At 40.7% G+C, this 115,343-nt stretch carries 83 protein-coding genes and 1 pseudogene (2 of these 84 cut by a window edge); 59 read left to right on the forward strand and 25 right to left on the reverse strand.

The window, feature by feature from the left end; genetic code table 11:
* From LNTAR_RS24895 to LNTAR_RS01905, 22 genes are all read left to right on the forward strand, one after another.
* On the forward strand, nt 1-522 hold the 3' portion of the coding sequence (locus LNTAR_RS24895) for an alpha-glucuronidase family glycosyl hydrolase (RefSeq protein WP_007276911.1). 4,302 nt of this gene lie to the left of the window's left edge; 522 of the gene's 4,824 nt are visible here — the last part of the coding sequence; its start codon lies beyond the left edge, outside the window; the stop codon is at nt 520-522.
* Between the two features lie 128 nt (nt 523-650).
* Entirely contained in the window at nt 651-1,805 is a 1,155-nt protein-coding gene (gene wecB / locus LNTAR_RS01805) for a non-hydrolyzing UDP-N-acetylglucosamine 2-epimerase (protein ID WP_007276912.1), read from the forward strand.
* A gap of 28 nt (nt 1,806-1,833) precedes the next feature.
* The gene (locus LNTAR_RS01810; protein ID WP_238527703.1) at nt 1,834-2,640 is read left to right on the forward strand and encodes a TonB-dependent receptor; all 807 of its coding nucleotides are present in this window, start codon (nt 1,834-1,836) and stop codon (nt 2,638-2,640) included.
* Between the two features lie 58 nt (nt 2,641-2,698).
* The gene (locus LNTAR_RS01815) at nt 2,699-3,889 is read left to right on the forward strand and encodes a glycosyltransferase family 2 protein (RefSeq protein WP_007276914.1); all 1,191 of its coding nucleotides are present in this window, start codon (nt 2,699-2,701) and stop codon (nt 3,887-3,889) included.
* A gap of 299 nt (nt 3,890-4,188) precedes the next feature.
* Nucleotides 4,189-4,617 carry a hypothetical protein gene (locus LNTAR_RS27815; RefSeq protein ID WP_238527704.1) on the forward strand — a complete coding sequence of 143 codons (429 nt, stop codon included), beginning with the start codon at nt 4,189-4,191 and terminating at the stop codon, nt 4,615-4,617.
* The gene (locus LNTAR_RS01825) at nt 4,614-5,186 is read left to right on the forward strand and encodes a hypothetical protein (RefSeq protein WP_007276916.1); all 573 of its coding nucleotides are present in this window, start codon (nt 4,614-4,616) and stop codon (nt 5,184-5,186) included. The genes LNTAR_RS27815 and LNTAR_RS01825 overlap by 4 nt, the downstream gene beginning before the upstream one ends.
* Before the next feature lie 42 nt (nt 5,187-5,228).
* On the forward strand, nt 5,229-5,855 hold the full coding sequence (locus tag LNTAR_RS01830) for a hypothetical protein (RefSeq protein WP_007276917.1): 627 nt from the start codon (nt 5,229-5,231) through the stop codon (nt 5,853-5,855).
* 279 nt (nt 5,856-6,134) lie between these two features.
* A complete protein-coding gene (locus tag LNTAR_RS01835; protein ID WP_007276918.1) occupies nt 6,135-7,682 on the forward strand; it encodes a sulfatase family protein in 1,548 nt (515 codons plus the stop codon).
* A 20-nt stretch (nt 7,683-7,702) separates the two neighbouring features.
* A complete protein-coding gene (locus LNTAR_RS01840) occupies nt 7,703-9,109 on the forward strand; it encodes a sulfatase (RefSeq protein ID WP_007276919.1) in 1,407 nt (468 codons plus the stop codon).
* Nucleotides 9,110-9,118: 9 nt separating this feature from the next.
* Nucleotides 9,119-10,642 (forward strand): sulfatase family protein, encoded by a 1,524-nt coding sequence (locus tag LNTAR_RS01845; protein ID WP_007276920.1) that lies wholly within the window; start codon nt 9,119-9,121, stop codon nt 10,640-10,642.
* Between the two features lie 181 nt (nt 10,643-10,823).
* Nucleotides 10,824-11,567 (forward strand): GDSL-type esterase/lipase family protein, encoded by a 744-nt coding sequence (locus LNTAR_RS01850; RefSeq protein WP_007276921.1) that lies wholly within the window; start codon nt 10,824-10,826, stop codon nt 11,565-11,567.
* A complete protein-coding gene (locus tag LNTAR_RS01855; protein ID WP_007276922.1) occupies nt 11,564-13,096 on the forward strand; it encodes an arylsulfatase in 1,533 nt (510 codons plus the stop codon). Before LNTAR_RS01850 ends, LNTAR_RS01855 begins: the two co-directional genes overlap by 4 nt.
* A gap of 144 nt (nt 13,097-13,240) precedes the next feature.
* On the forward strand, nt 13,241-14,794 hold the full coding sequence (locus tag LNTAR_RS01860) for a prenyltransferase/squalene oxidase repeat-containing protein (protein ID WP_007276923.1): 1,554 nt from the start codon (nt 13,241-13,243) through the stop codon (nt 14,792-14,794).
* Between the two features lie 209 nt (nt 14,795-15,003).
* Complete coding sequence (locus LNTAR_RS01865) at nt 15,004-16,485, forward strand: arylsulfatase (protein ID WP_040914076.1); 1,482 nt, start codon at nt 15,004-15,006, stop codon at nt 16,483-16,485.
* A gap of 29 nt (nt 16,486-16,514) precedes the next feature.
* On the forward strand, nt 16,515-17,909 hold the full coding sequence (locus tag LNTAR_RS01870; protein ID WP_007276925.1) for a sulfatase-like hydrolase/transferase: 1,395 nt from the start codon (nt 16,515-16,517) through the stop codon (nt 17,907-17,909).
* Nucleotides 17,906-19,366, forward strand: coding sequence for a sulfatase family protein (locus tag LNTAR_RS01875; RefSeq protein ID WP_007276926.1), 1,461 nt, complete (start codon nt 17,906-17,908; stop codon nt 19,364-19,366). The genes LNTAR_RS01870 and LNTAR_RS01875 overlap by 4 nt, the downstream gene beginning before the upstream one ends.
* A gap of 155 nt (nt 19,367-19,521) precedes the next feature.
* Nucleotides 19,522-20,283, forward strand: coding sequence for a type II secretion system protein (locus LNTAR_RS24900; protein WP_007276927.1), 762 nt, complete (start codon nt 19,522-19,524; stop codon nt 20,281-20,283).
* A 224-nt stretch (nt 20,284-20,507) separates the two neighbouring features.
* On the forward strand, nt 20,508-21,338 hold the full coding sequence (locus LNTAR_RS01885; RefSeq protein WP_007276928.1) for a type II secretion system protein: 831 nt from the start codon (nt 20,508-20,510) through the stop codon (nt 21,336-21,338).
* A 109-nt stretch (nt 21,339-21,447) separates the two neighbouring features.
* Nucleotides 21,448-24,438 carry a DUF1588 domain-containing protein gene (locus LNTAR_RS01890; RefSeq protein ID WP_007276929.1) on the forward strand — a complete coding sequence of 997 codons (2,991 nt, stop codon included), beginning with the start codon at nt 21,448-21,450 and terminating at the stop codon, nt 24,436-24,438.
* A gap of 16 nt (nt 24,439-24,454) precedes the next feature.
* Nucleotides 24,455-25,723, forward strand: a complete 1,269-nt coding sequence (locus LNTAR_RS01895) for a DUF1552 domain-containing protein (RefSeq protein ID WP_007276930.1) — start codon at nt 24,455-24,457, stop codon at nt 25,721-25,723.
* A 47-nt stretch (nt 25,724-25,770) separates the two neighbouring features.
* Complete coding sequence (locus tag LNTAR_RS01900) at nt 25,771-26,121, forward strand: sulfatase-like hydrolase/transferase (RefSeq protein ID WP_007276931.1); 351 nt, start codon at nt 25,771-25,773, stop codon at nt 26,119-26,121.
* A 65-nt stretch (nt 26,122-26,186) separates the two neighbouring features.
* Entirely contained in the window at nt 26,187-26,405 is a 219-nt protein-coding gene (locus LNTAR_RS01905; RefSeq protein ID WP_007276933.1) for a hypothetical protein, read from the forward strand.
* Between the two features lie 43 nt (nt 26,406-26,448).
* On the opposite strand, the gene LNTAR_RS01910 is transcribed toward LNTAR_RS01905, so the two are convergent.
* Nucleotides 26,449-27,078 carry a hypothetical protein gene (locus LNTAR_RS01910; RefSeq protein WP_007276934.1) on the reverse strand — a complete coding sequence of 210 codons (630 nt, stop codon included), beginning with the start codon at nt 27,076-27,078 and terminating at the stop codon, nt 26,449-26,451.
* A gap of 217 nt (nt 27,079-27,295) precedes the next feature.
* Here LNTAR_RS01910 and LNTAR_RS01915 point away from each other — a divergent pair, with 217 nt between their 5' ends.
* The 5 genes and pseudogenes from LNTAR_RS01915 (at nt 27,296) to LNTAR_RS27010 (ending at nt 32,776) form a co-directional block, all read left to right on the forward strand.
* Complete coding sequence (locus LNTAR_RS01915; protein ID WP_007276935.1) at nt 27,296-27,955, forward strand: 3-keto-disaccharide hydrolase; 660 nt, start codon at nt 27,296-27,298, stop codon at nt 27,953-27,955.
* A complete protein-coding gene (locus LNTAR_RS01920; protein ID WP_007276936.1) occupies nt 27,952-28,833 on the forward strand; it encodes a c-type cytochrome in 882 nt (293 codons plus the stop codon). The genes LNTAR_RS01915 and LNTAR_RS01920 overlap by 4 nt, the downstream gene beginning before the upstream one ends.
* Before the next feature lies 1 nt (nt 28,834).
* Nucleotides 28,835-30,355 carry a DUF7133 domain-containing protein gene (locus tag LNTAR_RS01925; protein WP_007276937.1) on the forward strand — a complete coding sequence of 507 codons (1,521 nt, stop codon included), beginning with the start codon at nt 28,835-28,837 and terminating at the stop codon, nt 30,353-30,355.
* A gap of 58 nt (nt 30,356-30,413) precedes the next feature.
* Nucleotides 30,414-31,651, forward strand: a pseudogene (locus LNTAR_RS26450) (IS4 family transposase).
* A gap of 360 nt (nt 31,652-32,011) precedes the next feature.
* Nucleotides 32,012-32,776, forward strand: coding sequence for a DUF1559 family PulG-like putative transporter (locus LNTAR_RS27010; protein ID WP_007276941.1), 765 nt, complete (start codon nt 32,012-32,014; stop codon nt 32,774-32,776).
* Here the strand turns inward: LNTAR_RS27010 and LNTAR_RS01940 are convergent, their stop codons facing one another.
* Nucleotides 32,777-36,595 carry a hypothetical protein gene (locus LNTAR_RS01940; protein WP_040914077.1) on the reverse strand — a complete coding sequence of 1,273 codons (3,819 nt, stop codon included), beginning with the start codon at nt 36,593-36,595 and terminating at the stop codon, nt 32,777-32,779.
* 208 nt (nt 36,596-36,803) lie between these two features.
* Here LNTAR_RS01940 and LNTAR_RS01945 point away from each other — a divergent pair, with 208 nt between their 5' ends.
* The 4 genes from LNTAR_RS01945 (at nt 36,804) to LNTAR_RS01960 (ending at nt 44,372) form a co-directional block, all read left to right on the forward strand.
* Nucleotides 36,804-38,507 (forward strand): alpha/beta hydrolase family protein, encoded by a 1,704-nt coding sequence (locus LNTAR_RS01945; protein ID WP_007276942.1) that lies wholly within the window; start codon nt 36,804-36,806, stop codon nt 38,505-38,507.
* A 256-nt stretch (nt 38,508-38,763) separates the two neighbouring features.
* On the forward strand, nt 38,764-41,025 hold the full coding sequence (locus tag LNTAR_RS01950; protein WP_007276943.1) for a glycoside hydrolase family 36 protein: 2,262 nt from the start codon (nt 38,764-38,766) through the stop codon (nt 41,023-41,025).
* A gap of 711 nt (nt 41,026-41,736) precedes the next feature.
* Complete coding sequence (locus LNTAR_RS01955) at nt 41,737-42,327, forward strand: RNA polymerase sigma factor (protein WP_007276944.1); 591 nt, start codon at nt 41,737-41,739, stop codon at nt 42,325-42,327.
* Nucleotides 42,328-42,335: 8 nt separating this feature from the next.
* On the forward strand, nt 42,336-44,372 hold the full coding sequence (locus tag LNTAR_RS01960; protein ID WP_007276945.1) for a serine/threonine-protein kinase: 2,037 nt from the start codon (nt 42,336-42,338) through the stop codon (nt 44,370-44,372).
* A 74-nt stretch (nt 44,373-44,446) separates the two neighbouring features.
* Here the strand turns inward: LNTAR_RS01960 and LNTAR_RS01965 are convergent, their stop codons facing one another.
* The 7 genes from LNTAR_RS01965 to LNTAR_RS01995 form a co-directional block, all read right to left on the reverse strand.
* Complete coding sequence (locus tag LNTAR_RS01965; protein WP_157473140.1) at nt 44,447-44,605, reverse strand: hypothetical protein; 159 nt, start codon at nt 44,603-44,605, stop codon at nt 44,447-44,449.
* Nucleotides 44,606-44,786: 181 nt separating this feature from the next.
* Nucleotides 44,787-45,365 (reverse strand): hypothetical protein, encoded by a 579-nt coding sequence (locus LNTAR_RS01970; RefSeq protein WP_007276947.1) that lies wholly within the window; start codon nt 45,363-45,365, stop codon nt 44,787-44,789.
* Nucleotides 45,362-45,790, reverse strand: a complete 429-nt coding sequence (locus tag LNTAR_RS27820) for a hypothetical protein (RefSeq protein WP_238527704.1) — start codon at nt 45,788-45,790, stop codon at nt 45,362-45,364. The genes LNTAR_RS01970 and LNTAR_RS27820 overlap by 4 nt, the downstream gene beginning before the upstream one ends.
* 299 nt (nt 45,791-46,089) lie before the next feature.
* Nucleotides 46,090-47,280: a glycosyltransferase family 2 protein gene (locus LNTAR_RS01980; protein ID WP_007276948.1), complete on the reverse strand. Its 1,191-nt coding sequence runs from the start codon at nt 47,278-47,280 to the stop codon at nt 46,090-46,092.
* Between the two features lie 58 nt (nt 47,281-47,338).
* Nucleotides 47,339-48,145 carry a TonB-dependent receptor gene (locus tag LNTAR_RS01985; protein WP_238527703.1) on the reverse strand — a complete coding sequence of 269 codons (807 nt, stop codon included), beginning with the start codon at nt 48,143-48,145 and terminating at the stop codon, nt 47,339-47,341.
* 28 nt (nt 48,146-48,173) lie between these two features.
* On the reverse strand, nt 48,174-49,328 hold the full coding sequence (gene wecB / locus LNTAR_RS01990) for a non-hydrolyzing UDP-N-acetylglucosamine 2-epimerase (RefSeq protein WP_007276912.1): 1,155 nt from the start codon (nt 49,326-49,328) through the stop codon (nt 48,174-48,176).
* Between the two features lie 128 nt (nt 49,329-49,456).
* Entirely contained in the window at nt 49,457-55,126 is a 5,670-nt protein-coding gene (locus LNTAR_RS01995; protein ID WP_007276949.1) for a sialate O-acetylesterase, read from the reverse strand.
* 348 nt (nt 55,127-55,474) lie between these two features.
* On the opposite strand from LNTAR_RS01995, the gene LNTAR_RS02000 reads away from it, so the two are divergent.
* The 4 genes from LNTAR_RS02000 to LNTAR_RS02015 all read left to right on the forward strand — a co-directional run bounded on the left by LNTAR_RS02000 (nt 55,475) and on the right by LNTAR_RS02015 (nt 58,340).
* Nucleotides 55,475-56,293: a type II secretion system protein gene (locus LNTAR_RS02000; protein WP_007276950.1), complete on the forward strand. Its 819-nt coding sequence runs from the start codon at nt 55,475-55,477 to the stop codon at nt 56,291-56,293.
* 181 nt (nt 56,294-56,474) lie between these two features.
* Nucleotides 56,475-57,308: a type II secretion system protein gene (locus tag LNTAR_RS24920; RefSeq protein WP_007276951.1), complete on the forward strand. Its 834-nt coding sequence runs from the start codon at nt 56,475-56,477 to the stop codon at nt 57,306-57,308.
* A gap of 163 nt (nt 57,309-57,471) precedes the next feature.
* Entirely contained in the window at nt 57,472-57,879 is a 408-nt protein-coding gene (locus tag LNTAR_RS24925; RefSeq protein WP_007276952.1) for a type II secretion system protein, read from the forward strand.
* The gene (locus LNTAR_RS02015; protein ID WP_007276953.1) at nt 57,876-58,340 is read left to right on the forward strand and encodes a hypothetical protein; all 465 of its coding nucleotides are present in this window, start codon (nt 57,876-57,878) and stop codon (nt 58,338-58,340) included. Before LNTAR_RS24925 ends, LNTAR_RS02015 begins: the two co-directional genes overlap by 4 nt.
* 80 nt (nt 58,341-58,420) lie before the next feature.
* Here LNTAR_RS02015 and LNTAR_RS24930 read toward each other — a convergent pair whose 3' ends face one another.
* The 8 genes from LNTAR_RS24930 to LNTAR_RS26460 all read right to left on the reverse strand — a co-directional run bounded on the left by LNTAR_RS24930 (nt 58,421) and on the right by LNTAR_RS26460 (nt 67,988).
* Complete coding sequence (locus tag LNTAR_RS24930) at nt 58,421-59,179, reverse strand: prepilin-type N-terminal cleavage/methylation domain-containing protein (RefSeq protein ID WP_007276954.1); 759 nt, start codon at nt 59,177-59,179, stop codon at nt 58,421-58,423.
* Between the two features lie 349 nt (nt 59,180-59,528).
* On the reverse strand, nt 59,529-60,113 hold the full coding sequence (locus tag LNTAR_RS02025; protein ID WP_007276955.1) for a hypothetical protein: 585 nt from the start codon (nt 60,111-60,113) through the stop codon (nt 59,529-59,531).
* The gene (locus tag LNTAR_RS02030) at nt 60,110-60,841 is read right to left on the reverse strand and encodes a hypothetical protein (protein WP_007276956.1); all 732 of its coding nucleotides are present in this window, start codon (nt 60,839-60,841) and stop codon (nt 60,110-60,112) included. Before LNTAR_RS02030 ends, LNTAR_RS02025 begins: the two co-directional genes overlap by 4 nt.
* Nucleotides 60,838-62,028, reverse strand: coding sequence for a glycosyltransferase family 2 protein (locus LNTAR_RS02035; protein ID WP_007276957.1), 1,191 nt, complete (start codon nt 62,026-62,028; stop codon nt 60,838-60,840). The genes LNTAR_RS02030 and LNTAR_RS02035 overlap by 4 nt, the downstream gene beginning before the upstream one ends.
* Nucleotides 62,029-62,086: 58 nt before the next feature.
* Complete coding sequence (locus tag LNTAR_RS02040) at nt 62,087-62,893, reverse strand: TonB-dependent receptor (protein WP_157473143.1); 807 nt, start codon at nt 62,891-62,893, stop codon at nt 62,087-62,089.
* 28 nt (nt 62,894-62,921) lie between these two features.
* A complete protein-coding gene (gene wecB, locus LNTAR_RS02045) occupies nt 62,922-64,076 on the reverse strand; it encodes a non-hydrolyzing UDP-N-acetylglucosamine 2-epimerase (protein ID WP_007276912.1) in 1,155 nt (384 codons plus the stop codon).
* A gap of 127 nt (nt 64,077-64,203) precedes the next feature.
* Nucleotides 64,204-67,896: a hypothetical protein gene (locus LNTAR_RS02050; protein ID WP_007276959.1), complete on the reverse strand. Its 3,693-nt coding sequence runs from the start codon at nt 67,894-67,896 to the stop codon at nt 64,204-64,206.
* Nucleotides 67,893-67,988, reverse strand: a complete 96-nt coding sequence (locus tag LNTAR_RS26460; protein WP_083799918.1) for a prepilin-type N-terminal cleavage/methylation domain-containing protein — start codon at nt 67,986-67,988, stop codon at nt 67,893-67,895. Before LNTAR_RS26460 ends, LNTAR_RS02050 begins: the two co-directional genes overlap by 4 nt.
* A gap of 398 nt (nt 67,989-68,386) precedes the next feature.
* On the opposite strand from LNTAR_RS26460, the gene LNTAR_RS02055 reads away from it, so the two are divergent.
* The 6 genes from LNTAR_RS02055 to LNTAR_RS02080 all read left to right on the forward strand — a co-directional run bounded on the left by LNTAR_RS02055 (nt 68,387) and on the right by LNTAR_RS02080 (nt 78,054).
* On the forward strand, nt 68,387-68,818 hold the full coding sequence (locus tag LNTAR_RS02055; protein WP_007276960.1) for a hypothetical protein: 432 nt from the start codon (nt 68,387-68,389) through the stop codon (nt 68,816-68,818).
* A 161-nt stretch (nt 68,819-68,979) separates the two neighbouring features.
* Complete coding sequence (locus LNTAR_RS02060) at nt 68,980-69,786, forward strand: DUF1559 family PulG-like putative transporter (RefSeq protein ID WP_007276961.1); 807 nt, start codon at nt 68,980-68,982, stop codon at nt 69,784-69,786.
* A gap of 99 nt (nt 69,787-69,885) precedes the next feature.
* Complete coding sequence (locus LNTAR_RS02065) at nt 69,886-72,627, forward strand: dienelactone hydrolase family protein (RefSeq protein WP_007276962.1); 2,742 nt, start codon at nt 69,886-69,888, stop codon at nt 72,625-72,627.
* A gap of 1 nt (nt 72,628) precedes the next feature.
* Complete coding sequence (locus LNTAR_RS02070; RefSeq protein ID WP_007276963.1) at nt 72,629-73,993, forward strand: GDSL-type esterase/lipase family protein; 1,365 nt, start codon at nt 72,629-72,631, stop codon at nt 73,991-73,993.
* An 18-nt stretch (nt 73,994-74,011) separates the two neighbouring features.
* Nucleotides 74,012-76,492, forward strand: a complete 2,481-nt coding sequence (locus tag LNTAR_RS26465) for an MGH1-like glycoside hydrolase domain-containing protein (protein ID WP_007276964.1) — start codon at nt 74,012-74,014, stop codon at nt 76,490-76,492.
* A gap of 41 nt (nt 76,493-76,533) precedes the next feature.
* Nucleotides 76,534-78,054 (forward strand): sialate O-acetylesterase, encoded by a 1,521-nt coding sequence (locus tag LNTAR_RS02080; protein WP_007276965.1) that lies wholly within the window; start codon nt 76,534-76,536, stop codon nt 78,052-78,054.
* Between the two features lie 155 nt (nt 78,055-78,209).
* Here LNTAR_RS02080 and LNTAR_RS02085 read toward each other — a convergent pair whose 3' ends face one another.
* The gene (locus LNTAR_RS02085; protein ID WP_007276966.1) at nt 78,210-78,905 is read right to left on the reverse strand and encodes a 3-keto-disaccharide hydrolase; all 696 of its coding nucleotides are present in this window, start codon (nt 78,903-78,905) and stop codon (nt 78,210-78,212) included.
* 352 nt (nt 78,906-79,257) lie between these two features.
* Nucleotides 79,258-80,193 carry an alpha/beta hydrolase family protein gene (locus LNTAR_RS02090; RefSeq protein WP_007276967.1) on the reverse strand — a complete coding sequence of 312 codons (936 nt, stop codon included), beginning with the start codon at nt 80,191-80,193 and terminating at the stop codon, nt 79,258-79,260.
* Nucleotides 80,194-80,414: 221 nt separating this feature from the next.
* Here LNTAR_RS02090 and LNTAR_RS02095 point away from each other — a divergent pair, with 221 nt between their 5' ends.
* The 9 genes from LNTAR_RS02095 to LNTAR_RS02135 all read left to right on the forward strand — a co-directional run bounded on the left by LNTAR_RS02095 (nt 80,415) and on the right by LNTAR_RS02135 (nt 91,859).
* Complete coding sequence (locus tag LNTAR_RS02095) at nt 80,415-81,401, forward strand: ThuA domain-containing protein (protein WP_007276968.1); 987 nt, start codon at nt 80,415-80,417, stop codon at nt 81,399-81,401.
* A gap of 388 nt (nt 81,402-81,789) precedes the next feature.
* Nucleotides 81,790-82,440 carry a hypothetical protein gene (locus tag LNTAR_RS02100; RefSeq protein ID WP_007276969.1) on the forward strand — a complete coding sequence of 217 codons (651 nt, stop codon included), beginning with the start codon at nt 81,790-81,792 and terminating at the stop codon, nt 82,438-82,440.
* A gap of 76 nt (nt 82,441-82,516) precedes the next feature.
* Complete coding sequence (locus tag LNTAR_RS02105) at nt 82,517-84,907, forward strand: hypothetical protein (protein WP_157473146.1); 2,391 nt, start codon at nt 82,517-82,519, stop codon at nt 84,905-84,907.
* A 247-nt stretch (nt 84,908-85,154) separates the two neighbouring features.
* Nucleotides 85,155-86,015, forward strand: a complete 861-nt coding sequence (locus LNTAR_RS24935) for a type II secretion system protein (RefSeq protein WP_052607287.1) — start codon at nt 85,155-85,157, stop codon at nt 86,013-86,015.
* Between the two features lie 99 nt (nt 86,016-86,114).
* Nucleotides 86,115-87,983 carry a dienelactone hydrolase family protein gene (locus tag LNTAR_RS02115; protein WP_007276972.1) on the forward strand — a complete coding sequence of 623 codons (1,869 nt, stop codon included), beginning with the start codon at nt 86,115-86,117 and terminating at the stop codon, nt 87,981-87,983.
* Entirely contained in the window at nt 87,980-88,909 is a 930-nt protein-coding gene (locus LNTAR_RS02120) for a ThuA domain-containing protein (protein WP_007276973.1), read from the forward strand. Before LNTAR_RS02115 ends, LNTAR_RS02120 begins: the two co-directional genes overlap by 4 nt.
* Nucleotides 88,910-89,064: 155 nt before the next feature.
* Nucleotides 89,065-89,301, forward strand: coding sequence for a type II toxin-antitoxin system ParD family antitoxin (locus LNTAR_RS02125; protein ID WP_040914138.1), 237 nt, complete (start codon nt 89,065-89,067; stop codon nt 89,299-89,301).
* Complete coding sequence (locus LNTAR_RS02130; RefSeq protein ID WP_007276975.1) at nt 89,294-89,599, forward strand: type II toxin-antitoxin system RelE/ParE family toxin; 306 nt, start codon at nt 89,294-89,296, stop codon at nt 89,597-89,599. Before LNTAR_RS02125 ends, LNTAR_RS02130 begins: the two co-directional genes overlap by 8 nt.
* Before the next feature lie 118 nt (nt 89,600-89,717).
* Nucleotides 89,718-91,859: a sulfatase-like hydrolase/transferase gene (locus LNTAR_RS02135; RefSeq protein ID WP_007276976.1), complete on the forward strand. Its 2,142-nt coding sequence runs from the start codon at nt 89,718-89,720 to the stop codon at nt 91,857-91,859.
* Nucleotides 91,860-92,050: 191 nt separating this feature from the next.
* Here LNTAR_RS02135 and LNTAR_RS02140 read toward each other — a convergent pair whose 3' ends face one another.
* Nucleotides 92,051-93,775, reverse strand: a complete 1,725-nt coding sequence (locus LNTAR_RS02140; protein ID WP_007276977.1) for a sulfatase — start codon at nt 93,773-93,775, stop codon at nt 92,051-92,053.
* A 151-nt stretch (nt 93,776-93,926) separates the two neighbouring features.
* On the opposite strand from LNTAR_RS02140, the gene LNTAR_RS02145 reads away from it, so the two are divergent.
* Nucleotides 93,927-94,523 carry an RNA polymerase sigma factor gene (locus tag LNTAR_RS02145; RefSeq protein WP_007276978.1) on the forward strand — a complete coding sequence of 199 codons (597 nt, stop codon included), beginning with the start codon at nt 93,927-93,929 and terminating at the stop codon, nt 94,521-94,523.
* Here the strand turns inward: LNTAR_RS02145 and LNTAR_RS02150 are convergent.
* On the reverse strand, nt 94,520-96,517 hold the full coding sequence (locus tag LNTAR_RS02150; protein WP_007276979.1) for a serine/threonine-protein kinase: 1,998 nt from the start codon (nt 96,515-96,517) through the stop codon (nt 94,520-94,522). The genes LNTAR_RS02145 and LNTAR_RS02150 overlap by 4 nt on opposite strands.
* Nucleotides 96,518-96,736: 219 nt before the next feature.
* Between LNTAR_RS02150 and LNTAR_RS02155 the strand changes: the two genes are divergently transcribed.
* The 4 genes from LNTAR_RS02155 (at nt 96,737) to LNTAR_RS02165 (ending at nt 102,832) form a co-directional block, all read left to right on the forward strand.
* Nucleotides 96,737-99,535 (forward strand): GH39 family glycosyl hydrolase, encoded by a 2,799-nt coding sequence (locus LNTAR_RS02155; RefSeq protein WP_007276980.1) that lies wholly within the window; start codon nt 96,737-96,739, stop codon nt 99,533-99,535.
* On the forward strand, nt 99,535-101,340 hold the full coding sequence (locus LNTAR_RS02160; RefSeq protein WP_007276981.1) for a sulfatase: 1,806 nt from the start codon (nt 99,535-99,537) through the stop codon (nt 101,338-101,340). The genes LNTAR_RS02155 and LNTAR_RS02160 overlap by 1 nt, the downstream gene beginning before the upstream one ends.
* Nucleotides 101,341-101,503: 163 nt before the next feature.
* Nucleotides 101,504-101,656, forward strand: a complete 153-nt coding sequence (locus LNTAR_RS27015; RefSeq protein ID WP_007276982.1) for a hypothetical protein — start codon at nt 101,504-101,506, stop codon at nt 101,654-101,656.
* Between the two features lie 114 nt (nt 101,657-101,770).
* The gene (locus LNTAR_RS02165) at nt 101,771-102,832 is read left to right on the forward strand and encodes a PDDEXK nuclease domain-containing protein (protein ID WP_007276983.1); all 1,062 of its coding nucleotides are present in this window, start codon (nt 101,771-101,773) and stop codon (nt 102,830-102,832) included.
* 276 nt (nt 102,833-103,108) lie between these two features.
* Here LNTAR_RS02165 and LNTAR_RS28135 read toward each other — a convergent pair whose 3' ends face one another.
* Entirely contained in the window at nt 103,109-103,231 is a 123-nt protein-coding gene (locus LNTAR_RS28135; protein WP_274377904.1) for a hypothetical protein, read from the reverse strand.
* A 164-nt stretch (nt 103,232-103,395) separates the two neighbouring features.
* Here LNTAR_RS28135 and LNTAR_RS02170 point away from each other — a divergent pair, with 164 nt between their 5' ends.
* From LNTAR_RS02170 to LNTAR_RS02185, 4 genes are all read left to right on the forward strand, one after another.
* On the forward strand, nt 103,396-106,032 hold the full coding sequence (locus LNTAR_RS02170; protein WP_007276985.1) for a PSD1 and planctomycete cytochrome C domain-containing protein: 2,637 nt from the start codon (nt 103,396-103,398) through the stop codon (nt 106,030-106,032).
* Between the two features lie 9 nt (nt 106,033-106,041).
* Nucleotides 106,042-107,523, forward strand: a complete 1,482-nt coding sequence (locus LNTAR_RS02175) for a DUF1501 domain-containing protein (RefSeq protein WP_007276986.1) — start codon at nt 106,042-106,044, stop codon at nt 107,521-107,523.
* A 149-nt stretch (nt 107,524-107,672) separates the two neighbouring features.
* On the forward strand, nt 107,673-109,373 hold the full coding sequence (locus tag LNTAR_RS02180) for a sulfatase (protein ID WP_007276987.1): 1,701 nt from the start codon (nt 107,673-107,675) through the stop codon (nt 109,371-109,373).
* Nucleotides 109,374-109,387: 14 nt separating this feature from the next.
* Entirely contained in the window at nt 109,388-109,723 is a 336-nt protein-coding gene (locus LNTAR_RS02185) for an EF-hand domain-containing protein (RefSeq protein ID WP_007276988.1), read from the forward strand.
* Between the two features lie 481 nt (nt 109,724-110,204).
* Here the strand turns inward: LNTAR_RS02185 and LNTAR_RS02190 are convergent, their stop codons facing one another.
* The 3 genes from LNTAR_RS02190 to LNTAR_RS24940 all read right to left on the reverse strand — a co-directional run.
* Nucleotides 110,205-112,301 carry a hypothetical protein gene (locus LNTAR_RS02190; RefSeq protein WP_007276989.1) on the reverse strand — a complete coding sequence of 699 codons (2,097 nt, stop codon included), beginning with the start codon at nt 112,299-112,301 and terminating at the stop codon, nt 110,205-110,207.
* Nucleotides 112,302-112,311: 10 nt separating this feature from the next.
* Nucleotides 112,312-113,700: a sulfatase-like hydrolase/transferase gene (locus LNTAR_RS02195; protein ID WP_007276990.1), complete on the reverse strand. Its 1,389-nt coding sequence runs from the start codon at nt 113,698-113,700 to the stop codon at nt 112,312-112,314.
* A gap of 84 nt (nt 113,701-113,784) precedes the next feature.
* Nucleotides 113,785-115,343 carry the 3' portion of a serine/threonine-protein kinase gene (locus LNTAR_RS24940; RefSeq protein ID WP_007276991.1) on the reverse strand. It continues 505 nt past the right edge of the window, so 1,559 of the gene's 2,064 nt are visible here — the last part of the coding sequence; its start codon lies beyond the right edge, outside the window; it ends in the stop codon at nt 113,785-113,787.

Below are 115,343 nucleotides of genomic sequence, written 5' to 3' on the forward strand. Positions count from 1 at the left end.
TATAGTGGCGATGCCTCTGAGCTACGTATCGAATGGAACAGAAGTACCTATGATGGCTGGTACTACATTCAGCTAGTGAATAAATTTACTCAGGATGTTGAATGGAGTGATTATTTTGCTCGAACAAGTGCTGAAGCACTCGTGGGTGCAGTGAGTCAGCCGCTGGATTACTATGAAGTTCACATTTGGTCCTATGATATGAATCTTGGGCAATGGAATCAGGATATTAAGGACCTGGCCACAAGTGAAAATCAGGCCGCGACTTATGCTTCCCATGGTCTTGACGGTACGAGTTTAACTCTCAACTGGAATCAAAGTAACTACTTGGGTTGGTACTACATTGAGCTAGAAAGGATCTCAGACGGAGCCTTTATCGATGGCTCCTATTTCGACTGGAATGTGGATTCAGGTGTTTTTGATATCACCGGTACGCTAGTTAATGATATTCGAGTTAGAATTTGGACTTACAATGCGGACTTAGGTGAGTGGAACTCATCACAAAGTGACCTAAACACCCCCTAAGTATTAAAAACTGTAAACTTACGGGACTGTCGAGAATGAATTCTCGACAGCCTAGGATCCCCCTGCGCTTTTTACTGCAATTTGAGGATCAAGCATCTGTTTACACAAGATGGAAACAAGGAGATAAAATGAGAAAAATATTACTGGTATTCGGGACTCGTCCTGAAGCAATAAAAATGGCTCCCTTGGCACTGGAACTAAAAAAATCTGCGCACCTGAAAGTAAAAATCTGTGTCACGGCTCAGCATCGTGAAATGCTCGATCAAGTAATGACTTCCTTCGGTTTAAAAGCAGATTATGATTTAGACCTCATGCGTGCGGGTCAAAATTTAAATAGCATTACTTCTGATGTTGTGATGGAACTCAAGCCAGTTCTTCATGACTTCAAACCTGATTTAGTTTTAGTCCATGGTGATACTACAACCACAATGGCGGCATCTTTAGCTGCGTATTACGAGCAAATCCCCGTTGGTCATGTTGAGGCTGGCTTGCGGACTCATAATATCTACAGCCCCTGGCCTGAAGAAATTAACCGCCAATTAACGGGTAGAATTGCCAGCTATCATTTCGCTCCCACCGAAGAAGCTGCCATGAACTTGATGAAAGAAGGTGTGGATCGTGAAAAGATTTATGTCACGGGTAACACGGTTATCGATGCCCTACTATTCAAAGTAGAGAAAATACGCAATGACCTCGAACTGAACCAGGGCTGTCATCAAGCTATTTACAAATCTGGGTATGACCTTGATACAGCTAGGAAATTCATTTTAGTTACAGGTCATAGGAGAGAGAATTTTGGTCAGGGTTTTGAAAATATATGTCTGGCACTTAAAGATCTTGCCAAGCGCAATCCCAATATTGATTTTGTCTACCCAGTACATCTCAATCCCAATGTAAAAAAACCAGTAGAACAGCTGCTCACGGGCGTATCCAATATACATCTGATTGCACCTCAGGATTACGAACCCTTTATCTACCTCATGGATAATTGTTTGCTAATCATGAGCGACTCAGGTGGGATTCAGGAGGAGGCTCCAAGTCTAGGTAAGCCCGTTCTAGTGATGCGCGATACAACCGAGAGACCTGAGGCTGTAAAGGCCGGAACGGTTAAACTTGTGGGTACTGAAGTCGACGCTTTAGTTAAGGAAACTCAGCAGCTGATTGATGACTCCAAACTCTATGAAAAAATGAGCCGAGCTCACAATCCCTATGGCGATGGAACTGCCAGCAAACGAATTTTAGATATAATTTTAGCCAAAAGAAAAGAGGTAGCAAATGTTTAGCAAGAAATTATTAATTGGGCTGACCCTTATGAGTATGGCAACAGCCCTCAATGCCCAGCAAAACGGTAAAAAATTTAAGTATGATGGGGAACGTTATTACTCAATAGAAAAAGGCCCTGAACTAAGCCTAGAATCAATTCGGTTAGGCTATAACTATGTTGACTTAAGTGACGGCTTGGATGATGTCAATAATTACAGTGTTTTAGCTCGAATGAGTCTTGGCGAGCAGTGGAAACTGGGAGCTGAAGTATTTTACACAGATTTCTATGATCAGGCCATTGGCGGTGGAGCTTTTGCGGAATACAAAATTGATGGTCATTGGAGCCTCTATGGTGATTTATTTTTAGGAAGTGAAGGTAATGACATCCCCAAGCATAACTGGGCGACTGGAATCGTTTATGACGATAAAGTAAGTCGTGTCTACAGGGCCACATACCGCAATAAACGTTTTCGTAATAATCAGTCCATCTCGCTTTTGAGTATGGATCTTGTCCAGTATTTCACTGCTCAGCACGAATACTTCTCTGTGGGGCAAATTAATATCACACCCGAATACCTTGATCAAGACAGTAAAACTGGCTACAGCGCAAGTGCGCATTATAGCTATGGCAAGATACATGATTGGCGTTTAGGTGGTGAATTTCTTATTGGCAAATCAAATTACATCTCTGTAGTGGATAAAATCACCGAGGTGAAGCAAGATATCTGGGGCTTTAGTTTAGAAGCAGGAAAGTTCCTTAAAAAAGACCTGGAGCTTGGCGTTGAGTATGCATATACAGATGTGGAGTCCTATCACTCCCATTCAATCTTGATAAGCGCTACATGGTTGTTTTGAAATGATATTCTTTTTTATCTATATTCTAGTGGGGCTCATTTTACTTAGGTCCTTATTCATGACTTTTTATACTCTCTCAAATAATGAAAAAAACATTGATGAGGGATTGGAAATTGATGAGGAGTACAACCCAAAGGTTTCCGTTCTTGTTCCGGCACATAATGAAGAGGCTGTTATCGAAGGTTGCCTAGAATGTATGAATAAACTAGATTATAAAAAAGACCAATTGGAGGTAATTATTCTCAATGATCGCTCCAGTGATGGTACCAAAGATTTAATCGATAATTTCTTACGCAAAAACCCCAAAAGTCATATTCGAGCTCACCACCGCCCCATGAGCGCCGAGCCGGGTAAAGCTGCAGCCATGAAAGAGATTATTGCGACCCTGAAGTCAGAAATCATTGTGATCTTTGATGCTGATTACCTTCCTCAAGCAGATTTGATTAAACGCCTCATAAATCCTTTCAAAGATCCTGAGGTTGGCGCCACGATGGGGCGAGTTGTTACCTACAACGCCAATGCCAATATTATGACGAAACTCATTGATTTGGAAAGACGCTCAGGTTATGCAATCGACCAAAATGTAAGAAATCATTTTGATCTGCTACCGCAATTTGGTGGTACTACTGGAGGTATTCGATTGAGTGCATTAGAAGACGTAGGGGGATGGGACACTCGAACCCTCACAGAAGATACTGACTTGACCTACAAGCTTTATCTCAATGGCTACAAAATCAAATATCTCAATGCCGCCGCCTGTTATGAAGAAACACCAGAAACCTGGCAGGCTAGGTACAAGCAAGTGCGTCGCTGGGCTTATGGTCACAATGACTGTATGATTAAACACTTTATTCCAACACTCATGCATACGGATAAAAATCTGTTGAGAAAACTGGACGCGCTCCTGTTGCTGACTATTTATGCAGCTCCAGCGGCATTACTGGTTTTATCCATTGTAGCTTTTTTATTTGGTAATATAAGCGTGAATATGTCAGCTTCCCTCATTACTTTATTTTTATTGTTTTGTGGATTTGGCAATTTCAGTCCTTTCTTTCAAATGTTTGCCGCTTGCATCAAAGATCGGCAACCTCATTGTATTCGCTACATTCCCTATATTTTTGTATCGTCTACAATTAGTATGCTAGCTTCCACTCATGCCCTTCTTTTGTTGCCTATTGAAAAGCTGGGACTTAAAAAATCTTTGAGCTGGGATAAAACACTTAGGTATAGGAAAAAGGCTATCTCATGATTGTTTTTATCTTAATTGCTTGTCTGTATCTCATGATTCAGTTTTCTCAGCATAGCCTTTTGAAAAAATTTAATCATTGCAGTCGGCTCAACTTAGACGAAAAACAAAAACTTATTTGCATAAAAAAAATTACCTTTACACATGGCTTAGTCCTTTTGTTTGGCTCAATAATTTTTTATTTTAGCTTACAATTCAGCCCCAAAAATCATATGTCTAATCTTCTTGTTGACCCACAAACAAAAACCTGGGTCACGGGACTTGTTATGATGGCTTTTTTGCTAACTTTAAGGTGGCTCACATTGAATAAAAAAGACTCATTATTTTACCCAGTTTTGAGCTTTGTCATGATTATTATTTTACTTGCGGGCCTAAAAGACATGATTCAACCCGAACTTGTAAAGCAATTTGGCTATTATTATTTCTTTAGTCAAACTATTATTTTTATTGCTTTTGTTATAGCCATGATTTTTTCGTCTATTTATTTTTTCAAACGACAAGTAATAATTCACCTATTAAGATTGTATCTTTTTGCTAGCTTGAGTAATATTTTGGCCTTTGTAATTTCACAGTACCTGGCTCATTATTTGTACTCTAGTTTATATTTTATTACTTGTATTGCACTTTCAATTTATCTGCCCATGTGGCTCTCCTTGGTCAACCTTTGTCACATCTTTAATGACTACGATAACTTGGATGATGATTCAAGTGTGCAGGAAATTCAAGCATGACCAAGTCTATTGGTATCGCCTTATGTGTAATTGCTGCATTAGCTGCTTTTTTTATTTCAAATCACAATAATCAACACGAAGAAATTGAGCCTCAAATAAAAGAAATTAAAACGAACAAAAAAGACTTGAAAGAAAAAGAAAAACCAGCTTTAAGAATGAGCAAAGCACTTAAAGAAACACCTTCAATCATAGAAGCTGAAGCTCGTCTTGAAGAAAAAAAGCCAAGAGTAAAAATAAGAGGTGAAATCAGCACTCCAAGAATAGAGGCTGTTGACATTAGTGAACAAACTAAAGTTCACAATGAAAATATTGACGAGTTGAGAAAAGTCAGTCAATCTATTGAAAAAAATGTTTTGAAGAAATACACACCATTTCTCATGGGCCTTGATGATGAAAAATCATTAGAAGTCTATGAGGTTTTATTTGATCACCACATGAATATATTCGATAAAGTTGCAGCTCAGGAGAACATCGACATGAACGCAGAAAAAACTGCCCGAGATAATAAAATCAAAGAGCTTCTAAATGATAGCGAATTTAAAAAGTATCAGCTCTTCCTCCCCAAGTAAATCCAGCAGACTTCTACAGGGACACACTACATATGGGTCAGAATGTACGGTGCAAATGGCAAGGATGACTCATTACATGCCGGACTGGAGTCTCCAACGACATACGGAGGGGCCGGATTTACAAACAAATCGGCAACATGGACCTGGGTCGGTGAAGCCGCCGCTGCCAGAGTCACTGTTGAAGTTCCAAGTTCAGGAATTCACACCATTCGTATTTGGCAGCGAGAAGATGGCACCAGACTTGATAAAATCATTGTTTCTAACATTAGTTCATATACACCAGATGGCATCGGCCCGCCTGAAAGCCCTATGAATATAATAAGTACAGAATCATCTGTTGACGAAAACTCTATCGTTTCAAATGAAAACAGCAGTGATGATTCAAGCTCTCAAAGCTATGGCTCATCAAGTATTCTTACTGGTACTAATTCTATTTACGAGGATCTTAATTCAACACTTCTTGTATTGAATGGTTCTAATTTCATCCTTGAAATAGTGACTGCTGAAGGTTCTTACCTATTCGGCTGTACTTACGGGGATAGTTTTGAATCCACAATTATAGATGATTTCACATTTGATATTATTTATAGCGATTCAAGTGAAATTGAAGAATTCATACATAGCCTTTTTGATGAAAATGAAATTATAGATATTCTTCTTGTAGAGTAACAAACAATTGAAATCATGATCTTAACCTGATCATAAATATGAGGCGATTCGAGTGAATCGCCTCTAACTTTTTCATCATCAACTCAAGTGGGCCTTAATAGTTGCTACAACTAAACTCAAAAAAACCTAAGCTGAAATATAACCATTCAATACAGTTATTGAAAAATTAGTACTTTCATGTAGCAGCATAGTTTTCAAGTTGTCTAGCATTTACAGAGTTTAAAAAACCAATGCTAACCATCAACAACCAAATCAAACGAAAACACAGCTTCGATAACGATGAAAACACTAATCCCATTTTTATATTTATGCTTTTACTTGTCTTACTCAGGTACTGCTGAATCTCAACCATCTGGTAATTCTAAGCCAAATATTCTTTTTATCATGGCGGATGATCACACCAAACAGGCAATTGGCTGTTACGGGAGTCGCCTCAGTAAACTTAACCCTACCCCCACAATTGATAGGCTAGCCTCCCAAGGCATTCAATTTGATAATGTCTTTTGTAGCAACGCCATTTGCACCCCCAGTCGAGCGAGCATAATTACCGGACAATACTCACAGACTAATGGCGTTTTAGATCTAAATGGAAGTATTGGCCCTGACAAACAATTCTTACCTAAAGAAATGAAAAAAGCCGGATATGAAACAGCCATGATCGGCAAATGGCACCTCAAAAAAGAGCCCGCCACCTTTGATTATTACTGCGTCTTACCTGGACAAGGCCTGTATCACAACCCCATTTTTAATATCCGTGGTTCAAAACCATGGCCTAAAAATACCATCACAAAAAAAGATCAACATTCTAGTGATGCCATAACCGACATCAGCCTTCATTGGCTTAAAAATGAGCGTGATAAATCAAAGCCCTTTTTTCTCATGCATCATTTCAAAGCTCCCCATGATATGTTTGAATACGCCAAAAGATATGAATCTTATCTCGAGGATGTACATATCCCCGAACCGGAAAGTTTATTTTCGGTGCCTGCGGGCTCAGCTGGCAGTAAGGACCTTGGTTCAGGTCTAAGTAAAAATCATAATCCTTGGCAGCTACCACAAAAATTAGGTGTAAGTGATGACATCCCTGAGCCTGAATACACAAGGTTATCTTACCAAAAGTATTTAAAGGCTTATTTGCGCTGCGTAAAAGGCATAGATGACAATATCGCCCGCTTACTTTCGTATTTAAAAGATTCTAATCAGCTTGATAATACCATCATTATTTACACCAGTGATCAGGGATTTTTCCTTGGCGAACACAATCTCATCGATAAACGCTGGATGTACGAAGAAGCCATGGGCATGCCCTTTATCGTTTATGCGCCCGGCATGATTAAAAACAATTTTAAAAATAATTGCTTAATTAATAATACTGATTTCGCTCCGACTTTGTTGGAAATCGCTGGCTTGAAAAAAACTCCAAATTACATGCAGGGCAAAAGTTTTTATAAAGCTTTATCAAATCAACAAAAGCCCGATGAATGGAGGACCGTGACTTATTACCGTTACTGGATGCACATGGCTCATAAACTGGCCGTACCAGCACACTTTGGAATTCGATCTGAGTCTCATAAGCTGATTTTTTTCTACGGCAGGAAATATGGACGTCGTGGAGGCAAGCCCACGCCAATTTCATGGGAGTTTTATGATCTAGACAAAGACCCCAAAGAAATGAAAAACGAATATAAGAACCCAGAATATAAAGAGATAATCAAAAGACTTAAAACACAGTTATTGGAAATTCGTAAAGATCTTAATGAGGAGGATAAAAAATATCCAGAAATACAAAAAATCATTGAAAATAACTGGGACCAAATCCTAGACTAATCATAAAAAATTAAATCAAAATGAATTTCACAGTCAAATTACTTATAATTATTTCTTTTGCCTTCGCCATTGAGAGTAGCTATGCCGCACAACCGAATAAAATCAAAAATGTTTTATTCATTATTGCAGATGACTTAAAAGCCAGTGTATTAGCTTGCTATGGGGACAAAATCTGCCAAACTCCAAATTTAGATAAACTGGCTAGCCAAAGCATTGTCTTTGATCGCGCTTATTGCCAAGGTCTATCTTGCGGTCCATCTCGTACATCTTTAATGCATAGCCGCTATCTTGGTTCAGAAGGCATCAACCTCCCCGAGCACCTCAAGAATAATGGTTGGTATACTGTTAGAGTTGGGAAAATTTATCACATGCGTGTTCCCTATGATATTATTCATGGTATTGATGGTCAAGATATCCCGTCTTCATGGACTGAAAAGTTTAACTCCAAGGGAGCCGAATCTCACACTCCCGGTGACTATGCTTGTCTAAATAAAAATATTTTTACCAAAAGTCTTAAAAACCGCGAAAGTTCTGGAATGAAAAATCGCATGTTTGTAAGTGTTATTTCAGAAGGTGATGGATCTGATCAACCAGACGTTAAAAGCGCCGAGAAAACTATTGAGCTGCTAAATCAGCGTAAAAATGAGCCTTTCTTCATTGCTACCGGTTTAGTTCGTCCCCATTACCCAAATGTCGCCCCTAAAGAATTCTTCCAAAACTACCCTTGGGAAAAGATAGACTTACCAGAACTAAGGAATCCAACTTCTTTAGGTATACCGGCAGCAGGTCACCCGCGAATAACTAACTCAAATAACTCAATTGGTAAATATCCAGACAATCAAAAACGCATGTGGTCAGCTTATTACGCAACCGTCGAATTTATGGACCGCCAAATTGGACGTATTTTAGACGAAGTTGATAGACTTGGACTAAAAAGTAATACCGCCATCATTTTTTTGAGTGACCATGGTTACCATTTAGGGGAACATGGCTTTTGGCAAAAAAATAATTTACATGAAGAAGTCACTCGAGTTCCTCTTATTGCCTACATACCAGGTCTAGCTCCTCGACGTATAAATGAAGTCACTGAATTAGTTGATATCTACCCAAGTCTTACTGAACTTTTAGGGGTTTACAAACCAAAAACCGTACAAGGAAAAAGCTTTTTGCCCTTCTTGAAAAATAAAACTGAAGACTTTCGGAATTCTGCTTTATCGCTTATGCCAGGCAAAAAAGGCTACTCTATCAGAACTGAAGACTTTAGTTATATTCGCTACCAAAATGGTGCTGCAGAACTTTACAACATGAATAAAGATCCCAAACAGTTAGTCAATCTCATCCAAAATCCCGAACATAAACAAACCATCAGTAAACTTGATCGGGAGCTTAATACTCGTCTAAAAGAAGCTGACCTCGTAAATAATTAAAGGAAAACAATGATTCATTCAATTAAAAAAATTCTTTTCGCGATTGGTCTTTTGTTTATTGCAGGAAATAGCCTTGTGGCTAAAGATAGCAAGAAGCCCAATATATTACTGATTTTAACTGATGACCTCGGGTATGGTGATCTTCAGTGCTACAACAAAAACTCACAGATCCCTACTCCTCATCTAAACAAGTTGGCTGAGTCAGGTATGCGTTTCACAGATGCTCACAGTCCCTCGACCGTTTGTACCCCAAGTCGATATAGCTTATTAACTGGGAGAATGCAGTTCCGTACAGGTATGAAAGGCGTATTTACGGGTGCAGGTGGGCCATGCCTAATCGAAGAATCACGTCTGACCCTACCCCAAATGCTTAAAGAAAAGGGCTATGCCACAGCCTGTGTCGGCAAGTGGCACATAGGCATGAGCTTCTTTGACAAAAATGGTACGCGCATTACGGACCAACGCATTAAGGGTATTCAGCAAATTGATTACTCACGCCCCATACCCGATGGCCCCGTCAATCGTGGCTTCGATTACTTTTATGGCACGGTAAGTTGTCCCACAACTGACTTTCTATACGCCTATATTGAAAATGATCGTATACCTATACCTCCAACAAAAATTCTTGATCGCTCTAAGCTCCCAAAACATGCTTACAGTCATGATTGTCGCATTGGCATGATTGCCGATAACTTTGATCACGAAGAAGCCGACATGGTCTTTCTCAAAAAAAGTCAGGACTATATTCGCCAGCATATTCAAAAGAAAAACAGTCAACCATTTTTTCTCTTTCACTCCATGCAAGCCGTTCACCTACCCTCGTTCCCCGCGAAACAATTCCATGGGAAGACTAAATTAGGACCACACGGTGATTTTATTTTCCAAATGGATCATATCGTTGGCGAACTCATGAAGACCTTAGAGGAACTTAATGCTCTAGAGAACACAATAATTATTTTTTGCAGCGATAACGGCGTAGAAGTTCCCACTGCTTTAAATATGATAAAAACCTATAATCACGATGGCTCTTATCCTTGGCGTGGGCTTAAAAGAGATCAATGGGAAGGTGGTCACAGAACTCCGCTCATTATTTCATGGCCAAATAAAATAAAACCTTCTGTCAGCAATGAGCTTGTCTCGCTATGTGATATCATGGCAAGCTCTGCCGCTCTCGTGGATTATAAACTCCTGCAAAACAGTGCCGAAGATAGTTACAATATCTTACCAGTCCTGCTCAATGAAAAAACTAATATCCGCCCATACTTACTAACTCAAACCATTTCTTTAAACCTAGCTATTCGCAAAGGACCTTGGAAATACCTCGATCACCCGAGTTCAGGAGGGAATAACTACAACGGCAAAAGGCTCAAACACCTTCTTCCAGAAAAATTCGATTCCAAAGCTCCCGTACAGCTCTATAACCTAGAGAAAGACCCGCAAGAACTGGAAAACCTCTACCTAAAACACCCCGAAGTCGTCAAAGAATTGAAAGCCAAGCTCGATCAATTTAAAAAATCTGGAAGAAGTAATTAACTCATTTAATTTCAGATAGCATCTGTAAAGCCATAACACGAACTGGCGCGCATATCATTTAAATGAATTTCAGCATATAAGCAAATTTATTGGTTTACTACACTTTTTGCTCGAAGTCCTTGTAACATCAATATCCCAAATCGGTCTAATAATAAAAACATCAATTCTTAGAGAAGTTATAATGACTCGTTCAATATTCATCATCATAGTTTTCACTTTATTAACCTCAGCGACCAGTAGAGGCGCCGAATTAATTGAGTCTGTAAAAAACACCATTCGCTCAACAACTCCCGAAAAAAGAAAAAAACGGGAAGCTCGTTGGTGGATGAAGCGACATAAATTAAAACTCTCTGAAAAAGCCGCGCTAGGTGATGTAAAACTAGTCTTTCTCGGTGATTCCATCACTCATGCTTGGGATAAATATAAATCTGAATGGGACAAGTATTTTGCGAAGTACAAGGCTCTAAACCTAGGTTACAGTGGTGATCGTACCGAGAATGTGTTATGGCGTCTTGACAACGGTGAAGTTGACGGAATTAATCCAAAAGTACTCGTTATGATGATAGGTACTAATAATGCAGGTCATCGCAAAGAAAAATCGCAGGACACGGCCTTGGGCATAAAGGCGATTTTACAGGAACTGCGTATAAAGCTCCCAGAAACTAAAATCTTGATGCTAGCCATATTCCCAAGAGGGAAAAATGACAATGACGAGCTTCGAAAGTTAACTATGGGAACAAATGAAATCATAAAAACCTACGCAGATGATAAACATATTTTCTACATGAATATCAACAAGATATTTTTAGATCAAGATAGAGTTCTTCATAAAAATGTAATGCGAGACTTTCTACACCCAAATGAAAGCATGTACCCAAAGTGGGATGAAGCAATTCTACCCAAAATTGAGGAATTAATGCAATGAAAAAAATTTTAGCTCATCCATTAAATTTTAATACTTCTATTTTAAGTTTCTGTTTCTTCTTATGCTTTGCGATAAACGCAAACAACAAGCCAAACATCCTGCTAATCATGGCCGATGATATGGGCTATTCCGATATCGGTTGTTTTGGCAGCGAAATACAAACTCCTAATATTGATCGTCTGGCAAATGAAGGGATGCGTTTCCGCCAATTTTATAACAATTCAAAATGTATGACAACACGCGCCTCTTTGGTGACTGGCCTCTACCCCCAAAGAGATAATGGAAAAATCGAAATGTTGGACAGTAGCATGTTCACCATTGCTGATGCCATGAACAAAGCAGGATACTATACTTTTTTAAGCGGCAAATGGCATTTAGGCTCTCGTAAAGGTCATCGCCCTATCGATCGCGGATTTCAGGAATTCTACGGACTCATGGATGGCTGCTCAAACTTCTTTAACCCCGTTCAGCCAGACCCTAAATTCAAGGGTGGAAAAACTCGAGTTTTTGGTCACAATGATAAACTCATTAGAAGTTTCCCGGATGATTACTACGCAACGGATGCCTTCACGGATCATGCCATTGAGCAAATCAAAAAAGCGACTTCTGAAAACAAACCTTTTTTTGGGCACATCACTTACACTGCTCCGCATTACCCACTCCACGCCAAAGCAGAGGATATTGCAAAATATAAAGGCCGATATAAGGAAGGCTGGCATGTGCTAAGAAATGAACGTTACCAAAGAATGATCGAAATGGGAGTAATTTCTGCATCGGTTAAACTCACTCCAGAAGACCCAAGAATGCAAAGCTGGGATTCTCGTAAAAATAAAGACTGGGATCAAAGCCTCATGGAAGTCTACGCTGCTATGGTCGATTCCATGGATCAAAACATCGGTAGAATCCTAAAAACTCTTGATCAAACTGGTGTCAGCGAAAATACACTCGTCCTCTTTATCTCCGATAATGGTGGATGCGCAGAGATGCCTGGTGGCGACAATAATATATCCCACATCCCCGGGCCAAAGGAGTTTTATACCGCATGTGGCCCAAGCTGGGCAAATGCTCAAAATACTCCTTTCAAAAGATATAAAGTTAACATGCACGAAGGCGGCATTTGCACTCCATGTGTCGTTCGTTGGCCCGCTAAAATAAAAGCAAATTCTTGGACTGACTCAATTGCCCATGTCATTGATCTCCAACCCACATGTATGGCGTTAGCAGGACTAGATCCAGTTAAAGACATCCCCTCAGACAAACGCCAACTGGACGGCGAAAACATTCTGAGTATTTTTGAGGGCCAAAACTATGTGCGAGAAAAACCGCTATTCTTCGCTTACGGAAAAACCCGTGCGATGCGTCAGGGCGACTGGAAAATTGTCTATGAAAAAAAATGGCAACTCTTCAATATTTCCGAAGATCGAAGTGAGTTAAATGATATAGCTGACCAACACCCCGAAAAGTTAAAAAAAATGATCTCAAACTGGGACCAATGGGCTCAGCGCACTGGAATAAAAAGAGGAAGGTAAAATCATTTTAGTACAAATTAGTCAAATTTAAAGATTATTTCATAGTTAACTCAAATAAAACCCCACAATGTACATATATCATTATATATAAACAACTTAAGATTTTTAAACTAAGCTATGAACTCCTGATTTGGAATAATAAATATGATTGAAGAAGACAATTTTGGAGTCCTCACACAAGAGGACTTAATTAAAATACAAGAAGACTACAAAAAGCAAAAACTCAAGGACACCCTAACTGGACCTATTATTTCAACTTGTTTGCATGTAATTTTAATTTTAATCGCAAGTCTCTTTAAAGGAGAAATTAAAACAGCTAATGCTAATGTTGAAATTACTCAAAAGGTTGAAGAAATCATCGAAGAACCACCTCCTCCACCTCCTCCACCTCCACCTCCACCCGAACCAGAACTTGAAACCGAATCAGAAACCATTAACCCTGAAATTTCTGAGTCAGTCGATGTCACAGAAGATATTGCCACAGAAGTAGAAGAGATAACAGACGAACCACCTGCAGCTGATGTAATGGACGACATGGAAATAATTTCAGATATTAAACCTTCTACTTCACCTCTCACTTCAGCTAAAATGTTTTCTTCTAGATCACCAAATGCTAAAGCTGTTGCTATTCGTAAATATGGTGGTTCAAGTACCGCTCAACAGTCTCTTGGCAAAGCTCTCGATTGGTTGGCTAAAAATCAAAACCCTGACGGTACTTGGGGACACGGACACCCAGAGGCTATGACGAGCTTAGCTATTCTAACTTATTTAGCTCACGGAGAAACTGGTAAATCAAAACGATATGGTAGTGTAGTAACAAAAGGTATTGCACAACTTTCTGAATGGGGTAATTCAGGACGTTTTCCACTTGGAAAAAGCAAAGAAAGAAATGTTTATGAACATGCTTTAGTAGCTTATGCTCTATCAGAAGCGTATGCAATGACAAATAACTATGCCCTCCAAAATCCAATGAATAAAACGATAAAATTCATTTGTGACAATCAACATGAAAATGGTTCTTACATGTATGGCTATGCGAAAAGTGGTGATTCAAATTTTTCTAATGCTTGTTGGAATTGGCAGGCTTTAAAAGCCGCAAAAGTTGCCGGTTGTACCGTTGAAAATCTATCTAGCACTATAGAGAAATCTATTGCTCATATGAAAAAATATGCCACTGATACAGGCTTCTATTACCGCTTACAAAATAAAGGCAAACGAGATCCTTCAATGAGAGCTGTTGGAGTACTTTGTATGCAATTACTTGGGGAGCAAGATCACCCTGCATGTAGACGATTGGGCGATCTAATCGTCAAAGAAGACGTGAAATTATTGACATGGGAATCTCATGGCAGACACAATGACCCCGCGGGATTTTATCTTTATTGGATGTACTACGCTACTCAAGCTGTTTTTCAAAGAGGCGGTAGCGATTGGAAGTCTTGGAATCAATCATTTCAAAAAATTCTTGTAGAAAATCAACATCCAGATGGCTATTGGCAGAGCCCTGCTGAAGGTATTGAAACGGAAAGAGAAGCAATGAAAGACATAGATAATAAAGTATATTCAACCACACTTTGTGCTTTACAACTCACGGTTTATTATCGATACTTACCATCCTCTGTTTTAAAGAAAACTAATTCCAAAGAATCACAATCTAAAGAATATATAGAGAGCGATGAGGATGTAGATATTTTCTGATTAGCAGCTGTGATATAAAGTTGGATTTCAATTCATCATACACACGCAATAAAAATAACAAATTAGACATTGTAAATAATTGTTAATTAGATGTTTATGATAATTAATCTATAATATTTATAATGAAAAATATCATTCTTTATAACATCTTTGAATCAAGTTTGTCTCATATAATAATATTAACTATTAGATTTTAAAAATACTTCAAAATGAATTACATAAAAACACTTTGCCTGACAATCTTTTGTTTACCAATGATTTCTCTCTGGAGTCAAAACAATGACATAAAAGGCTCACGACCCAATATTATTTTGGTGATGACTGACGATCAGGGTATGGGCGATTTGTCTTGCATGGGAAACAAAGTTCTTGAAACACCACACATAGATAAGTTCTATTCGCAATCCACTCGATTTACTGAATTTCATGTGAGCCCAACTTGTGCCCCAACACGTTCAGCAATAATGACCGGTCGCCATGAATTCCGAAATGGCGTGACCCACACCATAAGCCAGCGGGAACTGATGAATATTAATTACACAACGATGCCTCAAGTTCTACAATCGGCAGGCTATCAAACCGGTATTTTTGGAAAGTGGCACTTAGGTGAATTAGAGCCCTACCCACCTCACAATCGTGGTTTTTCTGAGGTCTTCATTCACGGTGGAGGCGCTATCGGAAAAGCTCACCAGGGAAGCTGTTCGGATTTCCCTCCCAACTTCGAAAATCTTTACTTTGACAATGTTTTTCTTCATAATCAGACCATAGTCCAAACCAAAGGCTTCTGTACAGATGTATTTTTCCAAGCCGCTCTTGGCTGGATTAAAGAACAGCATCAAGCAAATAAGCCCTTCTTTGCTTACATCACGCCAAACGCACCTCATGCACCCATGATCGCCCCAGAGAGATATACCCAACGTTTCATTAAACTCGGTTGGGATAAAGAAACTGCCGGCCGCTATGGAATGATCGAAAACCTCGACGACAACTTTGGACTTCTCATAAGTAAGCTCGAAGAGTGGCAAATTTTAGACAATACCTTAGTCATTTTCATGACGGATAATGGTCAATCGGCTAAGCCTGCCAAATTTAATGGGAAAAAATTAAAAGTTTATAATGCAGGCTTTAAGAGTGGCAAAGGTTCAATTTTCGAAGGCGGATCTCACGTACCTGCCTTTTGGCGTTGGCAAGGAGTATTAAATGAGAGCAAAGATATCAATGCTCTTAGCGCCCATATCGATTTGTTTAAAACCTTTGCTGAACTTGCAGGAGCAAAAATCCCTTATACATGCCAAGATATCGACGGCACAAGCCTCGTTCCACTTCTAGAAAACCCTGAATCAAATTGGCCTGATCGTGAACTCTTCTTTCATCGAGGCAGATGGAAAAAAGGTCAAAACCCTGAAAAATCTAAATCAAAAGGATACGCGGTGCGTACTCAACGTTGGCGCATGGTCGAAAAAAGACTCTATGACATAAGCAATGACCCATACGAATCTAAAGATGTCTCAAAGCAATATCCCGAAGTCATGCAACGCTTAACTCAATCATATGAAAAATGGTGGCATGATACCGTCCCAATGATGATCAACGAAGACCGTCCTTTGTCCAGTGAATTTCCCTATGTGATTCGCTATGAAAAACAAAAAGCAGAACGCGGTATCCCAGATTGGGTACCACCAAAAATTTAACTTTAATCAACGCTACTAAAGGATTAGTAATGCATACCATTAGAAATCTTATAACTTCCACAAGTCTATTCTTTCTTTTGTCAGCCTATTCGGCTGATAATAAAAAACTGGACATCAACAAACCTAACCTTGTAATATTTTTTACAGATGACCAAGGGACACTCGACGTTAATTGTTACGGCTCTAAAGACCTTTACACTCCCAACATGGATAAACTCGCTGAAGATGGCGTGCGCTTTACTCAGGCCTACGCTCATCAGGTCTGCTGTCCTGCTCGTGCCATGCTAATGACAGGTCGCCACCCCCAGCGCAGTAATGTTAATCACTGGACACAAGGTGATGCCAAAGGTCCTAAAACCAGAAATATGAACCTAGAAGAATACACTCTGGCGGAGGCCCTTAAAGATTCGGGTTATAAAACGGCACTCTTTGGCAAATGGCACTTGGGAGCTCACCTTGATTATGGTCCAACTAAGCAGGGATTTGATGAATTTTATGGGATTCGAGGAGGTTTCATCGATAACTACAATCACTACTTCCTTCATGGTGAAGGTTTTCACGATTTATACGAAGGGACAAAAGAAGTCTTTGATGAAGGAAAATACTTCCCTAATTTAGTGACTGATCGTGCGCTTAATTTTATTGATCGAAATAAAAACAATCCATTCTTTCTCTTTCTTGCCTTCAATATCCCCCATTATCCTGAACAAGCAGACCCAAAATTTGACGAACGATATAAAAACATGAAAATGCCTCGTCAATCCTATGCCAAAATGATTTCTACCACCGATGATCACATGGGCCAAATCATGAGTAAATTACAGGAACATGGCATCTATGATAACACCATAATCATATTTATGAGTGATAATGGTCATTCTAGAGAACGGAATCATATAAAATTTGATAATCACAAAAGCGGACTCGCCAAAAACACTAAATATGGCGCCCTTGGCGGAGGTGGAAATACTGGTAAATGGCGTGGAAATAAAAGTAATTTTTATGAAGGTGGGATTCGAGTTCCCGCTATAATTACCTTCCCCAACAAGCTACCCAAAGGCGCGGTTAGAGATCAGGCTATTACAGCAATGGATTGGATGCCTACAGTTTTGGAACTTTGTAATATTGAACCACCAAAAATAAAATTTGATGGCAAGAGCCTCACCCAGGTCATTGCATCGGAGGACAATCCTTCTCCCCATAAAGTGTTAAACTGGCAATGGCATTTGGCCTGGGCTATTCGTCAAGGTAGTTGGAAACTAATGGGTCGCGGCACCGAGCCCACCTTTCTGGGCAATTTGGATGACAAACAGCCTGAGAAAACCAATTATCTAACTGAAAAACCGGAATTAGTAAAGACACTTCACCAGCTTCATAAGCAGTGGGCTTTAGACGTGGATGCTCCACAAAGGAGAAAAAAATGAAACTTTTAACCTACTCAAGGATCTCTCTTAAATTAATTTGTACGATAGCGCTTTTTACTTGTAACTTAATTTCCAAAGAACAAGAAAGACCAAATTTCATTTTCCTTATGGCCGATGATCTAGGCTATGGAGATACAGGGTTTAATGGTAACAAAATTATCAAGACCCCACATTTGGATAATATGGCCAAAGAAGGTGCTCGCTTCACACATTTTTATTCAATAGGCCCCGTTTGCGCCCCTACCCGAGGCTCGGCCTTAACTGGTCGCCACTACATGCGTTATGGCATGATGGATGTAAACGTAGGAAAACTCCCACATCAGGAAATAACTATCGCGCGACTCTGTAAACAACAGGGATATACAACTGGTCACTTCGGCAAATGGCATTTGGGAACCCTCAGTAAAATTGAATCGCCACGACACAAGAACCCCGCCAAAGATTTCGCCCCGCCATGGGAACGAGATTATGACGATGCATTTGCCACTGAAATCTCTGTCCCCACCTGGGATCCCGCAGCTGGTAGATACCCTAAGCATGATAGTCCATATTGGCACAATGGTCAGAAAGTTACCGATAATCTATTAGGTGATGATTCACGAGTTATCATGGATCGTGCCATACCGTTCATACGTAAGGCCGTAACCGACAAAAAATCTTTCATGACGACAATTTGGTTCCATACCCCACATAGCCCGGTGGTCGCTGGCCCTGAATATCTAAAAATGTACGAAGGCTACAAGGAAGGCGAGCAACACTACTACGGTTGTATCACTGCCATGGATGAACAAATCGGCCGTCTTCGTGAAGAATTAAGAAAGCTTAATGTCGATCAAAATACTATCATCTGGTTTTGCTCCGATAATGGCCCCGAAGGCCGTGGAAACCCAAAGAAAAAATATGACGCCTACCACGGCGCCTTTTATGGTACTGCAGGGAAGTTAAGAGGCCGTAAAAGGTCTCTTTACAACGGTGGTGTTTGCGTACCAGCCTTGGTAAGCTGGCCGGGAAAAATAGATGCTGGAAAAGTCATTAATACTCCCTGCTCCACTCTCGACTACCTTGAAAGTACTTTAGCTCAAATGAATGTTAAATACCCAGACTCAAGACCACTTGATGGCGAGAATATTATTCCAATTTTATTGGGAAAAACCAATAAACGCAATAAGCCAATTATATTTGCATCAAAAATCAGTTCACCTAAAACTTCTATTATTCAGGGTGATTACAAATTCTGTTCTAATCTTGACGGGAAAAACAAAGATGAACTCTATCACCTTCACGATGATTTTTCTGAATCAAAAAATATCATAAAAAATCACCAAGAACGCTCAATAACTATGAAAAAAATGATCTATCAATGGCTAGAATCCTGCAATAAGAGTTTTCATGGAAATGATTACAAGGAAAAATACGAAGTCCAGGGAAGCTTTCTCAAGTACAATCAAGCAAATTAGCCAAAAACTCAGCTCATCCATATACACCAATCGTTAAGCCGCCTAAGCAAATTAGGTACATTTAATTCCCTTATTTACAACGTTTAATTGTAACAGCCTCATACGAGCCTTGTCACCTATTTATAATAGACAAATAATCAGGACAAGACCCGGAGATGAAAACAAATAAATTTACATTAATTGAATTGCTCATTGTTGTTGCAATCATTGGTATTTTAGCTTCATTATTGCTACCCGTCTTAAGCAAGGCTCGACAATCTGCTCGAGACATAACTTGTAGAAATAATCTAAAGCAACAGGGGCAGTTATACTATCTTTATGCTGATGATAATGACAGCTCACTCCCTTTGGAATTTGTAGATGCCAATTATCGAAATTCAAACCACATCCGTAGGGGTAATGGTAAATACGTCAACCTTGGACTGATTTATTCTGGTGGTTATTCAATCACTACTGAAACATTGATTGATCCAACATTTGAAAATAACTCAAATAATGAGAAAATGCTTTCCACGGGTAGTGACTCAAGAAAAGACATTGCAAATTTACCAGACGGTGAAGAGAGCAAATCTCACTACAGTGTAAGACCAGTTTATCAGACTTCTGACCAACCTCGCTTAACACCTTTTACATCGTTTATTTCAAACTATGCTTTAATTACTTGTGGTCTTTACCCCCTTTATGATGGAGATTTATTCCATCAGATCAAAGGTGTTAATGCTGTAGCGTCAGATGGTAGTGCAAAATTCGTGAAAGATCAAAATGGTTGGATGGTGAACCTACTCACAAAAAGAGGAAACAAGAGGTACTACGACAAAAAGAATACCTCCAAATTCTCTCCTAGTAATGATCCTGATCCTTTAGATCTAGAGTTGGAAGGTGGCGCTTGGTTTTATCTTGATAATGCCTGGCGCTAAACATATGTCTAATAAAACGAAGCTTAAAGTTCATTCTGTAATTTTATTTAATGACATGAACTAATACAAAGATGTATTCAGCCTGATTTTAAAGTTATCTGATCAAATATTTAAGGATTATTCCCTAAACTTAAAGAACATTGAGCTAGAAGTTAACGAAAAAAAGAACAATCAAAATCAAATATATGAATTTTTAGATTTGTAGGTTTAAAAGGAGTACAAAAATGAAGAAGTATTTTTCACTGGTAGAAATGATGGCAGTTCTTGCGATAGTTGCAATCTTAACCTCATTGCTTGTTCCCGCTCTGCGCAAGGCAAGACGTGCAGCGCGAGACCTCTCGTGTTTAAATAATCTGAACCAACAAGGTCAGATTTACCATATTTTTGCAATAGATAATGATAACAAATTCCCCTTAGAATATGCTGAATCAAGAAGAAATAGTAATATTATAAGAAAAGGTGGATACGGCTCTGACTGGGGGAGATATAGAAATCAAGGTTTAATACACCAAGAGGGATATGATTTTCCAATAGAGACTTTGGCATGCCCCACCTTTGATGAATCGGGTATACTTGCTGATGATTCGAGTGCCATGAAAGATAAAGATAAAATGGTTATAACTGGCGTAAACAGAGATAACTTAGATACTCTCCCCGATCATGAACAAACAAAAATCCATTACAGTGTTAGACCCGTAGATTTAAGTGATAGCATTAAAAGATTCACACCCATGAGACTCTTCAATGGGCATGGCTTGATTAGCTGCGGTCTTTACCCACTAAGAAGAGGTTTTATGTTTCATGATCTTAGAGGTACTAATGCAGTTTATGGCGATGGGAGTGCCAGATTTGTGAAAAATACAAATGGCTGGTTAACGGCTTTAACTGAAAATAGTGATGACGCTCACAAAGATAAACGTTATTATAATCGCATTAACGTAAACGGGAAATATTACCCTAATAACGTCAAAAAAGATAATACTGCTAATGAAAACACCCAGACGAATTTAGACTTAGATGGTGGTGTTTGGTTTTTCATCGATTCAGCTCATTAAACTATACAGAAAATCTCATTTAATAAACATTGAATCGTTATCTGTAACGAAATTAAAAATACTTTGTCAAAATCACTAAGATAATAACATAAGTAAATAAGCGGAAAACATGATAAAGTTTCATTGTCAAAGTTGTCAACAAAAACTAAGTGCCCCGGAAGAATTCTCTGGCACTGATGTGCAGTGTCCATCTTGTCATTATCTAAATACAATTCCGGAAGTCGTCGAGACCTGTGAAACGATCACTTTTAAATTCCTATGTCACTCTTGTGACCAAAAACTAAGTATTGATACTGAACTCATTGGAACTTACATAAATTGCCCAGCTTGTTCAAGTACGATTTCTGTGCCAGATAATAATTCTTTTGAAGAGGATCTAAATAACACTCGAGTAGATGCTGAACATTCTACAAAAAGCCCAAGACCATCGAGACATAAAACGATCCGAGCTCAAAAGCTTAAAAAACAAACAAAAAGTTCCAGTAGAAAAGCCAAACACACTCGTATCAAAGCAAAGAAAAAAAGCTCAAAAGCTCCTGTTATCTCAATATTATTTATTTTAATAACTATTGGAGTTATTATTGGCTTTCAGAACTTATCAAATGAAGAAAAGCAAGTGTCTGTAGCAAATGGCTCACACTCATCATTAGATAAAGAAATTACTGCCTCCCAAAAAACCACACATGGACTAAGATCCCAAGATATACGAGCCTTAGAAAAAAAGGTACAGGGACTCAAACCCTTTTTGACAAAATATTGCTTTGAATGTCATAATGAGGAAAAAGAGAAAGGTGGAATTCGCTTAGATAACATAGATTACAAATTTAATGATTCCGCTTCTGTTCATATGTGGCAGGATGTTCTGGATGTTCTAAATATCGAAGAAATGCCTCCCGAAGACAAAGCTCAACCATCCGCTGATGAACTGACTGATTTTATTGGAGACATCGCTCAGAATATTAAATTAGCACACAAGAGATTAGCGGCGACTGGCGGAAAAATTTCAATGCGCTATCTGACCAAAAGAGAATACCTTAGCAGTGTGACAGATCTTTTCGGCGTTGACATTCCAGAAGATTTTTTACCAGACGAAGTAAGTCCTGAATTTGATACCATTGGCTCCGATCAGTATTTCTCTTTAAAGCAGTATGAGCAATTCTATAAAGCTGGCAGAAAAGTGGTCGAAACAAATATTATCGATATAACGGCCCCTTTTGACTCCAATACCATACGGTATGATCCTGAAATACTGCCCGCGAAAAAAGCAAAAGAATATTACCTAAGGATGAAAGCCGTTAAGAAGTTAATCGAAGCTAATGCCCCGCTTTCTGAAATAACTAAGGTTGATCCCCATATCGCTGATCAAGGCCAGCTTGAAATATTTAAAAGGCGATACAACGGGAAATTGGCAAAAGCAATAAAAAAGTATAACCAAACTAATATACCAGGTGTTGCCGAAAACGTTATATATAAAAAGACCTTAAGGCCAAATAGCCTCTATAAAGTAACTGTTACTGCTCTAAGCTTTTCAGAAAAGAAAAAAGGGAAGAAAGAGAAAACAGCAGTAGCCTATATTAATCATGAGCGTACGACATTAAATTTCGATTCCAAGTCCGGCACAATGACTTCGTCTGAAGCAAGCTTCAAAACGGGATTATTTGATTCTAACGTACTTATTCGAATCAAAGGCCATGAAGACGATATTTACGATTACCTTTCCTTGACGGGGCCATTTAAACTTAAAGAAAAGAAGATGACTTTCTTTAAATCCTTAGTCAGTCCGATCACTAAAAAAAGCAATGCCAGTGAAAGTGAAATTGCGGAATTGTTGACAAAATTTGCCGAAAGAGCTTTTCGTTACCAAGGAGTAGACAAAGATTATATTACTGCATTACTCAAGTTGTATCGACTGGAAAGAGAAAATGGTAAAGACATTGGCAACTCTTTGATTGAGCCTCTTACAGCAATCCTTACGGCACCGGCATTTTTATATATTAAAGAGAAAAATGATGGCAAGAGAAATAAGTTAACTCAGAGCGAATTTGCAATTCGCATGGCCTATTTCTTATGGCGCGCGCCACCGGATAAAGAACTCTATGAACTGGCAGAATCAAATAAATTATTTGCCCAAGGTGTCTTAAGAAATCAGTTTGAACGAATGCTATCATCTAATAAAGCTGATCATTTTTTAGTTGATTTTATAAATCAATGGTCGGATATAGAGCGCTTTGACGAAATTGATATTCCTGGTGACTTGGGTAAGGGCGGATTCCCTTATTCAGCACGTCGTGAAATTGGCGAATTTTTCAAAGTTTTAGTTAGAGAAAACCTGCCTGTGGATAATATGATTGCATCAGACTTTGTGGTAGCTGATCATCGGCTGTCTGGTCACTATGGTTTCAAGAAAAAAAGTTTTAAGGGCTTCAAGAAATTTAAATTGCCAGACCTAAACTCTGAATCCTCCGTTGGTCCTCGTGGTGGAATGTTGACTCAATTTGCCTTTCTCATAATGGGTACTAATGACAGTCGTACTTCTCCCACCATTCGTGGAACACTCATTAGGGAGAAGTTTCTTTTTGACGAACCTCCACCTCCACCTCCTAATGTTCCTGCTATTGAGCCTCCTAAGGGAGCTAAACTGACTGTGAGACAGTTGGTAGACCGTCATATGAGCATTCCTCAGTGTGCCTCCTGCCACAAAAAAATAGACCCCATTGGTTTGGGTCTAGAAAACTTTGACTACCTTGGACAATGGCGAACAGAAGAACTTATCAAAGCCGAACCGGTAAACAACACTAGAAAAGGGAAAGCCAAGACAAAAACAACACCTCCTGAAACAGTACCCGTACTCGCGAACGGTCATTTAGACGGAGAGTCATTCAAAGATTTTAAAGGATTGCAGAGAGTCCTTTTAAAGCATAAAGACAAACTCGCCATGTCTATTTTTGAGTCAATGATGTCCTATGGTATTGGCCGAAAAATTGAGTTTGTTGATGATGCGGAGATTCAAGAGATTTTAAGCAAAATGAAAAAGAAAAATTATCCACTTAAAGAGATGGTTTTTGAAATTCTCTCTTCACAAATGTTTGCCACTAAATAATATATTGAGATAAATAATGAGCCTAATAACAAACACATATTCACGCCGATCTTTTTTAAAGTCAGCTTCTGCCTGCCTGGCTTTACCCTATCTCGAAACATTTGCCTCCACTGGTTCTAAAGCAACTAAAGGGCCAATAAAGAGAATGCTTTTCCTATCGCAAGGTTATGGTTTTCTTCCCTCTTTTTACCCTAAGGAAAGCGGTAAATTTTCTAAAATAGGTTTGACCGAAGGACTGTCGCCTCTCAAGAGGCATAAAGATGACATTACCCTGTTAGGAAATTTACTTAATGTGGGAGCCGCAGGACCACATGCCGGTAGTCTGACCTTTCTAACTGGCGCCCCCCAAAGTAATAAGTTCAAAAATACGATTTCCTGTGATCAGGTTGCTGCTGAACATTTGTGCAAGAACAACAGATACGCCCACTTAACTTTGAGTACAAAAGAAAATAGCGGCCATGGTGGTTGCTTATCATTGGCCTGGAATAAGCAGGGCAGCCCAATCCCCGGTTTAAATACTTCTTTAGAACTTTATAAAAAGCTTTTTTCAGCAGATGAATCACCGGAACAGGTGAGAAGGAGAATTCAGACGCGAAGAAGTGTACTCGATAGTTTAAAAGTAAACGCTAAGTCTATATCTCACCAGATTGCCAGAACAGACCTTGAAAAGCTCGATGAGTATTACCAAACCATTCGACAGGTTGAGTTGGGATTGGAAAGGCAAATTAAATGGGCTAATACCCCCAAACCAAAGTCGCCGTTTGGCCATCACCCAAATTATATAGATGGAGAGGCTGAGGTTAAACTGATGTTTGACATGATTGCCCTCGCCTTCCAGACCGACCAAACACGCGTGGCAACTTACATGATGCCTTCCCAGTCGGTTCTCAGCAGTATGGGCATCACGACTCTGGTACATGCTTTGTCTCACTACAACGTTTCCGAGGAAAGAAAGCAGCAAGCGGGCCTTCGCGACAAAAAATGCACTGAGCTTTTTGCCTATCTATTGGATCGGTTGAAAGGAACTAAGGACCCTGATGGCAGGAGTGTTTACGACAGTTGCATTGTCAGTTATGGAACTAACATTAAGTCTGCTCATGGGATTAAAGGTTTTCCCTTATTTCTATCGGGAGGCGGCATTAAAAATCTTCGTCTTGGGGAAAGTATTAAACTTCCGAAAAATACGCCTTTGCAAAATGTCTGGCTCACACTTCTTCAAGAGACTGGAATTGATATCGATACTTTCAGTCACAGTACAGGACGATTAGATCAACTAATCAGCTAACTTTTAGAGTCACTTTTTTGTAACTTATAAACCTTAGAGCTTACTAAATGAAAATGAGAACTTTTTTTATATTACTAATGTTACTAATCCATTCGGCATGGGCAAGTGATAAAAGCAGTCATACTAATTTCATCATCATTTTTTTAGATGATGCAGGATGGGAAGATTTTCAACCTTTTGGGAAAGATCATTATCTCACTCCTAAAGTCAAACAACTTGCAGATGAGGGCGGAGTTTATTCCCAATTCTATGTACCTCAAGCCGTTTGTTCTTCATCCAGAGCTGCATTGCTTAGCGGTTCATATCCAGGAAGAAACAAAGTCTTTGGTGCTCATGGCCCCAATGGCAAAGGCTTGCCAACTCAATTTGCGACCATCGCAGAACAAAATCGATGGTAAAACTAAAAAACCACATGATTATGATTTCTCAACAGAGAAATCGCTTGAAGCAATTATGACTAGCCTTGGACGCTGGAAACTCCATATCACCCCATCGCTACCGCCATATCGACCCTGTGGGTAAAGATGGTTACGACGTAAAATACATTCGTAAAAAGCAGAAACTCGTCCTCTACGATTTAGTCAATGACCCAAAAGAATCGACTAACCTGATTTCTAATCATCCTGAATTAGTAGATAAACTTAAAAAACCCGCTTTAAAGTATCAAAAAGAATTTCATTAGAAAATTTATTTAAATTCGCTTCCATGAGAGATAATATAAATAACTAAATTAAAATTTTCTTATCAGTCTTTTCAATTTTTTTTACATCGTCTTCGACTTCTTTAGTTTTTTTGCTGTCTAAATCTTTGTTCTTTTCATTATTTTTAGAATCAATTTCAACTTCTGATTCGGCAACTTTTATAGATGATTTTTTAGATGTTTTTTTATCAGAAATATTAGAATCTACTGCGACATTGTTTATAATTATTTCTTTAATTGAAACGAGTTGAGTGTCCTCTCTAGGAGAAATAAAAACATGTATTCGTCTCGTTTTTACATTAAATTCAGTTAAGTCAAAATTATCTGGTGAAGAGTCATTTTTTTCCAGATATCTTGGCCCAGATAATTTTTTACGCCCATTTGTTTTAAATTTAACTTCTAAGTCCTTAGGTACAGCATTCCCCCATATAATAGTCATGGATTCCAAATCTACAGCATTTGATAACTGGAGTACTAATTCAATTTTATAATCGCATTTCTTTTCCCAATGCGTCTCCAGGTCTCCATCTATTACTGGTGCTATGTTTTCCTCCCAACTTTTTTTCTTAGCAGGTGAAGCGACTGCAGAAGCTACTTCAACCGAATAAATATTAGAAGTTAAAAGGAAAATAATTAAGCAAAACATTTTTTTCATAAATCCACCACTATTTCAATAAATTAGTTACCATGATATACGACAAAAATTTAGCCTCCGTGTTACAAAATATAATAACTGAATTGTAGAGCTTAGCGAGAATACAACAGAAATGATCAAATTGAGCATTTTTTTAGTCAAATCGTTTCAAAACTCATAACATATTAAAAATGAACTTGTCTATAATTACAAATAAACGAACATTGGAGTCACTTTTATGAAATTATTTTTAAGTCTATCACTCATTTTTGTAAGTATTCTTACTGCATCAGAAAAACCAACAGATGCTATTCAACTAATTGGTCAAGATGGAACTGTAGATCTCGTTAACGAAAAAAATCCAGAAGGCCCACTCGGCTGGGTATTTAAAGATGGTATATTAACAGTTGGCAAAGGACATATTATTACAAAATCCCCTGTTACTAACTTCAAAGCACACTTGGAGTTCAAGGTAATCAACAAACCCAAGAAAAAGAAGAAAAACAAAAGAACTAATGATGGCAATAGTGGTGTCTATATTCAGCAACGTTATGAGATCCAAATCCTAGACTCCCATGGTCATGATGATGACTACCAAAATTATGACTGTGCCTCCATTTATAAATTTAAAAAACCAGACCAAATTGCCTGCAAGCCCGCCGGTGAATGGCAAAGCTATGACATCGAATTTCATGCTGCTAAATGGGATGGGGACAAAAAAGTGGCAAATGCTCGCCTCACCCTAATCCACAATGGTGTTAAAGTTCACGACAATGTTGAAATTCCCGATAAAACAGGAAACGGGAAAAAAGAAACTCCTCAGGCCTTTCCACTTCGCCTTCAAGATCACGGTAATCCAGTTCAATTTAGAAACTTCTGGCTCCAAGAAATCAAATGAAACACCTACTCATGATTGCAGTAGTCTTAGCCTTTGTTATGACTTCACAGGCTAAGCCCAAGAAGAAAGGCAAGGCTGATCCCGTTGCACAAAAACTCTTCGAAACAAATTGCCTAGCCTGTCATGATCCAATAAAAATGATTGCAGGTCCCACCCTTCACGAGATCCATAAAATTTACCAGGGGAACCCCACTGGCATCGTAACTTGGGCTAAAAAACCAGGTCGTAAGAGAACCGAAGGCATTGCGATGCCCGCAATGGCGCATATTGCCGATGCAGATCTCAAACTCATTGCCGATTATATGCTCTACGCAGGCTCTAAAGTTTCTCGAAAAGCCCTTCGTGCCAACAATATTTTTAAAGAAGAATTAGCTAGAACTCAAAGAAGTTTTATGCCTGATTCCAGTGTTGTATCTTTTGCTCTACGATACAATGATGACCTTTCAGTTTGCTGGGATGCTGAAAAGGGAATGACCCGCTACATCTGGAAAGGAAAAATCGATCCTCTATCTCATTTCACGGGGAACGGTAAAGTTATTCCTGCCATTGTTGGTGAAGTCATTGCTAAATCTTCCCAACAACCCTTTTCAGGACTAGAGGGAAAAATAAATTTACAAGGTTACAAAATAAATTCAGATGGTCTACCAACATTTTTCTATCAACGAGGCTCTGTAAAAATTCATGAAACTCACAGTGGTGAAAATGGGAACATAAGCTGGAGCTATAAGGTCTCTGGTCTAAGCTCACTCACTTATCAACTCCCAAAAGTTCAGGGCTACAAAGTGTCTTGTGACAAAGGTAAAAATGATAATGGTCTGGTTCTTTTGAACAAAAATGAACTTAATAATTTCACCATAAATTTAACTAAGGAGAATTAATATGAAATACTTATTCCTATTCATAAGCCTCCTAATTTCTGTACAACTAAGTGCCGGTTATCAAATAGAGCGAATCGACACTCCAAAAGGTGTTGATGCCCAAATCGGTGGAATGGCATTTATGCCCGATGGGCGCTTGGCCGTATCATTCAACTACGGAAAAATTTTCACCTACAACCCAATTATTAAAGAGTGGAAACTCTTTGCAGAGGGGCTTCACCTTCCTTTGGGCATGCTGGCCATTAACAATCACGAACTCATGGTCATGCAACGCCCTGAACTAACGCGTGTGATTGATTCAAATAAAGATGGCAAGGCTGATACATACCTGAAGTTTAACGACGATTTTGGCCTCTCCGGCAATTACCATGAATTTAATTTTGGTCCAGTCCAAGATAGCGATGGCAACTTTTACATCGGCCTCAATGTCGCCTCAAATAACGGTGGCATTCTCGCAGAACCAAGAGGAAAATTCCTCAGCTACGACATCGAGAAAAAAAATCTTGAGGGCAAATATAACCAAAAACTCGTTAAAAAAACAGTCACTCGCATGTATAGCTGCGTCCCCTATCGCGGTTGGATTATGAAAATTGATTCCAAAGGTAATGCTACCCCCTATGCGTCTGGTGTGCGTTCTCCCAATGGCTTGGGTTTTGACCACAAAGGTCGTCTTTTTGTAAGTGATAATCAGGGAGACTGGCTCGGAACCAGTAAGCTACATCACATCCGTGAGGGCGCCTTTCACGGTCACCCAGCATCATTAATTTGGAAGAAAAATTGGACCAAGGACCCTAAAAAAATCCCCGTAAAAGAACTCGACGAAATGCGTCAGCCCGCGGCGGCCCTCTTCCCACAAGGCATTTTAGCTAACAGCCCGACTCAACCGCTTCTCGATGATACCAAAGGAAAATTTGGTCCATTTTCTAATCAATTGTTTGTGGGTGAAATGAACCTCAAGCGTCTCTTACGCTTCATTCCCGATGAAGTCAATGGCACCGTTCAGGGCACCCTCATTCCATTTCTCGATGGCAATGATCTGGGAAATGGCAATAATCGCCTCGCTTTCGATAAAGACGGCGCTTTATGGGTTGGTAAGACTCACCTCTCCTGGGCTGGCGATGAAGGCATAAAGAAAATAACCTGGGATGGCAAAACCGATTTTGATGTCCTTAGCGTTAAACAAATCCCCAATGGCTTTCGCATAAATTTCACTCAGAAACTAGACGAAAAAACAGCGTCTGAAGCATCGAATTATCTCGTCAAAAAATATCGTTTCGATTATAACTCTAAATATGGTTCGCCACGGAAAAACGAAACAAAGCTTAAGCCTTCAAAAATTAGTATAAGTCAAGATGGCATGAGTTTAGAAATAACTTTCCCAGAGTTGAGTCAAGGACATGTCTATCAATTTGAACTAGACAAGCTCAAAAGCGCCAAGGGGCAAAACCTAGCTAGCGCATTGTTTTGCTATAACTTGATTAAAAAGCACAGTCATCCCATAAGAAATTATAATTTGGACTAACTGAAAGTAAGTCTGACTTCATTGAGTACTTTAGATTACCACAAATAAAGGAACTACAATGAAGCCAAACAAGAGTAATTTATCGACCTTAAAACAGATCTGCCAATTAATTCCACCTCACATAGTCAATAAACTTGCTAAGAAGCATGGAATAAAGACCCGAAAATTTAGTTCGTGGAGTCACGTCGTAAGTTTATTATATACTCAGCTCTCTCATGCTTTAAGTTTAAATGATGTATGTGATGGTTTACATTATCACTCCAGTGCATTATTTCAGATTAGAGGTGCGACAGCACCCAAAAGAAACACTTTCTCTAATGCCAACCGAACACGGGATGCAGCAATGGCGGAAGATTTGTTTTGGGAAGTTTTAAATTCACTGCAGTCTCAACTTCCTAGCTTTGGTTTAGATAAACAGAATTCAAACTTCCCAAAACGTTTCAAAAGAGCCGTATATGCGGTTGATTCTACGACAATTCAGTTAGTAGCGCATTGTTTGAACTGGGCTAAACATCGTCGCCGCAAAGCTGCGGCTAAATGTCATATGCAATTAAACCTTCAGACCTTTTTACCTTCCTATGCAATTGTTAAAGAAGCTAATACTCACGATTCACAGAAGCCAAGGAGATGTGTGCTACTATTAAAGACAGTGAAATCGTTGTGTTCGATAAAGCTTATGTCGATTTCAAACACCTTTATCATCTTGATATCCGGGGAGTCAATTGGGTGACCCGTTCTAAAGACAATATGACTTATGATATAATCGAGGAACGATCCTCTAAAAGTAATATTATATCAGATCAACTCATTAAACTGAATGGTGTGAATACCGAAAAACATTATCCCAAAATACTCCGTTTGGTTGCCGCTAATGTTGAGATTGATGGAAAAATGAAGGTCCTGAAATTTCTAAGCAATAATTTACAGTGGGCACCAAGCTCTATCGCTTCTATTTATCAATCGCGATGGGGCATTGAAGTTTTCTTTAAGCAATTAAAACAAAACTTGAAGTTAGCTGATTTTTTAGGACATAACAAAAATGCAATTCAATGGCAAGTTTGGACTGCTCTGCTTACCTATGTTTTACTAAGGTTTCTAGCTTTCAGATCTCAATGGCCACATTCCTTCTCAAGAATTACGACTTTAATACGGGGAGTGTTATGGAGCTATTTCGATTTGTCTTCACTTTTAAAAACTTGTGGGACAGTCAGTGATCCGCCAAAGATCAAAGCCGTTCCAGATCAAGCGTATCTACCAAACTTTGATAAGGCATTCTATGGGACAGCATGTGTTTGATTAAGTCCAGTTTTAATTAAAACCGTCAAACCCCTTCAACGAAAATAATAGCTAACACGCACAAACATTAAGCGATATGAGCTAATTCAGAAATTTATGGGATGATTGTGATTAAAAAGTTAAAATAGCCACGAATCAAGAAAGTCATTCTTCACAAAAAACAGTTTAAGGATAGTCAAATCCGCCAAATCGAAAAGGTCATAAACTCACCCTAAAAAAAGACTCAATAACCTAAAAATAAAGAAGTTACATAAATCTCAATGAGTTTTTATAATTTTATCAACTTTTTTGCCGAATTTGTAGCAAAAGTTTTTTTCGCTTGCTTTCTAAGATATATTACTTTCAAGCAAATGGGAAAAAATGGAAAATAAACAATTCAGTCTAATTGAGCTCTTGGTCGTGGTTGCGATCATTGGAATTCTCGCATCGCTCTTGATGCCATCGCTGAAATCTGCCCGCGGATCAGCAAAACAAGCTTCCTGTAAAAATAATATGAAGCAACTAGGCATCGGCATTCTCATGTACCATGGTGATCAAGATGAAAAAATTCCTTATGCCAACATAAATGGCTCAATAGATGGTTGGGATAGTCTTATTAGAAGCTACCTGACAACTAAGACGGCTAGTGGATTTTGGGATAGCACTGAAAAAATAGACTCCATGCGTTGCCCAAGTGCTCGACAGCCTGAAATCATAGGAACAATCTACACAGGAACTTATGCCATGCCTGCTGGAAATGCCAATGATGCGACTATGACTAACCTAGCTGTTCCGCATTATGGTTATCGTATAGTAGGAGGCTCTCCCTACCGTAAAATATCCGACCTTCCCGACCCCACAGGAACCATGGCTTTAACAGAAGTCGACACCAGTAGTGGTGCCTCTCGTCAAGGCATAGGTTTCTTTACACATAGGGCAGACTTTCAAACCAATGATGGAGCCAATGGCTCATCCAACGACGGCTCTTCAAACACCACACTCAATCTCCACAATAGATCCAATGTTAATTACCTATTTGCCGATGGCCATGTCGAATCACTCTACCCGCTCTCCACACGAGTTGTTGGTGCGGGTGGCCCTAGTTCTGCTTGGGATGGCATTTGGAGTGTAGCTGCTGGTGATTAATTATAGCTTTGCTTTCACGAAGAACTGAGCTTCGATAAAAGGGCTTGCCCCAGCCGTTTTGATGCTGAAATTGTGATGTCCCTGGGCTAAGTCAAAGCTCGCAGAGTCAACTTTTACTTCTCTAAGTTTATTCCAATTTTGATCGTAAACCCCAACTGTACCCCCTCCCTGGTACCAGAGGTATTCCCCTGTTTGGAAAGCCCCTTTTATCTCTAACTTATTATTTCCCGCTGTGACTTGGATCTCATTTACTTGAACCTGACGTTCCTCCATCAGTTCTAGAGCTTTAATTTTCACTCTCGGCTTACTACCCGCTAAGACTTTACCAAAGCCCAAACGCAGCGAATGAATATCCTTATAATCAAAATAGTTAATTCCAGTGCGCCAAGACCAATTCGCATTTGAACTGGCGACTTCCCCACAGGGAATGACGACTTCTTTCTCTCCTTTAAAATTTATCGGCAGAATATAATCCTTTTCACCACGGCCACGCAAAGTCACCACAAGTAGAGCACCTGAAGCATCACCCTCTACGACCATTTTCAAGCCTCTAGCCTTTCTCATAGATGACTGCACCGACCACATGGGACGGTCGTCCACATAATACTTATCTTTGCTAATTGATTCAGACTGCGTAAGAACTAAGACATCATTGCTAAGAGCTAAATCTTGATTTTTGTTTGAATGGATAACTTTTTGATTCTTGGGCATGAGATTTAGAGATTGGTACACAGCCTTCACATTGGCTCGTGTGTACTTCCCCTGACCATAAGTTGAAACTTCAGTACAAGGCTGCCATTCACCTTTCACTTCACCTTTGTGATTCCAATGTTGATCAAAATCAGTCATGCAAAGCCACTGCTTATTACTCGGATAAACTTGTTTAGAACCTTCTAAATGGAGCTCAATCGCAGATGCATAATTAGCTAAATGTTTATTGCCATTATTGACCTGAACAATCAATTCATTTTTCCCCTGGCGTAGGAACTTTGAAATATCAAGCATCAAAGTCTTTGAACCATGACCGCCTCGAAAAACTCTCTCACCGTTTAATTGAACTAAGGAATGCTCGTCAGTGTGAAAGTAGTAATTCGCTAAATTAATCTTTGTGAGATCATCAATGATAAACTCTCGTTTAATGAGGAAGTTCCCCAGTTTGCAGCTTTCACCTGCAATTAGCTCAGCTGCCCAAATTTGTTGCGCCTGACTCAAAGGGTGATTCGCATTGGCCAAGCCTGCTCCATTGTGGTAGGACTCCACAATCTCTTTCGTTTTTTCTTGCAGTTCTTCATGACTTTTTGCACCATCAAGTGGCCTATCCGATTTATTAAATGAAGGCATAATTCGCAAGATAAATTCAGGAACTTGGTCGGCGTAAGGATTTTCTAAACTCATAGATTTTCTGTCATTTGACTGAAAATAAACCTTGGGAACTAGCGGTCCATATTCCTGCCCCCAGCCCCAATTGATGCTATCCTTATTTCCCATCACACGAAACTTCTCAAAACCAGCACCATGAGCAATAGGACGAATGAGTTCGCTAAAAGCTCGTTGATTTGTCGCATAGCCCAAAGGAGCTTTGAATTGCTCAGGCAATTCTTTAGCTTTCATTTGGTCTCGACTACTCGCAGAACTTAAGGCTTTTTTCCAGCTCTTCACCTGCTCAGCAAGATAAGAACTAAGCCCATAATTGTTGAGCTCTTTTTCACTGACGCCAAACATCGGAATCGGACGCATAAAATTCACCGTCTTGCCCTTTTGCCCCAACCTTTGAGTTGGTTTCAGGTGAATCTCATAGGGGCTTGTCGCTAGACGTTTCGAATTGTGCGAAATGATCGGCACGCCATCTCCACCTGCCACGCCACCCGTCGGATGATTCGCCATCACTTTCGAAGAACTCTTGAACCAATAATCCACCTGAAAGGGCAAGGGCTTACCTCCCGAAGTATTACTCATATATTGATGGTTAATTTTCTGGTTGAGTAACCACGCAAATTTTTGACTCCCCCAAGGACGAGACATATGAATTTCTAAGCCGTCGAGTTCCAAATGAGTGATTTCATTGGAATTATAAAAGTTTGCGATCTTCGCAACTAAATCTTCGAGCATGCCATTATCGACTCCAGCTGTAAAAGACTGACCATAAGGACGGTAATAAGCCTTCGTGGGAGAACCCTTAGCATGTTTTTGAGCCTTGGTTTCAATCCCTCCACGCCTGCAGTTTTTCAAAAGCCAAGTGCCATTTTTATTGTCAATAATTTCTCTTGGAAAGAGAAACTCATCACCTACCTTAAAACACTTTAAATCCAGCCAACTGTAGTTTGAGTTAGGAGCAAACCACTCATGACCCGCTACGGTCTTGGGAATGACTGCGCCCTTCTCCACTTTGATAAGAACATCAGTATCTTTCTCATCTATCGGGGAATGCAATACAGCTTCATTCCACACAGCTAATTTTGGGCTGACACTTTCTTTCAAGTAATCCGGATCATAACTACCGATAGCACCACTCACCGTGTGCAAAGCTAATAGCAAGCCTTTTGATTTAAGATGCTGAGAATATTCTTTTAAAGATTTTTCTCCTTCGGGAAATACATCTTTGTTAATATGTAAAAATGAATTTTTATGAGGCCAGTATTCACCGCGCCAAGTATCTGTGTGCAAATAAACTTTTTTCATGCCCATCTCGATAGCGTAGTCAGTTAAATTATAGAGTTCCCCGGAACTGGAAGCCTGAAGTACCATGGTGCTCTGGTCTTCAAACTTGGCTCGCCACTCTTTCAGCCACTTTCGAGCGACAGTTTTGCTCCACTCACCTTCAATAACGGGGCGGGGCAAAGCTTCATCTACCCAAATATCTAACAAAGTCTCATCAGCATGGAAGTCGCTCTTGGGAAAATAGATGGCAAAGCCGCCAAGAGGGTTCACTTCACTTCGTCCCCACAACCACGGCCATGTCAGGCTATGACTTGGTCCATGAGACTTATGCGTCACCATATAATCCAAGGAAATAATACGAGGCTTATCTTGGCAATTAAATTTCAACTCGCAAGACATCAATTCCTGCCCTGATTCAGACCAAAAGTCATTCATGCGTAAAGCCAGGTAATCAGCTTTAGCTTCAAGCTTAAAAGACAGGCCTAACTTGCCATTGCCAATTAATAAATGTTCGCCTTCTTTTCGCACCTTATTCAGTACAAGCTCAGCATAACTGTTGCCAGCATTCTTAACTTTTACAGTAAAGATCCCATCCCCCATGTGCGGAATGCTAACTTGCTGACCATTGCTAGTATCGATAATTTTATTGATCCGACAATCATCTGTAAAATAGATTTCATTCTTACCAACTTTAACCGAAAAGGACTGGGGATTCATCAAAAGATTTTTCTGCTCATCCTTTGCTAGTGCTGGCCCAGCCAAAACAATCAATTGTTTAGTTTTTATTTGCGGATCCCGCAAATTCTCTTCTGCGGATTCTAAGCCTGCCTGCTCTAATGATGGTTTTACACCTGGAATGAAAAAATACGCCACTCCGCAAGCAAGTATCAAAAATGATAAAATGAAGCAAACTTTTAATGCCTCACCACTGCTTTTTTGGGGGATAGGTCGACGTGCCCGTGTTCGTGATGTCGTTGAAATTTTACGCTTCTTAGAATTCTTCCTTAGCCAAGCTTCCGGTTTCTCCCAACGATCTTGATCTTCACTGACCAAATCATCTTGTGCAGGCACAATGGATCTTAGGTAGGATCGAAAATCCAACCTTTTATCAAACTCATACACTTCATCACTCTCTGCCAAGTAATAATAATATTTCTTCATGTACGTTCCAAATAGTAAATTTTGACCCAGAAAATGTTTTTCCGGATCAAGTTGAGGCCTCATTAAAACATAGATACGACACTCGCAGGATGTGCTTTAACAAAAGCAGGCTTTTTTCTTTAAAAATTTTGTCACTTTGTATCAAAAAGTTTTATTTTTTGCTTAAGAACTTATTCCTTAGCAAAAAACCAATCAAAAAAAGGTTCAAATGAAGTTCGCGACTCTCCTCTGTTTTTTATTTTCCTTCACCTTATTATCAAACAACTCACTCATAAACCCCCAGCAGCTCTGGGCTGATTTTGACCCCGACAAAGGTGCCTTTAAAGAAGAAATCATCCTCGAAGAAGTTCGCGATGGGATCTACCACAAAGAGTCCTACATCTCCGCCTACGTGCTCGGAGAAGAAGTTCGCATCTACTGCAAATACGCCGTCAAAGAAGGTGCGAACAAAGCTCCTGCACTCATGGATGTGCATGGTTGGATGGGTCGCCCGCATATCAGCATGTCTTATGTCAACGATGGCTGGGCGGTACTCGCTCACGATTACTGTGGTAAATCTGGTGATCGTGCTCATTACACCAAGTACCCTGAAAAACTTCGCTACGGCAATATCGATGCCAAAGTGGGCTACCGCATCAAGAGTAAACTGCCCGATGGCTCTTACATCACTGATCCCAAACAAACCGATGATTATCTTTGGTATGCATTGCAAAGACGTGCCCTCAGCTACCTACTCACACAAAAAGAAGTGGATACCGAGCGCGTTGGCGCCAAAGGTTATTCCTACGGTGGGACTATCATGTGGAACCTCGGCATGGATGAACGCGTCAAAGCAATCGTCGCTTATTTCGGAATTGGCTACCTTGAGTACTACCGCACAAAAAGTGTCTGGCTCTACAACAATCCTTCCAAATCCCCCGAAAAAACTCCCGGGGAAAAACTCTACTTAAAATCCATTGCCCCCCAAGCTCACGCACCTTACATAAAAGCAGCCGCCTTATGGCTCAATGGCACCAACGATCACCACGGCGGGCACGAACGCAGTGAACACATTTTTAAAGATCTGCCGAAATCTACTCCTTGGGACTTCGCTCTCCAGGCGCGCGGCCATCATAATACCGAAAAGCTCGGCGACGATGACAAAATCTGGCTCGAAAAACATGTGCTCGGTAAAAAACATTTTTGGCCTAAGCGCCCTGTTTCAACACTTGCTTTAAACAGTGAGGGTGTGCCCCACTACACCATCACTCCTGCATCGCCTAAAGAAATTGAATCGGTCAAGATTTATTACGCCCTCAAAAATCCTGTGAGCTACACACGCGCCTGGCGTGATGCGATCGCAATCAAAAAAGGCAATAGCTGGGAGGCCGATCTTCCGGTCCTCAATATAGATGACTATGTCTTTGCTTTTGCGAATATTCGCTACAAAAATAATATCGTGATTTCTGGTGATTTCGAAGCAGCGATCCCCGCAAAACTCGGCAAGGCTATTGCCACAGATAAACCCTCTTCTGAAATGTCTCAAAATGCTTGGTCAGATACCGCACCACTAGAAGGCGTCGGTGGCATCATGGGTTTCCGTCCCTTCAATAAACACCGCGGCACCAGCAACGAGCAATTTAGCGACCCAAAATATCAGGCTCCTAAAGGCGCCCAACTTACATTCAAATTTTATTGCACTCAGCCCCAAAACCTCATCATGAAGGTCAATGGCCGTTATCAATACGATCTCGAGATCACCGCTTCAAATGATTGGCAGGAAATCACCCTCGATTGCAAAAAATTCATCCATAGCCATCACAACTTCCCTCTCAAGAATTGGTCTGAAGCTCAAAAAATCCAAATCCTCCCAAAAGCAGGTGCCGACATCACAAAAGTGATCTTTGCAAAATTCACTTGGACAAAAAACTAAGGGGCAGCGTCCTTTTCGTATGGGGCGCATCATATCCACTATTTTGACTAAGCCTGCCCCCCCTTAAATCGTAAAAGAGACCAGAAAATCCACCTCTTCAAAAAAAATTAAAAAACTTTCATCAATTTGTATCAAAGCGCCAAACACCTTGCTTTTAATCACAAGTAAAAAAATATCACAAACTCATTGAGATTGGCTTAAGCCATCTCGTATTAATATATAAAGAAATAATTATCACACAAAATCGGAGCCCGATATGATTAAGAAAAATAGATTCAAGCTTTTCAGCTCTCTATTCATTGCTTCAATGCTTTCTGCAACAGCCGCAGAAGCCACCTTCACCCCAAAAGCAGATAGCTACACAGTTAAGAGCGACTTCTCGGCTAACTTTACTGCCAGTGCATCGGCCGTCTACAATGTCGATGGCAAAAACCACCGCGTTGGAACAAAAAACCTTCCACTTAATGGCAAAGTTTCTGTTTCCACTGTGAGCACACCATTTGGTGATGCCATTCAAACTGAAGCTCTTTATGGTGCGGATAACGCAGATTATAAATTCACACTCAAGATTAAACAGCTCAAGGACCTCAAAGCTTTTACTGTTCAAGGTATCTTCCACAATCATAGCGATAAAAATGCGAACCTCGCCGTTATCGACCTCTTTGATACCATTGGTGGTTCTGGCTCATTCGGAATTGCAGATCCCGCAAAATGGCTCATCACGCCGCTCATGCAGCACGACCACGCCAAAACCCTTGCGGAAATGAATGGCTCGGCTAAAGAAGTCGCCCTCTTTGTTAATACTGATAACGACAAGAGTTTCCTCATGGGTCCCGCTGGACCTGCAGAAGCTCACTGCCGCATCGAAGTCCGCGGCAAAGAAATCAAAGCCTACGCCGAAATGGATCGCGTCCTTGTTGAGCCAGGTGAGAGCCGTCGTTCAGAAGAAATGCTTTTCATCTTTGAAGATTCAAAAACCAATACCGATGTTTGGACTCAATGGGTCGCACACACACACAAAGCATTGAGTAACAAAGGTCCCGTCTACGGCTGGTGCAGTTGGTACGACCGCACAACTAAAATTGACGAAGCTCACGTTATGGACGTGCTCGAAACACTCGATTCCAACCCCAATACTTTCGGTAAGGGCATCGTTCAAATTGACGATGGTTACCAAATCATGGATGGTAACTGGAATGGCAATGCAAAATTCCCTTCCAATATGTCTCGCGTCGCTAAAAAAGTTCGCGAAGCTGGCATGATCCCAGGCGTTTGGTTTGCTCCACTCATGGTGAATCCTGAGCACCCTTGGAAAAAAGCTAATCCTGAAGCCATCCAAACGAATGCCAAAGGTATTTCTAGCTTCATGAATCCCAATCCCTTCCACCCGGATGGCGCTAACTGGATCAATCCCTCGCACCCCAAGTCAAAGAAATTCCTTCGTCAGGTAATCGAAACAGCTCGTGACAATGGCTACGGCTACATCAAAATTGACTTCAATGGCATTGGTAATCAATATGTCGATCCAAAAATCACTCGCCTGCAAGCCTTCCGTAATCTCTACACGCTTTACCGCGATGCTGCGGGTGAAGATATGTACATCCTCTCTTGCCTTGGTCAGCCGACTCGTGGCGTCATCGGCTTTGTTAATGCGGCTCGTGTCGGACCAGATTCTCACCCGGCTCACTTCTCTCACTGCCTCGAATCCGTGCTCCGCTTCCAAATCTTTAACCGCATTTGGTGGAACAACGATGCCGACGTTTCTTACCTCGATGTCAAACTTCCTTCACGCCGTGTGGGCTACACGCCTCAGGGTGAAGATATGTGGAAAACTTGGCACAACACTGTCGCCCTCACAGGTGGTACAGCAATGATTTCTGAGCCTATCAATAAGGACGACGTAAAAGCTGTATGGCGCAACTACGAAATCATGCGTCCAGGTAGTGCGGAAAACTCACGTTTACTCACTCTCGGTAAATCTGCAGAAAACTCAGTCTTTGGTTTTAATGCCCAGCGTACATTCGGTAATTTCGCCGTCTACAATTTGTATAATTCCGACAAAGAGAAATCTCACGATATCGCTCTCGACTTTGCAGATGCAGGCCTCCCAGCTGATACTCAGTGCGCGATTTACGACTTCTGGAAGAACGAAGTAACGGGCTACACAAAGGATAGCTACACGGCAAAAGCTCTCGCTAAAAATGCTTCTGAGCTTCTCCGCTTCACACCAATCAAGGGCGGCGCTCCTCAGCTCGTCGGTTCCAACCTTCACCTCTCTATTGGTGCAACTGAGATCAAAGAGATCTTCACGACTAAGAGCATGGTAAAAATAAATCTTACTGATGCCGGTGCTCAAAATGGTGACCTCGTGTTCTACTCAGAGAAAGAACTCACTGCGGGTTCCGCAGAAAACTGCAAAATTGCGGGCATCGCAAAAGCTGGTAAGAATCTTTGGAAAGTCAGCCTCACTGGCAGAAAGTTTGATACTAAGCAAAGCGTGACGCTTAAAATCAAATAATTAAGTTTCATTGATAAAAGCGGGGTCATTTCGACTCCGCTTTTTTGTGTCTAAAGACTGTTACCACTGATTAACACGGATAAACACGGATAAACACGGATAAACACGGATATTTTTGTGCTGTTCTAAGATGGCTGATATAGACCGCTACGCTACAATACCATTTCATTGTAAGAACATTTCATTGTAAGAACATTTCATTGTAAGACCATTTCATTGTAAGACCGTTCGCTTTGCTCACTGTGAGACCGTGAAGATACAGAGTTTTAATTGAGTGTATTTAATCCCCAGATTTACTCAGATGCTTCTGTGTTATTCCGTGATTTTCCGTGGTTGATTAATATAGTTTTTTCGGTAAATGCCGAGCTAGAGCTCAGCGGTCCCAGGTATAATTTGCCTTTTGTCATTGAGAATAAGCTTTCAACAGTTAGACGAATCCACAATTTATTCAGTCCCTATCCGTGTTAATCGGTGTTCATCCGTGGTTAACTCAATCCAAAAGACAAACTCGACTACCCTTAAAGCTATCCGTGTTAATCGGTGTTCATCCGTGGTTAACTCAATCAGAAAGACAAACTCCACCATCCTTAAAGCTATCTCTGTCCACCAGTACTTAATTAAGTTTAACTTTCAGCAAATTTGTATCGAAAATTATAAACTCATGTTATATAATAATTAGAGTGAAAAAACCAAAACGAAAATAGGTAAGACATGAGCGACTGGAATACGAGACATACCTTAATTCAAAGGGCTCAAAACTCCCGTGACAACGAAACCTGGGAAGAGTTTGTCGACTCATACAAAAAATTCATTTTCTACATGCTCAATCAAATGCAGGTTCCGCAAAACCTCATCGATGATTTAGCTCAAGAAATTCTCCTGAATTTATGGTCCAAACTAGAGCTCTACGCAAAGGAAAAAGGTAAATTCCGCAGTTGGCTGACTCGCGTTATTCGTAATTCCGCTACCGATTGCCTCATTAAAGAACAACGCTATAACAAGCGACAAGAAAAGGGCGCCGAAGTCTTGGAACTGCTAGAATCCATGTCCGAAACTGAATTCGAGAAAATTATTGACCGCGAATGGCGTACGCACATGGTCAAAATCACACTAGAGAGCTTAGAGTCACAATTATCTGAAACTGCAATAAAAGTTTTTAAACTCAGCCTCGAGCAAGTTCCTGCAGAAGCCATTGCCGAACAAATGGATATCACCATCGGCTCCGTTTACACCCTCAAAAACCGCGTTAAAGAACAATTTGGTCGCCGCCTCAAACACCTCGTCCAAGAACTGGAGTTTTAATAGCCCCAATGAATAACATCCTTAAAGATGTCCCTGATGACCTCGACTCAAACTTGAGTGAGCTCTATGGGGAAGTTTTAGCTGATGACACCCCAAGCCAGAGTGATCACGAGTCTTCCTTAGATTACCTCAGTGCTCAGCAAGAACGCTACACCCCTGAAGAAGAAGTGGGGCGTGGTGGAGCCAAAAAAATCCTTCGCGTTTATGATAACCGAGCCCGTCGCTACCTCGCTATGGCTCTCCCCCGTACGAAAGCAGGTTCTTCTGATCACGACTCCTTTATCCGCGAGAGTTGGATCACAGCTCAATTGGATCATCCCAATATAATTAACATTCATGAAATTGGCATTAACACAGAAAACATCCCTTTCTTCACCATGGACCTGCAAACGGAAGATAGTTTAGAACACATTCTTAGGCGTCTAAAAAATAAGGACGAATCCTATCTTCGGCGCTTTCCTCGTAAAGTTCTTATCGATTTTTTTATCAAAATTTGCGACGCTATTGCCTATGCCCATTCAATCAATATTTTGCACTTGGACATTAAACCCGCAAATGTCCAAATCGGGGAATATGGTGAAGTCATTGTCTGTGACTGGGGGCTTGCCAAATTTTTTGGTGGTCGCAAATCACAAAACCTTAATCGTGACCTCCTTGAACTAGACCTAATCGAAGAAGATTCTTCACTTGTGAAAGGTACTCCTGGTTACATGGCTCCAGAACAAATTATAGGTGAGCAAGCCTCCATCATAAGCGATGTTTATAGTCTGTCTGCATTACTTTATCATTTAGTCACATTTGAACCTATTATAACATCCAAAGGTGTCACTATCGCCCTAACACAAACTGCCTTGGGAGATATAAAAAAACCAGAAGAATTAACTCATTTATCAGAAGGCTTGTCTTCAATAATTATGAAGGGACTTTCAACAAAACCAGAAGATCGCTACCAATCTGTGATCGACTTGAAAAATGACCTCGTCAAATACCTCGATGGCTACGTCACCAATGCCGAAAATCCAGGCTTAGTAAAGGAAGCCTTGTTTTTTTTCCGACGTAACAAAACAATTTGTATTCAGGCTCTACTTTTCATTATTCTTATCATAAGCTCTACCGCCGTGTTTATTAGCAATCTCCAGCAAAGCTGGAAATCTGAACAATTGGCTCGTGTTGAGGCTGAAGAAAATGCCTTCAAGCATCAACAAGCACTTGCTCTTTACAAGAGAGCCAAAGCACAGGGTGCCAAAGTTAAAAAAGAATTCTCAGGTGTGTTACTTGGACAAGCTCAAATTTTCAATAATGCGAACTACGCAAACATCCCTGAAAAATTATTACAAAGTGCCTTAAAAGGTGCGCAGTATAAACTGGAGCAAAATCCGGACGACAAATCACTAAAAGACATATCGCTTATCAGTTTATTCCTTCTTCAAAGATATGAAGAAGCTCAGCAGTACCTCGCTGAAAGCCACAAATTTAAATACCTAAAAATGAGCCTGAATACGGCTCTCAAAGAAGCTCAAGACTATAATGGCAGAAACGTCCCACTCACAACTTTTGTTGCCGCCCTTAAGGGCTTACGAGAATTTGGCCCTGCAACTCAGGCCACCGCTTATCGCGCCATTGCCTATGATCTCAAAACACGCGCAGATTTCAATAATTATGAACTCGTCCTTGAGGAAGCCTTCATGCTGTGGAACGATCATTGGCGTGAACGAACTTTTCAATACGACAAAAAAAATCAACACTTAAAAGTAAGCGGCGATAATTTTGCTAACCTTGGCATCACCGACAAGTTTGGCCGAATACTCCTTCTTCCCTATATCCCCATCAAACACCTAGATGTCAGCAATAGCGAAGTCAAAGACTTGACCTACCTCTATGGCAGTAAAATTGAAACTTTAGACATTCGAAGAACTTTTGTGAGGGACCTTAAGCCACTACGCCATATTCCAACATTGAAAATAATTATTGTAAATCCTAGACAATTTTCTGAAGACTTATTATCAGTTGTCCCAAATCATATAAAAATCATAAAAAAAAATTAAGGTTATAGATATTTAATAAATCTTATGGCAGCTTCTTTTGACTTTCTTATGCCAATTTATAGATTCGGTTCTGTTCAGCTAAATGAATTATGCTTGACTTCTTCGCCAGTTAACTTAAAGGGTTGTATGATTGTCTGCATCACAGTTAGATAAGTTTCGTCATTGCCTTCTCTTATTACATAATTTAGCAATAAATTTACATCTAAATTATCATTGTAAATGAAGAGCTTCATAGGTGATCTTGCAAGCTTCAAAAGAGCCTTCCTCTTTAACCGTATATTTAGATCATCCACAGACTCCATTTCCTCGTCATCCATTTCATGGAATTTATCTAATGCCTAATTCAGAGGGTAAGAGGTAACTCAACCAGAAAAGAACTGATTAAGATAACTTTGTGTTGAGAATTAAATATTATTACAGATCTGGACTAATAAAAAGCTGGTATTTTTTAAACTCATTTTCATTTATAAGCTCTTTGATTTTATTATCTCGCGCAGTTTTTTCAGCGTTCATGTCGATGTTCTCCTGAGCAGCAACTTTATCGAATATATTCATGTGGTGATCAAATAAAACCTCATAGACTTCTAATGATTTTTCATCATCAAGGCCCATGAGAAATGGTGTGTATTTCTTCAAAACATTTTTTTCAATAGATTGACTGACTTTTCTCAACTCGTCAATATTTTCATTGTGAACTTTAGTTTGTTCACTAATGTCAACAGCCTCTATTCTTGGAGTGCTGATTTCACCTCTTATTTTTACTCTTGGCTTTTTTTCTTCAAGACGAGCTTCAGCTTCTATGATTGAAGGTGTTTCTTTAAGTGCTTTGCTCATTCTTAAAGCTGGTTTTTCTTTTTCTTTCAAGTCTTTTTTGTTCGTTTTAATTTCTTTTATTTGAGGCTCAATTTCTTCGTGTTGATTATTGTGATTTGAAATAAAAAAAGCAGCTAATGCAGCAATTACACATAAGGCGATACCAATAGACTTGGTCATGCTTGAATTTCCTGCACACTTGAATCATCATCCAAGTTATCGTAGTCATTAAAGATGTGACAAAGGTTGACCAAGGAGAGCCACATGGGCAGATAAATTGAAAGTGCAATACAAGTAATAAAATATAAACTAGAGTACAAATAATGAGCCAGGTACTGTGAAATTACAAAGGCCAAAATATTACTCAAGCTAGCAAAAAGATACAATCTTAATAGGTGAATTATTACTTGTCGTTTGAAAAAATAAATAGACGAAAAAATCATGGCTATAACAAAAGCAATAAAAATAATAGTTTGACTAAAGAAATAATAATAGCCAAATTGCTTTACAAGTTCGGGTTGAATCATGTCTTTTAGGCCCGCAAGTAAAATAATAATCATGACAAAGCTCAAAACTGGGTAAAATAATGAGTCTTTTTTATTCAATGTGAGCCACCTTAAAGTTAGCAAAAAAGCCATCATAACAAGTCCCGTGACCCAGGTTTTTGTTTGTGGGTCAACAAGAAGATTAGACATATGATTTTTGGGGCTGAATTGTAAGCTAAAATAAAAAATTATTGAGCCAAACAAAAGGACTAAGCCATGTGTAAAGGTAATTTTTTTTATGCAAATAAGTTTTTGTTTTTCGTCTAAGTTGAGCCGACTGCAATGATTAAATTTTTTCAAAAGGCTATGCTGAGAAAACTGAATCATGAGATACAGACAAGCAATTAAGATAAAAACAATCATGAGATAGCCTTTTTCCTATACCTAAGTGTTTTATCCCAGCTCAAAGATTTTTTAAGTCCCAGCTTTTCAATAGGCAACAAAAGAAGGGCATGAGTGGAAGCTAGCATACTAATTGTAGACGATACAAAAATATAGGGAATGTAGCGAATACAATGAGGTTGCCGATCTTTGATGCAAGCGGCAAACATTTGAAAGAAAGGACTGAAATTGCCAAATCCACAAAACAATAAAAATAAAGTAATGAGGGAAGCTGACATATTCACGCTTATATTACCAAATAAAAAAGCTACAATGGATAAAACCAGTAATGCCGCTGGAGCTGCATAAATAGTCAGCAACAGGAGCGCGTCCAGTTTTCTCAACAGATTTTTATCCGTATGCATGAGTGTTGGAATAAAGTGCTTAATCATACAGTCATTGTGACCATAAGCCCAGCGACGCACTTGCTTGTACCTAGCCTGCCAGGTTTCCGGCGTTTCTTCGAAGCAGGCTGCCGCATTGAGGTATTTGATTTTGTAGCCATTGAGATAAAGCTTGTAGGTCAAGTCAGTATCTTCTGTGAGGGTTCGAGTGTCCCATCCCCCTACGTCTTCTAATGCACTCAATCGAATACCTCCAGTAGTACCACCAAATTGCGGTAGCAGATCAAAATGATTTCTTACATTTTGGTCGATTGCATAACCTGAGCGTCTTTCCAAATCAATGAGTTTCGTCATAATATTGGCATTGGCGTTGTAGGTAACAACTCGCCCCATCGTGGCGCCAACCTCAGGATCTTTGAAAGGATTTATGAGGCGTTTAATCAAATCTGCTTGAGGAAGGTAATCAGCATCAAAGATCACAATGATTTCTGACTTCAGGGTCGCAATAATCTCTTTCATGGCTGCAGCTTTACCCGGCTCGGCGCTCATGGGGCGGTGGTGAGCTCGAATATGACTTTTGGGGTTTTTGCGTAAGAAATTATCGATTAAATCTTTGGTACCATCACTGGAGCGATCATTGAGAATAATTACCTCCAATTGGTCTTTTTTATAATCTAGTTTATTCATACATTCTAGGCAACCTTCGATAACAGCCTCTTCATTATGTGCCGGAACAAGAACGGAAACCTTTGGGTTGTACTCCTCATCAATTTCCAATCCCTCATCAATGTTTTTTTCATTATTTGAGAGAGTATAAAAAGTCATGAATAAGGACCTAAGTAAAATGAGCCCCACTAGAATATAGATAAAAAAGAATATCATTTCAAAACAACCATGTAGCGCTTATCAAGATTGAATGGGAGTGATAGGACTCCACATCTGTATATGCATACTCAACGCCAAGCTCCAGGTCTTTTTTAAGGAACTTTCCTGCTTCTAAACTAAAGCCCCAGATATCTTGCTTCACCTCGGTGATTTTATCCACTACAGAGATGTAATTTGATTTGCCAATAAGAAATTCACCACCTAAACGCCAATCATGTATCTTGCCATAGCTATAATGCGCACTTGCGCTGTAGCCAGTTTTACTGTCTTGATCAAGGTATTCGGGTGTGATATTAATTTGCCCCACAGAGAAGTATTCGTGCTGAGCAGTGAAATACTGGACAAGATCCATACTCAAAAGCGAGATGGACTGATTATTACGAAAACGTTTATTGCGGTATGTGGCCCTGTAGACACGACTTACTTTATCGTCATAAACGATTCCAGTCGCCCAGTTATGCTTGGGGATGTCATTACCTTCACTTCCTAAAAATAAATCACCATAGAGGCTCCAATGACCATCAATTTTGTATTCCGCAAAAGCTCCACCGCCAATGGCCTGATCATAGAAATCTGTGTAAAATACTTCAGCTCCCAGTTTCCACTGCTCGCCAAGACTCATTCGAGCTAAAACACTGTAATTATTGACATCATCCAAGCCGTCACTTAAGTCAACATAGTTATAGCCTAACCGAATTGATTCTAGGCTTAGTTCAGGGCCTTTTTCTATTGAGTAATAACGTTCCCCATCATACTTAAATTTTTTACCGTTTTGCTGGGCATTGAGGGCTGTTGCCATACTCATAAGGGTCAGCCCAATTAATAATTTCTTGCTAAACATTTGCTACCTCTTTTCTTTTGGCTAAAATTATATCTAAAATTCGTTTGCTGGCAGTTCCATCGCCATAGGGATTGTGAGCTCGGCTCATTTTTTCATAGAGTTTGGAGTCATCAATCAGCTGCTGAGTTTCCTTAACTAAAGCGTCGACTTCAGTACCCACAAGTTTAACCGTTCCGGCCTTTACAGCCTCAGGTCTCTCGGTTGTATCGCGCATCACTAGAACGGGCTTACCTAGACTTGGAGCCTCCTCCTGAATCCCACCTGAGTCGCTCATGATTAGCAAACAATTATCCATGAGGTAGATAAAGGGTTCGTAATCCTGAGGTGCAATCAGATGTATATTGGATACGCCCGTGAGCAGCTGTTCTACTGGTTTTTTTACATTGGGATTGAGATGTACTGGGTAGACAAAATCAATATTGGGATTGCGCTTGGCAAGATCTTTAAGTGCCAGACATATATTTTCAAAACCCTGACCAAAATTCTCTCTCCTATGACCTGTAACTAAAATGAATTTCCTAGCTGTATCAAGGTCATACCCAGATTTGTAAATAGCTTGATGACAGCCCTGGTTCAGTTCGAGGTCATTGCGTATTTTCTCTACTTTGAATAGTAGGGCATCGATAACCGTGTTACCCGTGACATAAATCTTTTCACGATCCACACCTTCTTTCATCAAGTTCATGGCAGCTTCTTCGGTGGGAGCGAAATGATAGCTGGCAATTCTACCCGTTAATTGGCGGTTAATTTCTTCAGGCCAGGGGCTGTAGATATTATGAGTCCGCAAGCCAGCCTCAACATGACCAACGGGGATTTGCTCGTAATACGCAGCTAAAGATGCCGCCATTGTGGTTGTAGTATCACCATGGACTAAAACTAAATCAGGTTTGAAGTCATGAAGAACTGGCTTGAGTTCCATCACAACATCAGAAGTAATGCTATTTAAATTTTGACCCGCACGCATGAGGTCTAAATCATAATCTGCTTTTAAACCGAAGGAAGTCATTACTTGATCGAGCATTTCACGATGCTGAGCCGTGACACAGATTTTTACTTTCAGGTGCGCAGATTTTTTTAGTTCCAGTGCCAAGGGAGCCATTTTTATTGCTTCAGGACGAGTCCCGAATACCAGTAATATTTTTCTCATTTTATCTCCTTGTTTCCATCTTGTGTAAACAGATGCTTGATCCTCAAATTGCAGTAAAAAGCGCAGGGGGATCCTAGACTGTCGAGAATTCATTCTCGACAGTCCCGTAAGTTTACAGTTTTTAATACTTAGGGGGTGTTTAGGTCACTTTGTGATGAGTTCCACTCACCTAAGTCCGCATTGTAAGTCCAAATTCTAACTCGAATATCATTAACTAGCGTACCGGTGATATCAAAACACTGATCCACATCCAGTCGAATAGGAGCATCGATAAGGCTCGTCTGAGATCCTTCTAGCTCAATGTAGTACAACCCAAGTAGTACTTGATTCCAGTGAGAGTAAACTCGTACCGTCAAGACCATGGAAGCATAAGTCGCGGCTGATTTCACTTGTGGCCAGGTCCTTAATATCTGATTCCATTGCCCAAGATTCATATCATAGGACCAAATGTGAACTTCATAGTAATCCAGCGGCTGACTCACTGCACCCACGAGTGCTTCTGCACTTGTTCGAGCAAAATAATCACTCCATTCAACATCCTGAGTAAATTTATTCACTAGCTGAATGTAGTACCAGCCATCGTAAGTACTTCTGTTCCATTCGATACGTAGCTCAGAGGCATCGCCACTATAGGAAGTGAACGAGGCATTTGCCGGAGTAAAATTAGGATCGGTAATTACCGAGTCCTCGATATGCCATTCGCCATTGGCATAAGTCCACAGGCGCACATAGACATTTTCATAGCCACTGAGATTAAGATCTACAGTCGTAACATCGGAATCAAGGTACATGCCATAGAGATCATCCATGCCTACAGATGTACCAACGGCTAAATAGTAGTAGGCCGTATTGTCCAGAGCAGTCCAGCTCAGGGTATGAGAACTCGGATTCGACATCGTTAAAGATGAAAGCTGTAATTGCTTTGATTCGTAGAGAGCTGTGACAGTGAGATTGGAACTTACATTTGTGAAGCTCGTACTCCAACCCGTAAATGACTGTCCTTCAGTAGCTTCTAAATCTGGCTCAATGGCGGAATCACCATGCAAAACGTCCTGACTTAAGTTACCACTTACTAATATTGAATCACCTATTTCAAATGTAACTGTATATTTTTTTAATGAAAAGTTGGCTGTGTAAGTCTCATTTGCGGAGACATTTGTGAGCTGTAAAGCCGTACTTGTACTCACAACATTATTTAATGAATCTGTCCAATTAACAAAATCATAAGTTGAAGAGGGGGTAGCCGTTATTATACTTGAGGATTCCCCGACAAGAATATCTTCGCTTGTAATCTCTCCGATACTACCGCCTGTACTCGATAAATACTCAAGTGTATAGATAGAATTATTGTTTTCATTCAATAAATTCAATTCATCAGCATATGCTTCTCCAACTTCAAACATGTCATTGATTCCGTCGCCATCAACATCACTGCTAATACCTCTTTCGCCGCTTCCTAAATGGCTGTTAAAAACTCCATCAATATGAGCTTGACCAAAATCCTCCGAGTTAACAAAACCAACATAATCATCCAGTGCTGCAACTCCATCTTCCAAATCAGAGCCCCATGCATTATCCGTGCCAGTAATTACAAAAGGTAATTGAGCGGAGTTTTGCACGCCGTAGTTGACATTTAGATGATTTCTTACTTCGGCTATAAATGAATTTAAGTCTGTTGCACTAGTTCCGCTCTCACCTTGCCACCAAATAACACCTTTTATATTCGGCACATAGTTTTTAGCTTCCAAACTGGTAATACCATTTGATAAAGCAGATTGAAAACCTCGCCAACAATCACCATCCTGTTCACCTGTCTCATTTAAATCCCAATCTGAAACAGCCGGATTATATGTTAATGAAGTCCCACCAACCGCATATTTAATAATGGCAATTGGATTTGCATTTATACCAAGTTCATTGATGCGATTTACAAAACCTAACTCAGGACCAAAGTAGTCTGAACCGCCGAGGTTAGATTGCCCAGGATTGCCTTTAGAAAAACCCGCCTCTGTGAAGGGTAATACATTTGAAAAATATTGTTGACTTTCTGCATTGCCATCTATCTCATGCCAAGAAGTAAAAAACAAAGCATTTTGTATTTGCTGATCGATATTTAAATCGCTTATTAAACCTTGACCATAGGCATTGGATTGACCAGCAATTATGTAGACATCTACTTCTGTTGAATCAGTAGGAGTATTAGACTCAAAAGAGGCATAATAACTGGTATTTGCTGAAGCTTCTAAAACAGTTGGCCATGACACAAAAGTTTTATCTGCCGTATTCGTTCCCAATGGTGGAACAGCTACTTCCCCCTCATTGACGGTTTGAACTGTTTGTGAACCATCGACATTAACAAAAGTAATATCATAAGTTGGTCCTGTTGGAGGCGCCACATTTACAGCTTTAAGTGAGAATGCCTCTTGAGCAAAAATGTAACTTCCACCACCATTTTTTACCATGTCCAAGTTAAGTGTATCAGGGCCCTCAGTAGTGAAGTCAACAGTATACTCGTATTTCTCAACACTATTGGCTACATAGTTTCCGTCGAATTGAGCCACTACAGTTCCTGAAGATAAACTTGCAGTTGCATCCAAGTTCAAATCATAAGTTGTTGTGTAAAACTTAAGTTGGTATGTACCAGCGGCTCCAACATTTACAGTAAGGCGTACTCCATCTCCGTTGGAATTAAGACTTGCACTACCCGCCAAACTACTTGACCCAGACAAAGTTGGTGAACCATTTGTCCAACTATACAAGTTCTGACCGTAAAACGACCCTGAATTAAACGTTGTGTTGCCAATTGCTGAAAAGCTCACAAATCCGAAGCCCTCTACCATTGTTTCAATGGGTGTAGCCGCACCTCCATTCCAGATGGCCCAATCAAGTTCACCATCTGCAGTAAGATCAATACTTGTTGAGCCGGGGTTTCCATGACTACTCTGACTTAGAGATACCTCAGCAGATGCTACAAACTCGCCAGTCTCATTTAAAGTATGAAGTGCCGTATAAGTAGCATTTTCATACGCAGGTTCAATTGTCGGCCAACCAGTGAATGTTTTATCTGCTGTACTGATACCCTCAGGCAGTGTCGCCACCACGCCTTCATTAACAGTTTGAACCGTTTGTGAAGCATCCACATTGATAAAAGTAATATCATAAGTTGTTTCAATTGGCGGTGTTGAATTGATAAATGTATCTATAAATAACTGGGCATTGGCTCTACCAACCATGACATGATCATAGTCGTGAAGATTTCCATAACTTGCCTCAACAATTACATCCTGATCATGATACGGAGAATTAACGGCGTCGTAAATTGTACCTTTGTCACTATGAGTGCCCTGATTAGCAATATAATTCAGAATCGTATTAATTTTGTCACCTGACTCAGCAACGGTATTTACCACAAATTTATACTCAGTATTACTAACGCCAGCAGCCTGCAGATCGGAATCAAGTTGAGCGAGTAGCCCATTCCAACGGGTTTCATAATCGGCCTGAGAAGTATCTGCAGTTGCATAGGGACCAAGTCCATCACTTTCGCCTTGGAACCAGAAAAAACCTCTAAAACGAGGAGTATCACCATTGGCAATAATTTCATTAATTTTGGCTTCCAGTTGGCCTTCGCCACTGTTATCTATATCAAAGAAATTACTATCATAACCAGAGTAAGCTCCAGGCCAAAACTCTGCCCACCAATAAGCTATTGGTCGACTAGGTTCTCCGGCGAGAACTACTGTCGGATTAGAAAAAAGACCTGATTCAGTCAGTTTAGTCTGTATGCCGCGACCAAAACCAAATTTATTTTCTTCACCATCGTAGAGTGGGTATGCCGCATTGGACTGTCCAGTAGCAATAAATACATCCACCAAATTCCCACCTGAACTAACCGGCTCATAGAGAGCCTCATAAACTGCATTCTCATAGGCAGGATCAATTGTAGGCCAAGCAGTGAATGTTTTGTCTACCGTGCTAGCTCCAGCTGGTGGATTGGCTACTGTACCCTCTTCTACATTTTGAACTGTTTGCGAACCATCAACATTTATGAAAGTGATATCGTAAGTTGGATCAGAAACTGGTGTCGAGCTCACTAACTTAAGTGAAAATGCCTCTTGTGCATAAATGTAGCTTGCACCGCCGTTCTTTACCATATCTAAAGTGATTGTATCAGCCCCCTCGGTAGTAAAATCAATAGTGTACTCATACTTTTGAACACTGTTACTCACGTAAGTTCCATTAGCTTCACCAACTACAGCTCCTGAACTGAGACTTGCAGTAGCATCTAAATTAAGGTCATATGTTGTCGTGTAAAATTTCAACTGATATGTACCTGCGGAAGCAATATTTATGCTTAAACGTACACCATCTCCATTTGCTGAAACATTGGAGCTACCGGCTAACGAAGTTGAACCCGACACACTGGGCGTGCCATTTGTCCATGTATAATTATTTTCTCCATAAAAGGAACCCGTGCTAAAAGTCGTAGATCCAATAGCCGTAAAAGCACTGAAACCTGATCCACCCTCCATGGTCACATTAGGACTTGAGCCACCACCATTCCAAACCGCCCAGTCAAGATTGCCATGTCCTGAAAGATTTATATTTGATGTAGCCGTGCCACCATTAGCGCTCTGTATTAAAGAAAGTGATACAGTTGCGTTGTTATTACCCGAATTATTATCAATGTACAAGGCTATGTAAGTTGCATTAGCGCTCGCAGCTACAATGCTTGGCCAGGAGGTAAAAGTTTTATTTGCCGTACTTACGCCATCAGGAGGTGTAGCTACAACGCCCTCTTCAACGGTTTGAGTTGATTGGCTTCCATCTACGTTTATAAATGTAATTTCATACTCAACCGTGGGATCAATGCCACCATCATTATTTTCTACAATTGTTGCCATTTCATCTGCATAGGCCTGACCAATATCAAACATGTCATTAACACCATTGCCATCTACATCTAAGGACTGACCATTCTCTCCACTACCTAAATGCACATTTGCCCAACCACCTTGACCAAAATCGTTGGGATCAATATAGCCAATGTCGTCATCCGGATCCGATACTAATGATTTCAAATCAGCTCCCCAAGCAAAACTACCTGTTATTACAACAGGAAAATCGCTGGCATTTTGAACGCCGTGATTTGTCGCTAAATGACTGCGAACTTCACCAATAAATGTATTTAATGCTGCGGCATTCGTTCCGCTCTCACCTTGCCACCAAACCATACCCTTAAAATTGGGTGTAGTCCCAACTGGCAAATCACCGATAGCTTTATCAAGAGCAATTTGAAACCCCCTCCAACAATCACCTGCATATTCTCCAGTCGCTACTGTATCCCAATCTGACGTTGTTCCAGCAAGCTGTGGGTTAACTGAGTTATTAATAGCAGAGCCATCAACTGCATATTTTATGATAGCGATTGGGTTTGGGGAAAGATTTATTTCATTTGCTCTTGCAGCAAAACCCACTTCAGGTCCAAACCAAGCACTACTACCAAAATTTTCACTTATATTCCCATCATTTCTAGTTTCACCGGCAATAGTCTGCGACCTCCAGCCTGAGAAGAGCTGCGGATTTATCGATGCTACAGAGGCATTATTCGTAAACTTATGCCAAGAACCATAAAACATCGCTTCTTGTGTCTTCTGATCATTACTTAAATTACTTACTAAGCCTCGTCCATTAACATTTGACTGACCTGCAATTATAAAAACATCGACTTCAGCTTGAGGGAAGAGCGGAATCGAAAATAATAATGAAAATAAAATTGATATTAGAAGTTTATGCATTTTTTGTACTCTGTTATTTGTTGTCTTTTAACAGAGAACGATCGACAAAATATAAATCTCAACAGATTTTTAAATTTTTATAAGGAGTAAAGTCTGATTTCTAATCAAATCCTCAATTTGTATATAATCACTCCAAAAATCTGTGCTGATATAAACCTAAATTATCCCTCATTTTTTGAGCATATATACTTACGCTATCAAATTATTATAAAAAATTAGTAAAACTCGTTGAGCTCCCATAAATCATTATCGTTTTAATAATAAACGAGGTGAATCGGACTGATTAAACAGCGCCCAAATTGCTGTATCACCTCATAACAAAACTTTAAAATTGTTAAGAGGCTCAACATGAAAACTAAACAAAACATCAAGTTCTTTAATATTTTAGAATTACTTATCGTCATCGCCATTATCGGCATCCTGCTCTCACTCCTATTCCCCGCTTTAAAATCAGCTCGAAGTACGGCTAGACAGACCGAATGTATGAATAATCAAAGTCAGATCGGCAAGGCCATCTTTATCTTCACGGTAGATAACGAAAAGAAAGTCCCATACGCTTATGCTCCTTACCCTTTGGCTCCTGCCGCACCTTTTGGTTGGGATGATCAGCTCAGGACTTACCTCGGTGGCAGTGAAATGAGCTATACAGATCAAATATCTAGAGCTTGGACCGCTGAAGAAAGCCTAGAAGTCCTACAATGCCCAAGTGCTAAAGAAAAAACTGTTAACGGACACCCAGATCGTATGAGGAATAACTACGTCATGCCCGCTTATGAAAATGGCCACATGGCTCGTGGTGCTCGTCCACAAAGGTTTTCGACCTATGCTGTAGATGATCGGGAGCCCTATCACAGAAAAATTACGGCCCTATCCAATCCCGGTGGAACACTTGCGCTTACTGAATTGGATTACACTGGTCCAGACTGGACGGCATGGCAAGGAGGCGGAAACATGGTTTTTACTGCCGAACTTCAGGCAGGTGCAAATGGCAACGGATTCTTCAATTTCTTAACTACTACTATCAACACTACTTTAGAGCTTCACAATCGTGAAAAAGTTAACTTCCTCCTTGCGGATGGCCATATAGAAAGCCATCATCCCTTTTCACCAGATGTCATTGGCGATGGCGACCCCGCCAATCCAGAAGGCATGTGGATTGCTAAATAAACAAGATTATATAATTCGCATTTTTTAGGCGAAACTCTTGCGATAAACAAAGCTTAATCAAAAAATTTAAATTTTTTCCACAAACTCGTTGAGATCGCCTCCAGCCCTGCCGTTTTAATGGTTAAAGAGACAAAAGTTTGTCATCCCATTATAATCGAACTAAAACTTAAGGGGTCTTAATATGATTAGTTCAAAACAGAAACGTTTCACCCTCATCGAAGTACTTGTCGTCGTTGCCATTATCGGCATCTTGGCATCACTCCTACTTCCCGCCTTAAAATCAGCCCGTGATTCAGCCCGCCAAGCCGCATGCAAAAGCAACCAAAAGCAAATCGGCGTTGCCTTTACCATGTATTTTGGTGATAACGACGACAGAGTACCAGCAGCTAATAACCAAACTGGTGGTATCAATTATGGATGGGATGATAAAATCAGACCTTACATGACGAGTGACGAAATCCCCACGCCGACCCTCATGATCGATTCTAATTGGACTGCCGATAAAGCTATGGATATATTTGTTTGTGCTAGCGCCAGCGAACCACAATGGGGCGGAAATGCAGACCGTACAATCAACAGTTATGCTATGTCTGCAGGCTGGCCCACTCCCACTGGAGGTGTCGATCCAAAAAGATTTTCTTCTTGGGTCAATAACGGGAATTTACCTACGTATAAAGTTACAGATCTCGATGACCCTACTGGTTCATTTGTCCTATCTGAAATAGATCTATCAACTGGTGGTTCTGCAAATACATCTTTACTTCAAGGCTCAGGAAATATGATTTTTGATCCCGAAATGCAAGTTTCACAAGGACAAAATGGTTTGCCCTCTTATGTCGTTGGAACCAACCCAAATTTTGAAAATAAAACTCTCGACTTACATAATAAAGCAAAAGTGAACTACATGTTTGTCGATGGTCATGTTGAAAGCCACCACCCCTTTTCTTCATCAGTCATTGGCGCTGGAACTCCAGCTGCTCCAGCAGGCATGTGGACTACTATTAAAGGTGATTAATCCCCCCTTTATCGACATGATAATAAAATATGAAAAAAACTTAAAAACTCGTTGAGATCATCTTAAGCCTCGTCGTTTTAATGTTTAAAGACATGAGAAAGTTGATCAAAAATTGCTTTCCAAAATCTTAAATATAAACGAACTAAAATTAAGGGGGCTTAATATGCTTAGTTCAAAAAAAGCTGAAGTAAAATTCACTCTCATTGAGTTACTTGTAGTTGTTGCCATCATCGGCATCCTTGCATCACTATTACTACCATCCTTAAAGTCAGCTCGAGGTTCTGCGAGGCAAGCAAGTTGCATGAATAACCAAAAACAGATTGGTATGGCCATGGCGCTATTCGCAGGTGACGATGAAAATAGACTACCCTATGCCCGTGGCCCGCACAGTGGCGGTTGGTTTTACGGCTGGGAAGATCAACTTAGAATTTATCTTGGTGGAGATAATATTGAGTACTCTACTCAGATCTATGGAATGAGGAACAAGCTCTTGATGTCCTCAGTTGCCCAAGTGCAAAGGAAAAGACTTGTGCTGGACGTTCTGATCGCCAAAGAAATAGCTATGCAATGAATGCCCATGATGTCACTGGTCAATCACTCTATGATGGTACTGGATCTGCTGCATATGAAGGTTACGACCGTTTTGGTGTCTACACGGTAGAATTCCCACAGGTTTTGCTTGATCTCGGCACTGAAGAATCCCGCAAAGAAAGAAAAATTAGAAGCCTAGAAGACTTAGGTGGAACTTTTGCCATAAGTGAGATTGACTATACTGGAAACAATTGGTACTTCGCTCAGGGAGGAGGAACAATGATTCAACAGGCCATCTATCAAGCAGGTGCAAATGGCGTAGGTTTTTGGACTGATGCAGGTGTAGAAAATACAACTTTAGATCTTCATACCAATGGCAAAGTAACCTACCTATTAGCTGATGGCGGTGTTGAAGCCCACCACCCCTTTTCCAGTGAAGTTATTGGTACTGGCACTATTGAACTCCCCAAAGGAATGTGGTCTAAAACTGCAGGTGATTAAGGACTCAAAAGTTAACACACTCTAAATCAGGGAAAAGTGTGCAAATAACTACAAATCCTTTAATTTAGATACGTTTATATTTATCTTTCCGCATCCCACATAGTATCTCTCACATCTTGCCAATTGTAGGGTAAACCAAGCATAGTTTCATAGAAATCCATGAGTTCCACGTGACCATCAACGAATGAGTAATTAAATTTACCCGAATGTGGTACAGGTCCTGACCATAGTCCAGCTCCAGCGATCGAGTTATATTGTGTCAATGAAAATACCATCCCCTCTTTATTTCCCATTGTATTTTGTTCATTGAGGTTTTCACTTTTTAAGATCGTATCGCTTGAGTTACTTATTTCACTTACTTTCCTTGACGCTCCTAAGGATTCATAATCTCCTGATATACCTCGTACTCCGTTGAGAACGTGCGCTGGATTAGGCTCATCTTTTCTGAGGACCGATATTCCATAGGACTTTTTAACCTCATTTCCTGCTCGTACTACGTCATCTTCCGGACATACGTAAAGATCGTTTTGATTTTCGGTGATTCCGCTCGATTGTGATGTTACCATCTCTGCATAACTCAAACTACTTCTACCATCATACCCAGATATCAAATCATCCCAAGTTATGACACCACCAACAACAACACCATGACTTGGAAAGTGGCTGTCATTATCATCAGTATAATTATAAAGTGCAACACTTAACTGCCTTAATTGACTGACACATGTTGCTCGTCTTGCGCTTTTTCTAGCCTTTCCTAAGGCCGGCAACAATAAGCTGGCTAATATGCCAATGATGGCTACTACAACTAATAACTCTATTAAAGTAAAACGTTTCATAAGTTAAATATATTCCTTTTGTTTTAAATCTTAAACATATAAAATTAAAAAGCGATACAAATAAAATGAAAAAAAATACAATTTATTTAAATTTCTTACACAGACTTTAACAATAGGCAAAAAACATTCACCACTTCACAGAAAATGTATATAAAATACTGTTTAAAAAAAAACTTAAAATATAATTATAGAAGAAATTAACATGTAAACTAACATTTTTTAAATATAAACTTCAAAAAAAATGATTTATACCAATCTAAAAAAACATTTAAATACAATTACTAATCAATAAATCACAAAAGTAGTAATCTTAGTAAAATCTTCACAGGACCAATGCCTCAATTATACCTCACTGAGAAAAATTCAGATCTAGAAATAGCAGATACTTTTTAAATTCGTTCTCATTTAGAAGTTCTTTGATTTTATTATCTCGCGCAGTTTTTTCAGCGTTCATGTCGATGTTTTTCTGAGTGGCAACTTTATCGAATATATTCATGTGGTGATCAAATAAAACCTCATAGACTTCTAAGGATTTTTCATCATCAAGGCCCATGAGAAATGGTGTGTACTTCTTCAAAACATTTTTTTCGATAGATTGGCTGACTTTTCTCAACTCGTCAATATTTTCATTATGCACTTTAGTTTGTTCGCTAATATCAACAGATTCTTTTGTTGGAGAGCTGATTTCACCTTCAACATTTACTCTTGGCTTTTTTTCTTCAAGACGAGCTTCAGCTTCAACTATTGAAGGGGTTTCTCTAGGTACTTTGCTCATCTTAAAAGCTTTTTTTTCTTTTTCTTTCAAGTGTTTTTTATGCGTTTTAATTTCTTGAATTTGCGGCTCATTTTCTTCGACTTGATTATTGTGATTTGTGACAAAATATCCAGCTAAACCAGCAAGTATGCAGATAGTGATGCCAATAGGTTTGGTCATGTTTGAATCTCCTGCACAGTTGAATCACTATCAAAGCTATCGTACTCATTAAAGATCTGACAAAGGTTGACCAAAGAGAGCCACATGGGCAGATAAATTGAAAGTGCAAGACAAGTAATAAAATATAAACTAGAGTACAAATAATGACCCAGGTACTGTGAAAGTGCAAAGGCCAAAATATTACTCAAGTTAGCAAAAAGATACGATCTTAATAAGTGAATTATGGCTCGTCTTTTGAAAAAATAAATAGACGAAAAAATTATGGCGATAGCAAAAGCAATAAAAATAATTGTTTGACTAAAGAAATAATAATAGCTAAACTTCTTTACAAGCTCGGGTTGAATCATGTCTTTTAGTCCCGCCAGTAAAATGACAACCATGACAAGGCTCAAAACTGGATAAAATAATGAGTCTTTTTTATATGATCCTAGCCACTTTAAACTTATTAGAATAACCATGACAACAAGCCCCGTGACCCAGGTATTTATTTGTGGATCAACAATAAGATTCGACATATAATTTTGAGGATTAAACTGTAGGGAAAAATAATAAATTATTGAGCCAATCACAAAAACTAGGCCATGTGTAAAGGTGATTTTTTTTATGCAAATAAGTTTTTGTTTTTCGTCTAAGTTGAGCCGACTGCAATGATTAAATTTTTTCAAAAGGCTATGCTGAGAAAACTGAATCATGAGATACAGACAAGCAATTAATATAAAAACAATCATGAGATAGCCTTTTTCCTATACCTAAGTGTTTTATCCCAGCTCAAAGATTTTTTAAGTCCCAGCTTTTCAATAGGCAACAAAAGAAGGGCATGAGTGGAAGCTAGCATACTAATTGTAGACGATACAAAAATATAGGGAATGTAGCGAATACAATGAGGTTGCCGATCTTTGATGCAAGCGGCAAACATTTGAAAGAAAGGACTGAAATTGCCAAATCCACAAAACAATAAAAATAAAGTAATGAGGGAAGCTGACATATTCACGCTTATATTTCCAAACAAAAAAGCTACAATGGATAAAACCAGCAAAGCGGCAGGGGCTGCATAAATAGTCAGCAATAAGAGCGCATCCAGCTTTCTCAATAGGTTTTTATCTTTATGCATGAGTGTGGGAATTAAGTGTTTAATCATACAGTCATTGTGACCATAAGCCCAGCGACGCACTTGCTTGTACCTAGCCTGCCAGGTTTCTGGTGTTTCTTCATAACAGGCGGCGGCATTGAGATATTTAATTTTGTAGCCATTGAGATAAAGCTTGTAGGTCAAGTCAGTATCTTCTGTGAGGGTTCGAGTGTCCCATCCACCCACGTCTTCTAATGCACTCAATCGAATACCTCCAGTAGTACCACCAAATTGCGGTAGCAGATCAAAATAATTTCTTACATTTTGGTCAATGGCATAACCTGAGCGTCTTTCCAAATCAATGAGCTTTGTCATGATATTGGCATTGGCGTTATAGGTGACAACTCGCCCCATGGTGGCACCAACTTGAGGATCTTTGAAAGGGCTTATGAGGCGTTTAATCAAATCTGCCTGAGGAAGGTAATCAGCATCAAAGATGACAATAATCTCTGACTTCAGGGTCGCAATAATCTCCTTCATGGCGGCAGCTTTACCTGGCTCGGAACTCATGGGGCGATGGTGAGCTCGAATATGACTTTGTGGATTCTTGCATAAGAAATTATCGATTAATTCTTTGGTGCCATCACTGGAGCGATCATTGAGAATAATTACCTCAAGTTGCCCAGTCTTATACTCCAGCTTATTCATACAGTCCAGGCAACCTTCGATAACCGCTTCTTCGTTGTGGGCCGGAACAAGCACAGAAACCTTTGGGTTGTACTCCAAATCAATTTCCAATCCCTCATCAATGTTTTTTTCATTATTTGAGAGAGTATAAAAAGTCATGAATAAGGACCTAAGTAAAATGAGCCCCACCAGAATATAGATAAAAAAGAATATCACTTTAAAATAACCATGTAGCGCTTATCAAGATTGAATGGGAGTGATAGGACTCCACATCTGTATATGCATACTCAACGCCAAGCTCCAGGTCTTTTTTAAGGAACTTTCCTGCTTCTAAACTAAAGCCCCAGATATCTTGCTTCACCTCGGTGATTTTATCCACTACAGAAATATAATTTGATTTGCCAATGAGAAGTTCACCACCTAAACGCCAATCATGTATCTTGCCATAGCTATAATGCGCACTTGCGCTGTAGCCAGTTTTACTGTCTTGATCAAGGTATTCGGGTGTGATATTAATTTGCCCCACAGAGAAATATTCGTGCTGAGCAGTGAAATACTGGACAAGATCCATACTCAAAAGCGAGATGGACTGATTATTACGAAAACGTTTATTGCGGTATGTGGCCCTGTAGACACGACTTACTTTATCGTCATAAACGATTCCAGTCGCCCAGTTATGCTTGGGGATGTCATTACCTTCACTTCCTAAAAATAAATCACCATAGAGGCTCCAATGACCATCAATTTTGTATTCCGCAAAAGCTCCACCGCCAATGGCCTGATCATAGAAATCTGTGTAAAATACTTCAGCTCCCAGTTTCCACTGCTCGCCAAGACTCATTCGAGCTAAAACACTGTAATTATTGACATCATCCAAGCCGTCACTTAAGTCAACATAGTTATAGCCTAACCGAATTGATTCTAGGCTTAGTTCAGGGCCTTTTTCTATTGAGTAATAACGTTCCCCATCATACTTAAATTTTTTACCGTTTTGCTGGGCATTGAGGGCTGTTGCCATACTCATAAGGGTCAGCCCAATTAATAATTTCTTGCTAAACATTTGCTACCTCTTTTCTTTTGGCTAAAATTATATCTAAAATTCGTTTGCTGGCAGTTCCATCGCCATAGGGATTGTGAGCTCGGCTCATTTTTTCATAGAGTTTGGAGTCATCAATCAGCTGCTGAGTTTCCTTAACTAAAGCGTCGACTTCAGTACCCACAAGTTTAACCGTTCCGGCCTTTACAGCCTCAGGTCTCTCGGTTGTATCGCGCATCACTAGAACGGGCTTACCTAGACTTGGAGCCTCCTCCTGAATCCCACCTGAGTCGCTCATGATTAGCAAACAATTATCCATGAGGTAGATAAAGGGTTCGTAATCCTGAGGTGCAATCAGATGTATATTGGATACGCCCGTGAGCAGCTGTTCTACTGGTTTTTTTACATTGGGATTGAGATGTACTGGGTAGACAAAATCAATATTGGGATTGCGCTTGGCAAGATCTTTAAGTGCCAGACATATATTTTCAAAACCCTGACCAAAATTCTCTCTCCTATGACCTGTAACTAAAATGAATTTCCTAGCTGTATCAAGGTCATACCCAGATTTGTAAATAGCTTGATGACAGCCCTGGTTCAGTTCGAGGTCATTGCGTATTTTCTCTACTTTGAATAGTAGGGCATCGATAACCGTGTTACCCGTGACATAAATCTTTTCACGATCCACACCTTCTTTCATCAAGTTCATGGCAGCTTCTTCGGTGGGAGCGAAATGATAGCTGGCAATTCTACCCGTTAATTGGCGGTTAATTTCTTCAGGCCAGGGGCTGTAGATATTATGAGTCCGCAAGCCAGCCTCAACATGACCAACGGGGATTTGCTCGTAATACGCAGCTAAAGATGCCGCCATTGTGGTTGTAGTATCACCATGGACTAAAACTAAATCAGGTTTGAAGTCATGAAGAACTGGCTTGAGTTCCATCACAACATCAGAAGTAATGCTATTTAAATTTTGACCCGCACGCATGAGGTCTAAATCATAATCTGCTTTTAAACCGAAGGAAGTCATTACTTGATCGAGCATTTCACGATGCTGAGCCGTGACACAGATTTTTACTTTCAGGTGCGCAGATTTTTTTAGTTCCAGTGCCAAGGGAGCCATTTTTATTGCTTCAGGACGAGTCCCGAATACCAGTAATATTTTTCTCATTTTATCTCCTTGTTTCCATCTTGTGTAAACAGATGCTTGATCCTCAAATTGCAGTAAAAAGCGCAGGGGGATCCTAGACTGTCGAGAATTCATTGTCGACAGCCCCGTAAGTTTACAGTTTTAATACTTAGGGGGTGTTTAGGTCACTTTGTGATGAGTTCCACTCACCTAAGTCCGCATTGTAAGTCCAAATTCTAACTCGAATATCATTAACTAGCGTACCGGTGATATCAAAAACACCTGAATCCACATTCCAGTCGAAATAGGAGCCATCGATAAAGGCTCCGTCTGAGATCCTTTCTAGCTCAATGTAGTACCAACCCAAGTAGTTACTTTGATTCCAGTTGAGAGTTAAACTCGTACCGTCAAGACCATGGGAAGAATAAGTCGCGGCCTGATTTTCACTTGTGGCCAGATCCTTAATGTCCTGATTCCATTGCCCAAGATTCATATCATAGGACCAAATGTGAACTTCATAGTAATCCAGCGGCTGACTCACTGCACCCACGAGTGCTTCTGCACTTGTTCGAGCAAAATAATCACTCCATTCAACTTCCAGAGTGAATTTATTCACCAACTGAATGTAATACCAGCCATCGTAGGTGCTTCTATTCCACTTAATAGTTAGCTCAGAGGCGTCTCCAGTATAGGATGTAAATGAGGCATTTGCCGGAGCAAAATTAGGATCAGTAATTACCGAGTCCTCGATATGCCATTCGCCATTGGCATAAGTCCACAGGCGCACATAGACATTTTCATAGCCACTGAGATTAAGATCTACAGTCGTAACATCTGAATCAAGGTACATGCCATAGAGATCATCCATGCCTTCAGATGTACCAACGGCTAAATAGTAGTAAGCCGTATTGTCTAGTGCAGTCCAAGTCAGGGTATGAGAACTCGGATTTGTCATCGTTAAAGATGAAAGCTGTAATTGTTTTGATTCGTAGAGAGCTGTGACAGTGAGATCGGCTGTAATGTTGTCAAAAGCCAAATCCCAACCTGTATGAGCATAGCCATTAGGTGGATTTATCGAGGGTTCGACTGCACCGCTTCCGTAAGCAATACTTTGACTCAACTCACCACCGCCAATTCGAGTTCCTGCTCCCAAATCAAAGCTCACATTATAATTTTTAATGGCAAATTGTGCTACTACTGTTAGATCGCCAGTGATGTTTAAAAAATCAGCGGACCAATCGACAAAATTATGGCTAATAGGAACAATAATTTCTGGTGCCTGAGCACTACCTCCATGAGTAACCGTTTGAACTAATTCACCCGACTCTAAGCTCGCAATTCCTAGATCAAAAGTAACAGTATATTGATTATAATCGTATAATGCAGTGTATGTCACATTTTCAACAGCAGGTAAAATCTCAGGCCAAGCCCTAAATATTTTATCGTCTGTATCGACTCCCGCAGGGGGAACAGCTACCCACCCCTCATCGACAAGCTGAGTACTTGTTGAACCATCAACGTTTACGAAGATAATTTCATAACTAGAGGTCGCCGGCGTTGGCAAAGTTACTTTTTTAAATGAAAATGCTTCGTGAGCAAAAATATCAGTGCCAGAGATTTTAGAGATATCCAAAAAAAAAGTATCTGCACCCTCCGTTCGAAAATCAATAGTGTACTCATATCTCTCAAGATTACTACTAACATAGTTACAACTCAACTCTTCTGTAACTCCTGCTGAGGCTAAACTTGCAGTTGCCTTTAAATTCAAATCATAAGTTGATGCATAAAATTTCACCTGATAATTACCCTCATCACTTACATTTACAGTAAGGCGGACACCATCACCAATAGCATTAAACGACGCTCGCCCCGCAAGAACACTGCAATCTAGTTCACTCGGATCTCCATTAGACCATACATAATTATTTTCACTTTCAAATGCCCCACTGCTGAATGTAGCGCTGGCTATTGCTTCAATCCCTCCAAACCCAACACCATCCAACATACTCTGATTTGGCACCTGAGCTCCTCCGTCCCAAGCTGCCCAGTCAAGGTTACCATGGTCGGTAAGATTAACATCATTTAGACCCGGACCTATATACCCTTCCTGATTAAGGTTAATTGATATCTTAGACCCACCATCTTTAAGGATATACAAGGCTGTGTAGGTCGCATCTGAATATGCATTAGAGATACTTGGCCAGGAGAGAAAAGATCTGATATCCGTATCAACTCCTTCTGGAGGAACAGGGACTTCCCCCGCATTAACCGTTGTACTTACCTGACTGCCATCCACATTGATGAATTTTATAGAGTACGTCGTAATCGGCGGAGGAGATGTAATGAAAGTGTTAATAAATAATTGCACATTTGCCTGACCAACGGCATCATGATCATAACCATGAATATCACTGAAATTAGTTCGATAAGGCGCTACTTGAGTGTCGAATAAAACTCCTTTTGAATCCCCATTACTAATATTCATTAAAGCTGTATTAATACCTTCCCCTGAATTCCCCACAGTATTCATTACAAATTTGTATTGATCACTCACAAGCCCCATATCCTGCAGATCAGCTTCCACTTGATTTAAAAGCCCTCTCCACCTATTAGCATAATTGAATTCACAGGTATTATTCTGGTATGGAGGCGTCCCTACGCCATCACTTTCTCCTTGAAACCAAAATAAACCTCTAAATCTTGGCACTCCTCCTTCTGAAATAATTTGAGCTAATTTAGCTTGTAATTTTGCAGTCGTATTGTCGTAAGTCCCAAAAAATTGTTTCTTGTAAATCCACTGCGGACTGGAACCATCGTGCCAATTGGATATCTGCTCACCAGGTTCACCATCAATAACAACAACAGGATCCGAAAACAATCCCGAGTTCGCCAAGACATCTTCCACTCCTTTCCCATAATAATAAAGCCCCTCACTCCCAGAAGATTCGGGGTCAACGGGCCAAAAGGCATTGGATTGCCCCGTAGCCATAAAAACATCTACATAATTACCAGCTCCCGATTTATCAGTATAGAGAGCCGTGTAAGTTACATCTTGACTTGCGGGCTTAACATTTGGCCACCCCGTAAATGTTTTATCAGCAGTACTCACTCCTGATGGTGGCACCGCAATTCCCCCCTCATGAATCGTCTCAACTGTTTCCGTACCATCTACATTAATAAATATCGTTTCATGTGTTTTTTGTATCGGAGGTGGAACAGTGGTCAATGTTTTCAAAGAAAAAGCTTCATGCGCAAAAATCGCTTGACCACCCCCATTTTTCACCAAATCAAGAGATAGAGTATCTGAACCCTGAGTAGAAAAATCGATCGTGTATTCATATCTTTGAATTGCATTAGCAACATAACTACCATTTACTACATCTTGTATGCCCGCTGAACTTAAGCTAGCGGTAGCATCTAAGTTAAGGTCGTATGTTGAAGCGTAAAATTTAAGTTGATAATCTCCTGCGTTAGCCACACTAACAACAAGACGAACACCATCACCCGTGTTAGCTATACTCGCACTTCCCGACAAAGTACTTGAGCCAATAGAAGTAGGTGCTCCATTAGTCCAAGTGTAATTATTGGCACTATCAAAATTCCCCACGGCAAAACTAGTAGATCCAATTGCGGAAAAACTTACAAAGCCACCACCAGAACTCATGGTTTGATTAGGCGCAGACGCACCACCATCCCATGCAGCCCAATCTAAATCTCCATGCGCAGATAAGTCAACATTTGTCACACCTTTGCCAGAAAAAGCTTTTTGTGTAAGACTTATATTTACAGAATTATTAGCGCAAACAAAGAGCTGCAAGGAAAATATAATATAAACAAATATGTGGGTTGGTATTTTGGTCATCTGTGTAAGCCTAATGTGGTTAATAATAAAATGGCTAATATGCCAATGATGGCTACTACCACTAATAACTCTATTAAAGTAAAACGTTTCATAAGTTATATATTCCTTTTTTGTTTTAAGTCTTAAACATATAAAATTAAAAAGCGATACAAATAAAATGAAAAAAAAATACAATTTTTTTAAGAAGACTTTAATAATAGAAAAATAAACATTCACCAATTCACATAAAATATTTTTTAATAACAATTTAAAATATAGATAAGAGGGCTTTTAACATAAAAAATACCATTTCTAAAAAAAATAAACTCCCAATAGTTTTGGCTGGGATGACCAACTAAGGACCTACTTAACTAGTAATGAAATCCCCCGTGCCACCCTTCTCAATGACTGGCAGTGGAATGCTGATAAAGCGCTAGATATTTTAGTTTGTCCCAGTGCCTCAGAACCTCAAACTGCTGGTAATGCTAATCTAACCATCAATAGTTACGGCATGTCAACAGGGTGGGCCGATATCGTTGCTGGAGTCATGCAGGGTATTCAAAACAACCGTTTTTCTGTCTGGAGGAGCGGGGCCAATATAACAACTTATAGAGTGACGGAAATCGACGATCCGACTGGATCTTTGGTTCTCACAGAAGTTGACGTCAAGAGTGCTGCACACACGTCCCTGTACCAAGGCTCTGCAAATATGATTTTTGATCCCGAAGTCCAAACAGGTCAAACTTTTAACGGTCTCCCTTCATACATTGCAACAAATGCCGCTTGGGAAAATAAAACTCTCGACTTACATAATAAAGCAAAAGTGAACTACATGTTTGTCGATGGTCATGTTGAAAGCCACCACCCCTTTTCTTCATCAGTCATTGGCGCTGGAACTCCAGCTGCTCCAGCAGGCATGTGGACTACTATTAAAGGTGATTAATCCCCCCTTTATCGACATGATAATAAAATATGAAAAAAACTTAAAAACTCGTTGAGATCATCTTAAGCCTCGTCGTTTTAATGTTTAAAGGATGAGAAAGTTGATCAAAAATCGCTTTCCAAATCTTCAACATCAACGAACTAAAATTAAGGGGGCTTAATATGCTTAGTTCAAAAAAAACTGAAGTAAAATTCACTCTCATTGAGTTACTGGTAGTTATTGCCATCATCGGCATACTTGCATCACTATTACTCCCATCGTTAAAGTCAGCTCGCGGAGCCGCTCGCCAAGCAAGTTGCATGAATAACCAAAAACAGATTGGGATTGCATTGCAACTATATTATGATGATAGCAACGGCGAATTACCCTACGCTAAAAATCCAATTATTGGCGCTTACGGCTGGGAAGACCAATTAAGGGGGTACATGGGAGGTAGTACACTCGCTAATCCAGCAGTAACAATATGGAATGAAGAACAGGCTCTTGAACTATTAAGATGTCCCAGCGCCAAAGAAAAAACTTGTGCTGGTAGAGACGACCGCCAAAGAATAAGTTATGGCATGGCCGCTGGCGATGCCAATCGAATAAATGATGGTAGCAAAGATAGGTTTGCTTATCATGCAGTAGGTACAGCTCCTTACACAAGAACAATTGATAGTATAGAAGATACCAGCGGAACGTTAGCTATAACTGAAATAGATTACACAGGCGGATCTAGATGGGACTATTCTCAAGGCTTAGGTTCAATGTTGTTGGAACCAGAATTTCAGGCTGGACCAAATGGCATTGGCTATACTACCAACACAGATACAACTAATACCACTTTTGATCTTCACAATAATCAAAAAGTCAACAATCTATTAGCCGATGGTCACGTAGAGGCTCACAATCCTTATTCATCAGCTGTCATTGGTTCAGGTACTCCTGCTAACCCTCAAGGTATGTGGACAACTGCAAAGGGCGATTAAATCTTTCTTTTTTCAATTCTGATCTGTATCAAAATCTTCACAGTTGCTGTTTAATATTTAAATTCAAAAATTATTATAATTTCTATACGGACAAACACCATGCGTAAAACTTTTACTTCATTAGCCTTATTATTTGCGATCTCCGCAAGCGCCGCTGACAAATCGAACGATACCCTCCCTCCCCTTTCCCCAAATAATATGCCAGAGAGTATTCCAGCACTTTGGGCAAGATTTGATGCTAAAAAAGACCCGCTTGAAACAGAGGTTCTCCACGAGTACGAAAAAGATGGCGTCAAAGTTCAAATGATTTCCTATGTGGTGGGAACTTTCAAAGGTAAAAAAGTGCGCATGGGTGGCTACCTAGCTTTTCCAAAAAATACTAAGGGCAAACTTCCTGGCATCGTACAAATTCACGGAGGTGGTCAACGCGCCATGGGTGATTACGCTCAGGGCATTGCTCAAAATGGTTATGCGGTTCTCGCAACCAACTGGGGCGGACGCCTCATGCAGCACCAGGAAGCAGGTCAGCCTGCAGAAGGAAAAATTGGCACTGACTGGGCACCTCTCGACGCAACCCAAAAAAATAATGCCTGGTATGCAAAAACTGAAGCAGGTCCCGTGAGTTACGACGACTTTGATTCTCCACGCAATAATAATTGGTACCTCATCAACTTAGCCAACAAACGTGCGATCACCCTGCTACAGAAACTCGACTTTGTCGATGCAAATAAAATCGGTGTTCATGGTCACTCCATGGGGGGAAAACTCTCAGTCATGCTCGCCGGAACCGATGACCGCATTAAAGTTGCCGTACCTTCTTGCGGCGGCACTGGAACTGCACCTACTGAACTCAAAAAGCGTAAAGGCAATTCAGCGCGCCCTCAGCCGATCACTCCCCTTTATGCCAAGTACATCGATGATGCAAAAATGCTTCCCTACGTCAAAGCACCTATCATGTATAATGGCCCACAAAATGACTTCAATGGCATGATGTCCAACATGGCTTTCAACTGGCCTGCCATTCCTTCATCCACTCCCGTACGCTTTTCCATTAGTTCTCACCTCAATCACCGTCATGCTCACGAGTCTTCCTATGTTGACTTACTCATGTTTGAGCAATACCTCAAAGGCACATATAAGCTCCCTAAGACGCCAAAAATCAAAGTTGATTTAAAGGGCGATAAAAATGGCCCGCTCATCACCCTCATCCCCGACACATCAAAAGAAATTGACCATGTGCAAATTTTCTATACGCAGGATCCCAATGGTCAATTCCGCTTTCACCGTACGGCAAGAGCAAAAAAAGTCGGCAATAAGTACATTGCTTCCGCACCGATACTCTCCAAGAATCTCGGCTTCTTCGCCATGGCCAACGTCTTCTATAAGCACCCAAAAGAACTCAATCTCCATGGCCCACGCTGGAACAAAAACCCAGCTGACACCTATATCTTGAGTACCAACATTCAAAAATATGAAATTGCTGAAGTTCAAAAAGCCAACCCAGCAGTCACTGATCAATTCACTCGCATCATCGAAAAAGATTTACAAAAATCAGACCTGCCCGATTGGTATAAATATTCACAAACGGCCATTCACACTCGCAAAATCCGCGACCCAAAATGGCGAGGTCCCATTGGCTCCAAGCTTTCAATTGATGTTCTTGACCCCGATGCCGAGAACCTCATCCTCGAACTCGAATTCAACTGTTACTCTAAGTATGGTCGCGAATATGCCGCAGGCATGTTCTATGTCGTCAAGCCGCTTAAAAAATCAAATGATTGGCAGACTGTGGAAATTGACGTTACAGATCTAAAACCCCTCAAAAACACTCACAACGGCACGCCAAAAGATTGGCAAACTCTTGATCACCTTACGATCAACAGCAGCTTAAGAGTGAACGCCAATGGTCAAACGCAAACCTTCCGCGCCAATTCCAAACACGGCAAGGGACGTCAAATGCGCAATATCAAATGGGTCGGTGGCGATTATCCGCAAACGATTCTTATGAATGGCGGTGGTCTGGAACTCAATGCAGCCGACTACGAAAAGCAATTCAATAATCAAATCGACGTCTCCATTGAACTTGAAGAGAAAGTCGATGGCCTCGAGAAAGCCAAAGAAATTAAAGCCACCCCTATCAGTTATCAAGCTTCAAGCGATACTTCAAACAATCAGCTTCCCACCCCTTGGCAGTCAAAAAATATCGGAGTCGCCCCCGCTTCTGGTGAGGTACAGTTTCGGGGTGGGAAGTTTTTTATTAGTGGTTCAGGTAGCGATGCCATTGGCAAACAAAAAGATAGCTTCAATTACGTCTACAGGGAGTTCGAAGGCGATGGCAGTATCATAGTAAAAGTAAATTCAGTCTCTGGACAAAACCGTGTCCACTTTGACTTCTATGGTTTAATGTTTAGAGCCAGTCTCGATGATGATGCCCCGATGTTTTCCTTCGCACATACTCTATTTAGAACTTGTGCTTTTTATAGACAAAACAAAGGTCAAAGAGGCATAGGAAATCATGAAAATGGTAATAACCAAGTCCCCATCTGGTTGAAGATTGATCGTTCAGGAGATGATTTCACCGCATCTTTTTCTCTTGATAAACGCTCTTGGACAAAACAGTATAGTGCTAATGTCAACTTACCTAAAAAGCTCTATATCGGCATGTTCTCCACCTCTTCTAAAGATGAAAATGCCGCCGGTGCTGAATTCTCAGACTTTGAAATAAATGGCTCCTCAACAAATCGTAGTGAAAGAGATAAGCAATTTGAGTCAAAAAAGGAAAAAGGTTCAATGCCAGTTCAAACACCTAGTAAACCTAAAAAAGAAATCATCTCCATTTAAAATGAAACTCACAGATAATTGTCTTTATTTTTTACTGATTTTTTTTGCGAATATCGCATTTACTCAACCCGAAACTATCAATCCCGTTCCACAGCCCCACAAATGGTGGGCAGAACGCCATGATTTAAAACTCCAGGAAGTGGCCAACGCAGATGTGGATCTCCTACTCATCGGAGATTCCATCACACATTACTGGGAACGCAGCCCTAGCTACAACTACTTTTATGGTGACCGCAAAATCTTAAATATCGGTTACGGCGGCGACAAAACACAAAATGTTCTTTGGAGAATTGATAAAGGTGAACTAAAAGGCCTCAAGCCCAAAGTGATCAGCCTCATGATTGGCACCAACAATTCTAACCACTTCGATCCCAAAGATACTCTCGTGGGGATTCAAAAAATCATCTCTGAATTGCGTTTGCGACTTCCGCAAAGTAAGATCCTACTCCACTCCATACTACCCCGTGGAGTACAGCAACTCGATCAGAAAAACCGTATCGTCAATAAATCTTTACCTGAACTCGTAGATAATAAAAATGTCTTTTTCTTAAACCTTTACGATAAGTTCCTCAATTCCGACGGTAGTCAGAACATGAAACTCTATTATCACGATGGCGTCCATCTAAGTGATCAAGGCTATTTTGTCTGGGCTAATGCCATGGAGAACTTCATCAGTAAAGAACTTGCGGACAGCGCAAAAGACCCGAATCCTCCTTCAGCTATTATTCCTATAGCTCAAAACGGCGATCGTCATAAGGCCAAAGTCAAAGAAGCCGCAGCTTCAAATCACGATCTCATTTTCATTGGCGATTCCATCACACACTTTTATGACCGCGATGGAAACTGGGGATCCTCTGTATGGGACAAATACTACAAGCATCGAAATGCCATGAACCTCGGCTTCGGAGGCAACACCACCGGCAAAGTCATCTGGCGTTTACAAAATGGTCAAATTGCAGGACAAACGCCCAAAGTCTGCGTCTTGATGATTGGCACCAACAATACTCATGTTAGCAAAGACAAGGCCGAAAACACCTTCAAGGGAATCGAACGAATTGTCGACATTTTGAAACAAAAATTACCCAGTTCAAAAATCCTAGTGCTCTCCATTTTTCCACGCGGGAAAGATCATTCCGATCCCCTCCGCCAAGAGAATCAGCGAGTTAATAAAATGCTCCCCAACTTGGCCGACAACAAAACGGTTTATCACCTGGACATTAATCAATCCTTTCTCGACAAAGACGGCAAACTCTCTAGGGATCTCATGCCCGACCTACTCCACCCCAACACTAAGGGCTATCAAGTTTGGGCCGAAGCCATGGAACCTACCTTAAGCAAATTGCTCAATGACACGCCTGTAAACTAAAATCAATTAACAAATTTCATGAAATACTTTTTAATCTTCCTATTTTCTCTCTCAGCTTTGGCTTTCTCACCAGCCAAAAAAGAAAGCTTCCAACGCAGTTGGGTTCCCGAACCCATTTTTGATAAAGAGCCCGCTTATGTCGACCTCTACTGGACTGCCTGGAAGCAGGCTTATGATCATGTCGACATCAAAGACGGTATCCCCCAAAGTCCTTACATGGACGAAGCATTCGCCAGTAGCCATGTCTGGATTTGGGACACCTGTTTCATGGTTCTTTTTTGTAAATACTCACCGGAAAAATTCCCCGGCGTCGAAACACTCAATAACTTTTACGAAGCCTTTCATACCGACAAATATAAATCAGGAAACTTCCCCCTAGGCATTCAGCATCCGGATAATCCCCCGCTCTTTGCCTGGGCCGAATACGGCAATTACCTTTTTACAGGTGATGACCAACATGCCGAAACACTCTTAACTGACACCCAATACCTGCAAAAGCATTTCAACTGGTTCCACGACTTGGAAAAAGGCTGGCGCTTTAAGTACAAAGGTGGTGAAAGTGCTCCCGTCTCCAAAGATAATACTCCTCTCGGGTATAAATGGGGTGGTTGCCCAAGCGGCATGGATAACACTCCACGTGCGCCCCATGGCTTATGGCTCGATGCTTTAGCTCAGCAAGGCTTATCTGCTCTCGCTATTTACCGCATGGCTGAACGCATCGGCAAAGATGAAATGGCCGCCAAGTGGAAAAATAAATACGAAGAAATCAAAAAACTCGTCAACACTCATTACTGGGACGAAAAAGACGGCATTTACTATGATATTTCAGAAGATGGCAAGAAGTTTTATAAAATCAAAACTCCCGCTTCCTACTGGCCCATGCTAGCAGAAATGTGTAGCCCTGAACAAGCTAAGCGCATGGCTGAACACATTTCCGACCCAAAAATCTTTGGTGGCATGCGCCCCTGGGTTACCGTTTCCCGTAGCGACAAAAACTTCGTCAGTCCCGATGGTGCCTACTGGCGTGGTGGCATTTGGCTCCCCACTGCCTACATGGGGACCAAGGCTTTAGAAAAGTACGGTTATCATAAAGAAGCTAACAAAGCTGCCGAGAACCTCATCGCTCACATGGCACGCACCTACGATACCGTTGAACCAAAAACCATTTGGGAATGCTATAGTCCGACTCGTGATTACCCCGTTGTGCGCCAAAATGGTCACATCGTTCGTAAAGATTTTTGTGGTTGGTCGGCGCTTGGCCCCATTTCCATGTTCATTGAAAACGTTTTGGGTTTCCACACAGTGGATGCCAAAAATAAACTGGTTGAATGGAACCTTCACCAACAATCGCGCCACGGCATCAAAAACTTCAAATTTGGAAAAATTGCCACAGACATCATTTATAATGGCAAAGATGAAATCAGCATCAGTACTAACCAGGCTTATACTCTGGTCATCAATGGTAAAGAATTCCCCATTAAAGCTGGGAAAAACAAACTTGCTTTTAAAGCTCCACAAGAAACTGAATTTAAGCTCGAGGTCCAAAATGCCGATGCTTCCGGATCCTACGCCGAAGCCAAACTCATAAAACTTCAGGCTCCAACAACTAAGGGAGATAAACAATTCTATAATTGGACCATTTCCGATGGCGAAATTGATGATGCTCAAAACCCCAATACACTCTTTTACATGCCTGGAAAAGACGTCGTAGTCAAAGCCAATTACCGCAAAGTCCACGCAGTCAAATTTATTATTCCCTCAGGGCTAGAACATCTCGGCGATGGTTCTTTAGATCAAAAAGTTACTGATGGCAAAAACGCTCAAGAGCCATTTATTCGCGCCAAGTACGGCTGGGCTTTTGATGGCTGGGATAAGTCTCTTAATAATATAACTGATGAACTTACCATCCGTGCCATCGCATCTCCATCCAGCGAACTTATTGACAACGGTGATTTTTCAAAAGGCGTTAAACACTCAGCCAAATGGAATGAGTTTAAAGCGAAATCATCCCAAGCAAAAACCTGGTACATCCCCTTGTTTGACGACCGATTTAAACTCAACAAAGAAAATCATAGTGTTATCAACAATCACCTTAATAGTGACAAGGCCAGTGCAATGTACCAAAGCCTTGAGTCACCTCCTGCAGGAAATTATACTTTCTCCTTTGATTACATGAGTAAAGACGTGGAACAAACCCAAAAGAACCAATTTTCATGGGCTATCCTCGCCTACTTCAAAGATTCCAAAGATGATCAACTCGGTTATGGCAACAGCTTTTCTTCAGTGGAAGAACTTCCTATTTCAGGTAAAAAGCTCGCTTCTTCCAGCTTTGCTCCCGGTAGCTGCTCATGGCAAACTTTAGCAGATCAAAAAATTACTGTGCCAGCTAATGTCGAACGACTTGTCATCGCCCTAGGCGTCAATCAGATAAAAAGCTCAAAAGGCGACAAGTTCGCCATCTCTAATGTTCAGCTCAAACTCGACAAGAGCTCCAATTAAAAATACTTTTATTTAAATCACTTCAATTCAAAGGAAAAAAAATGTTCAAATCCAAGCTTTCTCAAGCACTCCTGCTCTCGGCTAGTTTCTTATTTCAGGCTCAGGCAGATATCACCCTACCAAAAATCATGGATTCCCAAATGGTGCTCCAGCGCAATGCCAAAGTTCCTATCTGGGGCTGGGCCGATCAGGGTGAAAAGGTCACCGTTTCTTTTGCGGGCCAGACAAAGACTGCCATGCCCAATGAGAAAGGAAAATGGATGGTGGAACTCGAACCCCTTCAGGCTTCTGCTCAAGGACGCGACCTCATCATCAAGGGGAAAAATTCCGTCACTTTAAACGACATCCTCGTCGGTGAAGTTTGGCTCGCCTCCGGCCAGTCCAACATGGAATGGACTTTTGCCCAAAGTAACAAGCAGGAATTTGAGTACGCCAAAACTTTTGCTGATAACAAAAACATTCGCTTTTTCCACGTGGAGCATCACCTCCAGGCAGGTACCCCCATGGACGACACCCTTGGTCGCTGGAAACTTCCCGCTGAATTTATTAAACACTCCCACATGGTTTCTGCCGTAGGCTTTTACTTTGCAGCGAAGCTACACAATGAGCTCAATGTTCCCATTGGAATTTTAGATGCTAACTGGGGTGGCATGAGAATTGATAATTTCATTTCTGAAGAGGGCTATAAAAGCCAAAATCTTCCCCTGCGTAAACACCATCAAAATAACGACCCCAATGTTCGTCTCAACAAACTCAAACGCATGCGTGACTCCATTGATCACGCTATTACACTCGCAGAAAAAGGCATCACTACCTCTATTCTCGAAGATCGCGTCAATGGCTGGGCTGAAAACATAATCTACAACGCCATGATCGCCCCGCTGACTCCCTACGCCATCAAAGGTGCCATTTGGTATCAGGGCGAATCCAACCGTACCGACAATAAATATTTTGAAAAACTTAAAGCTCTCTCCTACGGCTGGTCCAAAGCCTTCCGAGTTAAAGACATCCCCCTCTATCAAGTTCAGATTGCTCCTTTTGATTACACTCGTGGACAAAACCCAAAAGATCACACGCTCGGCGATAATGTCTGGAAAGCCCAATACCGCGGCGCCAAAGAAATCCTCGGCGTCGGCATCATCCCCATTCACGACACCAACATTAATATAAAAGATATCCACCCCCAGCATAAACGCCCCGTTGGTGAAAGACTTGCGGATCTCGCACTCAACAAAAACTACGGGAAGTCCAACAATGCTTCAGCTCCGGAATTCGCTTCTGCGAAGTCCGCAAACGGCAAAGTCATTGTCAGTTTTAAGAACCTCAAGAACTCACTCACCAGCTTTGACGGCAAGCCACTGACTCATTTTGAACTCTCTGCTGACGGCAAAAACTTTGTCGCTGCGCAAGCCGCAATTAAAGGCAAAACCGTGGAAGTCACTTCCGCATCCCTTCCCACCCCCAAATACGTTCGCATGGGCTGGAGCGACATCGCCATCCCTAACCTCTGCGAAAAAGATGGCTGGCCTGTCTACGCCTTCCCTGCACAGGAAGTTAAATAACTTGGAGTTCCGGACTCATGATCCGCATATGATCATTGACGTTTTTTGGCGCACGATAAATCGGGGACTACATACAGCATTAGGCTCGCAGTTCAGGCTTTAGCCTGCTGATTGAAACGACGAGTTCCTAATCGACATTTATCAAAAACAGAGTTCTACTTCAAATCTTTGATCATAATATTTTTCCAAGTCACCTCATAGGGGCCTTTGCCCTTTGGGATGGAGTGAACCTGAAGGCCGATGAAACCTTCGGGGTGGCTTTTTAACTTTGCGTCATCAGTGAGGTCAGAAACTTGCGTACCATTGATCCAAGTTTGAATTTTTGCGCCCTTCGCAATAATGAGAACGGTATTCCATTCACCGTTTTTCATGAGGGTATGTGGCTTAAGTTTGGCTTTGGGAGTCATCCATCCACCGCATGCTTCGCCATAGATATAACCTGACTCCGCGCCTTTTCCCTTAGTTGCTTCCACTTCAACTTGTGGTCCATTGACTCGTTTTTTAGCATTATTATCATTAGAACGGATCTGTATACCGGAATTAAGCTGATCATTAATCAGTTTTACCTCTAGCGTTAACTCAAAGTCACTGAATAATTTATCTGAACATAAAAAAGTATTTTTACTGCCATCAGTTGTTTTGCCGATGATGGCGCCATTTTCGACTCGATAAGTTCCCGTCCCATTGCGCACAGTCCAGCCACTTAAATCTTTGCCATTAAAAAGTGCCGTAAAGCCCTCTTCAGCACTAACTGAAAAAAACATGAATGAAGCAAGAAGAACAAAATTGAAGTATTTCATCATAAAACCCTTAACGATATTAATTAATAAGCAGTAAATAAGACCTGCCATGATGGCAGACTCATTTCTAATACCTCTACACACATTATGACTCAGTTTAATGTGACATCGCTTTTAAGGCTGAGCCATAAATTTAATAAGTTCTCGTGCGCTTAAGTGAGTTTCAAAAAGAAATACGATTACCCACAGGCATGGTGCTTCGCACAGGAGATGGACGCTATCCCTCTCGAGCTCTCCCTGCAGAATGCTGCCGTACGGACTAATACTTTTTGTCCGCCTATCTGGCAAGGCCCTTGAACAGGCGACTAGGGGGCCTTACCCCGCTTTATGGGTAGTTATGAAAAGAAACACTCATTATTTTTTAATTTTCCGCACAAAATTTCTGAGCGTATAGCGAAGTATTTTACTTTTTCATAATTGGCTGAGAAATGAACTCGTGAATGATCTCTTTGATTTCTTTGCCTTGCACACCATGCTTAGAACCCACGGCCTTAATATGCTTAAAGTTCCCATCTAAGTATTCATAAGTCATGAGCTTATTATTTTTAGGATGTGGCTTTCCTGCGGAGTCCGCTAATTGAGGAGCTTTTTCACCCATGTGAACAGCCCAACGATAAAAGCTATCTTGGGCAGCTATAAAACTTATACCCAAAGTTCCTGTCCCCCCCGTATACGGTACAATTTGATCCTCAGTTCCATTTATCTGTAAAAAACGTCTTCCTTTTGCAGGTACAATAGCTGTTTTATTATTATCTCCTCCTGTAGGGTCCCACAAAAAATTCTTGCCATCATAACGCTCAGTAGTGAGCCCCCCAATTGAGCAAATGCCATGATGAAAAGTACCTTCTTCCAATTCAATCATCAAACGATACAAAAGCCCTGCGCCATTAGACGAACCATGAATAGCAATATTGCTCCCATCAACAACTTTACACGTTTTGAGATAGCTAATAATTTGACGGACAAAATCCACATCAGGCCTTTTTTGTGACCAGCCCTTATTGTAACCATCTGGTGCAATCACTATCCTATCTGTCATTCTCTTTAAATTCATCATTTTACGCTCACCCGTTCCACCGCGACCATGAAGCGCAATATAAACTGGAAAGGGACCCTCTCCCTGTGGAACCTGCACGTAAACGGCTCGATCGTAATCAATGACCTCAGCCCAAGATTGACGGATATGAAAGACCCCCGATTTTAGCACCCCATTAGCCGCTTTATATACCACGGCCTTGCTTGTTCCCCTCTTTTCTTTTGCAGATCTTTTCCCTTGAGAGAACGCTGTCCCCAGCAACACTGTCGAACTTAGTAATATTAATAATAATCCCTTGCGCATTTTTTCGTCCTTTACTTTATTTCAATAATTGAAGCGTGTAAAACACAGCTGTGCTTGTGTCCTACTTTATACTTCAATACGCAAGTCCCTGGCGCGATCTATCAGCTGATGATTAAATATTGGATTATTAAATAGTTCAAAGTATTTTATTTTTCAGCGCAAGATTTGATACAATTAACGAATTAATTTGTTAAGTACAAAAACACAATGGAGTCACAAGTTTGAAAAAAATTGCCTTAAAGTACCTTACCGTCCTCTTTATTTTCACTGCCTTTCTACAGGCAGCTGACAAGAAAAAAATCCTCTTTTTAGCGGGAAAACCAAGTCATAGTAGTGGTGATCATGAATTCCGCGCCGGTTGCATGATTTTAGCTGAAAAACTCAATCAATCGGGTTTAGCTATCGAAGCCAAAGTTCATTATTACGGCTGGCCCAAGGACGAAAGTATCTTTGATGATGTGGATGCTTGTGTCATTTATGCTGATGCTGGTGGACGTTTCGGTGATAAGTATGAGTTCTTGAATAATAAAGTCAAAAAAGATGGCATGGGCATTATGTTCATGCACTATGGCGTTCATCCCTCAAAAGAGGTTGGTGAAAAATACTTCACAAATTGGATCGGTGCCTATATGGCTAACTCCCAATCGGTCAACCCCCACTGGATTGCCGACCTCAAGCCCGTGGCAAAAGAAGATATTTCACGTGGCGTCACTCCCTTCACAGCCTATGACGAATTTTATTTCAACATGGTTTGGCCCACTAAAGATGACTGCTGTCGTCCCGTAGCTGTCGCAACTCCAACACCCGATAAAATTGTTCGCTACATCAATATGTGGAATCAGCATGGCGAAAAATGTTTTGGTAAAGAGCAAGCCCTAATGTGGTGCAGAGATCCCAAAGCAGAAGAAGGAGGTCGCGGAGTTGGTTTCGTAGGTGGTCACTATCACCGCAACTGGGCCGTTGATGAATTCCGTAAGCTCGTACTCAATGCGATTGTTTGGACAGCTCGTATGGAAGTCCCCAAGGGTGGCGTTCCCGCTGGCAAAGTCACAGAAGCTGATTTGAATAAAAACCTAGATAAGAAAAAAAGAGGCATCAAATATATTAAGCTTCCGACTTCTGAGCTATATAAACAAAAAGCCATGCCTCAACCGTGGTTTGATGAAAAAGGTAAACGACACAAAGGTCCCAAGCCTACTCAAAATTAATAATCAACTCCAGCTAAGTTAAAGCCATTTCATTCTCAAGAAGCCGCCAGGAAAATTCCTGGCGGCTTTTTTTATATCTTCCTAGAAAATAGGGATTTAAATATCGCACTCTCTCTCACTTTATTTTATATATTACTTTTTATAAAATTTTGAACGGTAAAAGAAATACATACTGAACTCCCTCTACCCTCTGATAAATAAAAGACAATAAACATATCTGTATAAAGTGTTTTCATTAAAAGAAAACCTTCCTGTTGCTTTTAAAACAAAAGAAGTATAGTTTAATTATATCCAAAACATAAGGAATAAGACTATAAATAATTGCATGGCAAGGCTATCCCAAGCCATAAGAAACAATATTTATCATTAGAAAAAATGGAGTATATTCATGAAAAGATTCATTTTAACATTTTTATTTTTATCATTAAGTTTATCCTTAACAGCAGCTCCAACTGACTTAAATTTTAATGACGTAAAAGCTAATTCTACCAAACATCCACTTGTTAAAGGAAAGTTTAAAATCATTCAACTGTCTGATGCTAATAATGCCTTAAAGATTTATAGCACAGACAAAAGTGACTCGGGCAAAGTACAGATTCCGCTAAATCTAGCCAAAGCTTCTGATTCCAAGTTTAAGTTGAGTTGTGATGTTAAAGTTTCTACCACTGCCACCCCCGCGGGAAAATTGCTGGCGATTAGCAACTGGGATACAAATGACGAACTTTTCAGGATCCAACTTGGTGCTGGAAAACTCCAATTAAAAGCGACAAAATTTCAAAATGGGCGCTTAGTTGCTTCAAATATTTGTACCTACAAATCCAATAATTGGATGACTATTGAATTGATCGTGGACAACAATAATGGCAATTGTAAGGTTTCTATCATAGACAAAGCAACTAAGATTTCATTATACAAAGGTACTCATACTATCAATAAAAAATTTAAGGGAGTCTACCTCACAAGTTCAGTGTGGCCCGGACAATCAAAGAATGGTTATTCTTACGAGTTTGATAATATTAAAGTTACCCCATTAAAGTAGCTTATTTATTTTGATTAATTTAAAAAGACTCCCCTCCTCAATAACCTTTTTACTTTTTATTTTATCGCTAATGGCTGTGAGTTTAGCTTATCAAGAGAAAAATCTTCAACAAAAGTTAGTCATAACAGAACAGAACACCCTTAATGCGATATCTACGGAAATTATTCTGCCACCTAAAGTCCAAGCCGAAAAAGATTCTTTAAAGCAACTTTTTGAAATGGCTAAATCTAAAAATTTCAAAATCGAGTGGTATAAGCATATCAACACCGGTGAATTACGTCTTCGCTCCATTGAACTTTTACAAGAAAGCCAAGATATAGTTCACACTATAAAGGTACCTATCCCCTCACCCCTAGCTCAAACTTTGAATTTATTTGATGAGTGTAACATACGCGGTCATAAAATAAACAAAATCAAAGTACACCTCAATACCGCTGGTCAAAAATTCCTCTATCTAAAACCAAAATCTTCTCATTCACAACTTTATTCAGCCAAACTTATCGATATTAAGCCTTCGAAAATCACTAATGATAATAGTTTTATAGAAATAAGTGGTCAAGGCTCCATTACTTCTGTCGTCTTTCATAATAAAATTGGAATATCTCCTCATTTTGATGATCGCGCTTGGTCAATTTTGGGAAATGATCTACCGATCATAAAAATCAAGGCTGATTTATTTCCTCAAACTAGCCGAAGTATAGAGGGTATTAAGCATTTGGAATTAGATAAATTCCGTCGTGTTTATTGTGATATTGATGGCCCTTCAGTTCAATGGGATGCCTTGAAAATTATTAAGGACAAAGGTTTTTACCCAGGTCGCCAAATGAAAAAGCTCAAAGCTATCCTAGAAATGGGCTATGGCCTTAAAAATGCTCCGACTTTAAATGAAGACCCCAAGCGAAAGGGCTGGAGTGATAATTCTTTTTTTGAAAAAAATTATCAGCCCGATTTAAAAAAAATTAACCTGCTCAAACAACACTATCCAAATGATTTCGAGTTTGTCTCATGCCTCAATAATTGGCCCAGCTGGATTGAAGCTAAAAATTTAAAGAGTAGAAATGAAAAAGGGACTCCTGCAGTCGAGCTATTTGATTCTGCTGCCGACCTTGCCTCTAGATTTATTGAAGCCAAGAAACGCCAAAATGAACTCATCGCGAAATACTGGGAAGTCAAAAATGAATCTACCATTAAAAGCGAATGGGTGTATCATTGGGAAAAAGCTTATGATAGCTGGAATTTATTAGCGGAGTTTCACAACACAGTCGCTAAAACCATCAAACAACGTAATCCTGAACTGAAAATCGGAGGACCTTCTAGTGCGTGGATGCATTTGGATGCTGGGGGGCAAAATGGCTTTAATCTTGCTCATCAACAACTGCGTTTTATGGATCTAACTAAAGAACACTTAGACTTCTATTCTCATCATTTTTACGAAGTGAAAGAACTTATTATTAATGACCCCAATCGTTTAAATAATTATGGCGGATACCTTGCCGGGCGCTTAGAGGCCGACCTAGACTTAATCAGAAATCATATGATTTTAACGAACAATATCAAGCCTCTCATTATTTCTGAAACTGGCACCTTAATGCGAGCTAAAAATGAGATTGACCATTGGATTAAGCTGAAAAACTATAATTCGCTCATGATGCGATATATGAATCGCGCTCACGAATTTAAAATTATCGTACCTTTTTTATTACCTGTTAATTGGTGGGCTCATGGCGAACAAGATGCCATATTCGACATCCAAGATGACGGTTCGATCACAGCTAATACGCAGAGTTTATATTTGGACTTTTGGCAGGGCTACAAAGGCCAGCTTATCGCCACTCAAACTAAGGCAAAAAATGTCTTCCTACATGCTGTGAGAGATGAAAATATTATTCAGTTCGCAGTCAATAATTTAAACCCCTACCGAATTAATATTGATATTAATACCTTAGTGGACAATTCCAAAATAAAAGGTATTCAACAACGGCGTTTGTGGTTAGACAAAGGAAAAATTAAATTTGAAAATATCCCTCGTGATAATTTGAAAGATATTCCCCTCTCAGTAGAGGAAACAAGTATAATAATAATCACCTTAGATAGTGAGGAGGTAGAATTCAACTCTCAACAACTGAACAAAACCTTTTTTGCAGAATCTACTTTACACAATACGGGACAAGCAACAGAGTTCATTTTAAATTGCCCCATGCAAAACCTCGCCACATCAAAATTACGTGTTTGTTTTGGACGAAAAGGCGGTTTTCAAAAAAACCTTTATGTAAATTTTAATGGAGTAAAATTTTTTCGAAAACTGGATCATACGAATAAAGATGGAAACTTTTTTGGCTATGAGGAATTTGATATCCCCACCAAGCTAGTTAAAAAAATCAATAAAATCTTAATTAATATCCCTCAAACTGGAGGAAAGATTAGCTCCATTGCTCTAAGCTGCTCAAATCAGACGATTATTGAATAAACTATAAGTATTTTAACAAGCTACTTAGTTCACCACACTACGAACTCTGAGCAAGCCAACACCATTCAAATGATGAGAATTGTAAGGTTAAATGCCTTCGCAAATTCTAATTTTTTCAGCCTCATATGATTAACTGTACTATTTAAAATATCCGCAACAAAAATCCACTTCTTGTAACGGAATCAAAATACTGAAGTTCAACATAGATAAGTACTCTTTAATTAATGGTACAAATAGGAGAATTTCAGTGAGTAAAAATCGACGGAACAATTATAGACATTCCTTGGAGACCAAATCATTTACACTCATCGAGCTTCTCGTTGTGGTCGCCATTATCGGGATTTTGAGCTCTTTGCTTTTGCCTTCACTTGGCAAAGCCCGTGAAAAAGCCAGGATCGCTGTCTGCACCAGTAATCAAAAGCAAATTACTATTTCCACAGCCTTATTTATGGATGATAATGAAGGTTATTTTCCTGCTTCTAACTCAAATGGTTCTACTAGCTGGGATGACCACCTAGGTCAATACGACGGCCGCGGTTTAGATGAAGCCATGATGGCAGGGGCATTTGGAAAATGGGGCGCCATGCAGACAGAGCTACCTGGTGGTAAAGAGCATGGCGCGATATACCGTTGCCCACTAGACGATCGAGAAGATCCTGTATTCATTATGAGAACTTATGGACAATCATCACTAATTTATGGAGGCCCCATTAATCCAGCTTTTCAACTTGGCGCTCACCGAGGTATCGCTGGTTTTTGGGTTAGAGGGGCTGGTGACATACCAAGTGCTTCAATGAAAGCTAGTGATTTAAACAGTAGTAATGACGTTATTGCCTACGCCGAAAATTTTGCCCCTCTTGACTCGCAGCCAGTTGTTGGCGTAGATAATTTAGTTAGACTACGTCTAGGTAACTCCTGGGAATGGGGTGGTATCAACCCTGAGATCTTTCAATTAAATGACCCCTCTCACAGTGACATGAAATTTAATTTTGCCATGGCCGATGGCCATGTGGAAAAAATGAATTACATCCAATCTATGGTTCGCACTGACGGTGGGGTAGGAACAACTGCTGATACATCAGGTACCAAATGGGATTCAGCTCGATAATTTTCACAATTATTGAATTTAATATGTCCTAAGCTGTAACATAAACAGTACTGTCGATGTTAGGTAAGACAACTTACTAAAACATATCAAAGGCCTACTATGTTCAAGCAACAACTCCTCAAGTATTTACTCCTCCTACTCTTTTCCCTTAGTTTATCTGCGGAAAAACTACAAGAAACTCTGCCCTCTTACCCTGACGCCCAAGTTCCAAAAAACTTTGAAGAAATGTGGAAGGATTTCGACCCACGAAAAGAACCTCTTGATGTGGAGGTCCTTCACGAAACCGAACAAGATGGCGTCGTGATCAAAGTCATTCGCTTCCGCGTGGGTATCTTCAAAGGTCAAAAGTCGATGATGGCCGCCGTTTATGGTTACCCGAAAGGAGCGAAAAATCTCCCAGGACTACTCCAAGTGCATGGCGGCGGGCAATACGCGCAGTACCAAGCCATAGTTACTAATGCTAAACGCGGCTACACCACACTTTCCATTGCTTGGGCCGGCCGCCTAAACGCGCCAGGCTATGTTGTGAGTCCCACCGAAGTAAAAGCCTTTTGGAAAGGCGATACCACTGACAAACATTTCAAAGTCACCACTGATTGGGGAGCTCTTGATGCTTATCATGCGCCTTCACGAAGTGGAATCCATGCCTTTGGAGATCTTCCGGCTGATAAATGGCGAATCGATAATGTAAAATCCGCGCGCAATAGTTCTTGGTTTCCCATCACCATGGCAACTCGCAGAGCTTTAACTTTCCTTGAACAGCAGCCCCAAGTCAACGGTGATAAACTCGGGGTTTACGGCCATTCCATGGGCGGAAAAATCACCGTACTTACTGCGGCTGCCGACAAGCGCGTCAAAGCGGCAGCGCCATCATGTGGTGGCATCAGTGATCGAGAAAAAAAACATGCTGAACATTACAATGGTGTAGGCGACGCCACTAACCTAGAAAACATTACTTGCCCTACCGTTTTTCTCAGCCCCGCCAATGATTTCCACGGAAGAATTAATGACCTCCCGCAAACGATCAAAGAAATCAAGACCGATCAGTGGCGCATTGCAGCGGCCCCTCATAATAATCACCAGGATATCCCCGAAGCCGAAGTGGCGACTCAACTGTGGATGGATCAATACTTAAAACAGAGTTTCACTTGGCCCAAGGCTCCCACAACTCATGTCATGCTCAAAAACAATGCGAAACGCCCTATCATTGTCGTCAATGTCGATGAATCTATGCCCATAGAATCTGTGGAGGTTTATTATACCCAGCAAGGCTCTACGGTAGGTAAAGATCGACATAGACAGATCAATCAATTCTGGCATTTCGCCAAGCCTAATCTTCACAAGGGCAAATATGCCGCTGTGCTCGATCTCTACTCCACAGAAAAACCCCTCTGGGTTTACGCCAACGTGATCTACAAAATGGATAAAGAAGTCACTGGTGCGGGTTACTATTACGGAACTTATAAGGCGGATAAATTCATCAACTCTTCCTTACTAAAAATGATTGCACCCACTGAACTTCAGGCGGCAGGTATTGAAACAACTATCCAGAAAACTCTCAACTTCGAAGACTTTAAAGAAAATTGGGAGAAAGAATGGTTCACTTACAAAGTCCAGCAATGGGGTCGCAAAACTCACAAGCTTTATCACCCCGCTTATCAGCCTCCAAGTCCAAATTCCGCAATGACACTTAAGGTCTATGCTGAACAGGATAATGCCCTCATCATTGGCGTTGATAAATATGTCAAAGAATTTCAAGTCAAGGGTGGGCAAATCAACGAATTTACTTTCACTGCAACTGACTTTAAAGACGCTGATGACAAGATTCTCCCTTCATGGGAGGGTACCAAAGAATTCCGCTTGGTAGAATCGGAAGCCCTTCGTCCTAAAAGCGGTAAAGTCAAAATTATTGGCAAAGCCTGGCAGGGTCCTAAGCCTCAGTTTAAGGAATTGAATTGGATTAAGTGAAAAGCTTTCTTTTCATCCTAGTTTTTGGCTTTTGCCTACAGGCGCAGCACCTCTGGCAAAAGCCTAAAGCCCCCCTAAAAAAAGAAGTCCTTCAAGAACTTATTGGCCCACTTCAAAACAAAAGCCTCAGTCGCGAAATCAAGGTCCTGTGGCTCTATGGCTTCGACAAGCATCACACCCCTGGTGCCCATGACTACGTAAAAGTTAAAGATTTGATGCTCGGCTTACTTAAATCCGTGCCAAAAATCACTATTGATGAAGCCTTTCAGTTCCCCACTGAACAACAATTCGCTGAAGCCGACATCATCTGCATGTACCTGCATTTTGAAAACCTCAGCGACCAGAAAATCACTCAATTACAAAATTATATTGAAGCTGGAGGTCATGTCATTGCTCTGCATGAGAGTGTCATTATTCGCCCCAGTGAAAAGGGAGAAAAGCTTTCCAAATGCCTCGGCTGTGCGTGGAATGAGGGGCAATCCAAGTGGGGCGCGCTCTTTGACAAAATTAAAATTGATAACTCTCACCCCATCTTCAAAAACTTTCCTGCTCAACTCAGCCTCTCCGATGAGTTTTATTGGGACCTGCATCAGCAAGAAAATATTAATGTCATTGGCAAAGTCAAAAGTGGCTCTCCAAGACACAGTAAAAAACCTGCTAGCAAAGATCAGCTCTCAAAAGAGTACCACCCCGTTTTCTGGACTTATGAACTAGGTAAAGGTCGCGTTTTTGCGACTTCCGCAGGTCACAATACCTTCACCTATTACGACCCAAAATTCCGTCTCATCCTCTTGCGGGCCATGGCTTGGTGCCTCCAAGAACCCATCAACCCTTTCATTCCCCTCGTTTACAAAGGCATTGAACAAGATGGCCTCATAGGAACTACCAACCCCATGCGCCACTGGAAAGGAAAAAAACGGCGTTAATAAAATTGACGGCACACGAAAAATTTTAGCTAGACTCATCACCGTACCTATTTGAGCATAACACATCCTCAATGTTTAAATCATAAAGAATTGTTTTATATAAAGATTAGAGCTATATTAGTGTATATTTTTATATAAGAGGCCAGATCATGCAGATGAATGTATCACTCACTCCTGAATTACACGACATAGTTCAACGCAAAGTTAAATCTGGTTTATACTCTAATGCCAGTGAAGTTATTAGAGCCTCCATTAGAAACCTCGAAAAAGAAGAGCAAAAACAAAACTCTTGGAATACTCTCAATAAGCTACTAGAAGATGCAGCTGATTCTGGTAGGTCTGAATCAACTCTCGATGATATTGTAAATCGAGTCATAAAGCAGAATGAGTAAAAAATACTTTTTAACTAGAAAAGCTGCAATAGATTTCGAAAATATTATTAAATATACACTCGAAGAATGGGGACTTAATCAAGTTTCTATTTACCAAAATCAATTAAAAAATAGGTTGAACGCCATTGTCACTTTCCCAGACCTTGGCAGAAAACATCCTAAGTTAACAACAGATATTTATTACGTCTCCGAAGGAAAGCATTATATCTTTTACAGACAATGTGATGATGGGATAGAAATACTTAGGTTTTTACACCACCAAATGGATATAATTAAACATATCTCAGATGAACTGTAGAATCTAAGCAGCAACTCTAAGCTACTGCGATAAACGCTTCACAAAAATCTTTATACATGTTACAAAAGTGCCATGACATTGTTAAGATATTTATAGATAAAAGTAACAAGGTCCCTTTATGTACAGATTTCTACTCATTTTATTTCTTTCTCTTCCCCTCTTCGCCGACACATCATTTTACACGCCTGGTAGCGATAAAAAGAACCTCAAATTCCAAGGGAAAATCAATGCTAACTTACCCAATGTATTAATCATTGGGGATTCGATCTCCATTGGTTATCACAAAGAAGTCGTCAAACTACTTGAAGGTAAGGCCAATGTCTTCCGCCCCAAAACAAATTGTGGCGACACTAACAAGGGTGTGAAAAGCCTCGATAAGTGGCTGGGTAAGACCAAGTGGGATGTGATTCATTTTAACTTCGGTTTGCACGATCTCTGTTACCGCCACCCTGATGCCAAAGTCTATGGCCATCGCGATAAAGTGAATGGCAGCGTTTCAGTAGCAATCCCCCAGTACAAAAAAAACCTAGAAGAGATTATTACTCGACTCAAAAAAACTAATGCCAAACTCATTTGGGCCAGTACCACCTTTGTTCCCGAAGGCGAAGCGGGACGCTACCAAAAAGATAATCGCAGTTACAATAGCGAAGCTCGCAAAATCATGGTTAACAATGACATTGTCGTCAACGACCTCTTCACCATAAGTAAACAGCTCCCCGAGAAATTTAAGAAACCCGCCGATGTTCATTACACCAGCGAGGGTTCTTCGATTTTGGCAAAGCGAGTCGCACAATTTATTGCCCAAGAATTACCCAAGAAAGCTTCAAGTAAACGTCCTCATATCATCCTCTTTCTCATCGATGACTTAGGTTGGAATGATATCGCTTGCTACGGCAGTCAATTTTACGAAACTCCCCACCTCGATAAGATGGCCAAAGAAGGCTTTAGATTCACCGATGCTTATGCCGCCAATCCGGTCTGTTCTCCTACACGAGCGAGTATCCTTTTAGGTAAGTACCCGAGCCGTGTGGGCCTCAGCAATCATAGTGGTTCTTCTGGTCCCAAAGGTCCCGGACACAAACTCACACCCGTTCCCGTCAAAGGCAATATGCCCTTAGAGGACATTACTCTCGCCGAAGCCCTCAAAGAAGTGGGTTACAAAACGGCTCACATCGGTAAATGGCATCTCCAAGCTCACCACGATACTTCTCGAAATCACTTCCCCGAAAAACATGGCTTTGATCTCAATATTGCAGGACATCGCATGGGTCAGCCCGGCTCATTTTACTTCCCTTATAAAAGCAAGCAGCACCCCTCGACAAATGTTCCCGACATGGCAGATGGTCAAGAAGGTGATTACCTCACAGATAAACTCACTGATAAAGCCATCCATTATATCAAAGAGAATAAGGACACGCCCTTTTTTCTCAACTTTTGGTATTACACAGTTCACACCCCCATTATTCCTCGCCAAGACTTAAAAAAGAAATATGAAGCGAAGGCTAATGAACTCGGCATCAACAAAAACCAGCCCGGAATTCCAGTCCTCAAAAGTTTTGCGCGCTCTTCGCAAAATAACCCAAGTTATGCCGCCATGGTCGAAGCCATGGACGAGAATATCGGCCGCATCTTCAAAACTCTTAAGGAACTCCAAATCGACGATGAAACCATCATTATATTTTGCTCCGATAATGGCGGATTATCCACGAGTACGGGTCCCAATTGCCCCACCTCACAACTGCCGCTCAAAGCCGGCAAGGCCTGGGTTTATGAAGGAGGTATTCGCATCCCATTTATTATCAAGTGGCCCGGAAAGAAAGGCGGCAAAGAACTCCAAGCTCCCGTGTGTACCACAGATATCTATCCGACCCTCCTCGATATGCTGAAGCTCCCGGCAAAACCAGAACAGCACCTAGATGGCGTGTCTTTAACATCCTTAATGAACGGGCAAGCAAAGGAACTTCAAAGGGAAGCACTGTTTATTCATTACCCCCATTACCATCACATTAATTCCATGGGGCCCGCGGGTGCAGTACGCATGGGCGATTACAAACTCGTGGAATACTACGAGACAGGGGAGTTTGAGCTCTACAATCTCAAAGAAGATATTGGCGAAATGAACAACCTCGTCAAAGAACAGCCAGAACGCGCCGCGCAAATGCTCAAAAAACTTGAGCAGTGGCGTCAGCAAAGCAATAGTCCCAAACCTGAGCGCAATCCCCATTACGATCCACAAAAAGATTATCGCATCAAAAAATAGATTATTCCACATGGGATATGGTGAAGCCATTAAACTTCAATTAGCCTGGGATGTCAATCCCAGGCTAATGTACAATGCCTTAAGGTATTGTACCTAGAGGCACAATTATTTTAGGGAGATGATTCACACCCACATTTACATGTCGGGCTATTTACTGTTAAATCGTTTCACGATGGATCCTAGAAAAAGCCTTACCTAGCTTTCTTATGATCATTGAGTTCTTTCCAGCTGAGTTCCCCGTCTTTGTTGGTATCGGCATCAGGGTTATTCTTGAAGTAGTTCTTTTTCCAGTACTCACCATCCTTGTTTTCCATAGGTGACTTCTCATTTTTAACTGCAGCTTTTTTCATGGGGCTCTTAACAGGCTTGCTAAAATCAAACTGACCAAAGCTGATGAGATCCTGTTTGAGCCCCTCTTTGATTTGAGCGTATTCAGGGTTTTTCGCAAGGTTAGTGAGCTCACGGGGATCTTTGCTATGATCATAGAGTTCTTCCATGCCATTATTATAGCGAATGTAGCGAAAATCCTTGGTGCGCCAGGTCCAATGCTGTAAATCGGGATCCATACCCGTGTGCGCCCCAGCGTAAATCATGGTCAGCGCTCCCTTGGGACCATCCCAGTCCATACTTTTGGGCTCTTCTAAAAAGGGACGAATACTAAAACCACCTAACTTGGCGCCACGCTCATTTTTGCGATTATCACCTTCGAGTCCACAGAGGTCTACCAAGCTGGGGTAGATGTCGATGAGAGAAACGGGGTGTTCGGCTTTGCTACCTGCTTTTGCGATTTGCGGAGCTCGCACAATAAAGGGTACTCGCCCGCTCTCTTCCCAAGGTGAGTTCTTAAAGAGGTAATCTTTTTCTCCCATATTCCAGCCGTGATCAGAAGTGAAAATAACGATCGTATTATCTTTAAAACGACTTTCATCAAGAGTTTTAATGACTCGCCCAATATTTTCATCCACTGCTGCGATACTCGCTAAATAAGCCTGGGTAAAAGCTTTGATCCCCTCCTGCCAATTAGGATAGGATTTTTTCAATAAATCAAAATACATCAAGCCCTTTTTATCAGCATCAAAAAGGTCGGTGTAATGAGTATCATCGGCATCATTTTCCAAAATCTCGGGAAGTTGAATTTGATCGATGGGGAACATATCAAAGTATTTTTGCGCAACATGCAAAGGTGTATGCGGGCGTACAAAACCTACAGACAGGAAAAAAGCTTGATCACTGCCACTGCGATCCAATTTTTCAATGCGCTCGGATACCCATTTCGCATTGAGTTCATCGGGCGTTAAATCGCGATTGGGTCCTTCGAAATTAAAAGGTGTCTTGATAAATCTCCAATCACCCGAAAACCAATGCTCATTTTTTGTTTGTTTGGAAATCGCACTCTCAATCGAGCCATAAGAGCCATCAATTGCGCCAATTTCGGCGAAGGGCTGAGGAACATCGGGATGCGCCACGGTTTTCCCATCTTTTAACCAATAAGGACCATAGTTTGCTTTATTTTTAAACTCGGTATAGAGCTGCTTTTGTTCATGGTGTAAAAGCTTGCCCGTTCCAATGACATTATAGCCATTCTCGCGAAAGAGCTCCATTATCGTTTTGTTATGCTTCAAGGTCTTTTGTTCATACCACTTATTCCAAAATAAATTTCCAGAATCGTGGGGGTAAACACCGGTAAATAAACTTGCACGCGAAGGGGCACAAACGGGATTGTTCGAGTAGGCTCTTTTAAAGGTGACGGCGCTTTTCGCAAAATCTTTTAAGTGAGGCGTTCTAACTTGCGGATGACTCTCATAAGCCGATACGTAATCATTTAAATCATCACAAATGATGAAGAGTACATTGGGACGTTCAGCGGCAAAAAGCCCACAAGTGAGGAAAAGTAATACGTAGGGTAAGCGATTCATAAATGACCTAAAGTGAGTGTTTTTGTTTAAATAACCTGCTCTAGATAGATTAGTGACAGACTAAATATGACTCCTGCATCGCATTTGGGTTTAATTTTTATAAAATAATTTATATAGTTTTATAATACTAAAATCAAGATACCTTAAGAGCATGGAAAAAAACTTAACTAGAATCAGCCTCATTCAAAAGTTGCAAGAAGATCGCAATGACGAATCTTGGAACGAATTTATCGACTTATACGAAGGCTATATCTTCACTATTGCGAAGAAAATGAACTTCTGTGATGACGATTGCTACGACATCATGCAAACGGCCTTTGTTAAAATCTGGTCTAAGGTGAATTCCTTTGAACATGGTGGTAATGCTGGACAATTCCGTCGCTGGCTCGCGGTTATCACGCGTAACTCTGGCCTCAATCACATCGATAAACGCAAACGTGAGCAGGCCAAACACGATAAGTTTTATGATGATCAAGCCAATTACCTCAACACGGTAACTGAACCCGAAATCGAAAAAATGGCTGAGAAAGAATGGGCCATCTATGTGACCAATTTGGCATGGAAAAATGTTCAAAATGACATCAGCCAGAGCCAAAAAGAAATTTTCGAAATGACCCTCGATGGCAAAAATCGCCCTGAGATTGCCGAAGCTTTAGAGATCCCTCTCAACACTGTGTCGGTTTACAAACGTCGAGTGACGGCCATTCTACAAAAAGAAATTAAACGCCTCGAGCAGAACTTTAATTAATCCACATAAGTAAACTTGAGCTGTAAGTAAGTTTTGCCGAGTACATCTTGCTCTTCAGCTGATATTTGACCCTTTTGCAATACGACTTCCTCTAAACCAGGCAAATGCTGCAGGCTTTCCATTGATTCAACTTCAGAACCATTGATGATGATTTTTCGTATGTAAGAAGAATTTAAATCTTCTAATCTAACCTGGCCGCAATCACTCAAATCTAGCGTCCCAATTTTCAGGCCGCAAAGAGCAATGAGATTCGATAAGTTTTCATGCCCACTTAAATCCAAGTCTGTAAAGACCGAGCCCTCGTTGGTATTAAATTGAACGTTCCACTTTTCTTGTTGCGCATTCGTTCCTTTTAGAATCTCACGAATGAGTAAAAGGCGCCTTTCAGTTGGCTGTGGTCGACTGAGGCGATGATGCACAATACGTCGGGCAATCCACGCTGATTCTGTGCTGCCAATCGTCGAAATAAATTTGATGAAATCATCGTCGTGCAAATAACCTTGTCGGTAGTAGGCCGTATCATCTCGGCGGTATTTAATGTATTCATCCAAGATTCTTTTTATAAACGTTTGTTTCTCCAAGTTATGCTTGAGATAGAGCTGATAAGCCTGTTCATTTTTTTCATAGAAAATCAGGAAAATGATTTTATTAGTCAAAACTTTTAAATCCTCTGGTGCCGCTGCCAAGGCCAAGTTTAATTGATTCAGCGTCCGTGTGTAAGTCCACTTCTCTGTAAAAACAGAGTTGATATTAGAAATTGAAAGGTCTTTTAAATGCTCGCGCTCTTTTTTCTCACCTAGGTACATTTTAAAATTGATCTGAGCTTCGCTTAAAGCTTTTTCGGCTTTCTGCTGATTGGACTCAGCACGAGATCGTTCTTTTTCGGCACGTGCAGTTTCTTCCGTCGCGACATTGAGAGCTTCTAAAATTTGTTGTTCACTAATTTTTAAACGAGTAATAAAGCCAATGATTAGGGTCGTAATAATCGTGAAAGCAATCATCACAGTTACACAAATCTTTTTGTGGCGACGAACCAAGAGGCTCAGGGTTTTCAAGAAAGAGGCATTTTCTGCGCTCGGCGCAAAGCCATCGAGATACCGATCGATTTCATGCCTCAATTCATCCACTGTTTGATAACGTTGCTCGGGATTCTCACTCATCGCCTTGAGGCACACTGCGACAAGGCCGTTGTCAATATGAAGCTCTGGACTGCGCTTGCTGGGAGCAATGAGTTCGCGTTTTGAGTTAAATGACTTGATATCAAAAGGAACTTTCTTTGTGAGAATGCTATAGAGCAATCCTCCCAAAGAGAAAATATCTGTGCGCTCATCCACTACTTTTTTGTTGGGAGTCAACTGCTCGGGAGCCATAAAGGCGGGCGTGCCCTTGCATTCGTTTGAAACTCCCTGGATATCTGGACTCAAAAAGTTCATGTCATCTTCGGGAATGTAGAGTCGCAGGGCCATGCCCCAGTCATAAACAAAAACTTCACCAAAATTATCGATACAAACATTATCCGGCTTCAAATCTAAATGCACCACCCCACGTGAATGGGCATAGGAAATGGCATCACAGATTTTGATAAAAACTTGTAGAGATTTATTGAGTGGCTGATTATAAATGGCTTTGTTTAAGCTCTCGCCTTGAACTAACTTCATCGTGAAAAATGGCTGCTTCAACCAACCCATATCATACACTGGAATTATATTGGAGTGCTCTAACAAGGCACTAATTTGTGCTTCGCGACGAAAAGCCTCTTCACTCTCTTTTGAATCATCTTTTGGAAAGGCCATTGCCACATAACGCGAAGCTTTACAATCAAAGGCCTTATGGATATCTTTTAACCCGCCTTGAGCCATCAAATCTTCTACCTGATAGCGCTCATCGGGCTCAATATATTCTTCCTGATGATTGAGCTGTTGGTACAAGTCTCCAAGGCGGTCATCTATTTCGGAAACCGATTGGGACAAGCTTTCTTGCTTATTGCGGGGCATAAGTAACCTATTGATTGATATCCAGATAATTAAGTCTCTAAAAACCAAATAGAAGACTATCTTTCTTTTAATTTATAAGATAATGTTTTAATTAATCTAGCTTTGTTTAGAAAAATTGTCACTTACCAAGGCATGCTTGGTTTTCTTAATATGAAAAAGATAACACACACCGCCCACCTAAGATTCTTTACGCTTTTGTCATTTATTTGCCTTAGCATTATGAGTCAAGCTCAAGCAGCTGACACCCTCCCTCAACTTCGCATTAACACAGAAAAAAATATTGAATCCAAAAGTGCCTTTTTTGCCCTCAAAGCGAATGGGCACATCAAGGAGCTCATGCACTTTTCTGAGCTTCTCATCCAAGGCAGTAGTTTTATCGTTGTCGATAAAAAAGGCAACAGTATTAATTTGCGCTTACCTGATAAAATTGCGCTCAAACAAAACGATAATTTGATTAGCTTCCAAAGCCATTTTAAACACGAAGGCGAAAAAGTGCAGTTCGAGGGTGAAATTAGTCCTCAGGCTGATCAGATCAATTTCAAATACAGCCTCAAATGTCCCTCATTAGAGACCAGCCATTTTGTCATTCAACTCAATCCAAAAACATATATTGGCAACACTTTCAAAATTAATGAACGCCCATACTCCTACCCGAAAATTGAGAGTCGTGAAGAAAACCTTTGGCGTACCCTTGTGGCAGACACCCCACTCGCTAGCTTCACAGCATCCATTACAAAAGATAAGAATTTTGTTCTCACTCCTCAATCGAAAACTAATTTATCGGTCAAGTATCTGCACAACCGTTGGCAAGACAATTTTTCCCTGTATTTATCTTGCGAGGATCGCAAAAGTATTCAATTTTCTTTGCGTTTACCACAATCCCAAGAGAATCCTTACCCTCTAAGCCGTTCACAAGCTAACCTCCTCAGCAACGGAAGTTTTGAGGTCGGCACCAAAGATTGGGGTGTCAGTTTTTCGAGCCTCAACAATCGCTCATCTTACTCAAGCCAAGTGATCCCTAGCCCCTCTGGTCAACGCGCCCTTGTGCTTGACCATCGCCCCGTCGACGCAAAATATCAACAGGCTTTCCGTAAAGTCAAAATCCAAAGTGAATATGTCCAAATTCCGGCGCGCACCCCCATCACCTTTTCTTTTGATGTAAAAAGTGCAGCAAAAGTTATTCATGCCAAAATGATTATTCGCTATCAATCAGCCGAACGCATTGCCAATGCCGGAACGAGTTCGGTGACAAAATATATTCGTATCACTCCTGATTGGCAACGCCATAGCCTCTCTCTTCGACTCCCTCGCGGCATGAATGACGCTTACAGTTTTGGTCTTGAGGCCCAAGGTCAAGAACATTTGGAGGGGAGTAAAATTTATTTTGATGGCGCGGCAGTTCGCATCGGAAACTCAAATGAATTCACTGCCGAAAAAGAGCTCATTATTGGTGCTGACATCCCTCAAAAACACAACTTATTTGAGTTCGATCAAGCCTTTAATTTAAAAACTCATATTAAGAATAATTCTGCTCAAGAACAAAGTCTTGTGGCCGTAGCTAAAATTTTCGATCCCTACCAAAAGCTTGTTTTGAATAAAAAAGCCACTTTCACGATCCCCGCTCATCAAAACAATTCAGATTTTTTAAAGGATTTGCAATATCAAGCAAAAGTTTTGGGCCCCCATAAACTTATCTTGCAAATTTACAGAGGAAATGAACTTCTTGATCAGTACCAAAAGGCTTTCGGTTTTATCAAGAGTCGCCCCAATAAATCTCTAAATACCGCCTCCAAGTTTGGCCTTCACATGGGAGGAGAAAACTACCAAGAATGCCTCGCACTCGCTTCGCGAATTGGTTTTACTTGGACGCGTAGTGGCGCCTTTTATAATTCTTGGAGAGCTTATCAGCCGAGTAAGCTCGCTTGGAATCAAAAGTTTATGGATCGAAACCTCGCCATCATAGAGGATCACGAAAAGCTGGCTATGACCCCGATTGTCACTCTTGGAGTTCAAACTCCTAGATGGGCCTCCAGTGCGCCTGCATCATCTCCTGAGTATAGCCTCTATCCGCCGACTCAGGATAAGTATGCTGACTTCGGTGAATATGTAAAAAAACTCACTCAAAGCTTTGGCAAACGAATTCATGCTTACGAGATTTGGAACGAGCCCAACACCAGTGTTTTTTATCGTGGAACTCCAAAAGAATTTGCTGGCCTAATTGATGCCTCATGCGAAAATATTTCAGCACATAATCCCGAGGCAAAAATCATTGGCTTTGGCTTAACCCACTATGGGGAAAGCGCTTCGGGTTTTATGCTTAATAGCCTAAAGCATACTCAGTCCAATCAGCTAGACGGGGTCTCCTTCCACCCCTATTCTGATGATCGCCTCAGCCCAGAAAAAACACGAGTTCAAACACAATTTGAGTGGATTCAAAAAGACATTAAAAAAAGCCAACTCAATTCGAATCTCGAACTCTGGGCAACTGAATTTGGCTGGTTTGCTCCGCACCAATTTTCAAAAGAGTTTACCCCTTACAAAAATGCGAGTGTCGCAAAACGACTTATTTCTGAACAGGAATGTGCTCGTTTTTATATCCAAATGGTGAACACTTCTTTTGCCTATGGACTCGATAAACTCTTTTATTTCATCTTTCAAGAAGGCTCCATGAGCAATCGCTGGTTTCACGGTTTTGTGGGTCCCAATGCCGAATTCTTAAAAGCACCTTACTACGCTGCATCAACTGCCATTAAAAATTTAGATTTCAAAACTTGCTTGGGTCAGGAAAGATTTGAATCAGGCTTAGTACTCACTCGCTATAAAGAAGACATGAGCGTCTTGTGGAACCATACAGATCATATGTTCAAAATCCAGACTATGACTCCCCTGCAATGTGAGGATATATATGGCAATGAATTCACCCTCAATCCTATCGATGGCACTACGACTCTACTTATTGGCGAAGATCCGATCTACGTCAAATCACTCCTTTCACCTAATCAAATCACCTCACTTTAATGAAATATTTACTCCTCAGTTTTTTTCTGATTTTCAGTACTTTTGCCTATGAACAAAAGCCTAATTTACTCTTCATCATCATGGATGACCTCAATGATCTACCTATCGGCAGCCCTTTGGGTAACTCGATAAAAACTCCCCATATGGATCGCCTTGCCAAGCGTGGTGTCAGCTTTACCAATGCTCATACCAACGACCCCATTTGTGCTCCGTCAAGATCGAGCATGCTCTACGGCCTCTACCCTCAAACAAGCGGTATGTTCTGGTTTGAAAAAATCAAGGATCGAAAAGTCCTTCGCGAGAGTGTAGATTTCCCCGCTCACCTCAAAAATAATAATTACGATGTTTTTGGAACCGGGAAAATTTACCATGGCGGGGCTCCACAAAAATCCTTTAAGTCATACGGTATTCGTACGAACTTTGGTCCCCACCCCGTCAATGGCGACCCCTTTATGGCTCATCATCCCAAACAAGATTATCTCTTTGAAAAATTTCCTGATCTTGGCTACAAATGGGAGCAGACTTTTGGCCCCTTAGAAGACGTCCCCGATTGGTCGCATTTACCCAATGGCAAAAAAGGTTGGTTCCTCGGAAAAACACCTTGGTCTCTCAAAGAAGGTCACAATCGCGATCTCTTACCTGACGAAATCTCTGCTGAATTCTGCAAAAAAATCCTCGCGCAAAAACACGAAAAAAACTTTGCTCTACTCGCGGGCTTAGTCCGAACGCACACTCCGCTCTATGCACCCAAAGAGTACTTCGATCGCTTCCCGCTCGACTCTATTGTCGTACCGGAGAATATCGCCATAGATCAGTTTGCCCCATCGATTGCCGATACGAGCCGCTATGGCTTTCAACGCTACCAATTCCTGATGCAGGAAAAAGATCTCCTCAAAAAATGGATTCAGGCTTACTTGGCCTGTGTTGCCTTTGTGGACGATCAAATCGGCAGCATACTCGACGCCTTGGATAAATCGGAATACGCCGATAATACCATCGTCATTCTCACTTCAGATCACGGCTTCCATATGGGTGACAAACAATTTATTTACAAGCAGAGTCTTTGGGATGGTGCAACTCGGGTACCTCTGATTATTAGCGGACTCAAAGGCATGGCTCAGGATAAAAAATGCACACAACCCGTTTCTCTCATCGATATTTATCCCACTATCATTGATACACTCAAGCTAAGTAAAAATCCTAATCGCGCCAAAAGTACAGCTCAACTTGATGGCCATAGCCTAAAACCTTTGCTGCAAGATCCACAAGGAGATTGGCAAGGACCATCTGTTGCGATTTCCGCATTACCTGGCAAAGATCATAGTATGAAACGAGTTTACGAAGGTGCCATGCGCCCTCACTTTTCTGTACGCTCAGAAGACTTTCGCTATACTTTAAGTTCTGCCGGTGAAGAAGAATTATTTCATTACAAAAAAGATCCTCTCGAAACTCAAAACCTCTCCGAACAAGCTGAATACAAAGAGATCAAAGCTCAACTCAAAAAACAGCTCATCGCTCTGCGCGATGGTGATAATTGGATAGATCTCAACTCAAAGCAAGAAGCTAAAGATTTTGAAATCGACATCAATTCTAATCAAGCTCACTTACCTTTAACTATTTCACCTCAAATCTCTATTCCAAATGGAAATCAAAACTCAAATACTTGGCGTATACGCCTCGAGGGAAAACGATTGGAAATATGGCTCAATAATAAGCTCGTCAAAGACGAAATCCTTGCCGCTGATCATGCTTATACAATTCAGCCTGCAGGTGCGTCCACACAAACACGCTTTCGCAAGCTTTAAGTCAGTAAATAGAACTCAACTATAAATAAGCCTACTACACAGAGCTGAAATTTGGGAAATCCGCATTAAATTTTAATACTCAGGTACGACTCCCATTGTAAACATAAATTCACGTTAAAGATTAATTGAGTTTGATTGCAATGGAAAGGGACAACTTTTGACCATGGTCAAGGCTTTTATTCCTTCCTCTAAGAATAATTTAATTGAAGGAATAATGATGAGTTTGTCAGTAAGTGAACCTTTTTTTAATAATGATTCAGGCGCTTATCGTGAAATACTGCTTCAATTTTTATTTACTGAAGAAGAGGAGGAGTAGTTGTACTTAATCAACAAAGAAGAAAACTAGATAGCCGAAGAGATAATTTTGAATTCTTAATTTTTAATGTTGAATTGTGGGAGCGCTGGCGGCTCGCCGGTATGAGGAGTAATGATGAGTGACTTATTGAAAGATGACAATTACCAAAACTGGTTAAAGGTCATAGTTGGAAAAATTAAAGAGGCACAAATTAAAGTTGCTTCTGTTGCTAATAGTTCTTTGATTCTTTTTTACTGGGAGTTGGGTCGTTTGGTCGTGGAGAAGCAATCTGAAAGTTCTTGGGGCGACAAGGTTATAGATCAGCTTTCTCAGGACTTACAAAAAACATTTCCTGATTTAAAGGGTTTGTCTCGATCCAATATAAAATACTGTAAGCGCTTTTATCTTTTCTATACAGCTAAGGGAATTGGTCAACAGGCTGTTGACCAATTACTAAAAGAGCATCTAGTGCAAGTTCCCTGGGGCCACAATATTCAGGTTTTTACCAAAGCAAAAAATCTAGATGAAGCGCAGTATTATTTGAATCAAAGTCGCGAAAATGCTTGGAGTCGGGATGTATTGGCATTGCAAATAAAATCGAATTTGTACGGACGGGAAGGTAAAGCTTTGAGTAACTTTCAGCAAACTTTGCCCGCACCGCAATCCGACCTAGCTCAGCAAACCTTGAAAGACCCTTATGTCTTTGATTTTTTGACGATGACTCAACCCTACAATGAAAGGGATATAGAACTACAGTTAACAGAGCACATCACCAAATTTCTGTTAGAGCTAGGCAAGGGCTTTGCTTTTGTTGGGCGGCAGTATCATTTAGAAGTGGGTGATTCGGATTATTATCTGGATCTACTTTTTTATCATATAAAGCTAAAATGTTATGTGGTGGTGGAACTTAAAAATACTAAGTTTATCCCGGAGTACGCGGGTAAACTGAATTTTTACCTTTCGGCAGTGGATAGTTTGTTGAAGGGAGAGGATGATAAGCCGACGATAGGTATCTTACTCTGTCGCGATAAGAACAAAATCGAAACTGAATTTGCTCTGCGGGATATGAAAAAACCTATGGGCGTGAGTGAATTTACTTTGAGTGAGGTTTTGCCAGAAGAATTGAAGTCTTCTTTACCGACAATAGAAGAGATTGAATTGGATATGAAGAATTTGGAAAATAGGCACGATGCTTAGTAAAGTTACATCTATAAATAATGGGTTGAATGAAGGATGATTACATAAAATCAATTAGAGCAATTATGTATAGGCCGGTTTGAAGAGATTGGCTATGATTATGTGTGTGGCTATGACATTGCTCCCGAGGAGCCAGGAGAAGAGCGTAGCGATTATCGCAAAAATTATTAGAAGACCGTTTATTAGATCGCTTAAAGGTGGGTTTTCTAAATCTGCGACCTTTTTCCTTTTATGGCGAAGCCATTACACTTTAAATAGCCCTAGGTCCATAATTTCCTACACAAGTATGGCGAAGCCATTACACTTTAAATAGCCTGGGATGTCAATCCCAGGACAATTCGATTCAATTCCCGCAATGCCTTTAGGTATTGTACCTAAAGGCACAATTTTGCGTTTCATGATATTCATCACCCACATTCACATGTGGGCCTAATTAAAGTTGCATCGCTTCACGATGGGGCAAAAAATTATTTTTAATCTATATCTTCTTTGATTTCATCCATTTTGTCACTTCACTTGTCCTGCTCTGTTATCTTAAGCAAAGAAAACTTATCGGAGCAATAATGAAACTCATCCCCTACTTTCTATTGATGGCCAGCACTAGCTTCGCCGCTGTTGATTTCGAAACCCAAATCAAGCCCATTTTTGATGAGCATTGTATCAAATGCCACGGTCCTGAAAAACAAAAATCTGACCTTCGCCTCGATAGTCGCGCCAGTATTTTAAAAGGTGGTGACCTCGGGGAACCAGGTGCTCATCCAGGCCACCCAGAAAAATCTACCATCATTGAATTCATCTCTTTGGATCCCGATGATGACGAAATCATGCCTCCCAAGGGTGATCCCCTAAGTGCAGAACAAATTGAACTAATCTCCACTTGGATTAAAGAGGGCGCTCAAATGACTGAGAAAAAGATCGCCAAAAAAGAAAAACTTTGGTCCTTGAAGAAGGTAGAAAAAGTTTCCGTTCCACCTGGTGAAAATAATCCTGTCGATGCGTTCCTTAGTGCAAAACTCAAAGAGAAAAACCTCAAATTTTCTCAGCAAGCTGACCCAGTGGTTTTACTTCGTCGCTTGCATAGCATCCTCATTGGTATTTTGCCAAGTCCGCAAGAAAAAGATGCCTTTCTAGCGCAATGGGTCGACAATCCCGAGAAAGCTTATTCAGCAAAAGTAGAAGAATTACTGGCATCACAGCATTATGGCGAACGTTGGGCTCAACACTGGCTCGATGCTATTCGCTGGGCCGAAACATCGGGTTCCGAATCCAACCTCTACCGCAATAGGTCATGGGAATACCGCGACTACGTCGTTCGTTCATTTAATGAAGATAAACCTTATAAAAATTTTATCATCGATCAATTAGCTGGTGATAAGACAGGCTATCCTCGCGCCACGGGTTTTATGGTCGCCGGCCCTCACGTCCCTCCAGCAACTGTGGGTCAGCAACCGTCTGCCATTGCTGAAGCACGCTACGATCGCTTGGACCAAACCATGCAAACAGTCGGCGCCTCGATGATGGGTATGACTTTGGGCTGTGCTCGTTGCCACACTCATAAATTTGACCCGATTAAGATTGGTGATTATTATGCGATGCTCGCAAATTTCCAAGACCTTGAATACGGCATTCGCAAACCCGAACTTCCTGCTCATACAGGGCCGGCAATTCAGGAAGCTAAATACAACAAACTCATTCGCGATCACCGCAAAACTCTTGAACTCAAATCCTGGAAAGAAACTTGGCACGACCGCTACGAAGCGCATATCCCACGCGAGAATGTGAAAGCGATTCGCATTACGACTCTCGGCGGTGATATGGCCTTTGACGAAATGGAAGTTTTTGACCAAACTTACAAAAATCACATGCCACAAGCGAAGCTCAGCACAACACTCGAAAGTGATAAAAATAATGTTGAGTTCCTACGCGATGGTCAGGTCGGGTACTTCTTTGCCTTCAAAGGAAAAACTAAGGGAAAATCCGCTGAGCTTCTAATTGAATTCGATTCATCAATAAAATTACAATCCATTTCTTTCAGTAAAGATCGTAAAGCCAAACTCAACACCAGTTATTTAAGCCCAGAAAATTGGATGACTGAATTAGCTAAGTACAAAATTGAGTACCAAGATTCAAAAGGTGAGTGGCATGTCGGCATCAAAAATACTAAAACTGAGAAAGATGTTGCCGAACTCAATGAGCTCATTGCAAAGAGACTTAAATATGGTGTTCAGCATGAATTTTTAGGTCGCTTTATTGATCCCGTTGTGACCCATATTCTCAAACGTGGTAGCCCCAATACCCCTGGTGCAGAAGTAGCGCCTAATTCTCTAGCGGTAATCACTCCTACACTCAATATGACGAGCCAGACACCTGGTCCTGAAAGAAGGCTTACTTTTGCCAAATGGTTAGCTGACGAAGAAAATCCCCTTACTGCTCGTGTGATGGTGAATCGCCTTTGGTATCACACTTTCGGCAATGGTATCGTTTCAACTCTCTCGGACTTCGGTAATGCGGGTACCAAGCCTTCTCACCCCGAGTTGCTCGATTTCCTTGCAAGCGAATTCGTAGAGAACAATTGGTCGACCAAAGATATGTTGCGCCTCTTCGTTTCATCTCGCGCTTTCAAACAAGACAATAAACCCAAAGGCGAAGCTCTTAGAGTTGATGCTGGTAACCTTTTGCTCTGGCGCTACGCTCCTAAGCGAGCCGATGCCGAAATTATCCGCGACTCAATCTTGAAGCTCTCGGGTAAACTCGATCCAAAAATTGGCGGCCCCTCTTATCGCATCCACAATGTCAAAAAGCGTTATGGCATGTGGAAAGTGGAAGATAACTTTAGCCAGCATACCTGGCGTCGCATGCTCTACCAAGAGCGCATGAGAGGTGTTGATGACCGTATGTTTACTGCATTTGACTTCCCGGACTGTGGACAAGTCGTTTCCAAACGTCCTCAGTCGACCACTCCATTGCAAGCACTGAACCTTATGAATAGTCAGTTCATGATCGATCAATGCGATATTATTGCTGAGAAAGCCAAAGGTAAAAACACCGACGAATCTATACGAAATACCTTCATGCTGATCTACAATCGTCAACCTGCAGAAGTCGAACTCGCCATGAGTCGCAAAATCTTAAAAACAGAAAAGCTCAATATTCTCGTTCGAGCCATTCTTAACAGTAACGAATTTATTTTCATTCAATAGAGGTCGCCCATGAATCCATTAAATATCAGTCCCCAAGGACGTAGCTTTCTCAATCGTCGTGATTTCTTAAAAACTACCGGTGGTGCCCTCGGATCTTTAGGTCTCTTAAGCCTACTCGGTCAAGATCAACTCCTAGCTGCCGGCTCAGGGAAAAGCCCTATCCGACCCAAGATTAATAGCGCGAACCCCTACGCGCCTCGTCCCGGTCATTTTCCCGCCAAAGCTAAACAAGTCCTCGTGGTTTACTGCCCAGGTGGTGTGAGTCATGTGGATACCTTTGACTACAAGCCAGATCTCTGGAAATTCAATGGTCAAAAACCACCGGGGATCCCCGCCGTTACTTTTGAAGGGCCCACGGGCAATATTGCCAAACCCTTCTGGGACTTCAAAGCACGCGGTAAGAGTGGCAAAATGGTCTCGGATCTTGTGCCTCATTTAGGTGAGCTCTCCGATGAACTGTGCTTTATCCACTCGATGAAAAGTGGTACTAGTGCCCACCCTCAAGGTGAAAATTTCTTCAACACCGGCTTCACTGTAGAAGGTCACCCCTCACGTGGTGCGTGGATTTCTTATGCCCTGGGTACAGAAAACCAAAACCTCCCTGCATTTGTTGCCATTAACGACCCCCGTGGTAAGCCTCGTTCAGCTAAGAATAACTGGGGCTCGGGTTTCTTGCCCGCGGCTTATCAAGGCACTGATTTTAGTGCTTCTGCGCTGCCCGCAAACTTGAATCTACCTAAATCCATCAGCAAAGGTTCAGAAAAAAACACCAATGATTTACTGAAATTCCTCAATGAAAAGCATATGGAGCAATTCCCCGAAGATTCAAATTTGGCTGCTCGCGTCGCCACTTATGAACTCGCTGGACGTATGCAAATGTCCATTCCCGAGGTCTCCAATATTGATGCAGAACCACAATATATTTTAGATCAATATGGTGCCAATAGTTCTAATAAAACTAAAAATGAATACGCTCGTAACTGCATCCTCGCTCGTCGCTTATTGGAACAAGGTGTTCGCGTTGTGGAACTCTATAATGGCGCCAACACCCCCAATGGTATCAATAACTGGGACTCACACTCAAACATCAAGAAAACTCACCAAGCTCAAGCCGACATTATGGATCAACCGACTGCGGCGCTCATCAAAGATATGCAGGACCGTGGCATGTTGGACGACGTCCTCGTGGTATGGTGTACTGAATTTGGCCGCATGCCTTTCCTACAAGCCAATGGTACTGGCCGCGATCATAACCAAAGCGCCTTTACTTGCTTTATGGCAGGTGCAGGAGTTAAAAAAGGCTTCAGTTATGGCTCGAGTGATAACTGGGGCTTTAAAGGCGCTGATAAACCAGTGGAAATCTATGACTTTAACGCAACGATCCTCCACCTCATGGGCTTAGATCATGAACGCCTGTCTTATTACCACAATGGTATTGAAGCTCGACTCACAAATGTTCATGGCCACGTTGTTAAAGATCTCCTAGCCTAAAAAATACCGCGCCCGAATAGGGATAAAAACCTTATAAACTGAGCCTCACATAAATTATGTGGGGCTTTTTTCTGGTCTGTACTTAGGTGAAATTTGTCACTTTGCCCATACTCATTCTGTTTCCTATAAAAATCACCTAAGGAAAATGAATGAAAGTCAGTTTAATACTCACCTGTCTCATAAGTTTAGTCAGTTTTGCTCAAACGGAAAAGTCTAATGTCCTGATGATTGTCTTCGATGATCTCAATGACTTTATTAGCCCCATGGGAGGTCATTCCCAAAGCACCACGCCTAACTTCAAAGCTCTCGCAGACGATAGCGTGGTCTTTAAAAATGCTCATAGTAACGCACCCGTTTGCTCTCCTTCTCGCGCCAGTTTTATGACCGGAGTTCATCCTTATAGTTCGCGCAACTACGGTTTCAAAAATGCTTTTGCTAACTCCGTCCTTAAGAATTCCAAAACCCTTCCTCAATACATGCAGGAAAATAATTATAAGACTTATTCAGCAGGAAAAATCTTTCACGGTAAAGTGAAAGGCGTTTGGGATGAAGTCGGCGTTGAAGTTGATTATGGTCCTTTGGCTCACAATGGCAAAAAATCAACTTTACACCCCTCAAATCCTGCGGCCCTCGCTCCATTTGGCGCTTTGGATTCCACTTATGCACCCTTATCTGATGTTCCTGTAGTTCCTGCTTCAGCAGATGCCCCGGGTCACTCGGGTTGGATGAATGCTAAATGGGGGCAGGCGATGCCCTTTAAATACAATTCAGAGAGTGACCGCGACTTGCTGAATGACGAAAAAACCCTGCAGTGGTTTCAGAAAAAGCTCAAATCCATGGAACAACAGGGTCATGATGAGCCCTTCTTTATGGCACTCGGCTATATCCGCCCGCACACTCCCTTAGTTGTTCCTGACAAATACTTCGACATGTTTCCTCTTGATAAAGTTAAATTACCCACAAGAAAACAGGATGATCTAGAAGATACTAACTACAGCTCAGCAAGTGGGAATAGTTCACGTGGTATAAAAATCTACGAAGCACTCCAAACAGAAGAAGATGCTCTGAGGCGCTATACTCAAGCATATTTAGCTTCTATAGCTTTTGCTGATGACATGCTGGGCCAAACAATTGATGCACTCGAGAAAAGTTCTTTTAATGATAATACCATTGTGATTCTCTTCAGTGATCATGGTTATCACGTTGGCGAAAAAAATAATGTTTGGAAATACACTCTTTGGGAAGATAGCACTCGTGTTCCCTTCATGATTAAGCACCCCAAGTATAAAAATAATGCAGGAACAATTGTTTCACATCCCATCAGTTTAGTGGATGTCTTCCCCACGATTAAAGACTTTTGTCAATTAACTGGCGATACCAGAAAACATGCTAGCGGTGCCCCTCTTGATGGTCATAGTGTCAAAACATTTCTAGAAAACCCCAATTCAACTCAATGGCAAGGCCCTGACGTAGCCATGACCATGCTGGATAGCTACACATCCAAATTACCTGAGAAACAAAATATCGCCGTCCGTTCAAAAGATTTCCGCTATATTCGCTATGCGAATGGCGAGGAAGAACTTTATGACCACCGCCGCGATCCCCATGAGTGGGCCAACCTCGCTTCCAACCCCGAGTATGCTTCGGTCAAAAGTCAGCTCCAAACCAGTATGAAAAAAGAATTAGCCCAAGCTCATAAACCCTCTAGCCAGGTCAGTAATACAAGTACTAAAGCGAGTGGAGAAACATGGAAAGATACTTATTTCAAAAAGCATCCGGAAGCCGATACTAATAAAGATGGCGAACTCAGCTGGCCAGAATTTCATCAGCACAAAAAAACTAATACTTAAACAAGGAATAATTCATGAAAAAAGTAATTATTATCACATGTCTACTTTTAGCCTTTGCTGGAAGTCTACATGCAGACGAGAGCAAAGGAAGTGGGGAAAAATGGAAAGACAGCTATTTCAAAAAGCACCCGGAAGCCGATACCAATAAAGATGGTAAACTCAGCTGGCCAGAATATAAAGCCCACAAAAATGCTCCGAAAAACCCTCAGGATAACGCGGAAAAAGCGGGTGGCGATAAATGGAAAGATACTTACTTCGAGAAGTATCCAGAAGCTGACACTAATAAAGATGGCGAACTCAGTTGGTCCGAGTACCACGAACATAAAAAATCTAAAGCCAAAAATATCTAAATAATCCCTTTATTATTTTCGCCTCAGAGTCTTTGCTCTGAGGCTTTTTTGTGTCTTATGGCGAAACCATTAAACATATATTAGCCTAGGGCGAATTAAAAAAACCATCGTTTCACCATGTAATTACATAGGAATTTTGCGATATCCGCATTTCCTATTCTTACCGATCTGCGTATTTGATTTTATCCCTTTATGGTGGAACCATTACACTTCAAATAGCCTGTGATGCCAATCCCAGGACTTCTCCAATAAAAACGCCTTTCAATGCCTTTAGGTATTGTACCTAAAGGCACAAGCATTTTTGGTGACATTCATCACCCCACATTCACATGTGGGGCTAATTAAAATTACATCGTTTCACGATAATTAGATCCAAAATTCACTCATGGCGAGGGGCTAATTAAAAACCCTACCATTACGATGATTTTTGGCAACATTGTTTATTCTATTATACCTACAATATCCGTGAACTAATGACAACTTACTTTGCGCTTTGGACAAAATTGGGGCGAAGGGGCTTCTGATCCAACCTTTCGGAATACATCGCTTCGGCAACTTCGCGGGCACGACTACGCATTTCATCGTAGGGTTGATCGGTAATATCAACAAATCCAATGCGATAATTTTCCCCGTCGGGACGTCCGGTTACGGCTTGGTCCTGAAGCTGAAAGTAATGGGCACCTATATAACGTGGGTCCTTGTACGCATGTTCCGTGTAGGCTTTAAACTGCTCAGCTGCGTGTTTAATATCTACCGACGTACAAAGGCCACCACCCCAAACACCTTTTTCGTTGATTGTGCCAAAGTGGTACTCGCCAATAATCATCGGTTTATTGATTTCTTTCGGCCACTTAATTGTCAGAGGACTAAAGTCGTAATAGTTCACACTCACCACATCACAGTGACGCGATGACGCAATCAAGGCATAATTATTTTCTTTAAAGTGAATACGACTGCCTAAATACAGTTTTTTAGGCGCATACTCTTTCATCATTTTCGAACACACAGAAAAGTATCGATCCAAGTAAAGAGCGCTGATTTCTAAGAGGTCACGTTTACAATTCTTTTGATTCTTGGCCAAAGCTCCTTCAATCGAATCCCAAGACTGATAATTTTTGCGCCAAGACGAATTGAGTTGCTTTATATTTTGGTATTTTTTTTGCAAGTGCTTTATGGCTACTTGACGTGAACGAGAGTCTTTGCGGCCATTCAAAATGATTTCGGCAGTTTGGACTGATTGCTGACCAAAATCGAGTTCATTATCAATAAAAAACCCAATGCACCAAGGATCATTTGCCTGCACTTGATTTCTCGCTAGAGTTTTCTTTAAACTCTCTTCAAAGTGAGGGTGAAAGGCATCTGGTAAAGACTTAAGCTGCTTGCCTTCTTTGATTTCTGGACGCCAAAAGTGCACAGCTAAAGTATAAGGCATCTTTTTAAGTTCATAAAACTCTTTTTTCGTCCAGTTCCCTAAAGTATTGAAGCCCCATGAACGCAGGCGACGATTGATCATCTTTGGGTAAGTTTGACGCCAATTTTTACCATATTTTTTTTGTAAATTGCTCTGTGATGGATTCCATGTACCGGGTTTTCTTCCCTTAATCAATCCATCTGAGCTAGCAGCTTCTTTTAACTTTGCCAAAGCAGGCTCAGAAGTATCGCCACCATAGCCAATCGACGTTAAGCCAAATGACCAAAACAAATATCCTTGAGGGTCAACAAACCACCATTTCCCATCAATTTCCACGGTATAAAAATGTCCTGTTGCTTGTTGTTTTGGGCTTAATAGATTCCCTCCATAAACACTCAAATTAGTGCCTCCTGGATGGCTCTCTATCTCTTTCATTTCTTCTTTTAAATGAACTTGTAACTGCTCAGAACTTTTTACCTTCCCAGGCCACTTCTCTAAAACATTTTGACCAAAAGCATCCACGTAAGGTCGCTTGATAGGCGAAAATTGATAATCCTTGACATCGACAAAATCAACCATGCCTCTCAAGTCACTGATCACTAAGTTGACCTCAGCTGACGCAGAAAATATATCGAGGTCTAAGTTACGGACATTGTCTAAATTCAATTGCTTCCATCTTGATCCATAAGTTCCATTGGGAAAACCTTTAATATTACCATAAAGATAGGTTTGGTTCTCTATATGATTCACTTCTCTAGGCAAGTGAATGTAGAGGGTTCCACTCTCACCTGCTTCAAGGGCTAAACCACCCGTCGTTTCTTTCCAAGACTCAAAGGCACGCCCACGAACCATAATTTTTTCAATTCCTTTATTGGAAATATCGAGGCACATCCAGATTTTTGAGCGAAAGTCTAAACCTTGGGCTCCTTGTACTTGAAATGAGACTTTTAAACTTTTGCTAGCCGAATTCTGAATACTCCAGACACCATTTTCTTTAGATTGACGCTTTTTCATGGAGTTTTGAGTTTTGGAGCTCACTACAATTTGCGCATCATCAAAATTTAAGGGTGCTCGATCAGCACTAGGATGTAATGGCTGAAGATTTTCCGCACATAAGTGGAAACTCAAAGCCAAAAAGGCTGTTAAAATTGATTTAAAATACTTCATTTATGTCCTCTTATTGAACTTTTTTCTTTTTTCTATTTTTCCACGCTTGTGTATGAATTAGGCCTAAAAATACCGGATCAATTAATTCACTATCCCACTGTTTAAGTAAAGCTTTGAGTTCTTTAACTCGCTCTGGATATTGAGCTGCGAGATTTTGTTTTTCTCCCATATCATTTTCTAGATCGTATAACTGAGGGGGAGCTCCGCGCCAAGGAATTATCATCTTATAAGATCCATTTCTTATCGAATACCGATTTCCATCAAATTTACGTAAGTAAATTTGCTCGTGAGGAGCACCAGATTTTTCTCCCTTTAAGTAGGGGAGTAAATTAACGCCATCTAAGGGTTTATCCGCATGAGTGGGTGACTGAGCTAAACTTGCGATGGTCGCAAATATATCTAATGAACTCACGGGCAGATCATAAGTTTGACCTGGCTTCAATTCTCTGGGATATTGCATGGCAAAAGGCACGCGAAAACCACCCTCAAAGACATCCCCTTTTTTACCCCTAAGATCTCCATTATCTGAGTTATTTTTTGTTGTAGGTCCCCCATTATCAGAAAGAAAAAATACAATGGTATCATCTTTAATTTTAAGCGCATCTAATTTTTTCATGAGACGTACAATACCATCATCCATGGCACTGACCATAGCACAATATGTTCTACGATTCTGATCTTCAATATGAGGAAAACGATCGAGATATTTTTGCGTGGCCTGCAAGGGGGTGTGAGGCGCATTATAAGAAAGGAACAAGAAAAAAGGCTGCTCATAGTTTTTCTCCACAAAGCGAATCGCTTCATCACTGAATTCATCGGTTAAATACTTCGTGGTTTTCACTGGTGTATCATTGCGCGTAATGTAACTTGCGTAGGAATCCATCTCATTTTTTACATCTTCCGTCTTGATGATGCGAAGCTTTTCTGGAAAGTAGGCATGACCTCCACCCAAATGACCAAAAAACTCATTAAAGCCACGCTGATTGGGTCTCAAACTGGGCTCCGCACCCAAATGCCACTTGCCAATAATGCCGCAATGATAGCCGACTTGCTGCAATGATTCCGCAATCGTCATTTCACTTTTAGGCAAAGCTGAATTGGGATCAGTTAAATTCCATTGCGGATTGCGCTCAAAGCCAAAGCGTTGCTGATACCTCCCTGTGATAAAACCGGCGCGACTAGGGCCGCACACTGAATACGACGTGTAGCCACTACTAAATTTGACACCATTGTTGGCGATAGAATCAATTCCTGGTGTAGGAATATCTTTACAGCCGTTAAAGCCCACATCCGCATAACCCAAATCATCGGCCATAATCACAATAAGATTGGGTTTGCTACTAGCTTGAACGATTAGGCTTAGTCCTAAACTGAGTATAAAGAGTAAAAATTTTGTCATGGATCCTTTAGAGTTGTTTACATAAAAAACAGGACTTAAAGAGCAAAGTGACAAACAGTAAACTAACACACAGCTGAACTAAACTTAAGGAACTACAATAATTTCAGTTTCTGGAAGGTAAGCTTTAAGAGCTTCAAGCTTGAATTGGCCCTCATGGATTATCAGCTCATCTAGACCCTTAAATCCCTGAAAAACTGCCAAACTGCGAATAGCCGTGTGGCTCACATTAAGTTTACGAATAGACAGCTGATTCAGTTTAACTAAATTAACCACACCGGTGTGAGCGAGGTTTAACTCCCGCAAATCATCATTCTCTAAGGTGTGTAACTCAATAATCTCTGTGTGGCTCACATCAAGATATTGTAGAGGTTGATTCCGAAAGCAAATAAAATTATTGATCCCAGTGTGGGAAAGATTGGCTGAAAGAGCAGGAAAGTTTTGTAGAATTAAAGCCGTATGCATCCACCTATTATTGGAGACATCTAAGTGACGACTTTCGGCATCATAAATAAAATTAATTTTTTGCCCTTTGTAATATCTCTCCAAAGTTTTTTTATTGTGAGCAATCAAAAAAGCTTTACAATACTCGATACGCTTCTCCACAGGCATTTCAGAATAGGCAGTATAATGAATCAGACTACCTGCTAACTCCAGTAAACCTTCATCCATAGTTTGCCGAAATAAGTTAACGAGTTGATTCAAAGGCAACTCATTCTCATCCTTAGCTTTTATCTTGAGAAAATCTTCTGATAAATTCAGTAACTTTGGTGATTGTCCTCCTTTATGAAAAGCTTGTATGGCCATATCAAATTCTTGATAAATTAAGTGCAATAAGCCCTTTAAACTCCAGGCCTCTTTAAGACTTGGATCCAATTCCACTGCTGAATCACAGAAATTTACTGCATCATCAAAATTAAAGGTATTATAGGCAATTTGAGCACGATTAAAAAAGCGTGGTGCAGCATCTTTACCCATTTTAACGTGAAACTCTTTTTCTAAACTCAATTTTTCCGCAAGTTGCAAAGCATTTATCTTTTCTAATTTGAGATTATTAACGGCAAAAAAAGCGGTAAATAAACTAATCAAAACCAAAAGACTCACAGCCAAACTCATCGCCTTGTGACGCTTGAACCACAGACTCATGAGCTTCACTAAGGTGGCATTTTCTGCACGGGTCGCAAAACCATTACGATAATTCAAAATATCTCTTTGGAGATTCACCACACTCACATAACGCTCTTTAGGATCCATAGACATCGCTTTTAAACAAACCGCTTCTAAAGATAGAGGGATTGATGAGTCAATTTCACTGGGTTTGCGGAAGTCGCAATTGGCCGTTTTGGTCATGATCTCATCTAAATCTTTGCCGCGAAAAGGTTTTTGAAAAGTCAAAATTTTATACAGCACACAACCAAGAGAAAATATATCGGTGTGAACGCCCTTTTTATTTTTCACCAAAGGCGTTTGCTCGGGCGCCATGTAGCCAGGTGTGCCCTTAATCACGCCGTCGAGGGTTAAATGAGTATCTTTGGGATTAAAACTATAATATTCTAGCAAGTCTTCATCACACACGGATGCCATTACTTTCGCCAAACCCCAGTCACAAAGCAAGACGTCACCATATTCACTGATCTGAATATTAT

Source organism: Lentisphaera araneosa HTCC2155 (assembly GCF_000170755.1).
Lineage (GTDB): Bacteria > Verrucomicrobiota > Lentisphaeria > Lentisphaerales > Lentisphaeraceae > Lentisphaera > Lentisphaera araneosa.

Excerpts from the sequence above, each read along its gene's own strand:
- wecB (WP_007276912.1), top strand. The coding sequence starts at position 651 with ATGAGAAAAATATTACTGGTATTCGGGACTCGTCCTGAAGCAATAAAA.
- LNTAR_RS01810 (WP_238527703.1), top strand. The coding sequence starts at position 1,834 with ATGAGTATGGCAACAGCCCTCAATGCCCAGCAAAACGGTAAAAAATTT.
- LNTAR_RS01815 (WP_007276914.1), top strand. The coding sequence starts at position 2,699 with ATGACTTTTTATACTCTCTCAAATAATGAAAAAAACATTGATGAGGGA.
- LNTAR_RS01825 (WP_007276916.1), top strand. The coding sequence starts at position 4,614 with ATGACCAAGTCTATTGGTATCGCCTTATGTGTAATTGCTGCATTAGCT.
- LNTAR_RS01830 (WP_007276917.1), top strand. The coding sequence starts at position 5,229 with ATGTACGGTGCAAATGGCAAGGATGACTCATTACATGCCGGACTGGAG.
- LNTAR_RS01835 (WP_007276918.1), top strand. The coding sequence starts at position 6,135 with ATGAAAACACTAATCCCATTTTTATATTTATGCTTTTACTTGTCTTAC.
- LNTAR_RS01840 (WP_007276919.1), top strand. The coding sequence starts at position 7,703 with ATGAATTTCACAGTCAAATTACTTATAATTATTTCTTTTGCCTTCGCC.
- LNTAR_RS01845 (WP_007276920.1), top strand. The coding sequence starts at position 9,119 with ATGATTCATTCAATTAAAAAAATTCTTTTCGCGATTGGTCTTTTGTTT.
- LNTAR_RS01850 (WP_007276921.1), top strand. The coding sequence starts at position 10,824 with ATGACTCGTTCAATATTCATCATCATAGTTTTCACTTTATTAACCTCA.
- LNTAR_RS01855 (WP_007276922.1), top strand. The coding sequence starts at position 11,564 with ATGAAAAAAATTTTAGCTCATCCATTAAATTTTAATACTTCTATTTTA.
- LNTAR_RS01860 (WP_007276923.1), top strand. The coding sequence starts at position 13,241 with ATGATTGAAGAAGACAATTTTGGAGTCCTCACACAAGAGGACTTAATT.
- LNTAR_RS01865 (WP_040914076.1), top strand. The coding sequence starts at position 15,004 with ATGAATTACATAAAAACACTTTGCCTGACAATCTTTTGTTTACCAATG.
- LNTAR_RS01870 (WP_007276925.1), top strand. The coding sequence starts at position 16,515 with ATGCATACCATTAGAAATCTTATAACTTCCACAAGTCTATTCTTTCTT.
- LNTAR_RS01875 (WP_007276926.1), top strand. The coding sequence starts at position 17,906 with ATGAAACTTTTAACCTACTCAAGGATCTCTCTTAAATTAATTTGTACG.
- LNTAR_RS24900 (WP_007276927.1), top strand. The coding sequence starts at position 19,522 with ATGAAAACAAATAAATTTACATTAATTGAATTGCTCATTGTTGTTGCA.
- LNTAR_RS01885 (WP_007276928.1), top strand. The coding sequence starts at position 20,508 with ATGAAGAAGTATTTTTCACTGGTAGAAATGATGGCAGTTCTTGCGATA.
- LNTAR_RS01890 (WP_007276929.1), top strand. The coding sequence starts at position 21,448 with ATGATAAAGTTTCATTGTCAAAGTTGTCAACAAAAACTAAGTGCCCCG.
- LNTAR_RS01895 (WP_007276930.1), top strand. The coding sequence starts at position 24,455 with ATGAGCCTAATAACAAACACATATTCACGCCGATCTTTTTTAAAGTCA.
- LNTAR_RS01900 (WP_007276931.1), top strand. The coding sequence starts at position 25,771 with ATGAAAATGAGAACTTTTTTTATATTACTAATGTTACTAATCCATTCG.
- LNTAR_RS01910 (WP_007276934.1), bottom strand. The coding sequence starts at position 27,078 with ATGAAAAAAATGTTTTGCTTAATTATTTTCCTTTTAACTTCTAATATT.
- LNTAR_RS01915 (WP_007276935.1), top strand. The coding sequence starts at position 27,296 with ATGAAATTATTTTTAAGTCTATCACTCATTTTTGTAAGTATTCTTACT.
- LNTAR_RS01920 (WP_007276936.1), top strand. The coding sequence starts at position 27,952 with ATGAAACACCTACTCATGATTGCAGTAGTCTTAGCCTTTGTTATGACT.
- LNTAR_RS01925 (WP_007276937.1), top strand. The coding sequence starts at position 28,835 with ATGAAATACTTATTCCTATTCATAAGCCTCCTAATTTCTGTACAACTA.
- LNTAR_RS27010 (WP_007276941.1), top strand. The coding sequence starts at position 32,012 with ATGGAAAATAAACAATTCAGTCTAATTGAGCTCTTGGTCGTGGTTGCG.
- LNTAR_RS01940 (WP_040914077.1), bottom strand. The coding sequence starts at position 36,595 with ATGAAGAAATATTATTATTACTTGGCAGAGAGTGATGAAGTGTATGAG.
- LNTAR_RS01945 (WP_007276942.1), top strand. The coding sequence starts at position 36,804 with ATGAAGTTCGCGACTCTCCTCTGTTTTTTATTTTCCTTCACCTTATTA.
- LNTAR_RS01950 (WP_007276943.1), top strand. The coding sequence starts at position 38,764 with ATGATTAAGAAAAATAGATTCAAGCTTTTCAGCTCTCTATTCATTGCT.
- LNTAR_RS01955 (WP_007276944.1), top strand. The coding sequence starts at position 41,737 with ATGAGCGACTGGAATACGAGACATACCTTAATTCAAAGGGCTCAAAAC.
- LNTAR_RS01960 (WP_007276945.1), top strand. The coding sequence starts at position 42,336 with ATGAATAACATCCTTAAAGATGTCCCTGATGACCTCGACTCAAACTTG.
- LNTAR_RS01965 (WP_157473140.1), bottom strand. The coding sequence starts at position 44,605 with ATGAAGCTCTTCATTTACAATGATAATTTAGATGTAAATTTATTGCTA.
- LNTAR_RS01970 (WP_007276947.1), bottom strand. The coding sequence starts at position 45,365 with ATGACCAAGTCTATTGGTATCGCCTTATGTGTAATTGCTGCATTAGCT.
- LNTAR_RS01980 (WP_007276948.1), bottom strand. The coding sequence starts at position 47,280 with ATGACTTTTTATACTCTCTCAAATAATGAAAAAAACATTGATGAGGGA.
- LNTAR_RS01985 (WP_238527703.1), bottom strand. The coding sequence starts at position 48,145 with ATGAGTATGGCAACAGCCCTCAATGCCCAGCAAAACGGTAAAAAATTT.
- wecB (WP_007276912.1), bottom strand. The coding sequence starts at position 49,328 with ATGAGAAAAATATTACTGGTATTCGGGACTCGTCCTGAAGCAATAAAA.
- LNTAR_RS01995 (WP_007276949.1), bottom strand. The coding sequence starts at position 55,126 with ATGCATAAACTTCTAATATCAATTTTATTTTCATTATTATTTTCGATT.
- LNTAR_RS02000 (WP_007276950.1), top strand. The coding sequence starts at position 55,475 with ATGAAAACTAAACAAAACATCAAGTTCTTTAATATTTTAGAATTACTT.
- LNTAR_RS24920 (WP_007276951.1), top strand. The coding sequence starts at position 56,475 with ATGATTAGTTCAAAACAGAAACGTTTCACCCTCATCGAAGTACTTGTC.
- LNTAR_RS24925 (WP_007276952.1), top strand. The coding sequence starts at position 57,472 with ATGCTTAGTTCAAAAAAAGCTGAAGTAAAATTCACTCTCATTGAGTTA.
- LNTAR_RS02015 (WP_007276953.1), top strand. The coding sequence starts at position 57,876 with ATGAATGCCCATGATGTCACTGGTCAATCACTCTATGATGGTACTGGA.
- LNTAR_RS24930 (WP_007276954.1), bottom strand. The coding sequence starts at position 59,179 with ATGAAACGTTTTACTTTAATAGAGTTATTAGTTGTAGTAGCCATCATT.
- LNTAR_RS02025 (WP_007276955.1), bottom strand. The coding sequence starts at position 60,113 with ATGACCAAACCTATTGGCATCACTATCTGCATACTTGCTGGTTTAGCT.
- LNTAR_RS02030 (WP_007276956.1), bottom strand. The coding sequence starts at position 60,841 with ATGATTGTTTTTATATTAATTGCTTGTCTGTATCTCATGATTCAGTTT.
- LNTAR_RS02035 (WP_007276957.1), bottom strand. The coding sequence starts at position 62,028 with ATGACTTTTTATACTCTCTCAAATAATGAAAAAAACATTGATGAGGGA.
- LNTAR_RS02040 (WP_157473143.1), bottom strand. The coding sequence starts at position 62,893 with ATGAGTATGGCAACAGCCCTCAATGCCCAGCAAAACGGTAAAAAATTT.
- wecB (WP_007276912.1), bottom strand. The coding sequence starts at position 64,076 with ATGAGAAAAATATTACTGGTATTCGGGACTCGTCCTGAAGCAATAAAA.
- LNTAR_RS02050 (WP_007276959.1), bottom strand. The coding sequence starts at position 67,896 with ATGACCAAAATACCAACCCACATATTTGTTTATATTATATTTTCCTTG.
- LNTAR_RS26460 (WP_083799918.1), bottom strand. The coding sequence starts at position 67,988 with ATGAAACGTTTTACTTTAATAGAGTTATTAGTGGTAGTAGCCATCATT.
- LNTAR_RS02055 (WP_007276960.1), top strand. The coding sequence starts at position 68,387 with ATGTCAACAGGGTGGGCCGATATCGTTGCTGGAGTCATGCAGGGTATT.
- LNTAR_RS02060 (WP_007276961.1), top strand. The coding sequence starts at position 68,980 with ATGCTTAGTTCAAAAAAAACTGAAGTAAAATTCACTCTCATTGAGTTA.
- LNTAR_RS02065 (WP_007276962.1), top strand. The coding sequence starts at position 69,886 with ATGCGTAAAACTTTTACTTCATTAGCCTTATTATTTGCGATCTCCGCA.
- LNTAR_RS02070 (WP_007276963.1), top strand. The coding sequence starts at position 72,629 with ATGAAACTCACAGATAATTGTCTTTATTTTTTACTGATTTTTTTTGCG.
- LNTAR_RS26465 (WP_007276964.1), top strand. The coding sequence starts at position 74,012 with ATGAAATACTTTTTAATCTTCCTATTTTCTCTCTCAGCTTTGGCTTTC.
- LNTAR_RS02080 (WP_007276965.1), top strand. The coding sequence starts at position 76,534 with ATGTTCAAATCCAAGCTTTCTCAAGCACTCCTGCTCTCGGCTAGTTTC.
- LNTAR_RS02085 (WP_007276966.1), bottom strand. The coding sequence starts at position 78,905 with ATGGCAGGTCTTATTTACTGCTTATTAATTAATATCGTTAAGGGTTTT.
- LNTAR_RS02090 (WP_007276967.1), bottom strand. The coding sequence starts at position 80,193 with ATGCGCAAGGGATTATTATTAATATTACTAAGTTCGACAGTGTTGCTG.
- LNTAR_RS02100 (WP_007276969.1), top strand. The coding sequence starts at position 81,790 with ATGAAAAGATTCATTTTAACATTTTTATTTTTATCATTAAGTTTATCC.
- LNTAR_RS02115 (WP_007276972.1), top strand. The coding sequence starts at position 86,115 with ATGTTCAAGCAACAACTCCTCAAGTATTTACTCCTCCTACTCTTTTCC.
- LNTAR_RS02125 (WP_040914138.1), top strand. The coding sequence starts at position 89,065 with ATGAATGTATCACTCACTCCTGAATTACACGACATAGTTCAACGCAAA.
- LNTAR_RS02130 (WP_007276975.1), top strand. The coding sequence starts at position 89,294 with ATGAGTAAAAAATACTTTTTAACTAGAAAAGCTGCAATAGATTTCGAA.
- LNTAR_RS02135 (WP_007276976.1), top strand. The coding sequence starts at position 89,718 with ATGTACAGATTTCTACTCATTTTATTTCTTTCTCTTCCCCTCTTCGCC.
- LNTAR_RS02140 (WP_007276977.1), bottom strand. The coding sequence starts at position 93,775 with ATGAATCGCTTACCCTACGTATTACTTTTCCTCACTTGTGGGCTTTTT.
- LNTAR_RS02145 (WP_007276978.1), top strand. The coding sequence starts at position 93,927 with ATGGAAAAAAACTTAACTAGAATCAGCCTCATTCAAAAGTTGCAAGAA.
- LNTAR_RS02150 (WP_007276979.1), bottom strand. The coding sequence starts at position 96,517 with ATGCCCCGCAATAAGCAAGAAAGCTTGTCCCAATCGGTTTCCGAAATA.
- LNTAR_RS02155 (WP_007276980.1), top strand. The coding sequence starts at position 96,737 with ATGAGTCAAGCTCAAGCAGCTGACACCCTCCCTCAACTTCGCATTAAC.
- LNTAR_RS02160 (WP_007276981.1), top strand. The coding sequence starts at position 99,535 with ATGAAATATTTACTCCTCAGTTTTTTTCTGATTTTCAGTACTTTTGCC.
- LNTAR_RS27015 (WP_007276982.1), top strand. The coding sequence starts at position 101,504 with ATGGTCAAGGCTTTTATTCCTTCCTCTAAGAATAATTTAATTGAAGGA.
- LNTAR_RS02165 (WP_007276983.1), top strand. The coding sequence starts at position 101,771 with ATGAGTGACTTATTGAAAGATGACAATTACCAAAACTGGTTAAAGGTC.
- LNTAR_RS28135 (WP_274377904.1), bottom strand. The coding sequence starts at position 103,231 with ATGAAACGCAAAATTGTGCCTTTAGGTACAATACCTAAAGGCATTGCG.
- LNTAR_RS02170 (WP_007276985.1), top strand. The coding sequence starts at position 103,396 with ATGAAACTCATCCCCTACTTTCTATTGATGGCCAGCACTAGCTTCGCC.
- LNTAR_RS02175 (WP_007276986.1), top strand. The coding sequence starts at position 106,042 with ATGAATCCATTAAATATCAGTCCCCAAGGACGTAGCTTTCTCAATCGT.
- LNTAR_RS02180 (WP_007276987.1), top strand. The coding sequence starts at position 107,673 with ATGAAAGTCAGTTTAATACTCACCTGTCTCATAAGTTTAGTCAGTTTT.
- LNTAR_RS02185 (WP_007276988.1), top strand. The coding sequence starts at position 109,388 with ATGAAAAAAGTAATTATTATCACATGTCTACTTTTAGCCTTTGCTGGA.
- LNTAR_RS02190 (WP_007276989.1), bottom strand. The coding sequence starts at position 112,301 with ATGAAGTATTTTAAATCAATTTTAACAGCCTTTTTGGCTTTGAGTTTC.
- LNTAR_RS02195 (WP_007276990.1), bottom strand. The coding sequence starts at position 113,700 with ATGACAAAATTTTTACTCTTTATACTCAGTTTAGGACTAAGCCTAATC.